At 58.8% G+C, this 115343-nt stretch carries 93 protein-coding genes and 2 riboswitches (2 of these 95 cut by a window edge); of the genes, 41 read left to right on the forward strand and 52 right to left on the reverse strand.

Annotated elements, in window-relative coordinates; genetic code table 11:
* On the forward strand, positions 1 to 1299 hold the 3' portion of the coding sequence (locus KFS80_RS08240) for a DUF1329 domain-containing protein (RefSeq protein ID WP_212544487.1). It extends 75 nt beyond the left edge of the window; 1299 of the gene's 1374 nt are visible here — the last part of the coding sequence; its start codon lies beyond the left edge, outside the window; the stop codon is at positions 1297 to 1299.
* Positions 1300 to 2031: 732 nt separating this feature from the next.
* Here KFS80_RS08240 and KFS80_RS08245 read toward each other — a convergent pair.
* From KFS80_RS08245 to napE, 5 genes are read right to left on the reverse strand one after another with little or no spacing between them, the layout of a single operon-like run.
* Positions 2032 to 2628 carry a cytochrome c3 family protein gene (locus KFS80_RS08245; protein WP_159814502.1) on the reverse strand — a complete coding sequence of 199 codons (597 nt, stop codon included), beginning with the start codon at positions 2626 to 2628 and terminating at the stop codon, positions 2032 to 2034.
* 9 nt (positions 2629 to 2637) lie between these two features.
* Positions 2638 to 3123, reverse strand: coding sequence for a nitrate reductase cytochrome c-type subunit (locus KFS80_RS08250; RefSeq protein ID WP_159814501.1), 486 nt, complete (start codon positions 3121 to 3123; stop codon positions 2638 to 2640).
* Positions 3124 to 3134: 11 nt separating this feature from the next.
* Entirely contained in the window at positions 3135 to 5639 is a 2505-nt protein-coding gene (napA, locus tag KFS80_RS08255) for a nitrate reductase catalytic subunit NapA (protein WP_159814499.1), read from the reverse strand.
* Positions 5636 to 5896, reverse strand: coding sequence for a chaperone NapD (locus KFS80_RS08260; protein WP_159814496.1), 261 nt, complete (start codon positions 5894 to 5896; stop codon positions 5636 to 5638). The genes napA and KFS80_RS08260 overlap by 4 nt, the downstream gene beginning before the upstream one ends.
* A 30-nt stretch (positions 5897 to 5926) precedes the next feature.
* Positions 5927 to 6103, reverse strand: a complete 177-nt coding sequence (napE, locus tag KFS80_RS08265) for a periplasmic nitrate reductase, NapE protein (protein WP_212544488.1) — start codon at positions 6101 to 6103, stop codon at positions 5927 to 5929.
* Positions 6104 to 6909: 806 nt separating this feature from the next.
* On the opposite strand from napE, the gene KFS80_RS08270 reads away from it, so the two are divergent.
* Positions 6910 to 7269, forward strand: a complete 360-nt coding sequence (locus KFS80_RS08270) for a hypothetical protein (protein WP_212544489.1) — start codon at positions 6910 to 6912, stop codon at positions 7267 to 7269.
* Between the two features lie 221 nt (positions 7270 to 7490).
* Here KFS80_RS08270 and KFS80_RS08275 read toward each other — a convergent pair whose 3' ends face one another.
* Positions 7491 to 7859 carry an avidin-fold protein gene (locus KFS80_RS08275; RefSeq protein ID WP_212544730.1) on the reverse strand — a complete coding sequence of 123 codons (369 nt, stop codon included), beginning with the start codon at positions 7857 to 7859 and terminating at the stop codon, positions 7491 to 7493.
* Positions 7860 to 8094: 235 nt separating this feature from the next.
* On the opposite strand from KFS80_RS08275, the gene KFS80_RS27075 reads away from it, so the two are divergent.
* The gene (locus KFS80_RS27075) at positions 8095 to 9756 is read left to right on the forward strand and encodes an ATP-binding cassette domain-containing protein (protein ID WP_212544490.1); all 1662 of its coding nucleotides are present in this window, start codon (positions 8095 to 8097) and stop codon (positions 9754 to 9756) included.
* Between the two features lie 130 nt (positions 9757 to 9886).
* A complete protein-coding gene (locus KFS80_RS08285; RefSeq protein WP_212544491.1) occupies positions 9887 to 10447 on the forward strand; it encodes a hypothetical protein in 561 nt (186 codons plus the stop codon).
* A 159-nt stretch (positions 10448 to 10606) separates the two neighbouring features.
* On the opposite strand, the gene KFS80_RS08290 is transcribed toward KFS80_RS08285, so the two are convergent.
* A complete protein-coding gene (locus KFS80_RS08290) occupies positions 10607 to 10972 on the reverse strand; it encodes a DUF6124 family protein (RefSeq protein ID WP_212544492.1) in 366 nt (121 codons plus the stop codon).
* A gap of 148 nt (positions 10973 to 11120) precedes the next feature.
* Positions 11121 to 11486, reverse strand: a complete 366-nt coding sequence (locus KFS80_RS08295; protein ID WP_212544493.1) for a DUF6124 family protein — start codon at positions 11484 to 11486, stop codon at positions 11121 to 11123.
* A 543-nt stretch (positions 11487 to 12029) separates the two neighbouring features.
* Between KFS80_RS08295 and KFS80_RS08300 the strand changes: the two genes are divergently transcribed.
* From KFS80_RS08300 to KFS80_RS08310, 3 genes are all read left to right on the forward strand, one after another.
* Positions 12030 to 13499 (forward strand): PAAR domain-containing protein, encoded by a 1470-nt coding sequence (locus KFS80_RS08300; RefSeq protein ID WP_212544494.1) that lies wholly within the window; start codon positions 12030 to 12032, stop codon positions 13497 to 13499.
* Positions 13496 to 13885, forward strand: a complete 390-nt coding sequence (locus KFS80_RS08305; protein WP_212544495.1) for a hypothetical protein — start codon at positions 13496 to 13498, stop codon at positions 13883 to 13885. The genes KFS80_RS08300 and KFS80_RS08305 overlap by 4 nt, the downstream gene beginning before the upstream one ends.
* A 156-nt stretch (positions 13886 to 14041) precedes the next feature.
* On the forward strand, positions 14042 to 14755 hold the full coding sequence (locus tag KFS80_RS08310) for a hypothetical protein (protein WP_246541746.1): 714 nt from the start codon (positions 14042 to 14044) through the stop codon (positions 14753 to 14755).
* Between the two features lie 149 nt (positions 14756 to 14904).
* Here the strand turns inward: KFS80_RS08310 and KFS80_RS08315 are convergent, their stop codons facing one another.
* The 5 genes from KFS80_RS08315 to KFS80_RS08335 form a co-directional block, all read right to left on the reverse strand.
* Positions 14905 to 15495: a nucleotidyltransferase family protein gene (locus KFS80_RS08315; protein WP_338109590.1), complete on the reverse strand. Its 591-nt coding sequence runs from the start codon at positions 15493 to 15495 to the stop codon at positions 14905 to 14907.
* 20 nt (positions 15496 to 15515) lie between these two features.
* Positions 15516 to 15833, reverse strand: a complete 318-nt coding sequence (locus KFS80_RS08320; RefSeq protein WP_212544496.1) for a transposase domain-containing protein — start codon at positions 15831 to 15833, stop codon at positions 15516 to 15518.
* 50 nt (positions 15834 to 15883) lie between these two features.
* The gene (tnpB, locus tag KFS80_RS27270) at positions 15884 to 16180 is read right to left on the reverse strand and encodes an IS66 family insertion sequence element accessory protein TnpB (protein ID WP_212544497.1); all 297 of its coding nucleotides are present in this window, start codon (positions 16178 to 16180) and stop codon (positions 15884 to 15886) included.
* A 510-nt stretch (positions 16181 to 16690) separates the two neighbouring features.
* Positions 16691 to 18013, reverse strand: a complete 1323-nt coding sequence (locus KFS80_RS08330; RefSeq protein ID WP_212544498.1) for a hypothetical protein — start codon at positions 18011 to 18013, stop codon at positions 16691 to 16693.
* Between the two features lie 278 nt (positions 18014 to 18291).
* Positions 18292 to 19095, reverse strand: a complete 804-nt coding sequence (locus tag KFS80_RS08335; RefSeq protein WP_212544499.1) for a 2OG-Fe(II) oxygenase — start codon at positions 19093 to 19095, stop codon at positions 18292 to 18294.
* 268 nt (positions 19096 to 19363) lie between these two features.
* Here KFS80_RS08335 and KFS80_RS08340 point away from each other — a divergent pair, with 268 nt between their 5' ends.
* Positions 19364 to 20335: an AraC family transcriptional regulator gene (locus tag KFS80_RS08340; RefSeq protein WP_212544500.1), complete on the forward strand. Its 972-nt coding sequence runs from the start codon at positions 19364 to 19366 to the stop codon at positions 20333 to 20335.
* Between the two features lie 187 nt (positions 20336 to 20522).
* Here the strand turns inward: KFS80_RS08340 and KFS80_RS08345 are convergent, their stop codons facing one another.
* Positions 20523 to 22442: a tyrosine-protein phosphatase gene (locus KFS80_RS08345; protein WP_212544501.1), complete on the reverse strand. Its 1920-nt coding sequence runs from the start codon at positions 22440 to 22442 to the stop codon at positions 20523 to 20525.
* 490 nt (positions 22443 to 22932) lie between these two features.
* On the reverse strand, positions 22933 to 23856 hold the full coding sequence (locus KFS80_RS08350) for a carbon-nitrogen hydrolase family protein (protein WP_212544502.1): 924 nt from the start codon (positions 23854 to 23856) through the stop codon (positions 22933 to 22935).
* A gap of 84 nt (positions 23857 to 23940) precedes the next feature.
* On the opposite strand from KFS80_RS08350, the gene KFS80_RS08355 reads away from it, so the two are divergent.
* Positions 23941 to 24855 (forward strand): LysR family transcriptional regulator, encoded by a 915-nt coding sequence (locus KFS80_RS08355; RefSeq protein ID WP_212544503.1) that lies wholly within the window; start codon positions 23941 to 23943, stop codon positions 24853 to 24855.
* Positions 24856 to 24859: 4 nt separating this feature from the next.
* Here the strand turns inward: KFS80_RS08355 and KFS80_RS08360 are convergent, their stop codons facing one another.
* Entirely contained in the window at positions 24860 to 25114 is a 255-nt protein-coding gene (locus tag KFS80_RS08360) for a hypothetical protein (RefSeq protein WP_053120827.1), read from the reverse strand.
* 153 nt (positions 25115 to 25267) lie between these two features.
* Between KFS80_RS08360 and KFS80_RS08365 the strand changes: the two genes are divergently transcribed.
* Positions 25268 to 25585: an ElaB/YgaM/YqjD family protein gene (locus KFS80_RS08365; protein ID WP_008088645.1), complete on the forward strand. Its 318-nt coding sequence runs from the start codon at positions 25268 to 25270 to the stop codon at positions 25583 to 25585.
* Positions 25586 to 25785: 200 nt separating this feature from the next.
* On the opposite strand, the gene KFS80_RS08370 is transcribed toward KFS80_RS08365, so the two are convergent.
* The 4 genes from KFS80_RS08370 to cobW form a co-directional block, all read right to left on the reverse strand.
* Positions 25786 to 26469 (reverse strand): vWA domain-containing protein, encoded by a 684-nt coding sequence (locus tag KFS80_RS08370; RefSeq protein ID WP_218959244.1) that lies wholly within the window; start codon positions 26467 to 26469, stop codon positions 25786 to 25788.
* Positions 26451 to 27452: a magnesium chelatase ATPase subunit I gene (locus tag KFS80_RS08375; protein ID WP_212544733.1), complete on the reverse strand. Its 1002-nt coding sequence runs from the start codon at positions 27450 to 27452 to the stop codon at positions 26451 to 26453. Before KFS80_RS08375 ends, KFS80_RS08370 begins: the two co-directional genes overlap by 19 nt.
* Before the next feature lie 144 nt (positions 27453 to 27596).
* Complete coding sequence (gene cobN, locus KFS80_RS08380) at positions 27597 to 31445, reverse strand: cobaltochelatase subunit CobN (protein WP_212544505.1); 3849 nt, start codon at positions 31443 to 31445, stop codon at positions 27597 to 27599.
* Between the two features lie 4 nt (positions 31446 to 31449).
* A complete protein-coding gene (cobW, locus tag KFS80_RS08385) occupies positions 31450 to 32523 on the reverse strand; it encodes a cobalamin biosynthesis protein CobW (RefSeq protein ID WP_246541751.1) in 1074 nt (357 codons plus the stop codon).
* Between the two features lie 100 nt (positions 32524 to 32623).
* Positions 32624 to 32835: riboswitch (cobalamin riboswitch) on the reverse strand.
* 877 nt (positions 32836 to 33712) lie between these two features.
* Positions 33713 to 33932, forward strand: a riboswitch (cobalamin riboswitch).
* Positions 33933 to 34056: 124 nt separating this feature from the next.
* On the opposite strand from cobW, the gene KFS80_RS08390 reads away from it, so the two are divergent.
* The 4 genes from KFS80_RS08390 to cobM all read left to right on the forward strand — a co-directional run bounded on the left by KFS80_RS08390 (position 34057) and on the right by cobM (position 36205).
* Positions 34057 to 34254, forward strand: a complete 198-nt coding sequence (locus KFS80_RS08390) for a CbtB domain-containing protein (RefSeq protein ID WP_212544507.1) — start codon at positions 34057 to 34059, stop codon at positions 34252 to 34254.
* 11 nt (positions 34255 to 34265) lie between these two features.
* Positions 34266 to 34967 carry a CbtA family protein gene (locus KFS80_RS08395; protein WP_212544508.1) on the forward strand — a complete coding sequence of 234 codons (702 nt, stop codon included), beginning with the start codon at positions 34266 to 34268 and terminating at the stop codon, positions 34965 to 34967.
* Positions 34964 to 35377, forward strand: coding sequence for a cobalamin biosynthesis protein (locus KFS80_RS08400; protein WP_159814777.1), 414 nt, complete (start codon positions 34964 to 34966; stop codon positions 35375 to 35377). The genes KFS80_RS08395 and KFS80_RS08400 overlap by 4 nt, the downstream gene beginning before the upstream one ends.
* A gap of 81 nt (positions 35378 to 35458) precedes the next feature.
* A complete protein-coding gene (cobM, locus tag KFS80_RS08405) occupies positions 35459 to 36205 on the forward strand; it encodes a precorrin-4 C(11)-methyltransferase (protein ID WP_212544509.1) in 747 nt (248 codons plus the stop codon).
* A gap of 209 nt (positions 36206 to 36414) precedes the next feature.
* Here the strand turns inward: cobM and nfuA are convergent, their stop codons facing one another.
* The 3 genes from nfuA to KFS80_RS08420 form a co-directional block, all read right to left on the reverse strand.
* On the reverse strand, positions 36415 to 36999 hold the full coding sequence (nfuA, locus tag KFS80_RS08410) for a Fe-S biogenesis protein NfuA (protein WP_007912592.1): 585 nt from the start codon (positions 36997 to 36999) through the stop codon (positions 36415 to 36417).
* Between the two features lie 57 nt (positions 37000 to 37056).
* Complete coding sequence (locus KFS80_RS08415; protein ID WP_212544510.1) at positions 37057 to 38079, reverse strand: acyltransferase family protein; 1023 nt, start codon at positions 38077 to 38079, stop codon at positions 37057 to 37059.
* A gap of 209 nt (positions 38080 to 38288) precedes the next feature.
* Complete coding sequence (locus tag KFS80_RS08420) at positions 38289 to 40595, reverse strand: fatty acid cis/trans isomerase (RefSeq protein WP_212544511.1); 2307 nt, start codon at positions 40593 to 40595, stop codon at positions 38289 to 38291.
* A 156-nt stretch (positions 40596 to 40751) separates the two neighbouring features.
* On the opposite strand from KFS80_RS08420, the gene metH reads away from it, so the two are divergent.
* Positions 40752 to 44462, forward strand: coding sequence for a methionine synthase (metH, locus tag KFS80_RS08425; RefSeq protein ID WP_212544512.1), 3711 nt, complete (start codon positions 40752 to 40754; stop codon positions 44460 to 44462).
* Between the two features lie 818 nt (positions 44463 to 45280).
* Here the strand turns inward: metH and KFS80_RS08430 are convergent.
* Together KFS80_RS08430 and KFS80_RS08435 are read right to left on the reverse strand one after the other, a co-directional pair.
* The gene (locus tag KFS80_RS08430; RefSeq protein ID WP_212544513.1) at positions 45281 to 51031 is read right to left on the reverse strand and encodes an NEL-type E3 ubiquitin ligase domain-containing protein; all 5751 of its coding nucleotides are present in this window, start codon (positions 51029 to 51031) and stop codon (positions 45281 to 45283) included.
* Between the two features lie 2 nt (positions 51032 to 51033).
* The gene (locus KFS80_RS08435; protein WP_212544514.1) at positions 51034 to 51870 is read right to left on the reverse strand and encodes a dermonecrotic toxin domain-containing protein; all 837 of its coding nucleotides are present in this window, start codon (positions 51868 to 51870) and stop codon (positions 51034 to 51036) included.
* A gap of 224 nt (positions 51871 to 52094) precedes the next feature.
* Between KFS80_RS08435 and KFS80_RS08440 the strand changes: the two genes are divergently transcribed.
* On the forward strand, positions 52095 to 52313 hold the full coding sequence (locus KFS80_RS08440) for a DUF2970 domain-containing protein (protein ID WP_008080467.1): 219 nt from the start codon (positions 52095 to 52097) through the stop codon (positions 52311 to 52313).
* Between the two features lie 6 nt (positions 52314 to 52319).
* On the opposite strand, the gene KFS80_RS08445 is transcribed toward KFS80_RS08440, so the two are convergent.
* Positions 52320 to 53393: an ABC transporter substrate-binding protein gene (locus KFS80_RS08445; RefSeq protein WP_212544515.1), complete on the reverse strand. Its 1074-nt coding sequence runs from the start codon at positions 53391 to 53393 to the stop codon at positions 52320 to 52322.
* Between the two features lie 524 nt (positions 53394 to 53917).
* On the opposite strand from KFS80_RS08445, the gene KFS80_RS08450 reads away from it, so the two are divergent.
* Positions 53918 to 55576, forward strand: coding sequence for a nitrite/sulfite reductase (locus KFS80_RS08450; protein ID WP_053120848.1), 1659 nt, complete (start codon positions 53918 to 53920; stop codon positions 55574 to 55576).
* Positions 55560 to 56054 carry a DUF934 domain-containing protein gene (locus KFS80_RS08455; protein WP_008080464.1) on the forward strand — a complete coding sequence of 165 codons (495 nt, stop codon included), beginning with the start codon at positions 55560 to 55562 and terminating at the stop codon, positions 56052 to 56054. The genes KFS80_RS08450 and KFS80_RS08455 overlap by 17 nt, the downstream gene beginning before the upstream one ends.
* 79 nt (positions 56055 to 56133) lie before the next feature.
* On the opposite strand, the gene KFS80_RS08460 is transcribed toward KFS80_RS08455, so the two are convergent.
* The 3 genes from KFS80_RS08460 to sohB all read right to left on the reverse strand — a co-directional run bounded on the left by KFS80_RS08460 (position 56134) and on the right by sohB (position 66059).
* Entirely contained in the window at positions 56134 to 60966 is a 4833-nt protein-coding gene (locus tag KFS80_RS08460; RefSeq protein WP_212544516.1) for a dermonecrotic toxin domain-containing protein, read from the reverse strand.
* On the reverse strand, positions 60963 to 64820 hold the full coding sequence (locus tag KFS80_RS08465) for a dermonecrotic toxin domain-containing protein (protein ID WP_212544517.1): 3858 nt from the start codon (positions 64818 to 64820) through the stop codon (positions 60963 to 60965). Before KFS80_RS08465 ends, KFS80_RS08460 begins: the two co-directional genes overlap by 4 nt.
* Positions 64821 to 65027: 207 nt before the next feature.
* On the reverse strand, positions 65028 to 66059 hold the full coding sequence (sohB, locus tag KFS80_RS08470) for a protease SohB (RefSeq protein ID WP_053120855.1): 1032 nt from the start codon (positions 66057 to 66059) through the stop codon (positions 65028 to 65030).
* Positions 66060 to 66263: 204 nt separating this feature from the next.
* Between sohB and KFS80_RS08475 the strand changes: the two genes are divergently transcribed.
* Both KFS80_RS08475 and KFS80_RS08480 read left to right on the forward strand, forming a co-directional pair.
* The gene (locus KFS80_RS08475) at positions 66264 to 66974 is read left to right on the forward strand and encodes a histidine phosphatase family protein (RefSeq protein WP_212544518.1); all 711 of its coding nucleotides are present in this window, start codon (positions 66264 to 66266) and stop codon (positions 66972 to 66974) included.
* Positions 66975 to 67038: 64 nt separating this feature from the next.
* Positions 67039 to 67356 (forward strand): SCP2 sterol-binding domain-containing protein, encoded by a 318-nt coding sequence (locus KFS80_RS08480; protein WP_053120860.1) that lies wholly within the window; start codon positions 67039 to 67041, stop codon positions 67354 to 67356.
* A 72-nt stretch (positions 67357 to 67428) separates the two neighbouring features.
* Here KFS80_RS08480 and KFS80_RS08485 read toward each other — a convergent pair whose 3' ends face one another.
* Together KFS80_RS08485 and KFS80_RS08490 are read right to left on the reverse strand one after the other, a co-directional pair.
* Entirely contained in the window at positions 67429 to 67932 is a 504-nt protein-coding gene (locus KFS80_RS08485) for an RES family NAD+ phosphorylase (RefSeq protein WP_053120862.1), read from the reverse strand.
* Positions 67929 to 68405, reverse strand: coding sequence for an antitoxin Xre/MbcA/ParS toxin-binding domain-containing protein (locus KFS80_RS08490; RefSeq protein ID WP_212544519.1), 477 nt, complete (start codon positions 68403 to 68405; stop codon positions 67929 to 67931). Before KFS80_RS08490 ends, KFS80_RS08485 begins: the two co-directional genes overlap by 4 nt.
* Positions 68406 to 68813: 408 nt before the next feature.
* Between KFS80_RS08490 and KFS80_RS08495 the strand changes: the two genes are divergently transcribed.
* From KFS80_RS08495 to KFS80_RS08510, 4 genes are all read left to right on the forward strand, one after another.
* The gene (locus KFS80_RS08495) at positions 68814 to 70526 is read left to right on the forward strand and encodes a hydrogenase maturation protein (protein ID WP_212544520.1); all 1713 of its coding nucleotides are present in this window, start codon (positions 68814 to 68816) and stop codon (positions 70524 to 70526) included.
* 241 nt (positions 70527 to 70767) lie between these two features.
* On the forward strand, positions 70768 to 71631 hold the full coding sequence (locus KFS80_RS08500; protein ID WP_212544521.1) for a LysR family transcriptional regulator: 864 nt from the start codon (positions 70768 to 70770) through the stop codon (positions 71629 to 71631).
* A 110-nt stretch (positions 71632 to 71741) separates the two neighbouring features.
* Positions 71742 to 72887, forward strand: a complete 1146-nt coding sequence (locus tag KFS80_RS08505) for a sterol desaturase/SRPBCC family protein (protein ID WP_212544522.1) — start codon at positions 71742 to 71744, stop codon at positions 72885 to 72887.
* Entirely contained in the window at positions 72884 to 73966 is a 1083-nt protein-coding gene (locus KFS80_RS08510; RefSeq protein WP_212544523.1) for an SMP-30/gluconolactonase/LRE family protein, read from the forward strand. The genes KFS80_RS08505 and KFS80_RS08510 overlap by 4 nt, the downstream gene beginning before the upstream one ends.
* Before the next feature lie 108 nt (positions 73967 to 74074).
* Here KFS80_RS08510 and KFS80_RS08515 read toward each other — a convergent pair whose 3' ends face one another.
* Positions 74075 to 74239, reverse strand: coding sequence for a hypothetical protein (locus KFS80_RS08515; protein WP_212544524.1), 165 nt, complete (start codon positions 74237 to 74239; stop codon positions 74075 to 74077).
* A gap of 109 nt (positions 74240 to 74348) precedes the next feature.
* On the reverse strand, positions 74349 to 74591 hold the full coding sequence (locus KFS80_RS08520) for an HP1242/YdcH family protein (RefSeq protein ID WP_053120870.1): 243 nt from the start codon (positions 74589 to 74591) through the stop codon (positions 74349 to 74351).
* A gap of 206 nt (positions 74592 to 74797) precedes the next feature.
* On the opposite strand from KFS80_RS08520, the gene KFS80_RS08525 reads away from it, so the two are divergent.
* Positions 74798 to 75319, forward strand: a complete 522-nt coding sequence (locus tag KFS80_RS08525; protein WP_212544525.1) for a DUF4142 domain-containing protein — start codon at positions 74798 to 74800, stop codon at positions 75317 to 75319.
* A 301-nt stretch (positions 75320 to 75620) separates the two neighbouring features.
* Here KFS80_RS08525 and KFS80_RS08530 read toward each other — a convergent pair whose 3' ends face one another.
* Positions 75621 to 75890: a hypothetical protein gene (locus tag KFS80_RS08530; protein ID WP_053120874.1), complete on the reverse strand. Its 270-nt coding sequence runs from the start codon at positions 75888 to 75890 to the stop codon at positions 75621 to 75623.
* A gap of 252 nt (positions 75891 to 76142) precedes the next feature.
* Between KFS80_RS08530 and KFS80_RS08535 the strand changes: the two genes are divergently transcribed.
* Genes KFS80_RS08535 through KFS80_RS08560 form a run of 6 tightly spaced genes read left to right on the forward strand, consistent with a single transcriptional unit; the run spans position 76143 to position 81568 of the window.
* Positions 76143 to 76994: an STAS domain-containing protein gene (locus tag KFS80_RS08535; protein ID WP_053120876.1), complete on the forward strand. Its 852-nt coding sequence runs from the start codon at positions 76143 to 76145 to the stop codon at positions 76992 to 76994.
* A gap of 2 nt (positions 76995 to 76996) precedes the next feature.
* Positions 76997 to 77359 (forward strand): STAS domain-containing protein, encoded by a 363-nt coding sequence (locus KFS80_RS08540; protein ID WP_034155679.1) that lies wholly within the window; start codon positions 76997 to 76999, stop codon positions 77357 to 77359.
* Positions 77356 to 77760 carry an anti-sigma regulatory factor gene (locus KFS80_RS08545; RefSeq protein WP_008084828.1) on the forward strand — a complete coding sequence of 135 codons (405 nt, stop codon included), beginning with the start codon at positions 77356 to 77358 and terminating at the stop codon, positions 77758 to 77760. Before KFS80_RS08540 ends, KFS80_RS08545 begins: the two co-directional genes overlap by 4 nt.
* Positions 77757 to 78767, forward strand: coding sequence for an ATP-binding protein (locus tag KFS80_RS08550; RefSeq protein WP_212544734.1), 1011 nt, complete (start codon positions 77757 to 77759; stop codon positions 78765 to 78767). The genes KFS80_RS08545 and KFS80_RS08550 overlap by 4 nt, the downstream gene beginning before the upstream one ends.
* Positions 78760 to 79635 carry a sensor histidine kinase gene (locus tag KFS80_RS08555; RefSeq protein WP_053120878.1) on the forward strand — a complete coding sequence of 292 codons (876 nt, stop codon included), beginning with the start codon at positions 78760 to 78762 and terminating at the stop codon, positions 79633 to 79635. The genes KFS80_RS08550 and KFS80_RS08555 overlap by 8 nt, the downstream gene beginning before the upstream one ends.
* Entirely contained in the window at positions 79625 to 81568 is a 1944-nt protein-coding gene (locus KFS80_RS08560; RefSeq protein WP_212544526.1) for a response regulator, read from the forward strand. Before KFS80_RS08555 ends, KFS80_RS08560 begins: the two co-directional genes overlap by 11 nt.
* An 824-nt stretch (positions 81569 to 82392) precedes the next feature.
* Here KFS80_RS08560 and KFS80_RS08565 read toward each other — a convergent pair.
* The 3 genes from KFS80_RS08565 to KFS80_RS08575 form a co-directional block, all read right to left on the reverse strand.
* On the reverse strand, positions 82393 to 85026 hold the full coding sequence (locus tag KFS80_RS08565) for an excinuclease ABC subunit UvrA (RefSeq protein WP_212544527.1): 2634 nt from the start codon (positions 85024 to 85026) through the stop codon (positions 82393 to 82395).
* Positions 85027 to 85263: 237 nt separating this feature from the next.
* Positions 85264 to 87375, reverse strand: a complete 2112-nt coding sequence (locus KFS80_RS08570) for a hybrid sensor histidine kinase/response regulator (protein WP_212544528.1) — start codon at positions 87373 to 87375, stop codon at positions 85264 to 85266.
* A gap of 134 nt (positions 87376 to 87509) precedes the next feature.
* Entirely contained in the window at positions 87510 to 88199 is a 690-nt protein-coding gene (locus KFS80_RS08575; RefSeq protein ID WP_053120886.1) for a GntR family transcriptional regulator, read from the reverse strand.
* A 140-nt stretch (positions 88200 to 88339) separates the two neighbouring features.
* Here KFS80_RS08575 and KFS80_RS08580 point away from each other — a divergent pair, with 140 nt between their 5' ends.
* From KFS80_RS08580 to KFS80_RS08610, 7 genes are all read left to right on the forward strand, one after another.
* Entirely contained in the window at positions 88340 to 89425 is a 1086-nt protein-coding gene (locus KFS80_RS08580) for an ABC transporter ATP-binding protein (protein WP_053120888.1), read from the forward strand.
* 1 nt (position 89426) lies between these two features.
* Positions 89427 to 90344 carry an ABC transporter permease gene (locus tag KFS80_RS08585; protein WP_212544529.1) on the forward strand — a complete coding sequence of 306 codons (918 nt, stop codon included), beginning with the start codon at positions 89427 to 89429 and terminating at the stop codon, positions 90342 to 90344.
* The gene (locus KFS80_RS08590) at positions 90341 to 91129 is read left to right on the forward strand and encodes an ABC transporter permease (protein WP_053120891.1); all 789 of its coding nucleotides are present in this window, start codon (positions 90341 to 90343) and stop codon (positions 91127 to 91129) included. Before KFS80_RS08585 ends, KFS80_RS08590 begins: the two co-directional genes overlap by 4 nt.
* Positions 91130 to 91147: 18 nt before the next feature.
* Positions 91148 to 92200, forward strand: a complete 1053-nt coding sequence (locus tag KFS80_RS08595; RefSeq protein ID WP_212544530.1) for an extracellular solute-binding protein — start codon at positions 91148 to 91150, stop codon at positions 92198 to 92200.
* Between the two features lie 152 nt (positions 92201 to 92352).
* Positions 92353 to 93549, forward strand: coding sequence for an amidohydrolase family protein (locus KFS80_RS08600; RefSeq protein WP_212544531.1), 1197 nt, complete (start codon positions 92353 to 92355; stop codon positions 93547 to 93549).
* Positions 93546 to 95033 (forward strand): amidohydrolase family protein, encoded by a 1488-nt coding sequence (locus KFS80_RS08605; protein WP_212544532.1) that lies wholly within the window; start codon positions 93546 to 93548, stop codon positions 95031 to 95033. The genes KFS80_RS08600 and KFS80_RS08605 overlap by 4 nt, the downstream gene beginning before the upstream one ends.
* Positions 95034 to 95044: 11 nt before the next feature.
* Positions 95045 to 95707, forward strand: coding sequence for a flavin reductase family protein (locus KFS80_RS08610; RefSeq protein WP_053120900.1), 663 nt, complete (start codon positions 95045 to 95047; stop codon positions 95705 to 95707).
* Between the two features lie 192 nt (positions 95708 to 95899).
* On the opposite strand, the gene KFS80_RS08615 is transcribed toward KFS80_RS08610, so the two are convergent.
* The 8 genes from KFS80_RS08615 to KFS80_RS08650 all read right to left on the reverse strand — a co-directional run bounded on the left by KFS80_RS08615 (position 95900) and on the right by KFS80_RS08650 (position 104811).
* A complete protein-coding gene (locus KFS80_RS08615; protein WP_212544533.1) occupies positions 95900 to 96559 on the reverse strand; it encodes a DUF799 domain-containing protein in 660 nt (219 codons plus the stop codon).
* The gene (locus tag KFS80_RS08620; protein ID WP_053120904.1) at positions 96556 to 96924 is read right to left on the reverse strand and encodes a DUF4810 domain-containing protein; all 369 of its coding nucleotides are present in this window, start codon (positions 96922 to 96924) and stop codon (positions 96556 to 96558) included. Before KFS80_RS08620 ends, KFS80_RS08615 begins: the two co-directional genes overlap by 4 nt.
* Positions 96925 to 96956: 32 nt before the next feature.
* Positions 96957 to 97643: a CsgG/HfaB family protein gene (locus KFS80_RS08625; protein WP_172680119.1), complete on the reverse strand. Its 687-nt coding sequence runs from the start codon at positions 97641 to 97643 to the stop codon at positions 96957 to 96959.
* Positions 97644 to 98002: 359 nt separating this feature from the next.
* Positions 98003 to 101101, reverse strand: coding sequence for an error-prone DNA polymerase (locus tag KFS80_RS08630; RefSeq protein WP_212544534.1), 3099 nt, complete (start codon positions 101099 to 101101; stop codon positions 98003 to 98005).
* Positions 101077 to 102492 carry a Y-family DNA polymerase gene (locus tag KFS80_RS08635; protein WP_212544535.1) on the reverse strand — a complete coding sequence of 472 codons (1416 nt, stop codon included), beginning with the start codon at positions 102490 to 102492 and terminating at the stop codon, positions 101077 to 101079. The genes KFS80_RS08630 and KFS80_RS08635 overlap by 25 nt, the downstream gene beginning before the upstream one ends.
* Positions 102493 to 102499: 7 nt before the next feature.
* Positions 102500 to 103117 (reverse strand): translesion DNA synthesis-associated protein ImuA, encoded by a 618-nt coding sequence (imuA, locus tag KFS80_RS08640; protein ID WP_159814797.1) that lies wholly within the window; start codon positions 103115 to 103117, stop codon positions 102500 to 102502.
* Positions 103117 to 103734, reverse strand: a complete 618-nt coding sequence (lexA, locus tag KFS80_RS08645) for a transcriptional repressor LexA (RefSeq protein ID WP_212544536.1) — start codon at positions 103732 to 103734, stop codon at positions 103117 to 103119. The genes imuA and lexA overlap by 1 nt, the downstream gene beginning before the upstream one ends.
* A gap of 159 nt (positions 103735 to 103893) precedes the next feature.
* On the reverse strand, positions 103894 to 104811 hold the full coding sequence (locus tag KFS80_RS08650; protein ID WP_053120915.1) for a LysR family transcriptional regulator: 918 nt from the start codon (positions 104809 to 104811) through the stop codon (positions 103894 to 103896).
* 103 nt (positions 104812 to 104914) lie between these two features.
* Between KFS80_RS08650 and KFS80_RS08655 the strand changes: the two genes are divergently transcribed.
* The 3 genes from KFS80_RS08655 to KFS80_RS08665 all read left to right on the forward strand — a co-directional run bounded on the left by KFS80_RS08655 (position 104915) and on the right by KFS80_RS08665 (position 109423).
* Entirely contained in the window at positions 104915 to 106657 is a 1743-nt protein-coding gene (locus KFS80_RS08655) for an amidohydrolase (protein ID WP_212544537.1), read from the forward strand.
* Between the two features lie 147 nt (positions 106658 to 106804).
* Positions 106805 to 107542: a TorF family putative porin gene (locus KFS80_RS08660; RefSeq protein WP_212544538.1), complete on the forward strand. Its 738-nt coding sequence runs from the start codon at positions 106805 to 106807 to the stop codon at positions 107540 to 107542.
* Between the two features lie 222 nt (positions 107543 to 107764).
* A complete protein-coding gene (locus tag KFS80_RS08665; RefSeq protein ID WP_212544539.1) occupies positions 107765 to 109423 on the forward strand; it encodes a phosphoethanolamine transferase in 1659 nt (552 codons plus the stop codon).
* 154 nt (positions 109424 to 109577) lie between these two features.
* Here KFS80_RS08665 and KFS80_RS08670 read toward each other — a convergent pair whose 3' ends face one another.
* From KFS80_RS08670 to KFS80_RS08700, 7 genes are all read right to left on the reverse strand, one after another.
* Entirely contained in the window at positions 109578 to 109850 is a 273-nt protein-coding gene (locus tag KFS80_RS08670) for a DUF971 domain-containing protein (RefSeq protein WP_212544540.1), read from the reverse strand.
* On the reverse strand, positions 109847 to 110809 hold the full coding sequence (locus KFS80_RS08675; protein ID WP_212544541.1) for a HEAT repeat domain-containing protein: 963 nt from the start codon (positions 110807 to 110809) through the stop codon (positions 109847 to 109849). The genes KFS80_RS08670 and KFS80_RS08675 overlap by 4 nt, the downstream gene beginning before the upstream one ends.
* Positions 110806 to 111654: an ABC transporter ATP-binding protein gene (locus KFS80_RS08680; RefSeq protein ID WP_212544542.1), complete on the reverse strand. Its 849-nt coding sequence runs from the start codon at positions 111652 to 111654 to the stop codon at positions 110806 to 110808. The genes KFS80_RS08675 and KFS80_RS08680 overlap by 4 nt, the downstream gene beginning before the upstream one ends.
* Positions 111654 to 112436 carry an ABC transporter permease gene (locus KFS80_RS08685; protein WP_212544543.1) on the reverse strand — a complete coding sequence of 261 codons (783 nt, stop codon included), beginning with the start codon at positions 112434 to 112436 and terminating at the stop codon, positions 111654 to 111656. The genes KFS80_RS08680 and KFS80_RS08685 overlap by 1 nt, the downstream gene beginning before the upstream one ends.
* A gap of 144 nt (positions 112437 to 112580) precedes the next feature.
* Positions 112581 to 113984 carry an ABC transporter substrate-binding protein gene (locus KFS80_RS08690; RefSeq protein ID WP_212544544.1) on the reverse strand — a complete coding sequence of 468 codons (1404 nt, stop codon included), beginning with the start codon at positions 113982 to 113984 and terminating at the stop codon, positions 112581 to 112583.
* Positions 113985 to 114234: 250 nt separating this feature from the next.
* Positions 114235 to 114480: a 4Fe-4S dicluster domain-containing protein gene (locus KFS80_RS08695; protein ID WP_003225615.1), complete on the reverse strand. Its 246-nt coding sequence runs from the start codon at positions 114478 to 114480 to the stop codon at positions 114235 to 114237.
* A gap of 26 nt (positions 114481 to 114506) precedes the next feature.
* On the reverse strand, positions 114507 to 115343 hold the final stretch of the coding sequence (locus tag KFS80_RS08700) for a fumarate reductase/succinate dehydrogenase flavoprotein subunit (RefSeq protein ID WP_122600338.1). Its footprint extends 894 nt past the window's final position; only the last 837 of its 1731 coding nucleotides appear in the window; its start codon lies beyond the right edge, outside the window — the gene reads right to left on this strand; its stop codon occupies positions 114507 to 114509.

The raw sequence follows: 115343 nt of genomic DNA on the forward strand, positions 1-115343 counted from the left end.
GTTTCTCCCGAAGAAGCGGCGCAACTGGGCACGACGCTGACGCCGATGGGCGCGGTGAAAGCCGCCAATGCCGATGGCAGCATTCCGGCCTGGAGCGGTGGCTTGCCGACCAGTGCCGGCAGCGTCGATGCCAAGGGCTTCCTGAGCGACCCGTTCGCCAATGAGAAAGCGCTTTTTGTGATCACCGCGGCCACCGCCGAAAAGTACAAAGACAAGCTCACGGCCGGGCAACTGGCGCTGTTCAAGCGTTACCCCGAGACCTACAAAATCCCGGTCTACCCGACGCATCGCACGGCGTCCGCGCCGGCGGACATTTATTCGGTGATCAAAAACAGCGCGGTCAAAACCGAGGAAGTCGACGGCGGCAATGGCCTGAGCGGTTTTAGCGACACGCGCTACTACGCGTTTCCTATTCCGAAAAACGGCGTTGAAGTGCTGTGGAATCACCTGACCCGCTATCGCGGCGGCAACCTCAACCGCTTGGCCACCCGTGTTCAGCCGCAAGCCAACGGCGACTTCAACATGGTGCAACTGGAGGACGAGATTTCCTATCCGCGCGAACTGCCTGACCTCGACAAGAGCAAAGCCGAAAACATCCTGTTCTATTTCATCCAGCGCATCACCGGGCCTGCGCGCCTGGCGGGCAATGTGCTGCTGATCCACGAGACCATCGATCAAGTCAAAGAACCCCGCGATGCCTGGCTGTACAACGCCGGCCAGCGCCGCGTTCGCCGTGCGCCACAAGTGGCCTACGACGGCCCGGCCACTGCCGCCGATGGACTGGCGACGACTGACAACTACGACATGTTCAACGGCGCGCCCGACCGTTACACCTGGGAACTGGTCGGCAAAAAAGAACTGTATATCCCCTACAACAGCTACAAGCTCGACTCGCCGAACCTCAAGTACGCCGACATTCTCAAGGCCGGCCACATCAACCAGGATCTGACGCGATATGAACTGCACCGCGTTTGGGAAGTGGTGGCCAAACTCAAACCGGGTGAGCGCCACATCTATGCGGTTCGCCACATGTACTTCGATGAAGACACCTGGCAACTGGCGGAAGTCGACCACTACGACGGTCGCGGCCAACTCTGGCGCGTCGGCGAAGGCCACGCCCAGCAGTACTACCACAAGCAAGTCCCGGGCTACACCGCCGAAGCGCTCTACGACCTGCAATCGGGCCGCTACTCAGTGCTGGGCTTGAAGAACGAAGAGAAACGCAGCATCGAGTTCGGCGCAACGGCCTCGGCAGCCAGCTACACCCCGGCGGCACTGCGCCAGGCTGGCGTTCGTTAGCAAGTGTAGGGGCAGAGCTTGTTCGCGCAGATGGCGGCAGATCCAACACCAATGTGGCTGCCCCATCGCTTTCGCGAGCAGGCTCGCTCCCACAGGGGCTTTGTGTTCTGACTCAGATTTTATGTACGACAGAAAATCTGTAGGAGCTGAGCTTGCTCGCGAAGGCAGCGGCACATCCAACATCAATGTAGCTGACCGACCGCTTTCGCGAGCAAGCCCGCTCCTACAGGGGATTTGTGGTGTGTACCGGATTTTGTGTACGCCTGAGAAACCTGTGGGAGCGAGCCTGCTCGCGAAGGCGGCGGCACATTCAACATCACTGTGGCTGACCCACCGCTTTCGCGAGCAGGCTCGCTCCTACAGGGGATTTGTGGTGCGTCTCGGATTTTGTGTACACCAATGAAACCTGTGGGAGCGAGCCTGCTCGCGAAGACGTCGGCACGTTCAATATCAATGTGCCTGACCCACCGCTTTCGCGAGCAAGCTCGCCCCACAGGGGATTGGTGTTCTAACTCAGATTTTGTGTACGACAGAAAATCTGTAGGAGCTGAGCTTGCTCGCGAAGACGGCGGCAGATCCGGCATCACTGTGGCTGACAAACCGCTTTCGCGAGCAAGCTCGGCTCCTACAGGGGATTTGTGGTGCGTCTCGGGTTTTGTGCACGACAGGGAAACCTGTAGGAGTGAGCCTGCTCGCGAAAGCGGCAGCCCGATCAACACTAACCCCCCTGAATCACCACCCCTTCACCCCACTCATGTCCGGCAACTTATGCGCGATGCCCTTATGGCAATCAATGCATGTCGCCTCGCCATTCGCCAGCGCTGTCGAGTGCATCGCCGCCGCGCGTTTGCCCTGGCGGGTAAAGTCCATGAACTCGAAGTTATGGCAGTTCCGGCACTCGCGTGAATCATTGGCCTTAAGCCTCGCCCATTCATGCTCCGCCAGTTCACGGCGCAGTGTGAGGAACTTGTCGCGGGTATCAATCGTGCCAAACAACTTGCCCCACACTTCCTTCGACGCCTGCATCTTGCGCGCGATCTTGTGTGTCCACTCATGCGGCACGTGGCAATCCGGGCAACTGGCGCGTACACCGGAACGGTTGGTGTAGTGGATGGTGTCCTGCAACTCGACATAGACGTTGTCGCGCATCTCGTGGCACGAAATGCAGAACTTCTCGGTGTTGGTCATCTCCAGCGCGGTATTGAATCCGCCCCAGAAAATGATCCCGGCAACAAACCCGCCCAACGTCAAAAAACCCAGGCTGTAATAAACGCTCGGCCGACAGAGGATACCCCAGTAATCCTTAAGCAGGGCGAACAGTGCTTTCATGGCGCCTCCTCAAGGTTTCTGCGCAGCATTGGCGTCGTCTTGCAGGATCTTGTCGATGGTTTCAAAGCTGTTGCCCACCAACGGCTGCACCTCTTTTTGCGGCACGTGGCACTGGTTGCAGAAGTAGCGACGCGGTGACACCGCCGCCAATGCCTGGCCATCGCGATCCATGTAATGCGTGATGCTGATCGCGGTCGCCTGACTGCGCGCACTGTTTGCGCGGCTGTGACACGACAGGCATTTGTTGCCGTTCTTGTCGATCTGATAGCCGCGAATGCTGTGCGGAATCGTCGGTGGTTGATCCGGGTAATTGCGCTCGCGCTTGAGATCCTTGTTCTCGTCGTTGGCAATCGGCGGCGCGGGCGAGTTCTGGGTGATGGTGCCGCCCAGACGCCGGCCGTCGGGGGCCGGTGCATCCAGCGGGTAATCGACTTCAGCGGCAATCGTCACGCCGATCACGGCGAGCAATACCCACGGCAGGATTCGAAAAGGCATCACGGTTCTCCTCAAGCCGCGCTGATCAACTCGATGCGGATGGCGCATTTCTTGTAGTCGGTCTGCTTGGAGATTGGGTCAGTGGCGTCGAGCGTGACTTTGTTGATCAACTTGTTGGCGTCGAAAAACGGCACGAAGACTAATCCGCGCGGCGGTTTATTGCGTCCGCGCGTTTCAATGCGCGCACGGATTTCCCCGCGTCGGCTGATCAGCTTCACCTCGCTGCCACGCCGTGCCTTCAAGGCTTTCGCGTCCTCGGGGTGCATGTAAACCAACGCATCCGGCACCGCTTTATAGAGCTCCTCGACCCGTTGCGTCATGGTGCCCGTGTGCCAATGTTCGAGCACCCGGCCGGTGCTCAACCAGAACGGGAAGTCCGCATCCGGCGCTTCCGCCGGCGGCTCGTAAGGTAAGGCGAAAATGATCGCCTTCTTGTCCGGGTACCCGTAAAACTGCACCTCGCTGCCGGCCTCGACATACGGATCGAGCCCCTCGCGATAGCGCCATCGGGTTTCCTTGCCGTCGACCACCGGCCAGCGCAGACCGCGTTCGTCATGATAGCGATCGAAGGCCGCGAGATCATGGCCGTGGCCGCGACCGAATTGCGCGTACTCCTCGAACAGACCTTTCTGTACGTAAAAACCGAAGGCCTTGGCCTCGTCATTTTTGAAGCCGGCCACAATCTGCTCGACCGGGAACTGGTCGACCTGACCGTTCTTGAACAGCACCTCAAACAGACTTTTGCCCTTGTACTCCGGCGCACTCGCCAGCAACTCGGCAGGCCAGACTTCATCGGTGGTAAAGCGCTTGGAAAACTCCATCAACTGCCACAGATCCGACTTCGCATCGCCCGGCGCGCTGACCAACTGATGCCAGAATTGCGTACGCCGCTCCGCGTTGCCAAACGCGCCCTCCTTCTCCACCCACATCGCGCTGGGCAGAATCAGATCGGCAGCCTGGGCAGACACCGTCGGGTAAACATCCGACACGATCACGAAGTTGTCGGGCTTGCGCCAACCGGGCAACACCTCCTGCATGATGTTCGGCCCGGCGTGCATGTTATTGCTGGCCTGCGTCCAGTAAACATTGAGCACGCCGTCCTTGAGCATGCGGCTCTGCTGCACCGCGTGGAAGCCGACTTTCTCCTGAATCGTGCCGGCCGGCAGCTTCCAGATCTTCTCCGCCGTGGCCCGATGTTTGGGATTGGTCACCACCAGATCAGCCGGCAAACGATGGGAAAACGTACCCACTTCACGCGCAGTGCCGCACGCCGAAGGCTGGCCCGTCAGCGAGAACGGACTGTTGCCCGGCTCGCTGATCTTGCCGGTGAGCAAATGAATGTTGTAGATCAGGTTGTTCGCCCAAACCCCGCGCGTGTGCTGGTTGAAACCCATCGTCCAGAACGACACGACCTTGCGTTTAGGGTCGGCGTACAACTCGGCAAGGCTCTTGAGCCGCTCAGCGGAAACGCCGGTTTCTTTCGCCGTGCGCTCAAGCGTGTAGGGTTTGACGAACGCGGCGTATTGCTCGAACGACATGTCCGTCCACGTGTTGGCCTTGTCGGCATTTTTCGCCTGTTTCTCCCGTGGATCGTCCGGGCGCAAGCCGTAACCGATGTCATCGGCACCTTTGGCGAAGCGCGTGTGTTTGCTGATGAAATCCTGATTCACCGCGCCGGTTTCGATGATGTGATTGGCGATGTAATTGAGGATCAGCAGATCGGTTTGCGGCTTGAACACCATCGGGATATCGGCCAGTTCGAAACTGCGATGCTCGAAAGTCGACAGCACCGCGACCTTCACATTCGGCTGGCTCAAGCGCCGATCGGTCACGCGACTCCAGAGAATCGGATGCATCTCGGCCATGTTCGAACCCCAGAGCACAAAGGCGTCCGTGACTTCGATGTCGTCGTAGCAGCCCATCGGCTCATCCGCGCCAAACGTGCGCATAAAACCCATCACCGCCGAGGCCATGCAGTGGCGCGCATTGGGGTCGATGTTGTTGCTGCGAAAACCGGCCTTCATCAACTTGTTGGCGGCGTAGCCTTCCCAGACCGTCCACTGCCCGGAACCGAACATGCCCACGGACTCGGGGCCTTTGGCTTTCAGGGCCTGCTTGAATTTCTCCTCCATGATGTCGAAAGCCTTGTCCCAACTGATCGCCTGAAACTCGCCCTGCTTGTCGAACTTGCCGTCCTTCATGCGCAACATCGGCTGGGTCAGACGGTCGACGCCGTACATGATTTTCGACAGAAAATAGCCTTTCACGCAGTTCAAGCCACGGTTGACCTCAGCCTTGACGTCGCCATGGGTGGCCACGACTTTGTTGTCGCGCGTCGCCACCATCACGCTGCAGCCCGTGCCGCAGAACCGGCACGGCGCCTTGTTCCAGTCCAGCGTGACCATGTCGGCTTCGGTGATCAGATTGCTCGCCGACGTGACAATCGGCAGCCCGGCGGCCGCTGCCGCAATCGCAGCGGCCTGGGCTTTGACGAATTCGCGGCGCGACATGCTCATTGGGAGTCTCCTGCGGGTTCGAGGAGTTCGTGATAGATCAACGCGGCGTTGAGCACACCGGGCAAGTTATTGATCTGTTCAATACGTTGCAGGATCTGGTTTTCGTGCGTGGCCTCAAGTACCACCACGAGTTTTCCGGCAGCACTTTCATGATGCAACTCCAGACCGTCCAACAAACGCAAGTTGGCTTTAACCGCATCAAACAGTTCTGGCCGGGCAAGTACCACAAGGCTGGCGATATGCAGCGCTTCTTCCATGTGCTGACTCCAACAGAGTGCTGAGGACGATCAGTTAGGCGGCCCGGGCGGGCCATAGAACATTTGGAAAAACCAGATCATGAAACCGTAACCACCGACGATGGCGATGGAAAGCAATGGAAACAGGCACACGACCAGGAAAAGGAATAGACGCGTTTCCTTGCGGCGCTGAGTTTTTGGCTCATTTGGCTCGTTGAATGTTGGCACTGTGATGCCTCCGGCCTGATGGGGAATCAGACTAGAACAGTTGGCAAAAACACAACGGCGAGAGAGGGGTTTTAGCGATCAATGGCAACTTTATTAGTTGGGTTAGTGCGATTGGGTTTAGCCGGTGAAGTTGTTAAAGCTTTTAGAAACTAAACACCGCGCACCGCGTTTCATTCGCAACTAATATAATTTCTTATTAAAAGAAAATGAGCTTCGCCCTACCCCAAATTCCGCGTACAACCCCAACCCCTGTAGGAGCCGAGCTTGCTCGCGAAAGCGCCAGTACATTCACCATCCCCTCGCCTGACACACCGCCTTCGCGAGCAAGCCCGCTCCCACAGTAAATTTGTGGTGTGCCCCGAATTCCATGTACGACAGAAACCCCCCTGTGGGAGCGAGCTTGCTCGCGAAGACGGCGGCACATTCAACATCACCTAACCCGACCCACCGCTTTCGCGAGCAAGCTCGCTCCCACAGTAAATTTGTGGTGTACCCCGAATTCCATGTACGACAGAAACCCCCTGTGGGAGCGAGTTTGCTCGCGAAGGCGGCGGCACATCCAACATCACCTAACCTGACCCACCGCTTTCGCGAGCAAGCCCGCTCCCACAGTAAATTTGTGGTGTGCCCCGAATTCCATGTACGACAGAAAACCCCTGTGGGAGCGAGCTTGCTCGCGAAGAAGCCAGCACATTCAACACCTAAATAACTGCCACACCCTGCCCAGTCGCAACAATGGAAAACCACCCCCACCCTGCTAACCTCACCCCAACCCCGCTCAGCATCCCCCACCACTGGATACCTCGATGAACTTCCGATGTCCTGACTGCAACCATCTCGTCAGCCACATCCCGCCCACCCACAAATGCCCCGATTGCGGCCACTTCTCCCACGACTGGCTCATTGATGACTGGGAAAGCTTTGCCGCCATCAAACGCAGGCACATCCACTACAACCTCATCATCATGGGCCTCGTCCTGATCAACATCCTGGCCGCCATCCTTTACCAATCAACCAACCCCTTCCAGTGGCTGATAAACCTGATCTTCCTCCCCGCCTTCATCAGCTGGATCCTCTGCCGCAAGCAGCTCAGCCAAAAAGCCCACTACAAAGGGCATAAAGGCAACATCGTGTTCCCATGGTTCGCAGGCTTCGGCGGGCTATAACTAATCGCCAACCCCTGTAGGAGTGAGCCTGCTCGCGATAGCGCTCATCCAGCCAACATCAACATTGAATGACCCACCGCCATCGCGAGCAGGCTCACTTCTACAGGGATTTTGCATGCTTACCCAGGCCCCAAACCCGCCGCCGACACTGTGGGAGCGGGCTTGCCCGCGAAGACGTCAGCCCATCCAACCTAAACCCAACAGCCATAAGTCCCGCTCAACTATTCCCCAACAACCTCAACATAATTCGACTCCCCACCCCCACTCGCCCCCGACAGCCAGCCCCATACAAAACTCAACGTCGTCCGCCCCGCCTCATCAACCCCCACCGTCCCCCGCGACCAACCGGAAAGCATCTCGCCCTCCGTCGTCAAACAATGGAAAAGCAGCTCAACCGAATCGACCCCGGTCACCCGGCCAACCTGATGCCCGAAGCGAATCCGACCGCCCTCATAAGTACTCAAAATGCCCGAGCGCTCAACACGGTAATGAAACACCGTGTCAGCCCCCGACAACCCTTGCGCATTGTTCGCTACGGCAAATCGACGCTCGTGCAAACGCTCGGTGATTTGTGAAAAAGCAGATTCCATAAAGGCTGCGTCCTTGTGTTCAGAGTTTCCGTTCCGATTGCCGATCATCCTAACCCAACGTCCGACCATCATTGGGAGGTGCCCGCCACGCAAGCGCAAAAACTACAACATCGAAGGCAATCGCCTACAGCCACCTCGGATCTCACCGACTTGTTTGTCCTCAGGTCAAACCCTATCGTCGAGCGCTTGCCGCAACCCAAGCAACTCGCTTTAACCCCATCAAGAACGGATTCATATGAACTGGGTCAGCCATTACCTGAAAAGTTTCAAAATAATCTCGAACAACTATCGATGGTTTACCGCCAGCTTCATCGCGGTATCCACACTGTTCATACTCTGCAGTGCCCTTAATTCCTTGCTTCCAGTACTACTGAGAAATGCCGCGAACACCTTTGACGGCGCTCCGAACGCAAGCACCCAATTCCTCTTATTCGCAGGTTGCTACGCCTTACTCTGGACAGTCTCACAAGTGCTTTCCAGCGTCCGCGGCGTCTTTTCGGCGTGGATACTCGCCAAGTGCGACGCGACTCTTTACGAAACCATCCTCACCCGAATTTTTCAGTACGCTCACAGCAAACAGCGAACGCTCGACCCTGGCTATGTAGCGGCTGACATCAATCGATCGGCCAGCAGTTTCAGCCTGGTCACCGTGGGCGTTTTCTGGACAATCGTTCCTATCGCGGTTGAAATCATCGTCGCCATCAGCGTGCTTTACGCCATTATGGGTGCGGCTTACGCGATGCTGTTTCTCGTCGCCTGCGTCGCACTGACATCCCTGGCCATTTACGTCGCCAAGTCCAGTTCAAGCATTCATCGCGCCTTGTTTGAAGCCGACAACAACCTTTCAAGCTATACCGTCGAACGGCTTGGCAGGGTTTACGACATCAAGATCAACAACAGCCTGCCCAAGGAACTCGCCCTTGGCCGAACCTTCTTCGACAACTACGTCAAAACCATCAGAGACGCCAACCTTCGCATGGGCATTCGGATTGCCTGCCAAGGCTTGGCCATTGGCGTCGTACTGACATTTTTCATACTGTTATCCGGCCTGTACTACCGCACGAATTTTACGGCTGGCGATTTCATCATGATCGTTGGATACATCACCCTGTTCACCCTGCAACTCCATCTATTGGCGGGCACACTGTTCAACCTTCAAGCCCACCTCATATCGTTGAACGACGGCATCAAATACATCGAAGAAGACATTAAAGAGCAGTACCACCCGAAGCATCACGCAGACGTCGAAGGCTTTACGCTCACAGGCGTAACACTGGCAAAGGACAACAGAACCATCCTGAACAACATCAACGGTCAGTTGATGTCTGGCGTAAATATCATTTCAGGAAAATCCGGCGCGGGAAAAACAACGCTGATAAACATTCTTTTGGGTCTCGAAGAATCCCATACAGGAACGGCCCTCTACAGAGGACACCGGATCAGTGAGGCACTCACCGAACACATACTGTCAGAGGTTTCCGTCGCGCCGCAAAAACCGGTTCTGGTGTCCGGTACGCTCGAAGATAACCTGCTGTATGGCGCTGGTGATGTATGCCAAAACAGGCTGAAGGAAATTGTCGAACTGCTCGGATTCACACGGCAAGGCACTGACGCTGACGCTTTGCTGGCAACAGTAATAGACGTCGCCGGCAGCGGATTGAGTGGTGGTGAGAAACAGCGAATCGCCATCGGCCGGGCGATATTAAGAGACAAGCCCACGCTGATACTGGATGAACCCACTGCCGCGCTTGATGAACGAACCGCGCACAAAATCGTTGAATGGCTCGCCCTGCACACACGCAACTTGATCATCGTCACCCATGACGAAAAGCTGAAAAAGAAGTACGGCATAAAAATAGAATTGAATGAGACCACCGCTGACTCTATTCAGGTGTGACCCCGCGGAGTTCAAAAATCATGATCGCCGGGTGCCAAGGCAACTTGCCCAAACGCTTTTCCACGCTAAGTTTAAGGTCAGTGACAACAACGACCCCGCCCTCGTCCAGTACGAATCCACGGGAGGCTTGATGAACAACTTCCCGATCGTCGCCACCGTTCTCTCGATGATCCTCGGGCTCTCCGTCACTCGCCTACTGCTCGGCGCGTTAACCGTATTCCGCATCCGCCGCGTGGCCGCGCCAGACTGGGTGCCGCTGGTCTGGGCAGTGATGCTATTCACCACACAGCTGGAATTCTGGTGGGCCGTCAACGCACTGTCGACGGTCAAACAGACCTTCTCGTTTCTCGAATTTCTATTGCTGGTGATGCTGACACTGTCGCTGTTTGTCACGGCCGCGTTATTGCTGCCGAGCCGTAGCAAAGATGAGCAGAACGGCCTGCGCGTCTACTTCGAACAGGATGGGCGATACGCATTGCTGTCGCTGTCCACGTACTTGTGCCTGGGGATGGTCGTCAACGTCATGTTGTTCGACGCCTCGCCTTTAGCACTGTGGGGCCTGCTGGACGTGATCATGATTGTGCTGCCAATCTGCGCGTTCTTCGCGCGATCGCGTAAAGGCTATACGACCATCGCCCTGATCTACGTGCCTCTGAGCGTGATCGACTTCATCATTTCGCTGGCGACCTGAAGCCCCAGGACGCATCTAAAATCCACTAACCTCCAGCGGATGAAGCCATAGGTGGCGAGGGAGTTTGCTCCCGCTGGACTGCGCAGCAGGCCCCGCTTTGAAAAGCAAAACCCACCCCATGCCCCGCCGAAAGCAAGCCCCTCCCCACAAATGACTGCCCTAAGCCGAAGCCTTCAGCTCGACATTATCCAGCGCTTTATTCACCGCCAACTCCCCCAACATCACAACCTGCGCAATCCCCAACAACGTATTGCGATTCGGCCCCTCCAGCATCCCGGCAAAATCCCCAAGCATCACCGTCGCCGAGGCCAAAGACTCACACGCATTGACCAGCAACGTCTCAGTATCGGATTGCGGATTAACCATGAACAAAGTGCTGGGGCTATACGGCGTGGCCATGATCTTCTCAGGCGCAAGATAATGATCGAGCGCCCGCTCCGCCGCATCGTGAAGCTTCCTCGAATCGAACGATTCATAAGGCGACGCCGGATCCGTCACCGGCGCCTTCGGTGGTGTAGTGCTCATCAACTAAAACTCCAATCAGCAAACATCAAATAAACCCCTGTAGGAGCTGCCGAAGGCTGCGATCTTTTGATCTTCTTCTTACAACCACACGCAAAATCAAAAGATCGCAGCCTGCGGCAGCTCCTACAGGGCGATCGCGGCGGAATCGCTAGTGCGGCAAGCGCCGGCCATCCAGGACTCGATTGACCATGAGTTCACTCAGCATGATCACCTGATGCAGCATCAACAGCGCCCGGCGCTGTGAGTTGTCGACGCCATTGCCGATATCACGCGCCATGTCACTCGCGGCGGCTAATGATTCACAGGCTTCGACGAGCAGGGTTTCTTCGTCCACGGCGGGATCGACCAGGAAGATCTGGCTGGTTTTGCGGGAAGGGATTGAGAGTTTCAGTGCGTCGGGGTTGAGGTAGAAATTGATGGCGCGTTCGGTCGCCTCTTTTATCTTTTGAGGCTCGAGTGACGGGTCGTACGGGATCGGATCGGCGTCCGGTGGGTTTGGCGTGACTTTGAACATAGATGAAGCTCCTAACACATTTAAAGGAGGCTTCACCCTTTCGCTACCAAACGAAGGGTGGCGGCCATGCAGAGGTTGGTAGACCGGGTGTTAGGATCCGGCGCGCCCTAGGACGCCCTATACATGGCCACCATAATCGAGCGAGAAATCTCGACGACAGCGGGATGTACAACTAACACCGGGCTACCAAACCCGATCACTGATTTTCAGTGACAGGGAGACGATATAGCCCGCTGCATAGTCGCGTATGCCAGCGGATTCTGAGGTGCGCGTAGGCAACGGCGCAAGGCGTCGTAGCCTTTATGGGGTAACGGTTTGTGTAATTTAAACGTGCATGCAGGGTTATGTTTAAGCGAGAAAATACCAACGTTCTCCACCCTGCTTTTTAGATGCTGTCGCGTCTATAAAGAGACAAATAAAGCTCAGCGGCAACTCAAGAAAATGGACTCGGATTTTTAGGACGTTTCCTACATTCAATCTAAGCGCACACCGATAAAGTCGAGTCGCCACCAGCTATCTGCTGGATTTACTCAAGGACGACTCATGATTTCTTCAGCTCGACTGGGCGACAAGCACGTCTGCCCAATGCCCGGTCATGGCACCACCTCAATCGCTTCTGCATCTGATGACACAAATATCAATTTTATGGGCGCCGCCCGTGTGGGTGATACCTGTGGCTGTGGTGCTGTCATCACTACGGGGTTTCCTTCCATCCAAGTAAATGGCCGCCCCATGGCACATTTGGGCAGCCCGAGCAGCCATGGCGGCACCATCATCACTGGCTCAGGTGATGTTGGCGGTGGCTTTGTTATGGGGAACTCTGGCGACGCAACAATCATCGACTTTATGGCGCTCGGCGCGATCCGACCAAACGGCACCATTGACGAAGAAGCAATGTCGACATTGCTTGCCGATCCGAAACTCAAGGAGAAAGCCATCGCTGCAAATGCTTTAGTAATTCCTGCAACGGAGCATGACGGTTCTGCTGACACCACCGACGCCATTAGCCCAAAAGGTGCGGAACCTGGCTTCTATATCGTGCAGGAGCCAATGTCTCGATCCGCACTGGAAGCCGAGCTTTTTGAAAAGCGCGACGAGGACGTTCTAGAGAAATTCCGAAGACTCAACCCTCATCTGACTGCATACGCCAAACCCGGTCAGCTCATAGTGTTGAGTGATCCGAAAAATCAGCAATGCACCCGAGAAGAAGCATTGCTTACCGAAGCTGCCGAAAAAGTGAACGCAGCCCTTAAACCAATGAGCGATGAAGAGGCTGGATTCATGGCTCGTCACCGCGATGTTATTGAATCAGTCCTTTCCCAAGGATCGACTTCAATCGGTATCGGAGAAGCGATCTTCGCCAAAAATCTTGACGATCTAAAAAACTCATTGAAGGACATTGAGATACTGCACCAACGCAGTTTTCAACGTGATGGTCACCTACAATCTCCAGAGTTTTTCGCCGAACGCAAAAGACTGTTCGCACAACTTGATAGCCGACTCACTTTTCTGACTAAGAAAGGCGTTGGCTTCCCTGATCACCCCAAATTGAAGGCGGCACTTGGAATCTCCAACCGAAGCCTCGTCCATCACTGGAATCTGGCGGGCGCCCCAGGGCAAATTCCGGGGTATGCGACGCACTCAGACGGTGTGGCTAAAGCAGCTAAATTCGTTAAATACGGAGGCTGGATCGGAACAGCCATCGGCGGAGGTACTTCGTACTTGAAGGTGCAAGACGTTTGCACCGCAGGAAATACCGAAGCCTGCGCACGCATTAAATACACCGAGAGTGGCAGCTTTATCGGTGGAGTGGCCGGTGGCGCAGCGGCCGGTGCCGCGTTGACCGGTACGGCTGTGAGCGCAATCTGCGTTGGTTTAGGAGTACCGACCGGTGGAGTGGGTACGTTACTCTGTGGCATCGTTGTGGTTGGTGTCGGTTCTTATGCTGGTGGCGCTCTCGCAGGGGCCGGTGGTGAAGCTTTGGGTGAAGTCGTGTACGAGACCGTTAAATGAGTTCAGCAGCATTTGTAATCGGCTACCTGTGTGGAGCTGTACTACTCGGTATGATCGTCTGGATCGGTGTTTGCCTGCACTTGGCGTACACGCGAATGGATGAAGTGCTGGGCTATCTTCAGAACTGTTCAGTCGTTATGAATCGCGCACCGCTTAGACACGGCGGGCCTTGGGGTAAATTGCTTTTAGTGGGCGGTATTTCGGGAATCGTGACGTTTCCGGGGTTCTATCTCAATCGGGGTGGCGTGAGCGCTGATGACCTTAGCAGCCTGCCACCCGCGCTGAAGCGGAAGTTGATGATTTTGCAGTGGAGTGTGTGGGGGCTGTTTGCTGCGATGGCTGTTTTTGTCACGCTCTATAGATTCATCAAGGCGTACCATCTATAACGTCATTCGGCTCGAAGAAGACCGACGAACCCACTCCGTTAACATTGACTAATACCTCATATCCGCCAACAAAATCATGGCCGTCGAATCCGCTAGCGACGCAGAAAGAATAAGCACTAACCTTTCCAGAGTCAGTGCCACAAGGAAGATCAAATGATGAATGAATCCAAGGAAGTTAAATTTATGACAGAGCACATTAGCCGGGAAGAAAACCTTCGCAGGTTCAGAAAACACCTGAGAATTGACGTGGCACTTTTCATTGCCAGTATGTTGGGAGCTTTTACGCTTAGCGGTTTCGCCTACCTAGAGAAATTTCACCTAATCCTTGATGTACCAATTCAACGGGTAAACATCAGTGCACAACAGTTCTTGTCATATGGTGCAACCGGGTTCGGATCGTTTCTTTCGGCTTTACTTTTTGCGATGGCCTTGGTTGGAATTGTTAGTCTCTTTTTGCTACTTATTGAAAAACCTAGAGTCAGTGAGGAACGGTCTGCCACGCTTCCCAATTGGCTTTCTGGCTTACGTGATCGAGTCGCAGAAAATCGAGGGGAGTGCATAGTCGTTGGCGTGATCTCCCTACTCGCTATCCTATTGATATTCGCTTGGTATCTACTGGTACGCGGCCCTTCAAACAATGGTCGAGCCGCAGCATTGGAGTTCGCGTCGACATGCGAGGATCGCAATCTAACCTATGCAAATCTGGATAAATACGACGGTTGTCTGGTCGCCGAATCCGATGACATGTTTTATTTGCTGAAGCGAAACCAAGTTGATTCGAAAGGAGTCGAGTTTCAAACATTTGCGCTACCGAAATCAGGCGTAAAAAGTATCACTGGGCAAGCGCAGAAGATTAATTTCAAGCGATAAAAATATTGTAATCTCCCGGCACGAACTCTCGTGCGAGGTCTGATTTGGCGAATGAGTGGCGACGGAATTATTTTCAGAAAACAAATCCGCCCCACTCTTTCGCACCTTTTAGATCAAGGTGGCCCCGTCTTTTTACCGTAAGCGTCCGTTTAAGTCGCCTTGACGCAAGGGATTGAAGGTAAAGGTGCTGAGGCAAGCGTGAGAAGTGGCCAGTTCTCTATCCAGTTTTTGGACTTGAAGCGTTTTTGATAGATCTTTGTTTTCTCCGTGGCAAACCTCCCTGCTGGCCTGATAACCAACCCAAACAGATCATCGAGGCCCAATGGCGCTGCGATCTCGCATGAACCTGACTCTCCTAGTCTGACGGCTACCGCCGTTGCGGTTTCCGGCCAGTAGCGCATTGCGTCAGTCGTTGAAAGGTATGGTTCATCCCCATTCTGAACATGCATTCTGGCTTGGTTTTTTACAGACCACATTGCGGTGGGGTCTAGCCCTCTGAGGAGAGTCTCCAAGGCTTTATCTTCCTCTGGAGAGCAACGTCTATGATCAAACCAAATGACGTCGACGTCTGTTGATACAGGAGAAGGACTGCGCCCGTGTAAATAGTCCCAAACCGCGTTTCGGACGAAACCTGCTCCTATCCAGCAGTCTGGCAAATTGAGGGAGCGCACCATTTTCAGTAGTCGCCAGCGGATGGGATCTTCTGAAATAAGCGCTTGGATTATCGATATATCGTCCACGAAAAACTCCCCTTTTCAAGCTATGCAGATATCCATTGATGCGGCAGCAGCTGGGCGATTTCGCTAGCTCGCTGCTTCGGCAACCGCATCAACACATCCTTGAGGTAAGCATACGGGTCATGCTCATCGAGCAAGCTGCCTTGCGCCGGGCTGATCTGCTCGCTGCGCTTGGCGAACTTATGGCGTTTACGGATGGCGTTCTCGTGAGTGAGCTGCTCGATAATCGTTTCATCACGATGGATCTTTCGGCTATGTGTGTCGACCTTGGACATCAACTGCCCAGCCAGTGTACGCAGCTGTTCGGGGGGCATTTGGTCGAGATCGGGCCTGGAAGTCATGGTGTGGATTTTACCAAAGCAGCCCGACTGCTCCAGCTAAAAGGCAGCATTTAAAGCAATGTAATTGCGCCGCCCGCACCGACTCGTTGCCAGGTTAATCCAAGTACTAGCGCCTGGAGTTGTTCGGGGTCGAGTTTGATCTCCAACCCACGAGGGATGCCCGTCCAATGAAATTTTCCTTGTTTCAAACGCCGTGCCGCCAGCCAGACACCGACGCCGTCGTACACCAGGACTTTCTTGCGGTTGGCCCGGCGATTGGTAAAGAGGTAAGCGCAGTGCCGGCGCGCATGTCCATGGGCTCGGTGGCGAGCTAGATGACATCGACGCGAATCATTGGGCCAAGCCACGAATGAAACACGCGCAGCCGTCCGGATCCAAGGCTGGCCACTTTATGGTGATGGTTTTATCGCCCAGAGGCAGCGAGATGATTACCATCCCTTCTGATGCTCGCCTTGGTGCCGTTTTTACCGGAACGAAAGCCGGTAAGGTTGCAGGCGATTGATCCCGGAAAGTCGGTAGCCACTAGCGGATCACGTTGGCGTTGATGCCGTGATGGATGGCTACGCTGGAAATCGTCGTCCGAGTTGCAGGCATTCCTGGACGACTTGGGCTTTGAATGGTTTGGGGTAAGAGCTTCATTGGCGCATGGATATCCTGGCGATAAGGGTGATCGCGTCCGCTTAAAAATACGCGGACACCATCGCCCTTAATGCTGGAGTTCGGTAGTTGTATTCGCCACCCGCTTACCCTGGCTCGGCAGCTTCCGGCCATGAGCGGCCGCTACGGTAGACGTGCGTAATGCTTCAGCGAGGGTTCTGCAACAACTAAATCAGCCAGCCCGTTGCTTGGTCGATGTATCAGGTGGCGACGACCTCGATTTTAAGGTCATATCCACCGAGCTTGTGTCCTCCCCAGCTTGCCTTCTTAACGATTATTCGTTTATCACCATGGGACTCGCGGAATTGTGCACCAAAGCGCAGCGCATCCTTGACGGAGTCAGAAATATCAATTCCGAGACTTTCTCGGACTAAAACTCCCGATAATACGAGGAGTCTCTCATTTGCTTGGCGCGCGCGACTATTGTCGTTCACGTTCAGCTTGATTTTTAATACTTTTGCAACACCTTCAACACCCTCTACGTAGTATGCGAAATTATCGCAAAGTAGGTCATCTCCGATGTCGTACATTTTCGAAGACGCACACCATTGATCGGCAAAGATGAGATTATAATATCCTGTCGAAACTCCCTCACTTAAAAGGAAGTCCTTTGCAAGGTAAGGTGACCATCCTTGTGAGCGGGCAACCTCCGGCTTCATCTTTTCCAGTTTTTTTAGCTTGCGCAAATGGAAAAAGGTATTTAATAGTTGCTTGTGCGAAACCACCTCAACTCTGGCGACGTGATCTGCCCAACGTCGAATAGCGTCAAGCCTAAAATTAAATAAAACCCCCGCATACAACTTTGCAAGACGACGTAGCCTTCTGTCTTGCACAGTGAAATGAAGTCTCACGAAAACCGTCTCATAGGTCGAATATATCATCATCACAAACACGAAAGGTAGATACATTACTGTCAGCAGAGCGGGAACAATAAAGTCATAAAATGTCTTATCCTGGCCAAGTTCTTCGAAATCAGTAGCGAGCATGTAAGCCGTGTAGGCCAACGTAAAAAGCCCGAAGAAAATGACAATGCCGTTGAGGAGGCTTTTAACTTGCAGGTACTTAATATCTGCGTCTGCGATAGGGATCATTATGCCCATCACTACCATAAATGGGACTAAAAACAATTCAGCCAGAAGTGGCAAACTGTAGATCCCGATCACGAACTGCAAGATGGCGAGCAGCCTCAGATTGCCGATTACAGAGTTTTTGAAGAAATGCGGGTCGGTTCTTATTTTGTCCAAATTGTAAATCGACAGCATCCCCACGGAAAAAAACCAAAATACGGTATTTTTCATCTGATCAATATTCCATAGCCCCCAATCAAACAAGAGATAGACCATAGCGACGGTGTACACGGCTGCCAACGAGAAAACTATCATCAGGGGGCGTGAATGAAATGCAAATGTTAATTTTCTGAAGGCTGATCGGACCTCTCTCATCCTTTTGGCAGAGTAAATATACGTTGCGGCGAGAATCAGCCACAGTGCGATTGAGATTTCTCTGGTGTTTAAAATGTCCACATAGCTGACCTTGGTGAAATGCTAGGTGAGCGGATGTTAAGTGGCCTCGCTCCTCTATTCCAATGTGGCAGTGCACACCTGAAAAAGGGGAATGGCAGCTATCGGCCGTTAGAAGCCCATCCTGAAGCGCTGCTATGGGTCGTTTTCTGCTGGTCGTGACCGGCTGAAATGGCCGATTGCTACCAGATACAATTCGCAGCTTATGGCCAAAAGTAGACCTAGCGGGGGCTACTCCCCCGCATAAACAAATATGGCCGCGTCCTTGAACTAGCGGCCTCTTACCCCTTCTTCTTAAACACCTTCCCCACGTAATACCCCAAACTCCACCGATCCTTCGGCCGCGGCTTATAGTGCGTTTTATTCCTCTGCCCCGGCTCCCCACCCGCCCCACTCGCCGTGTAGTAATAAAGCGCAATCGACCGCCGAGTAATGTGCTCCGGCGTAGTCAACGGCTCCGGATGCCCGTGATTACTATCTTTATCCGTATTAAAAATCACACACCGGTTGTAAACCGGCAGCACCTTCTTCAAGCATTTCATCATCCCCACATCCCAAAGCTCAAGGTTGCCGCCGTACGCTTCCTGCCAGTCCTCGGTCAGGTAGATGATCACGTTCAGCCGCCGCTCAACGTTGAGCTTTTTATTCAGCCGAAAATCCGAGTGCACGCCCAGGAAGCCGCCGGTTTTGGTTTCGTGTAAACCGCCGCCCGCGAAGTAAGGATCTGGAATCAGCCCTTGTATGCCGGTGAGTTTTTCGAGGAATTCCAGCATCGGTGCGGAGTTGAAGGTGTTGAACACGTTCTTCAGGTAGGGGCTGCAGGCGTTGGGGCTGATCTGGCGTTTGAGTTGGCCTTTGTAGCCGCGCTCGTAGATTTGTTCGTTGTTGGTCGGTTCGACCGGGAAGTGTTCGCGGATGCTGGCGATGACGTCGGCTTGCAGGAAGTTGTCGATGACGATGTGCGGGAATGGCGTGGCTTGGGTGTATTCGCTGGTCAGCGATTCGCCGAAAGCGCTGGCGGCGTTTTGGTCGAAGTCGAGTTCCGGGGTCAGGGTGATGGGGAGTGTTTGCGTGTTGGCTTGCATTGCCGCTCCAATGTTCATCAAGTCTTTCAGGTCACGTCAAACAGGGCCAGGCGCTCGGCGCGGTGCCGCTGTTTGTTCGCTGGGTACAGTGGCGAGCAGGTTGCCATGTCGGCAAAGGCCTGCCGAGTGTACTTTTCCGAAACGTGCTGTGGCGCTGTAACGACATGTTTCCGGCTGTCACAAACTGGTCATATTTCCTCTGCTAATCTCCTCGGCGCCCTACCCCTACACCCCTGTCCTAGAGCCCCCACACGAAGGTGCCGCCACGGTGTTTCCGACTCCCGTTCGCCAGCAAATTATCCTGCGCTCCGACAACCTCCGTTCGGACGATTTCGGTGCACTTTTTTCGAAGTTGTTTGGTAATCGCTATGCCGATAATCCGCCGCTGCCGTCGAACATCATTATTGGTGGGGTTTACGGGCGGCACGATGGCGTGAGTTTTCGGCGGATGCATTATCACGGCGACTTCACGGTGTCTTTTCCGGATCAGCAGGATGAGATTACGTTTGTCATTCCTACGGCGGGCAAGATTGTTTTTAACCATGCGACGGAGTCTGTGGGCGTCACGCAGGTTGGGCTGGCGATTGATAAAGCTGAGATTCGCTCGATGCGGTTTTTTGATGATCATGCGCATCATGGGATTTCGGTGAATCGGCATCAGTTGACGGAGCGGTTGTCGGCGCTGTTGGGTAAACCGATTCTAGAGAGGATTGTGTTTGAGCCGAGTGTGAATCTGGATTCGGCGGCGTTTCGGGGGATCAAAGCGCTGATTGATCTGGCGACGGGCGCGGAGTTTGATGCGTTGATCAACAGCGGGACGTTGATGCCGTCGCGGTTGCGCGAGATGTTGATTGATGCGGTGCTGGAGGCGTGGCCGCACAATTTCACCGAGGCGCTGCGGCGGCCGGCGCCGATGGTGGCGCCACGGCATGTGAAGTTGGCGGTGGAGTTTATTCAGGCGCATCCGGAGCAGTTGGTGAGTGGTGTGGATCTGGCGCGGTTGAGTAATGTGAGTCAGCGGGCGTTGCAGGAAGGGTTTCGGCGGTTTGTCGGGACGTCGATTGTGGCATATCAGCGGCAGGTGCGGCTGGAGCGGGCTTATGAGGTGTTGGCGCGGCGGGAGTCGGGGTCGGTGACGGAGGTGGCGTTGCGGTTTGGGTTTAGTAATGTGGGGCGGTTTTGTCAGTATTTTCAGGGGGCTTATGGGGTGAGTCCGGCGGAGTTTCGGGCTCGGGGGTGATCCTTTATCTGCCTGGGACACCATTGTGGCGAGGGGATTTATCCCCGTTGGACTGCGGAGCAGGCCTGATTCTTTGGGGCCGCTGCGCGGCCCAGCGGGGATAAATCCCCTCGCCACAGGTTTTGTATCAGGCTTATGGATTTGAGTCTGGCTCTCAGATTTTGGGGTCGTCCTTGACCTTGGGTTTTTAGAAGGCGTAGCTGGCTTTCAGGCCGCCGTTGAAGCCGTGGCTGTCGCCGCCGCCATTGGCGCCGATTTCTGCGCCCAGGCTCAGGGCGCCGAGGTTGGCCATGACGTTGACCCCGCCAGTGAACTGATCGCGGTTGTCGAAGGCGGCGCGTTGTTCGATATCCAGCCCTAGCAGGTGGCTTTGGCTGTCGACTTCGTTGTCGCCCAGTGTGCGTTCGTAGCCCACTTGTACGCCCGGCACCAGTTGCCATGCGCCCATCGCCACCGGGGCGAAGCCGACGTTGAGGTTGGCGACGGCGCTGCGGCGGGTGGCGGTGTTGTCGTCGACGTCGAGGGCCAGTTCGCTGCCCTTCTCTTTGAAGCCGTTGAGGTCGAGGTGGCTGACGCGAAAGCCCAGGCTTGGCTCGAAAACCATGCCGTTGACCGGGGCGCGGTAGCCGAGGGCCAGGGTTGCGCCGGTGAGGTTGCCGTGGGTGTCGCCCTTCGCTGAGCCGAGGCCGCCGCCGAGGTCGCGTTTGCTGTCGTAGTCGATGTAGCCGGCGCTGGCGTTGGCGTCGAGGAACAGGCCTTGTTCCAGGCTGGTGAAGCCGTAGCGGGCGCCGACGTTGAGGAAAGTGAAGTCGGTGTCGGCTTCGCCACCCGCACCGCCGACGGTGCCTTTGCTGTAGCTGAAGCCGCCGCGTGCGCTGAGTTGTTCGCTGAAGCGTTGGGTGATGCCGACCATCAGGCCTTGGCTGTGTTCGTTGCTGCTTTCGGCATGGGACGAGCCGTCGGTGCCGAGATAGCCGGCCAGCGCGGTCGTCCACAAGCGGTATTGGCCGACTTTGAGGTCTGTGCCGCTGGCGAACGGTGCGGCGGCTTGTTCGATCATCGCGTTTTGGCGCAGCAAGTAGCTGGCGGCGTCGGCGTGCACCTGGCCGCCGACCTGGGATTCGACACCGCCGAGGGTGCCGGCGTCGATGGCCGATTGCAGGTAATAGTTGTAGGCGCTGTAGGTGCCGGACAGATTGGTGTTCTGCAATTCGCGGAGCAGTTCGGCGCCGGCAGCGGCGTTGCCGATCAGTCCGGCCTGACCCGGCAGGCTGTTGTATTCGACGAGCTTGCCGCGCAGGACGTAGATGGTTTCCTGCGAGAGGCCGAGGCCTTGTTTGAGGTAGTTGTCCATGGTGCCGTATTGCGCGGTGACTTCGTCGAGACCGGCCTGCAAGTAGCTGGCCTGCACGCCGAGCAGCGGCCCGTAGACGGCGGCCATGCTTGGCGGCATGGCTTTCAACGTGGCGGCGACGCGCGCGGCGGTGTAGTCGTTGGTCGCGAGGTAGTTGGCCATGATTGTTGCGTTGTCGACACCGGCGATGCTTTGCAACACGGCGGCGGTCCAGCCGGTGCGGTCTTTACCGGCAGTGCAGTGGAACAGTTGCGCGGCGTCGACGCTGGCCAGCGCGTTGAATAGCGTGCCGAACTGCCTGCGCATGCCGGCATCGTTGACGAAGGCACGGTTGGTCTGTTCCATCATGGCGACGGCGTCGGCGGCGCTGTTGAAACTGATGTTGGTGATGTTCGAGCCGGAGGTGGTGGCGCCGATGATGTCGATGTTTTGGTAAGTGGCGCCGTTGAGCATGGTGTCTGGCGTGCCGGCGATTTCGCTCGGGGTGCGCAGGTCGTAAACGGCTTTGATGCCGAGGCTGTTGAGCGTCGCCAAGTCTGCCGCCGACGGCGTGATCGCGTTGGAGCGATAGAACACGCCCGCGCGCATGGTGCCGTCGTGGGCGGTGGAATAGGCAGTGGTGATGCCGGCGACATCGCGGAAGTTGTCGATGCTTTTCAAGCGCGGCGTGTCGAGGGGCACGGACTCGGCAGCGTGAGCAGCGGCGATGGACAGGCTCAGTACGGACAGCGAACACACAAGACGTTGAAACACGGTGCAGCCTCATTGTTTAAGCGTTGGGCTGCTGACTATGCGGAGCGAAGTGATACTGAATATGACAGTTTCGGTTTGTCGCGAAATGGCTGCGCGATTGGGCCGTCTGGTGCGTGATTGGGCTGTGGGGGTTTAAGTTTTGGGGTGTCAGTTGGGTTGGTTGTTGGCCGGGATACCGCTTTCGCGAGCAAGCTTGGCTCCTACAGGGATGGTTTGTGTCTGTTGAATGTATGGGCACCGCCGAACATTGTAGGAGCTGAGCTTGCTCGCGAAAGCGTTGGGTCAGCGACGGTGATATCGACTGGCATACCGCTTTCGCGAGCAAGCCCGCTCCCACAGGTATTGTGTGTCTGATGGATGTATGAGCACCGCCGAACATTGTAGGAGCTGAGCTTGCTCGCGAAGGCGGTGGGTCAGTGACGGTGATGCTGGCTGTCACGCCGCTTTCGCGAGCAGGCTCGGCTCCTACAAAGTCCGCGGTGGTTTGGGGTTATTGGGTGAACCGCACGCCCGGTTTTGCGCGTTCGTCGACGCTGAGTTCGAAGATGTCCGGGCGGGCGTAGTGGCCGACGACGTCGTAGTCGTAACGCGCGCGGATCAAATCATCCGTGTCGATTTCTGCGCTGATCAGGCCGGCTTCATTGCGCAGCGGCCCGGCCAGGACGTCGCCCATCGGCCCGATGATCACGCTGCCGCCGGCAATCAAAGGGCGCTCGGCGGGCCAGTTGGCAACGTCCACACCCAACTCGCGCGGCGACGCCTGCACCTGGCACGCACTGACCACAAAACAGCGCCCTTCATGAGCAATGTGGCGCATGCTGACCTGCCACATTTCACGCTCATCCACCGTCGGCGCGCACCACACTTCTACGCCCTTGGCGTACATCGCGGTGCGCAGCAGCGGCATCATGTTTTCCCAGCAGACCACCGCGCCGAGCTTGCCCACCTGCGTGTCGAGCACCGGCAGCGTCGAGCCATCGCCCTTGCCCCAGATCAGCCGTTCAGTACCGGTCGGCATCAGTTTGCGGTGCTTGCCGACCAAACCCTCGTGCGGATCGATATACAGCACCGTGCAATACAACGTGCTACCCGCGCGCTCAATCACGCCGATCACCAAATTGGCGCCGGTGCGCGCCGACAAACCGGCCAGCGCTTCAGTCTCGACACCCGGCACATCGATGGCGTTGGCAAAATACCGCGCATACGCTTCGCGCCCTTCCGGCAAGCGATAGCCCAATTGCGTACCAAAACCCTCGCCTTTCGGATAACCACCGAGCAGCGCTTCCGGCATCACCACCAATGCCGCGCCGGACTCAACGATGGCCGCTTCATAACTGAGAATCTGTTCGAGGGTTTCGCCTTTGCCACCCGGCAAGGAGCCGATTTGCAGCGCAGCAACAATTGATTTGGCCATGCCAGTTCACTCCATAAGATCAGGTGTTGCTGATTCTCCGGCCGCACGGGATCATGAATAAAGCCCGATTCACTGCTGAATGATATGAGCCTTATGAATATCGCCACCGTCGACCTCAATCTGCTGAAAGTCTTTGAAGCCCTGCATGAAGAGTCCAGCGCCAGCCGCGCCGCGCTGCGTCTGGGCGTGACGCAATCGGCGGTCAGTGCAGCGTTACGGCGTTTGCGCGATGTGTATGGCGATCAATTGTTCGTGCGCACCGGTCGCGGTCTGGCGCCAACGCTGAAAGCCAATCAGCTGAAACCGGTGGTCAGCGAGGCGCTGAACAAGTGTCGGCAGAGTCTGACGATGGTCGACCCGACCACGCAGCAGTACGAGGGGCGCTCGGTGACGGTGGGGCTGTCGGATGATTTCGAGATCGCTTACGGCCGGCGCCTGATCGAGGAAATTGCCCGCAGCGCGCCGAAGTTGCGCCTGATCTTCCGCCAGACCCACAGCCAGATCGTCGCCCGCGATCTGATGGAGCGCAGCATCGATCTGGCAATCACCGCCGGCGGTTTTGCCGAGCGACTGCTCAGTCGTCAGGTGCTGGGCGAAGGCGGTTACGCGTGCCTGGTCGATCCGGCGAGCCTGGCGACCGGTCAGCAGCAGATCGACCTACAAGAATTTGTAGCGCGCGAGCACTTGCTGGTGTCGTCCGGGGGATTTATCGGGATTACCGATGAGGGGTTGGCGGCGCTGGGTTTGAGTCGTCGGGTCTGCGCCTCGACCACGCATTTTGCCGCGCTGCCTTATCTGCTCAAGGGCAGCCAGGCAGTGGCGACCATTCCGACGCACGCTGCCGAGAGTATCGCTGCGATCAGCGGGCTGACATTGCTGCCCTGCCCGCTGCCGTTGCCGCGCTATCCGATCGAACTCGGCTGGCGCACCAGCACACAGATCGATCCAGTGGTGGTGAAGGTTCGCGAGGCGATTGCCGCCACGTTCACACCGGGCTGAGGCGTTACTTGTTCGCCGCCATCAGGCGATTGACTTCACTGCGCACCATGTTGGCGAATTCCGGCGGCGACATCGTGTCCAGTTCCGAGCGTACCCATTCCGCCCATTTGCCTTTGCGCTTGCCGCGCTCGCCGAACAAACGCGCGGCTTCGCCTTTGGCTTTGCCCAGATTGTTCTGCCAGAGTTCGAACAGACGGGATTTCTCGTCCTCGAGCGCCGCGCGCTCAGCGAGGGATTTGTCGGCCAGATTGAAACTCATGGGGATTTATCCTGCTGCGTAAAATGGCGACATCTTACACGCTCGGCGGAAATCTCCTGCGCAGGTTTTGCCTGTTGATCTACATTCAGTGCAACTTTTCGCGCACCGTCGCACTCCATTGATCACGTCCATTCAACTGCAAGGAGTCACCCAATGGCCCGGAAATCCGCCGTGCAAGCCGCCCAGGATCAAATCAAGGATCAAGCCTTCAGTGAGCTTCAGGCGTTGATCGAAGAATCCGACAAACTGCTGAAGAACAGCGCTTCACTGGTTGGCGAGGAAGCGGAAACCCTGCGCGGGCAAATCGCCCAGAAATTGCAGCAGGCACTGGAATCGGTGTCGAGCGTGCGCGACCGTACCAAGCCAGCGGTAGACGCCACCGAAAGCTACATCGGCGGCCATCCATGGCAGACCGTGGCCATCTCGGCCGGTTTTGGTCTGGTGGTGGGGTTGCTGCTCGGTCGTCGTTGATTTTTCTGCGCGATTAAAGCGAATGCCAGTCAGTTCTGCTGACTGGCATTTTTTTGTGTGGATGCTCACTAGGTGCAAGGCTTTGAACCGAGGTGATGCCTTCGCGAGCAAGCTCGCTCCCACATTGGATCTATGTCGTACGCGAAACCCCTCTGGGAGCGGGCTTGCTCGCGAAGGGGCCCGATCAGACAACGCAAATGTCAGACCGATAGCAGCTCATCAATATGCCGATACTCAGCCTCTAACCCTGCCGCCAATTCCCGCGCCCGCCCCAACCGAATCGGCCCGCGCTCGATATCGATCAACAGCCCCGGACACGCCAGCGCCGGCAATCCCGTCCACGCTTTCAACCGCCCATCCGTGACCACCAGCAAGCGCTGCTGCTCGGCCGGAAAACGCTTGCGTCGAACCGTCAGCCATTGCTGCGCCTGTGCCAACGCCGCCACCAACGGCGTGCCACCGCCGGCGCCCAAAGCATCAAGCCAAACGCGCAAGCCACTGGACGCCTTCAACCCCTGCACCTGCCACTTCGGCGCCGAGCCGCTGGCCGTCAGCAACGCCAACCGCGCGCGTTGGCGATAAGCATCATCGAACAGTTGCGCGAGCAGACCTTTGGCATCGCTCAAGGCCTGATGCCGGCGGGTAGACGCCGAGGCATCGACGATCACCAGCCACAGCTCATGCGGCGTGCGGGTGCGCAGTTGAAACAATAAATCGGCACGGGTTTGCGGGCGGCCGTTGAGCAGCGTCGCCGGCCAGTTCACCGAACCGCTGCGAGCGGCGTGACGCTTGCCTTGCCGACCGTTATCCAGCCGACCAGCACGGGGTCTGGCATTCGCCCCCGCGTCGGATCGGGGGCGAATGCCTAAAGCTTTTTTGGCCAGCTCGGTACTTCGCGGCGAGCACCGGTGGCGAGGGCCGGCGCGGGCATGTCGCCCCACTGCCCCTGCCCTTCGCTTGGTTCGGATTGTGCGTTGCTCGGCGATTGCGGTGGTTGTTGCGGACTCAACGCGGTCTGCTCGCGACGGCGATGGCGCAGTGCGAATTCAGCAACGGCGTCGATATCCGCTTCGCTGATTGCCTCTGCACCGCGCCATGCCGCGTGCGCCCGAGCGGCGCGCAGCCACACCAGATCCGCGCGCAATCCATCGACGCCGGCAGCGAAGCAACGCTCAGTGATCTGCGCCAGTGCGGCGTCGTCCAGCGGGATGTTGGCCAATGCACTTCGTGCATTTTCGCAACGCTCGCGCAGGGCTTGTTGCTGGGTTTCCCACTGCGCGCAAAACCCTTGCGGATCGCTGTCGAAATCCAGCCGACGCCGAATGATTTGCCCGCGCTCGGTCGGCGCGGTGTGGCCGCTGAGGGCGACGTTCAAACCGAAACGGTCGAGCAATTGTGGACGCAACTCGCCCTCTTCCGGGTTCATCGTGCCGATCAACACAAACCGCGCCGAGTGGCGATGGGAAATGCCGTCGCGCTCGATCAGGTTGGTGCCGCTGGCGGCGACGTCGAGCAGCAGATCGACGAGGTGATCGGGCAGCAGATTGACCTCATCGACGTAAAGCACACCGCCGTCGGCCTTGGCCAAAACGCCGGGAGAGAATTGCGCGCGGCCATCACTGAGGGCCGCGTCGAGGTCGAGGGTGCCGACCAAGCGTTCCTCGGTGGCGCCCAGCGGCAAGGTGACGAACTGGCCGCTGGCGAGCAGATCGGCGAGGCCACGGGCCAGGGTCGATTTGGCCATGCCGCGCGGGCCTTCGATGAGCACGCCGCCGATTTTCGGGTCGATGGCGGTGAGGCACAGGGCGAGTTTCAAGTCATCGGCGCCGACCACGGCGGAGAGGGGGAAATGCGGGGTGTCGGTCATCGTCATTACTCGGTCATGGTCGGTGAAATGCTTTCAAACTGTGGGAGCGGGCTTGCTCGCGAAGGCGGTGTGTCATTCAACGCATTGGTGTCTGATACGACGCTTTCGCGAGCAAGCCCGCTCCCACATTTGGAATGGGTTGTGTCAGGTGTCTTCTTCTATGTCCAACAGGAGATTCTCCAGCGCTTCTTTATAAGCCCCCGGCTCCTGCCACATCCCGCGCTGCTGCGCCTCTAGCATCCGTTCGGTCATATCACGCAGCGCATGCGGATTATGCTCACGGACAAAATCCCGCGTCGCCGGATCGAGCAAATATGCATCCGCCAGCAACGCGTACTGGTGATCATCGATCAACTGCGTCGTCGCATCAAACGCGAACAGGTTGTCGACCGTCGCCGCCAATTCAAACGCGCCTTTGTAGCCGTGGCGCTTGACCCCGTCGATCCATTTCGGATTGGCTGCCCGCGAGCGAATCACCCGGTTCAGCTCTTCCTTCAAGGTGCGGATTTTCGGCAGATCCGGCTGGCTGTGATCTCCGTGATAACTGGCCGCCGCTTCGCCGCGCAACGTTTCGACGGCGGCGAGCATGCCGCCCTGGAATTGGTAGTAGTCGTTGGAATCGAGCAAGTCGTGCTCGCGATTGTCCTGATTCTGCAGCACCGCTTGCACCTGGCTCAGGCGCTGGACGAACTGTTCGCGGGCGGCGGTGCCTTCGTCGGAACCGCCGTAAGCGTAAGCGCCCCAGTTCAGATAAACCTCGGCGAGATCGTCGCGGCTCTGCCACAAACGACCGTCAATGGCGCCCTGCACGCCCGCGCCGTAGGCACCGGGTTTGGCGCCGAAAATCCGCCAACCGGCCTGACGTCTTGCGGTGTCTTCGTCGACGCCCGATTGCAGCAGCGCCTCGCGTTCGGCGCGGACTTTCGCGGCCAATGGGTTGAGGTCGTCCGGCTCATCCAGCGCGGCAACGGCTTGCACGGCGGCGTCGAACAGGCGAATCAGGTTGGCGAAGGCATCGCGGAAGAATCCGGAGACGCGCAGGGTGACGTCGACACGCGGGCGGTCGAGCAGGCTCAGCGGCAGAATCTCGAAATCGTCGACACGCTGACTGCCCGTCGCCCACACCGGGCGCACGCCCATCAGCGCCATGGCCTGAGCGATGTCGTCACCGCCGGTGCGCATGGTCGCGGTGCCCCACACGGAGAGGCCGAGTTGGCGCAAGTGATCGCCGTGGTCTTGCAGGTGGCGTTCGAGGATCAACGTGGCCGACTGGAAACCGATGCGCCACGCAGTGGTGGTGGGCAGGTTGCGCACGTCGACCGAGTAGAAATTGCGCCCGGTGGGCAGGACGTCGAGGCGGCCACGGCTCGGTGCGCCGCTGGGGCCGGCGGGGACGAAGCGGCCGCTGAGGGCGTCGAGCAGGCCACGCATTTCGGCGGGGCCGCAGGCGTCGAGGCGTGGGGCGACGACTTCGCGCAAGTTGTCGATGATTGCGCAGACCTCCGCCCAACGCGGTTCCTGTGGGAGTGAGCCTGCTCGCGATAGCGGTGTGTCAGTAAAATCAATGTTGGCTGACACTCCGCTATCGCGAGCAGGCTCACTCCTACAGGGGGTTTGTAGTGTTTCGGAGATTAGGGTTGTGGCGAAGATTTCCAGGCGTTCGCGGGTGTCGCCGGCGGTGCGCCAGGATTCGTCGCTTTGCGATTGCAGCGCTTCGGGACGCGGGCCTGTCCATGGCTCGGCCAACGCACAATCGAGTGGATCGAAACCCAGTTCGAACGCTTTGGCGAGTGCTCGCAATAGACTCGATTGCGCGCCTTTGCCGTCACCTCGTGGAATCCGCAGCAACGCCAACAAGGTATCAATGCGCAAGCGCCCCGTCGGCGATTCGCCAAAAATGTGCAGACCATCGCGAATCTGCGATTCCTTCAGATCACACAAATACGTGTCCAGACGCGGCAACCAGATCGCCGCATCGGCGTCACTGTCCAGCCCGGCATCCAGCTGCAATTCACGATCAATCTGCGTGTCGCGCACCAGTTGCAGAATGTCGCGCTGCAACTCACGGGCGCGGCGCGGGTCAAGCAGTTGCGCTTCGTAATATTCGTCGGCCAACAGTTCCAGATTGCGCAGCGGCCCGTAGGTTTCGGCGCGGGTCAGCGGCGGCATCAAGTGGTCGATGATCACCGCTTGCGTGCGCCGTTTGGCCTGGGCGCCCTCGCCCGGATCGTTGACGATAAACGGATAGATATTCGGCAGCGGCCCGAGCAACGCATCCGGCCAGCAGTTTTCCGAGAGGCCGACGCCTTTGCCCGGCAGCCATTCGAGGTTGCCGTGCTTGCCGACGTGGATCACGCTGTGCGCGCCGTAGGTGTTGCGCAGCCAGAAATAGAACGCCAGATAGCCGTGCGGCGGCACCAGATCTGGATCGTGATAAACCGCGCTCGGATCAACCTGATAACCGCGCGCAGGTTGAATGCCGACGAAGGTCAGGCCGAAGCGCAGACCGGCAATCATCATGCGGCCGTCGCGGCACATCGGATCGTTTTGTGGCGATCCCCAGCGCTCAATTACCGCCGCGCGATTCGCATCCGGCAGCGCATTGAACATCGCTAAATAAGCGTCCATCGCCAGACTTTGCTGGCACGGGCGCAGGTCAATCGTGTCGAGATCGTTGCTGACGCCACCGAGCAATTGCTGGATCAACTCGGTGCCGCTGCCCGGCAATTCTGACGAGATCGGATAACCCTCGGCCTGCAACGCGCGAAGAATATTCAGCGCCGCCGCCGGGGTGTCGAGGCCGACGCCATTGCCGATGCGGCCATCGCGCGTCGGGTAGTTGGCGAGAATCAACGCGATGCGTTTTTCAGCGTTCGGCACCCGCGCCAGATCGATCCAGCGCCGCGCCAGTTCAGCGACAAAATCCATGCGCTCAGGTTGCGCGCGGTAGCAGACCACATCGGACTGACTGCGCTCGCTGCGCCACGCCAGATCCTTGAAGCTGATCGGCCGGCTGATGATGCGCCCGTCGAGTTCCGGCAAGGCAATGTGCATCGCCAGATCACGCGGGCCGAGGCCTTGCTCGCTGTCGCGCCAACCGGGCTCGTTGTCCTGCGCGCAGATCGCCTGAATCACCGGAATGTTGCGGCGAAACGGCCGCAGGTGCGGCGCTTCGGGGCTGGACTGGGCGAAACCGGTGGTGTTCAAAATCACCCCCGCCTCGACTTCATCCAGCCAATCCTCGACCACCGCCAAGCAGCCGGGTTCTTTCAAACTGGCCACCGCAATCGGCAGCGGATTAAGCCCCGCTGCCTGCAAGCGTTGGCAGAAAACATCGATGAACGCGGTGTTCGCCGCTTGCAAATGCGAGCGGTAAAACAACACCGCTGCGACCGGTTGCTCAGGCCGCCATTCGGCTTGCCAGTCACTCAGTGCAGCGGTGTTTTTAGTCGGGTGGTAAATCGCCGTGCGCGGCAGGGTTTGCGGCTCATCCCATGCGTAATCGCGGGCGAGCCAACGGTTGGCCATGCAACGAAAGAAATCCAGTGCATTGCTTAGGCCGCCCTGACGCAGGAACTGCCAGAGGCGGTCGCGATCCTCGGCATTAACGGTGCTCAAGTCGCTGAGCTCCGGATCGGGACGATCATCGCCCGGCACCAGAATCACCTGCACGCCGCGTTCGGCCAACTCGACCAGACGCTCGACGCCATACCGCCAATAGGCGATGCCGCCGTGCAGCGAAATCAAAATCACCTTGGCGTGGCGCAGCACCTCATCGACGTACAAATCGACCGAGGCGTGATTCTGCACCTGCATCGGATTGGCCAGACGCAGGCTCGGATAATCCTCGGGCAACTGCTGCGCAGCCTCGGCGAGCAGCGCCAGACTGGAGTCGCCGCTGCACAGGATCACCAGCTCGGCGGGGGTTTGGCCAAGGTCGGCAATGTTGTCATCCGAGACGAAACCGCCGGGCTGAGTCCTGAGCAGGTGCATGGTTTTAAACGCTGAGCGCGGCGCGAAGTTGCGCTTCGAGTTGCGCCGCGTCGAGTTCCTGACCGATCAACACCAGACGCGTGACGCGCGCTTCATCGGCGCCCCACTGACGGTCGAAATGCTTGTCGAAACGCGTGCCCACGCCCTGAATTAACAGACGCATTGGCTTGTTCGGAATCGCCGCGAAACCTTTGACACGGAGGATGCCGTGCTTCACCACCAGTTGCGTCAGGGCGTCGAGCAGCAGACTTTCGTCGGCTTGCGGCAGTTCGATGGAGATCGAATCGAAAGCGTCGTGATCGTGGTCATCGTGGTCGTCATCGCCTTCACCGTGGTGGTGATCGTGATGGCTGTGGCGGCTGTCGATGTGCTCTTCGGAACTGGCGCCGAGACCGATCAACACGTCGAGCGGCACACGACCGTTGCTGGCTTCGATGATTTTCACCGCCGGTGGCAGCTCTTCGGAGACTTCAGCGCGAACGCGAGCCAGATCTTCCGGGCTGGTCTGGTCGGCCTTGTTGAGGATGACGAGGTCGGCGCTGGCCAGTTGGTCGGCGAACAGTTCGTGCAGCGGCGATTCGTGATCGAGGTTCGGGTCGAGTTTACGCTGGGCGTCGACCTGATCCGGGAACGCAGCAAAGGTGCCAGCGGCTACGGCCGGGCTGTCGACCACGGTGATCACCGCATCAACGGTGCAGGCGCTGCGGATTTCCGGCCACTGGAAGGCTTGCACCAGTGGTTTTGGCAGGGCCAGACCCGACGTTTCGATGAGGATATGGTCGAGGTCGCCGCGACGGGCAACCAGTTCGCGCATCACCGGAAAGAATTCTTCCTGAACGGTGCAGCACAGGCAGCCGTTGGCCAGTTCGTACACGCGGCCAACCGCTTCTTCTTCGCTGCAGCCGATTGTGCATTGCTTGAGGATTTCACCGTCGATGCCCAACTCGCCAAACTCGTTGACGATCACCGCGATGCGCCGGCCCTGCGCGTTGTCGAGCATGTGCCGCAGCAGCGTGGTCTTGCCCGAGCCGAGGAAGCCGGTGACGATGGTGACGGGGAGTTTGGCCAGTGTTTTCATCGGTATGCCCTTTGGCAAGCGGCGGGCATACGGGACGAGAACCGGCAACGCGCGTGCGTGCCCGGAGAGTTCGCCACCGGATCACCCCGCCCGGTTGAAATTGAGAATCTGTGACGAGGCAGGTCTCCTGGCTGACGGCGTTCAGGCGCGGGGCCTGGCGTTGGCTGCGCCTTCCCGCTGGCTCATGGGTTGAGCTGGCAGTGGCGTGGCAGCGGACAGCGCCGTTCACAGTTGCGGGGGCAGCCGCGGCATTGACCGCGTTCCCTTCTTAGCTTCGGCGTGGGCCGAAGAACCTCGAATGCGCAAGGCTACGCATCGGGTGGTGACCGGTCAATGTTTGGATTGGGGGTATATCCGTTGCTGCGGGTGTTGCTGATTAGGGTTCCGCCCTTACGGCGGGTCACTTTTTCCAAACGCCGAAAAAGTAACCAAAAAGGCTTCCCCCGGCGTACGGCACTTCGCTGAGGCTCAGTGTTCCCTCGCTACGGTGTCCATCCGGGGACATCGCCTACGGTTTGCTGCGCTGCACCTCCTCTCGATGTGTGCGGCTACGCCGCACGGCGCTACGCGCCTGATCCCCGGATGGACACCTACACTTGGCCTGCCGAAGGGGCTTGAGATCAAAAGCCAGATCAAGATCAAAGGCCCCTCACCCTAGCCCTCTCCCGGAGGGAGAGGGGACTGATTGCGTGGATTGGAAGAGTTACGCCGACGTGGAATACCAAGTCGAACACACATTTTGAAAAGCCCACCAATCGGCTCCCTCTCCCTCGGGAGAGGGCTGGGGTGAGGGGCAGCAACAACACAAATCAAAAGCCGTGCGCCCCCCGCTCCTCACCACTCAATAGGCCGAGTGTCAGCTCGCCTGCTCTTGATCTTGACTCACCGGCCCGTCGGCAGGCTGAGCGGAGGGATTGATCCGGGGATGGGAGCGCAGCGACCGTTTGGCGCAGCCAAACACAGCGAGAGGAGGTGCAGCGAAGCAAACCGTAGGCGCTGAACCCCGGATCAATCCCGGAGCGAAGGAACCCGAGCCACAGCGAGGGCCGAACGTCAGGGCACAGACCTTTTGGTTACTTTTGGGGCGTTTGCCAAAAGTGACCCGCCGTAAGGGCGGAACCCTAACCAGCCACACCCGCAGCAACGGATCCACCCCAAAAAATTGACTAAAAACCCAACCCCATGCTCTCCTACACAACTTGTTACGGGTGCCCTTCACAGGGTGAAACGGGAAACCGGTGAATCATGTGCTTTACTCAAGCCATGTCAGTCCGGTGCTGCCCCCGCAACGGTAAGCGAGCGAAGCGTCAAAACCACTGTGCCCAAAAGCATGGGAAGGAGACGCTTGCAGGTCGGCCTGACGCCAACCCCTCGTGAGCCCGGAGACCGGCCCTTAACACACAGCGCGCACCTCGTGCGCAGCTGAACATAACAAACCCGCGGTGGGCGGGCGCTGTTCGAACCTCTGCGAGCCCGACCCGCAGGGGTTTTCATGCGCTCAAATCACCCACTGACACTCCAGAGGGAAGCGCCATGTCGATCATCAGCAGCACCGGCAGCAACACGGACAAAATCGCCAGCACCGTCACACTGAGCCAACGCCTGACCGCCGCGATCTTCGCGTCGATCCTCGGCGCCGGCCTGGTCTACTTCGCCGGCTTCTCGCACATCGAAGCGGTACACAACGCCGCCCACGATACCCGCCACAGCGCCGCGTTCCCGTGCCACTGAGACCTGCCGACATGATCAAGCGTATTGCGCAAACCGCAGGTTTTACCGGGCTTCTGGCCGCCCTGCTCCTCACCCTGCTGCAAAGCTTCTGGGTCTCGCCGCTGATTCTTCAAGCGGAAACTTTCGAAAAATCCGAACCCGTCGCCGTGCATGAACACGCCGAAAGCGCCATGGCCGGCCACACCCACGACGCCGAAGCCTGGGAGCCGGAGCCCGGCTGGCAGCGCGTGGTTTCGACCACCGGTGGCAATCTGGTCGTCGCCGTCGGTTTCGCCCTGATGCTCGCCGGTCTCTACACCCTCCGTGCGCCCACCAAAACTTCGCAAGGCCTGCTCTGGGGTCTGGCCGGTTACGCCACGTTTGTCCTCGCGCCGACCTTGGGTCTGCCACCAGAACTGCCGGGCACCGCCGCTGCTGATCTGGCTTCGCGACAGATGTGGTGGATCGGCACGGCCGCGTCGACCGCTGTCGGCCTGTCGTTGATCGCGTTCAGCCGTCACTGGCTGATGAAAGTTCTCGGTGTGGCGATCCTCGCCGTGCCGCACGTGATCGGCGCGCCGCAGCCGGAAGTGCATTCGATGCTCGCTCCTGAAGCATTGGAAGCGCAGTTCAAAATCGCTTCGCAGCTGACCAACGTCGCGTTCTGGCTGGCCTTGGGCCTGATCAGCGCCTGGTTGTTCCGCCGCAAAAGCGATGGCCAATACCACGCATGACGAATGACAGCGCAGCGCCGACCTTCGTGGTCGGCCTGGGTTGCCAGCGCGGCTGCCCCGTCAGTACGCTGCGCGCGTTACTTGATCAGGCGTTACAGGCGCATCGCATCGAGTTGCAAGCGATCAAGGCCTTGGCCAGCATCGACCTGAAGCGCGACGAGCCCGGTTTACAGGAACTCGCCGCGCAACTGGCGCTGCCGCTGCTGTACTTCAGCAGCGAAGAACTGGCCAGTTATCAGGAACGCCTCAGCCACCGTTCCGACATCGCTTACGAACGCACCGGTTGCTACGGCGTCGCCGAAAGTGCCGCGCTGGCCCTCGCCGAACAGTTGATTCAGGCACCGGCAAAACTGCTGATTTCCCGACAAAAATACGCTCAGGCCACCTTCGCATTGGCCGGCGCTGCGTAAATTCCCGATAATCCCCGCCATTGATCATGAGCAATCTTCATCTGAAGTGTTGGCCATGCCTTTTTTTCACAGGATTTAGCGATGACCGTCTACTTCATCGGCGCCGGCCCCGGCGACCCGGAACTGATCACCGTCAAAGGCCAGCGGCTGATTCGCAGCTGCCCGGTGATCATTTATGCAGGCTCGCTGGTACCGGCGGCAGTGCTGGACGGTCATCAGGCTGAAACAGTGGTCAACAGCGCCGAATTGCATCTGGAACAGATCATCGAACTGATCAAAACCGCGCACGCGAACGGTCAGGATGTGGCGCGGGTGCATTCCGGCGATCCGAGTCTGTATGGCGCGATTGGTGAGCAGATTCGTTATCTGCGCGAGCTGAATATTCCGTTTGAGATCGTTCCCGGCGTGACGGCGACGGCGGCGTGTGCGGCGTTGCTGGGGGCGGAACTGACCCTGCCGGATGTCTCGCAAAGCGTGATTCTGACCCGTTATGCCGATAAAACCGCGATGCCGGTGGGTGAGGAGCTGGGCAGTCTGGCGCAGCATGGGGCGACCATGGCGATTCATCTGGGCGTTAATCATTTGCCGAAGATTCTGCTGGAGTTGCTGCCGCATTACGGCGCGGATTGCCCGATTGCGGTGATTCACCGGGCGACGTGGCCGGATCAGGATTGGGTAGTGGGGACGCTGGCGGACATTGCCGAGAAGGTTGAAGCGAAAGGGTTTCGGCGTACGGCGCTGATTCTGGTCGGGCGGGTGTTGGGGAGTGAGGTGTTTAGCGAGTCATCGTTATATCGCGCGGGGCATGCACACCTTTACAGGCCCTGAAAGCAAAAGATCGCAGCCTTCGCCAGCTCCGACAGGGAAATACATTCCAATGTAGGAGCTGGCGAAGGCTGCGATCTTTTGATTCTGTGGCTTCAGACAATGCATTCATCACGGGAAAATGCATTGCCTGAATTGGAACTGCTGCGCAGTTCATCGGGGATAAATCCCCTCGCCACAGCGCCGTTTTTCTTGTCCGCAGCGAACACCACTCAGTAGTAGGCGTTTTCTTTCTGCGTGTGGTCGGTCACGTCGCGTACGCCTTTCAGCTCCGGAATACGCTCAAGCAAGGTGCGCTCGATGCCTTCCTTCAGGGTCACGTCCGCCTGGCCGCAGCCCTGGCAGCCGCCGCCGAATTGCAGAACGGCGATGCCGTCTTCAACCACATCGATCAGGCTGACCTGACCGCCGTGGCTAGCGAGCCCCGGGTTGATTTCGGTTTGCAGGTAGTAGTTGATGCGCTCGTTGACCGGGCTGTCGGCGTTGACCATCGGCACTTTGGCGTTCGGCGCCTTGATAGTCAGCTGGCCGCCCATACGGTCGGTCGCGTAGTCGACAACGGCGTCATCGAGAAACGCTTCGCTGAAGTGATCGATATACGCGGTGAAGCTTTTCAGCCCCAGCGCGGTGTCTTCAGGTTTTTCTTCGCCCGGCTTGCAGTAGGCAATGCAGGTTTCGGCGTACTGGGTGCCAGGCTGGGTGATGAAGACGCGGATGCCGATGCCCGGGGTGTTCTGCTTGGAGAGCAGATCAGCCAGGTAATCGTGGGCGGCGTCGGTAATGGTAATAGCGGTCATGGAAACTCCTCGCAGGCTTGGGCGCAGTTTACGCCAATCGTTGCGCCGGACAAAGTCCTAGTATTTTTGTCGGGAAAGATTCTCGTCGGGCTCGCCATCGACCCGCGCCTTGAGCCAGCGGTAACTGCGTTTTTCCACCCATTCGTAGCTCAACCACGAACCCACACCGATCGCCAGCGCACAGACGACGAACATCAAATACGGGTTGACCCCATAGCGACGCGCAATGAAACCGCCCGCCGAGAGCACCAGCACGTGCATCAAGTACACCGAATACGAGCAGTCACCGAGCAGTTTCAGCAACCGGCTGCGCTCGACATAACGCTCCAGCGCCATGCACGACATCACCAGCACCGCACTCGGCACGCCCCAATTGAGCAGCCGTGGCGCCGGCACCAAGTGATAAATCGCCAGCAACGCCGCGACAATCCCGGCCAGCGGCAGCCATAAACCGGCGCCGATCCAGCCGCGACGATGGAGCATGCCAATGCCAATCCCCAGCAGAAACTCGTAAACGATGTCCGAGCGATAAAACTCGCTGATCCAGCCAAACCCCGTCCACGCCTGACTCACCGCAAACAGCAGCGCGGCGACCACCAGCAGACGCACCTGCAAGCGAAACAGCAGCGCCCAGGCAAACAGCACGTAGAAGAGCATTTCGTAATTCAGCGTCCAGCCGACATTGAGCGTCGGGTAGATTCCGTAGCCGCCGGGATTTTCAGTCGGGATGAACAGCAAGGACAGCAGGAAATGCCCCCAATCCACGGTTTGATCGGGCAGCAACGGCTGGGCGAACACCACCAATAGCGCCATTAGCGCCGTGTACAGCCAATACGCGGGGACGATGCGAAACAGGCGATAGAGCAGAAACCGCGCGGGGGGCAGCGGCTTATTTTCGGTGGAAAGGAAAATCACCAGACCACTGATGACAAAGAACACATCGACGCCCACCGCGCCTTTGTCGATGAACCACTGCCCAATCGGCCCGCGCGCTTCGAAGTCGAAAAAAATCTGCATGAAATGGTGGCAGACCACCGTCCACGCAGCCAGCGCACGCAGGGCTTGCACTGAAATCAACATCACCGGCTCCCGTCCACACCCTCAAATCCACCACCACCCCAACGTCATCCGAACACTTCGATATGGCGCTGAACTCATGTAGGAGCTGCGGCACGCTGCGATCATTTGATTTTGATTTTCAAGATCAAAAGATCGCAGCGTTCCGCAGCTCCTACAGAGGAATTTTGTGGTGTTGCTTATGCGTGGGACAGCGGGCGGGCCTCAAAAGATCAAAGATTCTCGTACCGATTCATATCGAGCACGCCCTCTTCCACCGGGTCGGTTTCGTGGATGTAGCGGCTCAGATCATGGAAATAGAACCAGAACTGCGGATGACTTCGGCGAATCCCCCAGCGCTCAACGATATTCTCGAATTGCGCCTGATCCCTGGCACTGTCCATGGCATCGACAAACGCCGGCACCTGATCAGCCGGGATATTGAAGATGAAATTCGGATAGCTGCTCAGTACGCCGGGATAGATCGTCAACGTGTCCAGCCCTGGCTGATAACGCAGCGATTCTCCGGTGAGGAACGCCACGTTGCTGTGCGCGCGGTTGCGCAGCAGGCTGTAAACCTCGCGTTTGCCGCTGGCCGTTTCAATGCGCAGCATGGTCGCTTCCGGCAACTGGTCGATCACCTTCAAACCAGCCGCTGGCCGCGAGGTCAGGCGACTCAGCGCCTGTTCGGCATTTTGCAGCGCCGGGTCGATATTCGGTCGTGAGCAATAAGCGTTGTCGCAACGGTTGATCGGGTCAGGCCGCGCATTCAGGTCGCCGTACCGCGCCAGCAATTGCATGGCGAAGTCGTATTTCGGATCTTTTTCGTTGAGTTTCAGCGCGGTCGGAGTGTCGTCGTCAATCGACTCGTAATCCAGCCACATCTTGAACTGACCACTGCTCTGGTACCAATCGTCGAGGTAATCCTCGCGAGAATCAGCAGGCATCAAGCGCAGGAAGTTCTGCTCGGCGCCGTTGCGGATCAGGTCGAAATACAGGCGGGTTTGCGCCTGATGGGAGACGTTGCCGAACACATCGAAGTTGACCGCCAACTGGTAATAGGTGCGTTCCAGCAACGGATAGTCGAACAACCACATGGTTTGCGGCACTTCGCCGATCAGGCCTTTGGTCACCGAAGCACTGTCGAAGTGGCGGAAGATACTCAGCAGCGCGTTGTCGTTGCCGGCCCACAGCGTCGACCAGCTCGGCGCAGGGACTTCGGCATAGCTGTCGCGGCGCAGGGCCTCGTATTCATTCCGTTTGTCGCGGTAGTTGTGCCACAGGGTCAGCACGCTGCCGACGTCGTCGTTCTGCCCCGGCATCGCCAGCAACGGCGTGGCCTGGCCGCGATAGTTCGGGTCGGTGATGTACAGGTCGTGCTCCGGGGCCTGGAACAGCGCCCAGAAGTTGTCGCGGATCACGTCCGTCGCGATCTGCCCACGGCACACCGGGCCGCGAATAAAGGTGCGGACAAAGTACTCGGCGTTATCGAGCATGAACTGATAACGCGCCTGCGCCGGAATCGCTTCGAACGTAGCGAATGGATTGGCACGGCTGTTCGGCCCATAACCGGGCAAGGCGTTGACCTGCCAGTTGCCGCTGTAAAACAGGCTTTTCACCCGCGCCATTTTCGCCGCGCTCAGCGGGTAGGTGATATGGGTTTTGTGCACGATCACCCCTTGCACCGGCCACAAGCGGTAATAAACCTGTGTGCCCGGATCGTCGTTCGGGCGGCGGGTGGCGATCAGGTCGATCGGCTGGCCGGTCGGCGTACGCGAACGCACCCACTGGAAGAAATGCCCCGGCTCGCCGTCCTTGAAATAAAGGTGCGCGAGGAACAGATGCTCGTACAACCAACGGCCGACCAGGCTTTCGCGGGCGCCGGGAGCGTTGAGGAGGTTTTCCCACTGGACGATTTGCAGGGATTCCTTGGCGCTCGGCGCCAGGCCTTGTTCGTCGATCGGCGCACCGGAGGCGAGCCAACGTTGCAACGTCTGGTATTGCTGATCGGTCAGGCCAGTGACCGCCAGCGGCATGCCCTCTTTCGAGTGAGCACCGGCGTAGCCTTCAAATTCGGCAGGCATTGCGCATTGATTTGCGCGGTTTAACCCCAGAACAATGTCTTCGGGCAACTTGGCGTTAGGCGTCAGCGGCGTCTTGTGCCCCAGCTCCAGCATCCGCGCCATCAGCGCCGCTTGGCTGCCCTGCGCATCGAGTACCGAATAGAAGTCTTTCTGCTGCCAGGCGCGCTTGCCGAAGGCGTCGTAAAACAATCGGGTGGTCGGCGCCGCTTTGGTGCGCTCGCCGTCATACACCGGCATTTTGCTCGCGCCACGGGCCGCGCCTTCGCCACTGCCAAGATTGAGCTGGCAGGCGGAGTCGTAGCACGCATGGCAGGCCACGCACTTCTCGGTGAAGATTGGCTGGATGTCGCGGGTGTAGGAAATAGATGGAGAAATGGCAGGTGCAGCCGCTGGCTCTTGCGCCACGGCGCCCCAGCTGAGAAACAGCAACACAAAACCCATGACGCGGTAAGACATGCTGCTGATCCCGATTTTATAAAAAAACGCCGCGATTCTACATTATGACGTCCGTACCAACATGAGCGATATTCATGCAAAAGCGCCACATGCTCTAAAACCGCACAGGTTTGTTATGATCCCGCTCCTTCGTAATGGTCTTTCCGAGTAGTCCAAATGTCCGATCGCAGCGTCCGCCTTCAAGCTCTCAAGCAAGCTCTCAAAGAGCGCATCCTGATACTCGATGGCGGCATGGGCACGATGATCCAGAGCTATAAGCTCGAAGAGCAGGACTATCGCGGCAAACGCTTCGCCGACTGGCCGAGCGACGTCAAAGGCAACAACGACCTGTTGGTGCTGACCCGCCCTGACGTGATCGGTGGCATCGAAAAAGCCTATCTGGATGCCGGCGCCGACATTCTCGAAACCAACACCTTCAACGCCACACGCATTTCCATGGCCGACTACGGCATGGAAGAACTGGCCTACGAGTTAAACGTAGAAGGCGCACGGCTGGCGCGCAAGATCGCTGACGCCAAGACTGCCGAAAACCCGGAAAAGCCGCGTTTTGTTGCCGGCGTACTCGGCCCGACCAGCCGCACCTGCTCGCTGTCGCCAGACGTCAACAACCCGGGCTATCGCAACGTCACCTTTGATGAACTGGTGGAAAACTACACTGAAGCCACCAAAGGCCTGATCGAGGGCGGCGCCGACCTGATCCTGATCGAAACCATTTTCGACACCCTCAACGCCAAAGCGGCGATCTTCGCTGTGCAAGGCGTGTTCGAAGAGCTGCACATCGAACTGCCGATCATGATTTCCGGCACCATCACCGACGCCTCCGGCCGTACCCTGTCGGGCCAGACCACCGAAGCGTTCTGGAACTCGGTGGCGCACGCCAAGCCAATTTCCGTTGGCCTCAACTGTGCGCTCGGCGCCAGTGAATTGCGTCCGTATCTGGAAGAGCTGTCGAACAAGGCCAGCACCCACGTTTCCGCGCACCCGAACGCCGGCCTGCCGAACGAATTCGGCGAGTACGACGAACTGCCGTCGGAAACCGCCAAGGTCATCGAAGAATTCGCCCAGAGCGGCTTCCTCAACATCGTCGGCGGCTGCTGCGGCACCACCCCGGGGCACATCGAAGCGATCGCCAAAGCCGTCGCCGGTTACGCACCGCGTCAGATTCCGGACATTCCGAAGGCCTGCCGCCTCTCGGGTCTGGAGCCGTTCACCATCGATCGCAGCTCGCTGTTCGTTAACGTCGGCGAGCGCACCAACATCACTGGCTCGGCGAAATTCGCCCGACTGATCCGTGAAGACAACTACACCGAAGCGCTGGAAGTCGCCCTGCAACAGGTCGAGGCCGGCGCGCAGGTGATCGACATCAACATGGACGAAGGGATGCTCGATTCGAAGAAGGCCATGGTGACCTTCCTCAATCTGATCGCCGGTGAACCGGACATCTCGCGCGTACCGATCATGATCGACTCCTCGAAGTGGGAAGTGATCGAAGCCGGCCTGAAGTGCATTCAGGGCAAGGGCATCGTCAACTCGATCAGCATGAAAGAAGGCGTCGAGCAGTTCATCCATCACGCCAAACTGTGCAAGCGCTACGGCGCCGCCGTGGTGGTGATGGCGTTCGACGAAGCCGGCCAGGCCGACACCGAAGCGCGCAAGAAAGAGATCTGCAAACGCTCTTACGACATTCTGGTCAACGAAGTCGGCTTCCCGCCGGAAGACATCATCTTCGACCCGAACATCTTCGCCGTCGCCACCGGTATCGAAGAACACAACAACTACGCTGTGGACTTCATCAATGCTTGTGCCTACATCCGCGACGAGCTGCCGTACGCGCTGACCTCGGGCGGCGTGTCCAACGTTTCGTTCTCGTTCCGGGGCAACAACCCGGTGCGCGAGGCGATTCACTCGGTGTTCCTGCTGTACGCGATCCGCGCGGGCCTGACCATGGGCATCGTCAACGCCGGTCAACTTGAGATCTACGACCAGATCCCGCAAGAACTGCGCGACGCCGTTGAAGACGTGGTGCTCAACCGCACGCCAAACGGCACCGACGCCCTCCTCGCCATTGCCGACAAGTACAAGGGCGACGGCAGCGTCAAGGAAGCCGAGACCGAAGAGTGGCGCAGCTGGGAGGTCAACAAACGTCTGGAGCATGCGCTGGTCAAAGGCATCACCACGCACATCGTTGAAGACACCGAAGAATCGCGTCAGTCATTCGCCCGTCCGATCGAAGTGATCGAAGGCCCGCTGATGTCCGGCATGAACATCGTCGGCGACCTGTTCGGCGCCGGCAAAATGTTCCTCCCGCAAGTGGTGAAATCCGCCCGCGTGATGAAGCAGGCCGTGGCGCACTTGATCCCGTTCATCGAACTGGAAAAAGGTGACAAGCCAGAAGCCAAAGGCAAGATCCTCATGGCCACCGTCAAGGGCGACGTGCATGACATCGGCAAGAACATTGTTGGCGTGGTGCTCGGTTGCAACGGCTACGACATCGTCGACCTCGGCGTGATGGTGCCGGCCGAGAAGATTCTGCAAGTGGCCAAAGAACAGAAGTGCGACATCATCGGTCTGTCCGGTCTGATCACGCCGTCGCTGGATGAAATGGTGCACGTTGCGCGGGAAATGCAGCGTCAGGATTTCCATCTGCCGCTGATGATCGGTGGCGCGACTACCTCCAAAGCGCACACCGCGGTGAAAATCGAGCCGAAGTACAGCAACGATGCCGTGGTCTACGTGACCGACGCTTCCCGCGCGGTCGGCGTGGCGACGCAGTTGCTGTCGAAAGAATTGAAGGCCGGTTTCGTCGAGAAGACCCGTCTGGAATACGTCGATGTACGTGAGCGTACGGCCAACCGCAGCGCCCGCACCGAGCGTTTGAGCTACGCCGCAGCGATCGCCAAGAAGCCGCAGTTTGACTGGGCGACTTATCAGCCTGTCAAACCAACCTTCACTGGCAGCAAGGTTCTGGACAACATCGACCTGAAAGTCCTCGCCGAATACATCGACTGGACGCCGTTCTTTATCTCCTGGGATCTGGCTGGCAAATTCCCGCGCATCCTCGAAGACGAAGTGGTCGGTGAAGCCGCAACTTCGCTGTACAAGGATGCGCAGGAAATGCTCGCCAAACTGATCGACGAGAAGTTGATCAGCGCCCGTGCGGTGTTCGGTTTCTGGCCGGCCAATCAGGTGCATGACGACGACATCGAACTGTACGGCGATGACGGCCAGCCATTGGCCAAACTGCATCACTTGCGCCAGCAGATCATCAAGACCGACGGCAAACCAAACTTCTCATTGGCCGACTTCGTTGCACCGAAAGACAGCGAAGTGACCGACTACGTCGGTGGTTTCATCACCACCGCCGGCATCGGCGCCGAAGAAGTGGCCAAGGCCTATCAGGACGCTGGCGACGACTACAACTCGATCATGGTCAAAGCCCTTGCCGACCGTTTGGCCGAAGCCTGCGCCGAATGGCTGCACCAGCAAGTGCGTAAAGAGCACTGGGGTTATGCCAAGGACGAAACCCTCGACAACGAAGCGCTGATCAAAGAGCAATACAGCGGTATCCGCCCGGCCCCGGGCTACCCGGCCTGCCCGGATCACACCGAGAAAGCCGCGCTGTTTGCCCTGCTTGACCCGGAAGCCGAAGAAATGCGTGCCGGCCGCAGCGGTGTGTTCCTCACCGAACACTACGCGATGTTCCCGGCGGCAGCGGTCAGCGGCTGGTACTTCGCCCATCCGCAGGCGCAGTACTTCGCGGTGGGCAAGGTCGATAAGGATCAGATCGCCAGCTACACCTCGCGCAAAGGTCAGGAACTGAGCGTGACCGAACGCTGGCTGGCGCCAAATCTCGGCTACGACAACTGATCCAGCCCTGACGCAACATCCCCTGTGGGAGCGAGCCTGCTCGCGAATGCGGTCTGTCAGACAACACTTATGTTGAAGCTGATGGCCTCTTCGCGAGCAAGCCCGCTCCCACAGTTCGTTTTGCAGTGTTCTTCAAAGGGTTGGTTATGCTTTTCTGACACACACGACAGACGAGGGATTTATGGACGATCCAGTCGGGAACTGAGCGTGACCGAGCGCTGGCTGGCGCCGAACCTCGGCTACGACAACTGATCCAGCCCTGACGCAACATCCCCTGTGGGAGCGAGCCTGCTCGCGAAAGCGGTCGATCATTCAACATTGATGTTGACCGACATGCCGCCTTCGCGAGCAAGCTCGCTCCCACAGTTCGTTTTGCAGTGTTCTCCAAAGGGTTGGTTATGCTTTTCTGACACACACGACAGACGAGGGATTTATGGACGATCCAGCCAGGAGCTGAGCGTGACCGAGCGTTGGCTGGCGCCGAACCTCGGCTACGACAACTGATCCAGCCCTGACGCAACATCCCCTGTGGGAGCGGGCTTGCTCGCGAAAGCGGTCGATCAGCCAACATTGATGTTTACTGACATGACGCCTTCGCGAGCAAGCCCGCTCCCACAGTTCGTTTTGCAGTGTTCTCCAAAGGGTTGGCTATGCTTGTCTGACACACACGACAGACGAGGGATTTATGGACGATCCAGTCGGGAACTGAGCGTGACCGAACGCTGGCTGGCGCAGAATCCGGGCTATGACATCTGATCACAGCGCCTTGAACAAACCCTCGGTAGAGCGTCTGCCTACCGAGGGTTCAAGCCCCTCTCTTACACGCTGAACTGTTGCCGTTCAGTGTTGGTCAGCTCAAGCAGCAACCCGGTTTCCTGGGTTTTGAATTCCACCTCCAGCGCCCCGACTTCTGCCAGGTACGCCTCGGTTATCTCTGTATAACGATCTTCAAGCTCGCCCTGAATGTGCGCCTGTTTATCCTTCAAAACGGCGAATCGCCCTGGGTATTTGCGCTTCAATTGGGCGATCCAGTAATCGCGCGTGACCAGATCCTCCACGAAGTCAGCCGACTGCTCGGCCGCAATCACTTCGGCGTAAGCGGTGTCCAGTGTGCCGGCGCTGACGTTGCCACTGTAGAGCATGTCTTTCGGCTGCCCCGGCAGATCCAACCTGTCACCCAGACCAATCCGATACGCCAGCCGCACTTCCGCCGGATCCGGCCTGCCCCCTCGTGCCTGGCGTTGCAGCACATCGCGATCGGCAATTTTTTCAATTCGGCCGAGACGAAACAGTTTTCTACCCAGTTTGAACAGCACACTGTCCTGTTGATTGAGAGGCGTGGATTTGACGGTGTCGAACTCGAAAACCTTGACCTCAATATCGCTAAACAACAGGATGCGCCCGTCACCGCAGGTCTGCGCCGATTGCGCCATCGCAAAGACCGTGCGCCTCAAGCTTTCATCGCTGTCGGCGGCTTTCAACACGCGATGTACGCGGCGTGTGAGGTCAGTGCGCCGCAGTGCAAAGTCCTTGGTGCCTTCCATGCGGTCGAGCAGATTGAAGAATGCCGCACTGTCAGGCTGCTGCTCAAAATCGCGCCAGATTCGTGTCAGTTCCTGAGCGTCATTTGACGCTGGTTCGATCCAGCGCTGACGCGCCTCGTCACCGGTGACATGGCCGACATCCACCTCTTCATCACTGTGCGGCGACGTATCACTGCCGAAAATGCTGTCAGCCTCCTCACTGTCCAGCACCTCGTCGAGCTCTTCGGCAGACCAGCCCATGATGGTTTCACCGGGGTTAATCTCGTTGCGCAGCATGATCAGGCTTTGGCCGCTCAGACTGTCATTGCTCGATAAATCCACGCCGGCCCTCAATCGGCTGTAGCGCTCACTCATCAATGCATGGGGGACGGCTTCGAGCATGTTGTCTCGCAGATTCAGCGTTGTGAGCGAAGGCAGTTCGAGCACTCCTTCAGGCCACGCTACCAGACGATTGGTTTGCAGATTGAGTGCCCCAAGCTGGGCGAGTGGACTGACGTCCAGCGATTCCAGCCAGTTGTGCGACAGATCCAGCGACTGCAACTGAGTCAACGTCGCAAGTTGCGTTGTCAGTTGTGGCGTCGATCTCAACTGGTTTCCCGAGGCCGACAGGTGCTTGAGGTCGTTGATCGCAAAAACAGGTGCGGGCAGGTTCGCCAGAAGATTGCTGTTTAGCTCCAATGTATGGATGCCTTGGAATGCCCCGAGAAAACCGTCCAGGCCCTGCTCGCTAATAAAAACCTTGTTCAGTTTCAATGTACCGACATGAGAGAAATCCCCTGCCAGCGTCGGCAAATCGCCTAAGGGGTTCTCGGACAGATCAAGGGTGAAACCGGCGCTACCCCGCTCGGCCGCAGGTAATCCCCGCAGATTCTGCCGCCAACACGCCAGTATCTGATCGGCGGCTTTGCGCCGTTCCACAGCGCTGACCCAGAGCGGCAGACTCATTTCCCGCAACTGAAACGGCGGCTGAGTGATCCATTGGTTCAGGGATTCGGTCAACGTCTGAAACTGCATGTCCCAATGATCCATCCGGGCGAACAACGCTCCAGCCCCGTGACTCAGTGACAGATCATCAACCGCCTGCAACGCCTCGGAGTCGCGCAGATCCGGGTCAAGCCTTTGCAGGCGTGCCTTGGCCGTCATTCTCGCCAACTGCTCTGCAGACTCCACTCTCAGCGGCAACAACAGCTCCGGAAACTGGCTGACCAAGGGCGGAAAATACGCGGGGCCGCCCAAGGTGAAACCCTCACGCAAGTCAGTTCTGGAAATGCCCATTGGCGCAAATTCATGACTCTTGGCCAGCAGATCGTGTCGGGCCTTGGTCGTCAGTCGACATCCTCCCAAATCGACCTGGAGCTGGTCATGCCCGCTGAACACGGCCTCGGGTACATTCACGACTGCGCTGTTGTTCAGCTCCAGCCGGGTCAGCGCAGGCAACTCCAATACGCCCTCGGGCCAAGCAGCAAGCGCGGTGTGGCCCAGACGCAAACGCTTCAGCCCTCGTAAAGTCGTAACGTTCAGCGACTCGACGCGGTTGTAGCGCAAATCGAGGGTTTCCAGACCTGACAATCCGTTCAAACGTCCCTGTAGCGAGGGTGTAATGGTCAAATAATTGTGCTGCAGCCCCAGGTCTTTCAGCTTTGGCAATTGTTTGAGTGTCGAGGGCAAATCGAACAGCTGATTGCGACTCAGATCCAGCGTCCGAAGCTCGCTGAAGTGCGGCAGAAATTGATTCAAGGCATCAACCGGGGCCACGACTTCCGACAACTTGAGCGCCAATACGTGGGAAAAATCCGTGGTGGCCAACGCGGATAAATCAGGCAGGTCACCCAGTGCTGCCCCTGACAAGTCCAGTATCAACACGTTGTCAGGCGCAACAACCGGCAAGGGGAGCGAGGTGGATGATCCCGGTCGCGGCTCGGCATTTACAGAGGCGTCCCCAGCCAGGCCGAAGCGTTGGCGCAAGCCTTCACGCCAGGATTCGCGAATCAGTCGAGCAGCGTTCCGTCGGGCATTCAGATCGACAGTCCGGCCGTTGACGATGGGCAACCGTTCCTGCCAGTCGGTCAGTTGCCCGGACAGCATTTGCAGATCCTGGCGCAAAGCATTGATGTGATCGAGTAGCGCCCGGCCCGACAGCCCTCGCGCCTTGATTTGTCTAAGCGCGGCGGCGGAAAGATCGCTGCCGCAATCCATCGCAATCTGCAGTGAGTCGCGACTGTAACGCTCGAGTATTTGTTCGCTGTCCAGCACGTGCGCAGGGTTGTCTCGTACGTATTCATAGGCTTTGACGAACTGTTCAGCGTCGAGCCTGGCCCAGTTGAGATCCAGCCCGCGCCACAGCTTTTCGTGACCAGCGTACAGCTCCGCAGGCAACGCCTTGATGTTGGCGTGTCGCAGGTTCACTTGTTCAAGCCCGGGCAACTCCAGAATGCCTTTGGGCCAACGCTCGAGAGTACCCGCCACATTCAATGCGCGCAGTCGGGGCAATTGGCTGACATCCAGCGCACTGGATATTCCGCGCAACGTCAGACTTTCCAACTGCGGCATGACATTCACCAGCGACTGCGCCGCCTCACTGAACTCGCTACCGAGATTCCCCCCCAGCAACAACTCACGAATACCGGGGAGCATTTTGAGCTTCTCGGCCAGCCGTGCCGACTGCAGGGGATCCCACACATACAGCTCAAGTGAACGGATGTTGGGAAACTGCCGCATAAACGATTCGCTGCTTTGACTGAGCAAACTGTCGACACTCAATTGCACACTGCTCACGTGAGGGAAATGCGCCGTCAGCTCTGGCAACACGCCGGCGTTCCCCCAATCCAGATGGATCCCGGCCGGGACATCGACCAGCCCCCGCAGCCGCCAGGCGTCCTTGACCATTTGCGCCGTTTGTTGACGGGCCAACGATGCGCCCCCCTCGGCGCTCCACTGCTCTAGTTGAATGGCAAGCGTCTCGTACTCCATGGCGCGCAGGTTGAGCAAATGCACAATTTGCGTCTCGGTACTTCCACCGAGCAGCAGATGATGGATCATCATCTCCGCCGACTCATCTGAAAAGTCGGGATACAGGTCGCGCACCCTTGAGGTCAACGATAGGTTGACCATTGTACTCGCCCCACGACCGCTCAACGGGTAGCCAATGCGACCATCAACCAGGCGTGTCGGCGACTTGAAGCGTCGACCGGGTGCGTTCGGAAATAATGTTTCGAACATTTGATTGCGATGCCTCTGCGCATATTGGCTCAGCAGGCTTTGCAACTCGGCGCTCTGCCCCACGTTCGGCAGCCCGAGCCTTATACGTGCATCGTCCGGCAAAGCGTGCATCAACGACTGATGAAAGTTGTCGCCCTGCTGCGGCACACTGTTTAACGCATTGCCCTGGCTGTCGAAGGCTTGAAATTGCCCGGTCTGGTGGTGTTGACCACCCTCAGTGACCAGGTATTTGACGTCTTCGGCCGAATCGTTGCCGATACTCGCAAGGGTCTTGCCGGTGCAGTCGTGTTGACGTACCTCCAGACGCAATGATTGCGGCCAGCCTGGTTGTTTCTCTAAAGCACGCAGGGCCAGACGCTGACTGTCGAAAGACGCCAGGCCTGGCTGCTGCATGCCCGCCAGCGCCCGGTTCATTCGCCCGACTCTGGCGCGAGTGCGCGCCTTGAGCAAGAGACTCACCGGTAGCCGTCCGCTACGTTCGATCAGCCGGCGTTCCTGAACCGTCGCGGCGCTCAACACCTCTTGTGCGGCGTCATTCGACAGACTCGGAAAGGTGCCTTGCAGTTGTTTGATTTCAGGCGTCAGCGCCGTTTCGACGGGAACACCATTCCGAAACTGGCGCAAAGTATCGGACAAGACCGAGGGCATGGATTGGTGGTCGATGTGCATTTTTCGCAGCACGCTGTCGTCGACCCCACTGATTCGCGCGATGTTCTCCAACGCTGCCGTATCCAGCCCATCGGTTGCGTGGCCCAGCCGTCTCAGCAGCGTCGCCCGATCCCATTGCAGCGGGCGCTCGAAATCGTGTCGCCAGGCGCCCTGGCCATTGGAACGCAGCGCTGGCTGATAAGCATTCGGGTCGCTCGGATGTTTGAGGCGCCAGCGGCCGAGGGTCGAGTCAAAAGTTTGTTCATACACCTCGCCCTCAAGGCGGATAAACGTTCTGCTACCCACTGCATATTGCCCAAATGAATTGGGTTCGAGCGTGGACGGCAACACAACCGGGCTTCTGTACTGCGCAATACCCGGCCGCCAGAGTTGCTGGTCACCGAACGGCAGTTTGACTTTGACCATCCCGTCGACAAACGGCGTCGAGAGGATTTTCGGCGCTCTGCTTGCGGCCGCGCCGAGCACGGCCATAAACGCCAGATTGGCTGCGACAGCGCTGAGATAACTCCATGCCTGATCACTGTCGCCAATGCTCCAGGCCTGCGCTCCGTGGTAGACGTCCAGCGTTAATTGTACGGCCATCACGGCCATCATCACTTCGCCCAGCCCTGGAATAAAGAACGCTGCGACGTTCAGTATGTTCAAGCCCCATTCGGCATAGTGCGCCAACCGCGCATACCAGGCGTCATGGTCGACGATGGCAGTCGGTACCGCCAATTGCGCGGAGGATTCTTTCAGGCGCGTCTGGTGGCGGGTGTACAACTCGTCGAACACATTCTCGGCAAAAAAACTTTCCGCCAGATCCAGCACCGGGTCGTCTCGATAAACCCGTTGATAGATCCCGTCGAAATGCCCGAACAACGTTTGTTCGCGGTGTGGTGCATCTGGATCCCACTTCAGCGTTTGCAACGCTGACTGAACGCTGCCGAGAAACCTGCCAGCGTCGCCATGCGGGATGAGACGTAGAAACGAACGCTGATAAGCGGCGTCTCGCAGGCGCAGCGCGAGATCCCTCTCGAATGCCCTGAGCGAGGCGTACTCCTTGATTGGCGCCACCGGGTCGCCCGGTATGCAGACGATGATTCGAGAGTCGGTATAACCGAGCACGCTGAACAGGTTGGTGCCGGGATTGCTCAAGCTCAGATCATTTTTTTCTGTTTACGCCGATTCGCGCCAAGTACGAACATTTCGCTGGCAGTCAGGCCCAGAACATGCAATTGGCTAAACACAACGGGTTCGCCGTCCAGCGTCGTCGCCGGCTCTTCGTTGAGTACGCCGAGCACTGCCAGGTAGGCGGTCGGGCTCAGCAGCGACGTCAGGCGAGCAATGTGCGCATGGGCTCTCAGGCTTTCTTTCCACGCTTCGATGGTCTGTGCTTTGACCGTCGCAGCGGTGTCGGACGCATCAAATATCGCCGCCAAATGCTGCTGATATTGCTTGCCGATATCCAGCTCGCGGCATAACAGTGCAAATTCGCCGGGTTTGATCGCCAGCTTCTTGATTCTGTAGCACTGGGAGTGGCCGAATTTGGGGTAATACCAGCCATAAGGCCCGTCATTTTCATCAACGATGGGCGCCCTCTCCCCCTGTTCCGCGATGATGTCTGTTTCAGCGAAGGGCTGCTCGTCGGCAAAATTTCGTAATGCCAATTGCAGCAGGTTTTGATCGGTGATGAGCCTGTCGCGGTAAAGCTCGGTGTAAAGCCAGGTGTTGGCCGTATCGACCTTGATGCCAAACTTTTCAAGCAGCGCGTCTTCGAGCAAGGGTTGCGCAAATTCGACGACACCCTTGAGCCCTTTTAGGGTTTTCGCCAGATTTTGACTGGACGTGCGGCTGCGTTGCTGAGTGTCGCGCACGATTTGCCGTTGCACCTCGGTCAGCGCTTCAAACCACTCAGGCATCGCCCCTTCGGGCAAACCTCCGGGTGTTCTTGCCTGATCCAGCTGCTGGATATTTGCACGACTGAAGTGACGCAACCTTTGTTGCAGTTTGTGTTTAACGAATGGCGTGTGCAGGCCCTCTTGCCGGCCCGATAGGAGTGCTCGCATCTGAAATCCTGACGGCTTGTAAATGAGACGTCAGTTCATCACCGGCGGCGCTGGCGATGGCGGTACATATATATATGCCGTCACTTTTGTCAGCGAGCCACAGGGAATTAATTAGCTATGCTTGCTGTTCACACTGTGATGACGAGGGATTTATGGACGATCCAGTCGACAACAAACCGCCGACCTTCTGGCAGATGCTGCACAGCGTCATGGCCGCCGCGTTCGGGGTGCAGAGCGGCAAGAATCGGGCAAGGGATTTCACCCATGGCAAGCCCAGCCATTTCGTGGTGCTGGGGATTTTGTTCACGGCCGTATTCGCGCTGACGTTGTTTGCCATCGTCAAACTGGTGCTGCATTTCGCCGGGGTTTGACGGGGTTCAACGCATCAGGGTTTGCAGGTTGAACGGGTAACGATACGAATCCGGTTGGCCCTTGGCGGACAGCTTGCGGAAATTCACGCCGTAGTCCGGCGAGTCGCCCATGGCCAGCATTTGCCGAGCCTGGGGCTTGTCGATCAGTTGCAGCAAGGGGATTTGCCGATCGCTGCCGCCGTAGCGGTTCAGATCCACGCCCTTCTCGTAGTCGTGCAACTCGACCATCGCCCAGCCGCCTAGCGTGAAATGGCCGCCGACCAACGCGCTCAATCGACCGTCGACGAACGCCTGCAATGCCGCCGGTGAAGTATTGACCGCACTGAACAAAGCATCCTTGCCCGGGACTTTGCCGGTTTCGGCGTAGGCACGCATCGCCCCGAAGGCCATTTCATCGTTGGCCGACCACACCAGCGAAACCTTTGGATAGCGGCCGAATAGTTGTTTCGCCTGTTCGTAGGCGCGCTCTTGAGTCCAGCCGCTGTAAACCAGTTGGCGCAAACGCACGTGAGGATGCTCGGCCAACGCACGCTGCATGCCGTGCTCACGCAATTGCGCTGACGGGGTGATTTTCAGTCCGGAGAACGCCAGCATTTCAATCTGCTCACCCGCTGCCACCGGCGGATGCACGCGGATCAGCTCCTTCATCATCAAGTAGCCGCCCTCCTCGTCGTTCGGCACCAGACTGCCGATCTGATCGCCGCGCTCGCCGACCAACGCTTGTTGATCCGCCGTCAGGGCGTTATTGACCATGAACAGCTTCACGCCACTGTTGTGAGCCAGGCGCAGAATTTGCGGCGCGATGTACTGTTCGTTGACGAAAATCAGGTAGTCGGGACGATTGGGCCCTTGCAGCGCGATGCGCGCCTGAGCGAGGGTCAGCTCTGGCTGACGTTGCGAATAGAGGATGTGCAGATCAATGCCGAGGTCGCGAGCGGCTGCCTGCATGAACTGCGAATAGCTGACCCAGAAGGCTTCCTGCGTCGAGCCCGGATTGAGGAACAGCACAGACTCCGCTCGCGCAGCGGTTGACAATAGCGCGCTGAACAGCAGCAAGCCGAGGTGTAAAAACTTCAACATGAGTCATCCGGGCCCAAGAAAAAATGGCCGCGCATTATAGCCCTCGAATCATCGGCTATTGGTGCATGATCCCGTTTTTGTCCGACAATCGTCGCATGCGGGGCCCGGATGAGTCGTTTACTGATGGCTGACCCAGAATACCGCTGTCCCTACTACGAGAATGATCAGGAACAAAATGGCCCACGCATCGACGCTACTGTCGCTTTTTCTTGCCTTGGTCGGATTGCTCATTGCATCGCCTCTTGTCGGTTTTATCGGTGATTGCAGAAAGACTCGACCACAGTTAAGACGATGATTGTCCGCACTACAAATGTGGAATAGTTGACAGTGATTCTCGTTAGGCGTTTTGGTTCTTTACATATACTCAAACATCACTTTTGCGCATAACACCAAACAGGTATATTGCCCCGGCTCCGTTAGGGAGAGCGCGGCCGTGCGCGCAGAATTGCAGAGGCACAATCGGACTCCAGCAAGCGAAAACGCAGTGCTACTCCGAATGGCCCAAGCCTGAGAACAGGACTTATATGTACGTATACGACGAGTACGATCAGCGGATCATCGAGGACCGCGTCAAGCAGTTCCGTGATCAGACCCGACGCTATCTGGCAGGTGAGCTGAGCGAAGAAGAATTCCGCCCCCTGCGCCTGCAAAATGGCCTCTACATCCAGCGTTTTGCGCCGATGTTGCGTGTGGCGGTGCCTTACGGCCAGCTGACTTCGCGTCAGATGCGCATGATGGCCAAGATTGCCCGCGACTACGACAAGGGCTACGCCCACATCAGTACGCGGCAGAACGTGCAGTTCAACTGGCCGGCGGTGGAAGACATTCCGGACATTCTGGCTGAACTGGCCACCGTGCAGATGCACGCGATCCAGACCAGCGGTAACTGCCTGCGCAACGTGACCACCGACCAGTTCGCCGGTGTCGCCGCCGACGAAGTGATCGATCCGCGCCCATGGTGCGAGATCGTCCGTCAGTGGACGACGTTCCACCCGGAATTCGCCTACCTGCCGCGCAAATTCAAAATCGCCGTCAACGGTTCGACCGCTGACCGCGCCGCCATTGAAGTCCACGACATCGGCCTTGAGCCGGTGCACAACGCCGCTGGCGAACTGGGCTTCCGTGTGCTGGTCGGCGGAGGCCTCGGTCGTACGCCGGTGGTTGGCGCGTTCATCAACGAGTTCCTGCCATGGCAGGACCTGTTGAGCTACCTCGACGCCATTCTGCGTGTGTACAACCGCTACGGCCGTCGCGACAACAAATACAAGGCGCGGATCAAGATCCTCGTCAAGGCACTCACGCCTGAAGTGTTCGCCCAGAAAGTCGACGCGGAAATGGAACACCTACGCGGTGGCCAGACCACGCTGACCGAAGCCGAGCTGCAGCGTGTGGCCAAGCACTTCGTCGATCCGGACTACAAGGCCCTGGAAAACCAGACCGCTCAGTTGGCCGACCTCGACAAAGAGCATCCGGGTTTCGCTCGCTGGCGCACCCGCAACACCCTGGCGCACAAGAAGCCGGGTTATGTCGCCGTGACCCTGTCGCTGAAACCGACCGGCGTTGCCCCGGGCGACATCACCGACAAGCAGCTGGACGCCGTCGCCGATCTGGCCGACCGCTACAGCTTCGGTCAACTGCGCACCTCGCACGAACAGAACATCATTCTCGCCGACGTTGAGCAGAGCCAGTTGTTCACCCTGTGGGGCGAGTTGCGCGAAGGCGGTTTCGCCACACCGAACATTGGTTTGCTGACCGACATCATCTGCTGCCCTGGCGGTGATTTCTGCTCGCTGGCCAACGCCAAGTCGATCCCGATTGCCGAATCGATCCAGCGCCGTTTCGACGACCTGGATTATCTGTTCGACATCGGTGAGCTGGATCTGAACATCTCCGGTTGCATGAACGCCTGTGGTCACCACCACGTCGGCCACATCGGCATCCTCGGCGTGGACAAGAAAGGCGAAGAGTTCTATCAGGTCTCCCTCGGCGGCAGCGCCAGCCGTGATGCGAGCCTGGGCAAGATCCTCGGCCCGTCCTTCGCTCAGGAAGTTATGCCTGACGTGATCTCGAAGCTGATCGACGTGTACGTTGAACAACGTACCGAAGACGAACGCTTCATTGACACCTATCAGCGTATTGGCATCGACCTCTTCAAGGAACGCGTCTATGCAGCGAATCATTAAGAACAACGAAGTCGTCGACGAAACCTGGCACTTGCTGCCAAAAGATTTCAACATCGACGAGATCAGCAATTGCGACGACTTGATCGTGCCGTTGCAACTGTGGCGCGAACATAGCCGCATGCTCAAGGCCCGCGACGGCGGTCTGGGTGTCTGGCTGGATGCTGACGAAGAAGCCGAAGAAATCGGTGAAGACGTTGCCGAGTTTCAGGTGATTGCCCTGAACTTCCCGGCGTTCACTGACGGCCGCAACTACTCCAACGCCCGTTTGCTGCGCGACCGTTACGGTTTCAAAGGCGAACTGCGCGCGATTGGCGATGTGCTGCGCGATCAGCTGTTTTACATGCACCGCTGCGGTTTCGACGCCTTTGCTGTGCGCCCGGACAAAGACCCGTACGAAGCCCTTGAAGGTCTCAAGGATTTCTCGGTGACCTATCAGGCCGCCACCGACGAGCCGCTGCCGCTGTTCCGGCGCCGCTGATCCTTTAAGTCGTAACACCCAAATCTGAAACCGGAGCTGATCCGGTTTCAGATTTTTTTTGCGTTGAATAGGCTGAGACTTACTCGATTACGTCAAAGGTCGGTACATCAATCGGTGCCGGGAGAACAGCGAAGCGATCCAGCGCCGCCTGTGTCAGACGGGTAAACAGTGCTCTGCGCAAATTGGCGCTGTTTTCGGTAATCGCCGTCATTCGCACCGAGAGCTGCTCGCGGTTTAACTGCGTCAACCGATCGAGATTGAGCAGGGCAAGTTTTGCGTTGATGTCGATTGCATCGAATGGCTCGTGGTAAGCCCTCTCCAGGTACTCCACCCAGATCGGATGGGTTTTGAGCGATTCGAGCAACGCCCCGCTCTGCTCCTCGCGAATGATCTGCTCATAAACCAGGTCGAGCGTTTGCTGGGTGACCTCAACGTCCAGTCGCTCGTTGATCGCCGTCGGCTGACCAAGAAGATCGAGACGCTGCGCCAAGCCCAAACGGAACGCAAAACTGACCTGTCTCGCATCCTCTGCGGTCAAAGTTTCTGTTAGCTGACGGGCGACGATATTTTTGTGCGCCTCCTTTTCAACGGCTCGCAATCGAAACAGCCCCCGTAGCAAACGCAAAAATTGGCGCTCCAGCTGGACGTCACCCCGTCGCGCAACGTTCAAGGCCCTGTAGCATAAAACCGTCACGGCAAGATCACTGAATTGCAGCGAGCAATCGTCGATGCTTCTTGCATCCGCATCGGCCATGCGAAATAAAGCACGGCGCAATGCCGCATCCTCCGCCGCCGAGGTTATGACACCCCAGACCCTTTCTCGTAACGTGGTGAATGCCAATCGATAGTCAACGGTATAACGCAAGCGGATCAGCAAACTGAAGAAACGCCGGGAATAAGGCTGCAGGAACACCGAACGCCATAAGCGCTGGCGGGTTAGCATCAACGGGCCTGTAACACCGGTCAACCAGATCGAACTCATCGACTCGTCCACCAATACCCGGGCTACCAGGTCGGTTTGTCCCAGTGAAAGAAGTCCGAAGTTGATCTGATTGCGGCGCTCATAGGCAGACAGCCGCGTTAAGGAATCAGCGGAAAGCGGATTTCCCCGAATATCGGTGCCCTGATTCAATACATCGGTGCTGACCAATACGTTCTGCGGAACCTCCACAATCCGGTTGTCACGCAGATCCAGTGTTCTTAACTTCGGCAGTCCCTCGGTGCCCGTTGGCCAGGTGCTGATCCCGGTATCGCGCAATCCCAGATGTTCAAGCAACGGCAGGCGCGAGACATCGGGACAGCGTCCCAGGTCAGGGTTGAAGCTCAACTCCAGACGTTTGAGTGAGCTCATCCGGGCCAGTTGCGAAGCCGACTCCTCTGTCAGGTGAATCCGGTTTTCGTTCAGCTCCAATGTTTCAAGCCTGGTCATCCCGCTGATGGCGGCTGGCAAACGTGTCAATTCATTACCTGCCAGAGACAGTTCCCGTACGTTGGTAAAACCAGCAAGAAACTGGCTGATTCCCGCTCCGGCGCCAATATGGGCGATGTTCAATGCACCCACGTGACTGAAGTCTGCCGGCAGAACCGGAAGCTGGCCGAGCACCAGTTCGGGCAACGACAGTTCATAAAGGATTTCTTGCGACATCGGAATCCGCGGCGTTTCTCGGCGCCAGCATCGAATGATCTGAATCGCCGCACGAAACCTGGCCAGTTTCGTGACCTTGATCCGGGGCCCGTTCAGCCCCTGGTGCCAGCTTTCACGCATGATCCATCGCTGAAGGATGTCTCGCAGGTTGAAAAACTCGACACGCAAGTGTTCCAGCTTTCTGAGGCCCAGCATCTCGTCCGCCCCAAGGCTTTGCAAAAAGGCGTTGATCTGTTCATTGGAATGGGTCGGATAAAGTTCCTGCGCGCGTTGTTTCAACGCAACCGCATCGGAATGTGGCGTATCGTTGACGTGCGCGCGGCTCAAAGACTCTGGTTGCACGCGATCCGCCAGGCGCATCGGCGATGTGTAACCGCTGCGCACTGGCGAGTTGCTCAGGGTTAAATGCGCAACTTCGCGCCGCCGCAACGCCGTGGCAGTAATCTTGTGTCGCAACGATGTGACACCATCGACTGTTGCTACCCCCAGCGCTTCACGGCGCTGCGCTGACAATCCTTGCCACAGAGCCTCGAAGTAATGCTCACGCGTTCGCCCGGGCAGAAGCGCGACTTGTTCGAACTGTTTGTTCAACACTTCATAAGCGTAGCCATGGGCAAGCAGTTGCATATGCTCTGGCGCCTCTTCGCTGCCGAGCACGGCCACCACATCATCGGAACGGGTACCGTCGAGTATTTCTACGTAGAGGCCATCCTTCCAGCCAGGCGAATGCTCAAGGGCATCCAGCACTAAACGGTTGGTGTCCGTTGTTGCTGCCGCATCCAGATACAGCCCTTCAAAGGCGCGGATCTCACGAATCACCTGCAAATACCGACGCGCTTCTTCGGCCTGACGAAGCGGGACATGACCCGCCTCCAGTTCGAGCAGTTCATGAGCGTCTGCATACCACACCAATTCATTGGCAAAAGACGCAGGCAGCTCGGAGAACATATCCACCAGCAGCGCAGACTCCCGACTCAATGTCGGCGCGTTACGTTGGTAAAGTTGCTCGAACAGTTTGTAGTTGGTGCTGATAGCGTGTTCCTGCATGACCTGCTGCAGCGCCTGCTGCTGTCCGTATTCAGCGCTGACGGTCGATAACAGCTCGCTGCGCTCGGATTCGCTTAAAGCCGCAAGGACGTCACGGTAAAGGTGCCCCTTGGCGAACGCGTCGTGGCGCAGGGCGATATAGCGGGTAATCGACTGTGCGCCAGCGAAGCTTTTCAACGTCTGTCCGGTCGCGTCAGTGATGCTCAGTGCCGTGTGCAGCGGCCATCGTTGCAAACTTGTCAGCAGATACAGTTGCAATTCGAAGTCAGCCTGCACCGCCGTTGGCAGCGCCCCCAATTGCTCGATAAATCTACGCACCTGCACGTCCGTATCGAATCGTTGCACACTATCGATCAGCGCAGCCGGCGGGCGGCGGCGATCAAGGATCGCCTGGCGCAACTCGTCGTCCTGTACCCCGCTCGCGGTCATGGCATCCATGATCAATGCGTCATCCAGCAGGCTCTCGCTGTAGCCAAGACGACGCAGCAGTGTCAGGCGATCCCATGCTTGGGGTAACTCGCAATCATGTCGCCAGGCACCAAAGTCATTGGTTTCAAGTAAAGGGGCGTAATCCTCCCGAAGGGAAGATGGCGGCTGCACCTCCCACATCTCGGTGTCGATCTGCGGACGCACGGCGTACACATGAGCACCTAGTTGCAAATAGGCCTGCCCGGCAAGCCAGCGCAGTCCTCTTTGATCGGTACGCAACCCGTCAGGCAATGTCATACGCTGGCGGTAAGGGGCGAGATCCGGGTTCCATAATCGCCTGAGGCCAGCGGATAGTTTGACTTCGCGTAGCCGTGCGACAACCCCGGTTCCTTTGATTGTTCTATAGGCCGATGAAATGACCAATTGACCGGCCGCCAGCGCCGCTGCAAGGATCAGGTTTTCCGTGGTGTCGAAGAAATACTCTGTCGCCTGTTCCTGATCACCTCGTGCCCAGCTGTCGATGCCCAGATAGACGCCACGCAACAGCTGAAAAGCGGTCACTGCCATCAGAATTTCGCCCACCCCCGGGATAAACGAAGCGGCAAACAACGCCAGATCGATGCCGACCGTTTCGTAGGTTTCGAGCCTGGCCAGGCGTTCTTTCTCGTCCTCATCGTCGGTCGGTACCACCAGCAAGCGAGCGGTACTCTTGACGAGTGCGAGGCGCTGAAGAAAGAGCCCCTGTAAACCGTCTCCCTCCATGTCCACGGCAGTTACCGGAAGATAAATGCTCTCTTTGGGCAATGGTGAGCCGCCGGAAGGTTCAAGCAACCGTTGTTTTAACTGACTGCGAAACTCGACCTGCTCTCCCAACGCGACGAAACGTGCAAAGTAATGATGGAACGTCGATTGGCGTAAGCGGGCGCTGAGCCGCACTTCCATTTTTTGAAACGATGAGAACTCCTGGATGGACTGTTCAGGGTCGCCGGGAAGGTAGAGCACACAGCGCTTGTCAGCAGTTTTCAGTTGCAAAACCATCACACCATAGATCGTGCAGTCCAGCAGCTTGATGGTGTGCAGGCTGAATGCCGCTTGAGATAAGCCCGCCGCCTCACCGTGCTGTAATGCTTCACGCAGGCGCTGATGGGTGTCTGGTGAAATGTGCTGTTTCATGAGCGCGAGCTGCAAATCGACCTCAAAACTGCGTCGCGAATGGGCCACGCAGGCTTTGCGTGTTTGCGGATCTTTCTCGAGGATCTGCTCCAGGTGCTGTTGATATTGCTTGCCCAGGTCAAGCTCGCGGCATAGCACCGCCAATTCATGAGGCTGCAGTGGCAGGACTCGATTGCCGCGCCCGGTAACGCTCTCGGGGAGGTAGATCAGCGACCGCGCATGGTAATTTTCAGCACGGGTTTCCTCCGATGTGAAGTTCTCGCACGCGGCCACCACCAGGTCTCTGGCGATCGGGAGCACAAGCTTCTTCCTCAGCCCCAACAGGCTAGAGGTGGATCTGACGTGCTGAAAAACGGCGCCGGTGATGTCCAGCGGCTCCTTGATTTTTTCCGACAACGCCTTGGTCAGTTTTTCAGTGGCAAACCGGTTGGGATCCCGCAGTTTCTCCAGGGCGGTGCGTGCCTCGTCCCTGGTGGCAAAGCTGGCGATCAATCCGTCATAGAGCGCCTTGCGCTGTGCCGGACTACTCTGGATGAACCAGGCAGGCCACTGCATTTTTTTGAAAAACTCGAAGAAAACCCCCTGTTGTTCAAGCGTCATTGCCATTGGCGTACTCATGATGAAGCCGCTCCATCAAGCCTTGGTCGTTTCACCGATGACGCAATAAACGTGGCTATTCGTTCTTCGAGCCGGGTAAAACTGGCAAACGGATCATGGCCGTCCAGCGGCGACCATCGCACTTCCTGGAACAGATACCGGCACAACGCAGGAGAGGTATCCATCTCCTCAATCATCTTCCAGACACGAATTTGCAAAGGTGCGTAGTCGACGAGAAAGTCCGCTGTACGGGTCATCCACTCAAGCGTGCCAAAGAATCGATCCCCTCCCGGCATGACCGCTATCCGCTCCCAGCGTGCGCTGAACAGTTCTGCGCGCTCGACCGATAACCCCTTCGTCCATGCACCCGGCAGAAAAACCGTGTGCGTCGGCTTGGCCATCCACACATTGATACCGCTTTGCTGACGATGCTCCACCACCCAGCGCAAACTGTCGGGATCACTTAGCGGGTTGCCGGACAGCAGCACGTTACCCTCCGCCACCGACTGTCGGCGCACGGCTTCGGGTATACGGGTAAGCCGGTTATCGCGCAGATCCAGACGCCGTAAGTAGGGGTAGTCGAAAATGCCGATGGGGCTCGTAGTGAGGCCGGTGCCGCGCAGCTTGAGCTGATTCAATTGCGGCATGCCCATCAGCAGCGGCGTGACACCCAGTGGGTTATCGCTGAGGTCGATGATGCGCAGTCGCTTCAATTCAGCGATTTTTCCAGCGGTCTCGTCCGTTAGAACCAACCCGGTTGAACTCAGATTGAGAATCTCCAGTTGGCTCATCTGGCTGATCGCTGGGGGCAATCGGCCAACCTCCTGGCCCAGTTCATTGAAAAGGCGTAAATCGACGCCCCTCATGCCCAGCCAGCGCAGGTTTGGGAAAGATTCGAGGAAGCCGTTGATACTGCCCCGCTGAGTCACTCGAAAATAAGGCATCGACAGCGAGATGACGTCGCGAAACTTGATGTTGAGTTGCGGCAAACTATGCATGGGATCGAAATCCATGCCCAGATGAAAACCGACAAATCGGCCATCCTCGTAGACTCGACTATCAGGGTCACCGCGTCCTTGCCAAAGGGCAATCAACTCTTCGGCCAGCTCGTGGCGGATCTCACGCTCCCTGTCCATTCGGGCCTCGATGCGGGCATCATTTTCGTCTTCGATTTCGACAGCACTCATGCCCTGCGCAAGGCCTTCGCTTTCCGGTAGTAATTCGACCTCCATGTCATGGATGTCCGTGTGGATGTCTTCGATCCATTCGGTGATGTCGTTGCCCAACTGCCCCATTTGCAGCCTTAATCGATCCAGCTCAACCTGTGCACCCGAGCCAAGCGCGCGCAGGAAGTCGTCGGCTTGAGCATCGGAAACCGTCGGGTAAATTTCTTTGACCTGGAGCCTCATCACCTGTATGGACAAGTCTGCGTCCTGGGCCGTAGCGGGAAAGCCGCCGCCGCGTAACCCGGCGAAATGAAAGGGAGCCCCCGTGTCCATTCGACGCAGCCCAAGCCTCAACGCGGGTTGTGATAATGCGTGCAGACGGATTTTCGCCTGGAAGTCAGCCAGTTCATGATCGATGCGCAAACCCAGCGCCGATCGCTGCTCAATTGAGAGGGCATCGAGCAAGCGTTGCTCAAACGCCATTCCGGGTGATTTGATCAATTGCGTTTTCACGCTCGCGGAGACCGTACCGATGCTATCGATCACCCTGGAGCCTGCAGCGCTCTCAAGCACTTCGATTCGCGTTGCCGACGACCAGCCAGGCAAGCGCTCGAGTGTATGCAGAACCAGAACATCGCAATCAGCACTGACTGAGGACTTCAAATAGAGCCCCTCATAGGCTCGACAGAGCCGAAATTGTTGCTCGTACTGTTGAGCCTTATCTGCCAGCTGGCTGAAAACACGCTTGCTGTCGGCGAGGGTATGCGGCGCAGCGATGTCCAAGCCTGCACGATCAAGCATTTGCTCCACCGCACTCGTCGAAAGCTGCGGATACTGCTGACGGAACAACCTCACCCAAGAATTATCCGATTGTTGCAGGGCTTCATGACGCTGATGGAAGCTTTCTGTCCGGGCGCGTTGCAGCTGTTGAGCTTGTGCCGAATTTTCAGGAAATGCATCGATGGCCTCTTGCAGCGCTTGATCAATGGCAAAGCGGTTGATGGTGTCCTGCAGAATGGGCGTCGGTGCTCGGCCGTCAGTCTGCATCAGACGTAAAGCGTCATCGCTCACGCCACTGACATGGCGAATCTGCAGCAAGACATGGTTGCTGAACTGCTCGACGCTTGGCCCGATACCTCGCATCAAGGCAATTGGCTTTTCTACCGACGGTGTTACGCCGGGCTCGGCTACCCCGGCAGATTGCTCCGCAGCCTGACGCGCGACGACTGACTCGTCTTGCAGGCTTTTAACGACGGAGGGTTCTGCGTGGGCGATCAATTGCCCTGCCAGCACCGGCAGCGCGTTCAATACGCCAAATACGGTTCGAGTAATGCCCTGCGAGCGTTCGGTTGAGTTTGTTGCGTTTGCCGTCTCGGCAAGACCGTAACCGGCATCGATCAGGCCGGCCAATGTCAGCAAGCCTTCCCCACCGGGAATCAAAAGCGCCAACGGCGCGTATCGGTTGAGCCACTGCACCAGCGGCTCGACCACTGCGCTCAATTGCTGACGATTGACCTCGGCGTCGTCACGGATCGTGGCAATGCTGTCGAGCGCCGCTTGTTTCATCGCCTTCACCATCTGCGCAAATGGGTCAGTGCCCGCCGGGGCACTCTCTAGATCGGCGTAGTCGCAAGGATCCCAGTAGCCATCGTTGTTGAAGAAGCCGGCGGTGGTGGTCAGATGATGTTGTCGCGGGTACATCGCCATGCCTTGCAGCGCCGTGAGCACGCCGGCGTGCAGGACGCCGTCAGCGCGATCGTCCTCCCTGAAATGCGCGGCCAAAGCCTTGGTCATGTCGATATTGCGTCCTGCCTCGGTCAACCAGTGGCGCATCGCTTGAACATCGGCGAATTCCTGAAAAGGTGACGAGTTGCCTGGGACATACAGCAGCCTTCGAGCGTGGCCCGGTTGCGAGAAGCACCAGATATCGGTCGCGACATAACGATAGATGCGCAACCGGCTGAACTGGATGTCTTTTGGCTCGATAAAGCGCCCTTGTAAATGCTCAAGGGTGAGCGAGTCCCAGGATTGCTGCGGATTCAGACCGGCTCCGTGCAATGCCAGTTTCAGGCCTTCACCGGAAAGCGTTTGTTCCTGATGCTGCAGGTAAGCGGCCATGACATAGGCAGATTTGACCGCCGCCTTCAGTGGATAGCTTTTGTTTGTCTCAATAACGGCGTCGGACGGCCAGGCCTGTTCGACGTAAGCGCTGTATTGATGCTTGAGTTCCAGTGTCCACACCCATCGTTTGAACGCGTGGGGTTGCACTGCAAGCTGCGTGTGCGGTTCGTAACGCTGGGGAATGGTTTGTTGGTAGATGCCTTCGTAGTCCGCATGCCCACCCTCGGGGAACGCCGATTCATCAATATCGACGACCTTGATAGGCGGCCCCACCGGGGGCGGGGTGTACAGGCCAAATACCGTTTCACCGAAACGTCCGGCGCCGACCGTTTGCTGATTGCTCATGGCCGCGTGAAGCAGACTTTCGGTTCTCGTGAGACGCCCCTGATGAATCCCTTCAAGTGCGGGATAACCACGAAAATCGTACTGCAGATAGGCCAGTTGCGACGTCATCGGGGCAATGTCTTTGCCCCATCGATCCTCGATCAAGTCACGGGTGAACCGCGTGGCGCTGTGTGGCAACACGGCTTCCAGTTTGAGGGCCCACTGTTGGTGTCTGTTGCGGCGGGTTTCTGCGTTCTCCGTCATTCTCTGCAATCCTTTGCATCGCTATAGGAGTGACTAACCTAAAGGATGTGAGGCGAGGAAAATGCAGGACGTTTCCGCGATGGGCGAGGAAATTTCGCTAGGGGGGATGGGTGTTCAAGATCAAAAGATCGCAGCCTTCGGCAGCTCCTACATGGGAATATCTGTAGGAGCTGCCGCAGGCTGCGATCTTTTCAGACGAACCGCTAATTACCAGAAGCGTTGTTGGGTCAAACGACTCCACCAGCTCAGCAACACGCGATCCACCGAACCGCTGGCCGCCATGCCGATGCGCTCTTGCAGGCTCTTACGCTCGGCGTAATGCAGGTGATAAACCTCGGACTTCTTCGCACGTTCTGCCAAGTACTCATCGCTGGTCTTGAGTTCATCGACCAGTTGCTTATCCAGCGCCGCAACACCCAGCCAGACTTCACCAGTAGCCACTTCGTCGATCGCCAGTTGCGGGCGATAGCGTGACACGAAGTTCTTGAACAGTTGGTGAGTGATGTCGAGGTCTTCCTGGAATTTCTCGCGGCCCTTTTCGGTGTTTTCGCCAAACACGGTCAGGGTGCGTTTGTATTCGCCGGCGGTCAGCACTTCGAAATCGATGTCGTGCTTCTTCAGCAGCCGGTTGACGTTGGGCAACTGCGCGACCACACCAATCGAGCCGAGGATCGCAAACGGTGCGCTGATGATCTTCTCGCCAATGCAAGCCATCATGTAACCGCCACTCGCGGCCACCTTATCGATGCACACGGTCAGCGGCACGCCGGCTTCGCGGATACGCGCCAGTTGCGAGGACGCCAGGCCATAGCTGTGCACCATGCCACCGCCACTTTCGAGACGCAGGACGACTTCGTCTTTCGGTGTCGCGAGAGTCAATAGTGCAGTGATTTCATGACGCAGGCTTTCGGTAGCCGAGGCTTTGATATCGCCGTCGAAATCCAGCACAAACACCCGCGCTTTGGCGTCAGGTTTGTTCTTCTGCTTCTTCTCGGTTTTCTCGGCTTTGGCCTGGCCCTTGCGCAGCGCCTTGAGCTGATCCTTGTCGAGCAATGTCTGCTCCAGGCGTTCACGCAGGCCCTTATAGAAATCATTGAGCTTGCTGACCTGCAACTGACCGGCCGATTTGCGCCGGCCCTTGCTGCGCAACGCGGCAAAACTGGCGAGCACCACCAGAATGGCGATCACCAAAGTAACGGTCTTGGCCAGGAAACTGGCGTATTCGGTGAAAAACTCCACAGAGACTCCTTAAAACAATGCGCGGATGCGAAACACACGCGGGATGACGCCAGCATACCCATGCACCGGCCCGTCGGCCAGCCGTGAAACCTCTGGCAACACGCCTGTAACGGGCATTTCAAACAAGCGTATGTTTTTTCATTGACAGCTCTCCATCATCCTCATAACCTCGCCAAACCTTCAACGTACCGGGATGACGCGGACGTGGGCAGCATCTATCTGATTCGACATGGCCAGGCCTCCTTTGGTGCAGACGACTACGACGTCCTGTCGCCGACCGGTATACGCCAGGCAGAAATCCTCGGTCAGCACCTCGCTGAACTGGGGATCAGCTTTGATCGTTGCATTGCCGGAGACCTGCGTCGTCAGCAACACACGGCCACCAGCGCACTGGAGCAGTTCAGCGCTAAAGGCCTCAATGTGCCAACGCTGGAAACCGATGCCGCGTTTAACGAGTTCGATGCCGACGCGGTGATCCGCGCCCTGCTCCCGGCGATGCTGGAAGACGAGCCGGAGGCGATCGACATCCTGCGTAATGCCGCGCAAAACCGTGGCGAGTTCCAGCGTATTTTTGCCCTGATCATCGAGCGCTGGCTGGCTGGCACGTACGACACGCCGGGGCTGGAAAGCTGGCTGGGGTTTGTCGAGCGGGTTCAGGGCGGGCTGCATCGCATTCTCGATCTGGCGGACAAAAACCAGAAAATCGCCGTGTTCACTTCCGGCGGCACCATCACTGCCCTGCTCCACCTCATTACACAAATGCCTGCCAGACAGGCCTTCGAACTGAATTGGCAAATCGTCAACACCTCGCTCAGCCAGCTGAAATTCCGCGGCCGCGAGGTGGCTCTGGCTTCCTTCAACAGTCATGCACACCTGCAACTGTTGAAGGCCCCGGAACTCATCACTTTTCGCTGAGTCCGGATGACTGTGACCCTTGCTGTAACCACCCAGCTCCTATGACCAAAAAAAGGATCGAATCATGACCTCCGTAGCTGATGCCGTAAAAGCAATGCAAGCCAAGTTCAACCCAGCCGCTGCTGCCGGTCTGGATCTGGTCTTCGGTTTCAACATCACTGACGAAGACAAGCAATACTCGCTGATCGTCAAAGACGGCACCTGCGACATCCAGGAAGGCGAAAACCCGGACGCCAACTGCACGCTGGTGCTGGACAGCGAAACCCTGAAAGGTATCGTCAGCGGCGAAACCGACGGCATGCAGGCTTTCATGGGCGGCAAGCTGCGCGTTGAAGGCGACATGATGCTGTCGATGAAACTGTCCGAACTGTTCCCTGCTTAATAGCAGCGTTCAGCGACACAAAAATCCCGCCCTTTGTGGCGGGATTTTTGCGTTCATGAGTTGGAGAAATGGTCAGTTCAGCGCCAACTCTTCCAACAATCGGGTATCCAGGCCGAAACGCTCCTGCGAGATCATGCGGAACTGCCCTTCGGCCAACTCGCAGCTCACCAGCAAATTCCATGAATGCCGGGTCGCTGCCGAGGGCACCAGCAAGAAAGGGTGTTCGGCGAGTAACGCATCGGCAAAATCTTGCTGATTCGGTGACGTCCGTGCTGGACTCATCCAGTAGGGATTCGGCAATTCTTCCGGCTGGACGACCCGAACCAGAGCCTGATCGGATATCTCAAAGCACGTAAGGACATGGGGTTTTGTATCCAGACGATTAAAACTGCCGTGTGCCGCCACTTCGAGAATGGCCGTGGACGGATCGACTGACGCGTATACAACACGCCGTCCCGGACGGTTCCAGCGTCCCCCCTTACGCTCGGAGCCAATGCCACTGCTCCACGTGCATTTGTAGGCTTCCGGGTCGACACGCCAGGCAAACCAGCGATCATCCCAAGGCAGCGGGTTCATTGATAAACCCCGTATTTTGTCCGGTGCAGGTAGGCGTCGACCACTTGATAACCGAAAGGATTCTCGACCAGTTCAATACGCTTGTAGCCGTTGAGCCATTTGGTCGGCTTGCGCAACCATTCTTCGGCCTCCGCCTGACCGTCGAAGACCTCGGTGGCAACTTCCAGCACATGGGCATATTGAAAGGCAACCATGCTTTGTTGCTGGCTGAGCAGGAAGGGTTTGCTGTCTTTGAGCAAGCGCCGCACGGTTCGGATGGATTTGCCGGTGATCATCTGAACAAGCTCACCCTCCTGGTAAAGCTCAGAGGTGGCGATCAGATTGACGACGTCCTGCAGTTCAAAACCTTGCTGCGTGTACCGGATGATAAACATAGGGTCTTCACCCCACTCCCTGCCGCGCAAGAGTACGTCGACAGGTTTGCCTTCGACCCGCTTCAGCCCCGTAAACCGAAGCGGTTTAGCAGTGGACATCGCATTGGCCTCCGAGGGGCACCTGGCTCGAACATCGCGCCAAAAATAGCGAGGGTGATAACGCGCTGCGTCGTTTTCAACGTGTATGTTTTGCATAATCCATCCGTTGTCAGGGGCCCGAACGTCCGAGCCGTAAGCGACTTCAATGTCACGTTCGATGTTATAGAACAGGCGTCCGACGACCAACCTGAAACAGTTGTCGGAAATATCCCGATATTTGCGAAAAACACTCCGGCATCCGTAGGACGTTACTGGCGGTCAATATGCACGCACGCCAGTAATCATCGGGAAACGTTGACCCTGATCACAGCTGATACCACTCGCAACACTTAATCTTCCCGCTCCATCGAAGGCCAAGGACGGCTCACCGAGAGCCTGCGGCCGCCCCCTATTCAAGGAAGAACACGCATGCGCCCCCTCAAAATTATTTTGCTGACATCGGCATTCAACGGCCTGACTCAACGGGCATGGCTGGAACTGCGTCAGGCCGGGCATTCGCCCAGCGTCGTGCTGTTCACCAACGAAAACTCGGTGTGCGAACAGATCGAAAACAGCGGCGCCGACCTGGTGATCTGTCCCTTCCTCAAGGATCGTGTGCCGCAGGCGTTGTGGAGCAACCCCGAGCGCCCAGTGGTGATCATTCATCCCGGCATCGTCGGCGATCGAGGCGCCAGTGCGCTCGACTGGGCGATCACCCAGGAAATGACGCGCTGGGGCGTAACGGCCCTGCAAGCCGTGGAAGAAATGGACGCCGGCCCGGTCTGGGCCAGCTGTGAATTCAACCTGCCGCCGGGCCTGCGCAAGTCCGAGCTGTACAACGGCCGGGTCAGCGATGCGGCAATTATTTGCATTCGTGAGGTGCTGGAAAAATTCGTCGACGGTTTCACGCCGGTTGCGCTGGATTATCGCGACGCGAAAGTCCGCGGGCGCTTGCAGCCGAACATGAAACAGGCTGACCGTAGCTTCGCCTGGCATGACTGCGCGCGGTTCATCAAACGCTGCATCGATGCGGCGGATGGTCAGCCGGGCGTGCTGGCGAGCCTGGCGGGTGGTCAGTTCTACGTGTATGACGCGCACCTTGATTCACGCAGCGGCAGGCCCGGCGAAATTATTGCCGTCCATGACGATGCAGTGCTGGTGGCGACGGGTGATCACAGCGTGTGGATCGGCACACTGCGACGCAAACCGCAGCCCGGCGAGGAAACCTTCAAGCAGCCGGCGCGGCATTTGCTTATCGATCAATTGGCCGATGTGCCAACACTGGATTGGTCGATTGCCCGCCAACCCTTCAGCGCCGAGGCTTATCAGCCGATTCGCTATCGCGAATCCGGCAAGGTCGGTGAGCTGACCTTCGAGTTTTACAACGGCGCGATGAGCACCGAACAATGTCAGCGTTTGCTGGAAGCGTTGCGTCTGGCCAAATCGCGGGATACGCAGGTGCTGTTGATCAAGGGCGGGCGCAGCAGCTTTTCCAATGGCGTGCATTTGAACGTGATTCAAGCCGCGCAGGATCCGGGCGCTGAGGCGTGGGCAAATATTCAGGCGATTGACGATGTCTGCGCGGAGTTGCTGAGCGCGCGGCAATGGGTGGTCAGTGGTGTCACGGGCAATGCCGGGGCCGGTGGCGTGATGCTCGCATTGGCGGCGGATATTGTTTTCGCCCGGGCGGACATCGTGCTCAATCCGCATTACAAAAGCATGGGTCTGTATGGATCGGAATACTGGACATACAGCCTGCCCCGCGCGGTCGGCCCGGCGATGGCTGAGCAATTGACCCAGGCGTGTTTGCCGGTGAGTGCGCTGCAGGCCCTGCAACTCGGCATGGTTCAGGAAATCGGCCCGCGTTGCCCGGATGAGTTTGCGCTGTGGTTGCTGCAACGGGCCAACGCGGTTGTGCATGATCCGGTTTATGCAGCGGTGCGCGAGCGCAAGGCGCGGGTTGATCATGTGTTGGTTGGGCAATGTCGCGAGCGTGAGCTGGCAGAGATGCGGGACGACCTGCTGCATGATCGCAATCAGTTTGCTGAGAAGTGTCGGAGTTTTGTTTATAAACGCAAGGTTTGCGGGACGCCGGTGCGGTTGGTTGCGGATTGGGCTCGCAGCGTTGAGGTGGTCAGTTGATTTTGGCGGTGTCTGCTTTTCCCCTCACCCTAGCCCTCTCCCCGAGGGAGAGGGAACTGACCGAGGTGTCTGGCGCCATACGTCGACCTGAAAGATTTGGGCGATTATGGATTCAAAGCCGAACTGCCAAGTCGGTGAATGTCTTCAATATCCCCCGGTCAGTCCCCTCTCCCCCCGGGAGAGGGTTAGGGTGAGGGGCTTTTGCCCTTACAATACGCCGACCTCCCAAACCGGCCCGCCCATGGACATCGACCTCGCTCGCACCTTTCTCGAAATCGTCCGCCACGGCAGTCTCGCCGCCGCTGCGCAGAAGCTGTTCGTCACGCAAACAGCGATCACCGCCCGCGTGCAAAAACTCGAAAGCCAGCTGGGCAGTACGTTGTTCGTGCGCAACCGCGCCGGGGCAAAACTGACGCCCAACGGCGAAGCGTTCGTGGTCTATGCCAATCAACTGGTGCAAACCTGGGAAGCCGCGCTTCGTGATCTACCGCTCCCCGAAGGCCTGCACAACGTGTTGCACATCGGTGGCGAAGTCAGCCTGTGCAATCCGCTGATGCTCAGTTGGGCCGCTGAACTGCGCGAGAAAATCCCCGGGCATGCCCTGCGCATGGAAATTCGCGACGGTGAAAACCTGCTGCGGCAGCTCGAACTCGGCGTTCTTGACGCCGCGCTGGTCTATCAGCCGGAATACTGGCCGGGACTGCAGGTCGAGCAAGTGCTGGAAGAGAAACTGATTCTGGTACGCGCACCCAAGCGTCCCGATCCCTACGTTTACATCGACTGGGGGCCGGATTTCCGTCGTCAGCACGACGCTGCCCTGCCGGAAAAAGCCAAAGCTGCGCTGAGCTTTAACCTCGGCCCCCTGGCCCTGCAATACATCCTCGAACACGGCGGCAGCGGCTATTTCCGTACCCGCGTGGTTCGCACGTATCTGGAAAGCGGCGCGCTGGAAGCGGTGATCAAAGCCCCGGAATTCAGCTACCCGACGTATCTGGTGTATTCGCGCGATCGCGACTCGGCAACGCTGCAACAGGCCTTTGATCTGCTGCGCGAGGTGATCCACACCGATGACGACTGGTCGCAACGCTGGAATCCACTGAGCTGATAGCCGCATTACACCGGAGCATGGCGCATGTGACCTCAAGGTTCGGCCTGCACAAATGGCCGGATCGGCTACGCTGCCGGGTATAACAACGATACCCGCAGGTGAACGCAGTGAGGCAGACCACCGAGGCATTTCGCAGCCGCTATCGTGCGGCCATTCATCCGCGCTACAACCCTTGGCTGCACGGGGTTTTCGTGCTGCTGTTCGGCGTGCTGGCCATCGCCGGGTTCTGGGGCACCGTGCAGCAAGTGCGGCCGCTGGAATGGCTCACCGTGCCGTTGAGCCTGTTGCTGTTCAACTTCGGCGTGTACATGGTTCATCGTCATCTCGGCCACCATAAAAAAGCCTTCGCGAAAATGTTCTACGCCCGGCATGCCGGCGATCATCACAGTTTCTTCACCCCCGGCCACATGACCTACGACAGTGCTCGCGACTGGCGGGTGATTCTGTTTCCTGCGTGGCTGATCGTCATTCACACGCTGGTGATCACCCTGCCGCTGTGGTGGCTGATCGCGCAGGTGAACGCCAACGTTGCCGGGCTCTTCGCCGGGTGCATGGTGCTCGGTTACCTGACTTACGAAGTGTTCCACGCCTGCGAACACCTGCCGCCAAACAACCCGCTGACACGCTTGCCGTGGATCCGGCAGATGCGCCGTTTGCACGAACTGCATCATCGTCGCGAACGCATGCAGGAACGTAATTTCAATATCGTTTTCCCGCTGATGGACTACCTGTTCGGCACCCTTTACTGGGAGTCGGAACCCGCCCCTTTGAGCTATTCAAAAATGCCCATGACCCGCCTGCAGCATCAGATCGATATCGCCGGTGAGCCGATTGCCGTGCTCGCCTACGCCGCCAGCGTCAACCGCTGGCCGGAGTGGCATCCGTCATCGTTGAAGATCGATGGCGCACAAGGCCCGCTGCATGCCGGTTCACGTTTCGAAGAGGATATTCATGCCGGCGGCCGCTCAGGACATCTGAGCTGGGAAGTCACCGAATACCTGCCGGGCCGCCGCTGGTGCGCGCGGGCTCAAGGTGATCATGGCTTGTCGTTGCTGCTGACGTATGAGTGCGCGGCCGAAGGTAACGGCACGCGGTTTGTGCGCACGCTGGATTATCGCTTTGAAGGTTTGGGCATGCGCATCGCCAATCACCTGCTGCTCAAACGCCGGATTGATCGCGAATCGGCGGCGTCGATGTTGGCCTTGCGCGACATGGCTGCTCAGCACTTGGCTTCGGCGAGGGCCAGCGCGTGAAGGTGCGGCACGTTGTGTTGTTACTGCTCGTCATCGTCATCGTCATCGGATATTTACTGCTGATGCCGACCAAAATCGAACCGGTCGCCTGGTCGCCGCAGCCTGCGCCATCGCTGAAAGAAGGCCCCTACGCCGAGAACCAGAAACTCAAGGGCGCAGCGCAAGTCGGGCCGAGCGACATCGAAGGCCCGGAGGCGCTGCTGCTGGAAGAGGATTTCCTGATCACCGGCCTGCATGACGGCCGACTGATCCGCACCAGCCTCGATGGCACGCAGCGCCAAGTGCTGGCCGATACCGGCGGGCGTCCGCTGGGATTGGCTCGGCATCCGAACGGCATGCTGGTCATTGCCGACGGGGTGAAAGGCTTGCTGTCGCTGGATGCGCAAGGGCAATTGATCCCGCTGACCACCGCCGCCAATGGCCTGGCCTTCGGTTTCACCGATGACGTGGCGATCGATGCGCCCGGGCATTTCGCCTACTTCAGCGATGCCTCCAGCCGCTGGGGTTACGGCCATGACGGCGAGGCGATCATCGAGCACGGCGGCGATGGGCGTTTGCTGCGTTATGACTTTCAAACCGGCAAGACCAGCGTGCTGCTCGACAAACTGGAGTTCGCCAACGGCGTGACCCTCGGCCCGGATGACGCCTATGTGCTGGTCAATGAAACCGGGGCTTATCGCATCAGCCGCTATTGGCTGACCGGGCCGAAAGCCGGCACTCACGACCTGTTTATCGAAAATCTGCCGGGGTTGCCGGACAACCTCGCGTTCAATGGCCGTGACCGGTTTTGGGTAGCGCTGTATGCGCCGCGCAATACGCTGCTGGACGCCACGGCGGGGCATCCATTTCTGCGCAAGATGATTGTACGGGCGTTGAAGCTGGTGCCGGCGCCGGTGGACAAGCGCGGATTTGTGCTGGGGCTGGATCTGGACGGCAAGGTGATTGCCAATTTGCAGGATGCCAGCGATGGCAATTATTCGCCGATTACCACGGTTAGGGAGTATGGGCGGTGGTTGTATTTTGGGTCGTTGAAGGCGACGCATATGGCGCGGATGTCGTTGGATGGGGCCCTTAAGTGAATCTGGTGGATTGATGTTGAATTGAACGACGCCTTCGCGGGCAAGCCTTGCTCCTACAGTTGAAATGCAATCATCTGTAGGAGCAAGGCTTGCCCGCGAAGGCGTCAGTCAGTTACTGGATTTATCGAATTTGTCGGGATCTTCGTCTTCCGGCAAATCCTCATCCAGCTCTTCCGGATTGACCGTCGTATGCGCCGGGCTATTCGGCTCAGGATGCGTCGGAACCGGGTCAAAAGCGCCCTGCTCTTCACTGGGGAATTTGGGATCGTTCATAAGGCACCTCGCAAAGAGTCGATGATTGAAGACTCTGAACATTCGAGGTGCCGGTCGGGGCTGTCGTTCCAGTCAATCCGCAACCGATGGTCGACGGACCAACCCGCCTTCAGGATCGCGCCTGCAATTGCTCGACAATCTTGTCTTTGACCTGCAAGCGTTTCTCTTTGAGTTTTTTCAGCGTGTCATCGCTGGGCGCATCCGAGGTCGCCGTCTCGGCCTTGACTACATCGGCGTCTGCCTGGGAATACTTGTTGATCAGTGCGTCCAGATGTGGATCCGCGGTGCGTTTTTGCTGGATCTCTTCCTTCGTAAGCTTCAAATCCTGTAACAAGTCATGAGTCACCGGCATGGAACACCTCCGTCAATTGATCGGCTGGCCCGCGCGACCGATTGCGCTGGCCAGTTACCAGAATGGCCTCGGTTGGGGCGTTCTGTCGACCACCTGTCAGACCAGCGGTGCCCGTTCGTCGCCCTGTCGCAAATGCGATAAAACCTTTAAACGCCGCGCTGCCTCCATTGAGTATCACCAACAAAAACCTGCGTGGAGATACACCAATGGACGGATTCAACTTGCGTCATCTGTTTTTGGCTGTCGCTTTGAGCACCGGTATGGGCAGCGCTTTCGCCGCGACCGACAATGACTTCGTCGATAACGCCGCCGCCGGTGGTATCGCTGAAATCGAAGCGAGTCGCCTGGCCTTGGAAAAGAGCTCATCGGCCGACATCAAAGCGTTTGCCAACATGATGATCACTGACCATGGCAAGGCTAACGATGAGCTGGCGAGCATTGCCAAGGCCCACGATATCGAAGTGCCGGACACCACGACGCTGGTCAAACAGGCCAAGGAAAAAATCCTCGACATGCGTGATGAGTCGTTTGATGCGGCCTACGCCAACAATCAGGTGAAGGCGCACGAAGAGACCATTGAGCTGTTCAAGAAACAGGCGAATACCGTGACGGATGACAAGGTCAAGGGCGCGACTGAATTGAAGGCGTTTGCGCAGAAAATGTTGCCGGGGTTGGAGAAACATCTGGCGGCGGCGAAAGAGCTGCAGGCCAAGCATCCTAGCAAGTAGAAGCTTTACCCTCACCCCAGCCCTCTCCCGCAGGTAGAGGGGGCCTACCGAGTTGAATGTTCGAGGTACGTCGACCTGGAAGGTCTGCATCGAACTCATGATCCAGACGCTAACTCAGGTTCAAGTATCGAAATCCAGAGTCGAACTCAGATTTTGAACAACACAAAGATCGGCTCCCTTCCCCCTCTACCCCTTGGGGGAGAGGGCTGGGGTGAGGGGGATCGATTTAAGCCCCACCACCAAATCCAAGCGAAAAAAAACCGCATCCAAAAGATGCGGTCTTCATCAAATTCAGCCAACCTCAACCCCCATCCGTATCAATATCCGCATCCGTCTCCTCCCCCGGTTCTGCCCGATCCGGCTTAGGCTCAAACCCCGGGCTGAACTCGTTGTCATTGTCCGTATGCTTGTTCTTCTGATCCACCGCCGGATCGGCGCTTTGCGCCTGGCCGTCCTCACCCTGCTGCTGCGTCGGCGCAGGCTGCCCCGGCACTTGCGGATCGATTGCCGGATCGTTACGGTTGATCGGTTCGGAGGATTGATTCTGTTGCGGATTGGTTTGCTCGTTCATAATCACCTCGTTCGTCAAAGCAAGCGCGACTGAAACCAGCCGGGCCTTGAAGATTCGAAGCCTGCACCACGTCAACGTTCAAAACATCTCCACTCCCCGTCACGCCGACTAGAGTTACCGGGGCGTTCGTTGCGCCAGATCAAAAATATCCTGGCGGGATCGAACAACTATTTAGAACGGCAAATGTCGATGTCTTCGCGCCGATCAATTTTTATCGAATCGGCCCCAAATTCGTTACGGAGCAACAGGCACATGGCAGCACTGCAGAACAGCACACTCGATGCGATGAAAAACAAGCAAACGCAACTGCTGAGCGAATGGATCAACGGCCTGCAAGCCAGCGGTTCCACGCGCAATCTGAAAGAACACGACCTGCAGCAACAAACCTCCGAATTTCTGCAACTGGTGGTCAGCGGTCTCGAGAACGACAACGGCACCAACATCGCCACGCCGGGCTGGGAAGCCACGCGCCAGTTCCTCGAAAAGCTCTCGCACAGTCGCGCCCTGCTCGGCCAGGATTCGCAGCAAACCGCCAGCTTCATTTTCGCCCTCAAAGGCCCGCTGTTTAACCTGCTGCAAGCTCACTACAAAGAACAACCGGCGCTGCTCGCCGAACAACTCTGGGAAATCTCCGAGCTGCTCGACGCGTTCGGCATGCACACCATCCGCACCTTCCAGAAATCCCGTGAAGCGGTGATCAAGCGTCAGCAGGAAGAATTGCTGGAACTGTCGACTCCGGTGGTCAAGCTGTGGGACGGCGTTTTGGCGCTGCCGATGATCGGCACGCTCGATTCGCAACGCACGCAAGTGGTGATGGAATCGCTGCTGCAACGCATTGTCGACACCGGTTCGGAAATCGCCATCATCGACATCACCGGCGTGCCGACGGTCGACACCCTGGTTGCGCAACACCTGCTGAAAACCGTCACCGCGATTCGTCTGATGGGCGCTGACTGCATCATCAGCGGCGTGCGTCCGCAAATCGCGCAAACCATCGTCCACCTTGGCCTCGACCTGCAAGGCGTGGTCACCAAAGCCAACCTGGCAGACGCGTTGAAACTGGCCCTGACCCGTCTGGGTATCAGCCTCGTCAAGACGGCTTAAGCATGGAACGTATCCCGATTCTTCAGATGGGCGACTTTCTGCTGGTGACCATTCAGGTCGACATGCATGACCAACTCGCCCTCACCCTGCAGGACGATTTGTCCGAACGCATCAGCAAAACCTCGGCGCGCGGGGTGTTGATCGACATCTCGGCGCTGGACATGGTCGACTCGTTCATCGGCCGGATGATCGGCACGATTTCCGGCCTGTCGAAAATCATGGACGCCGAAACCGTGTTGGTCGGCATGCAGCCCGCCGTCGCGATTACCCTGGTTGAACTCGGCATGACTTTGCCCGGCGTAAGCACCGCGCTGAACGTCGAGCGAGGGATGAAACTGCTGCGAGAACGAGTATTGCAACAATGACCGTGCGCAGTAGCGGTACTCAACCGATCCATATCGAGCAAGACGTGGTACTCGCGCGTCAGACCGCGCGCAAGCTCGCCACCGAGTGCGGCATGCGCCTGATCGACCTGACCAAAATGGTCACGGCGGTCAGCGAGCTGGCGCGTAACACCATGGTCTACGGTGGTGGCGGCGACATGGACTGGCAGATTCTCGACGAGGATCACAAGGTCGGCCTGCGTCTGACGTTTCGCGATGAAGGCCCCGGCATTCCCGACTTGAAACTGGCGATGACCGATGGCTGGACCTCCGGCAGCGGCATGGGGCTGGGCCTGACCGGCGCTAAACGACTGGTAGAAGAGTTCGAACTCGACACCGAACCCGGCAAAGGCACTCGAATAACGATTACCCGATGGACATGAATATCCGCTCCAGCCTGACCCAGGTGCTGCCAATTGAAGACAGCAGCCAGATCGGCTACGCACGGCGTACCGCGCAGCAATTGGCCGAACGGCATGGCTTCGATGAACGCGATGCGGGGCGTGTTGCACTGGTGGCGACAGAGTTGGCCAGCAACATACTCAAGCACGCCAGCCACGGTGAAATGCACCTGCGGGTGTTGCCGCGCCCTGATGGTTTCGGCATCGAAATGCTCGCCGTGGATCGCGCCCAGGGTTTTGATCTGGAGGCTTGTCTGGCCGACGGCTTCTCCACCGGCGGCACCCAAGGCATCGGTCTCGGCTCGATTTCCCGCCAGGCCGAAGTGTTTGATGTCTACGCCGATAACCGTGGCGCCGTGCTGTTGGCGCGACTGTATCCGCGCGCTGACCGGGCGCCCGACATTCGCTTCGGTGTCAGCCAGCACTCGCTGCACAACGATCCCGCGTGTGGTGACGTCTGGCACCTGGCCTATGAGGACGGCAACATCAGTGCGTTGATCATCGACGGTCTGGGCCATGGCGAAGAAGCCGAACGCGCCGGCTTTGCAGGCGCCGAAACCTTTGCCCTGACGCCGTTCGCCGAACCGGTCATGCTGATGGAGGACATGCATCGCGACATGATCGGCAGCCGTGGCGGCGCTGTTGCGTTTACCCAGTTCAACGCGCTGCGCGACACTCTGACTTTTGCCGGCGTCGGCAACATTGGCGCCAGCCTGATCTCCGCCGACAAATCCCGCGGGCTGGCCTCGCACCCAGGCATTGTTGGCGTGCAATACCGGAAAGCCCGACCCTTTGACTATGCTCACGTGAACGGACATCTATTGATCATGTACAGCGACGGCTTGCAGTCCCGTTGGAACCTTCAAGACTACCCCGGCCTGGTGCACCGCCATCCCGCCGTGATAGCCAGCGTCCTGCACCGCGACTTCTGTCGCGGGCGCGACGATGTAACGGTGCTGGTCGTTGCCCTGGAGGCCGCCCATGGCTGAGTCGCCGATTCTCAACAGCGCCGAACAGGCCGCGCTGATTGCGCAATTGCAGAGCGAAACCGCGGCCCTGCGCGAAGAGCTTGATGAAACCAACCAGGGCGTGCTGGCCCTGTACGCCGAACTCGATATTCAGGCTGAGGAGCTACGCCAGGCCTCGGACTTGAAGAGCCGTTTTCTGTCGTACATGAGCCACGAGTTCCGCACGCCGCTGGGCTCTATCCTGAGCATCAACAGCCTGCTCGCCGATGAACTCGACGGCCCGCTCAGCCCTGAGCAGCACAAACAGGTGGCGTTCGTCAGCACTGCCGCCCGCGAGCTCAGCGACATGGTCGATGACTTGCTCGATCTGGCGAAAATCGAGGCCGGGCGCATCACTATTTCGCCGGCGTGGTTCGACATGTTCGACCTGTTCTCGGCACTGCGCGGGATGTTCCGGCCGATTGTCGATGCTTCGGCGGTCGATCTGATTTTCGAAGAACCGGTCGGCCTGCCACGGCTGTATACCGATGACAAGAAACTCGCGCAGATCCTGCGCAACTTCATTTCCAACTCGCTGAAGTTCACCACCCGTGGCGAAGTGCGGGTGTCGGCGCGGCTGGAAGGCATCGACAAAGTACGTTTTGCCGTCAGCGACACCGGTATTGGTATCGCTGCCGAGCTGCATGGCGCATTGTTCGAGGACTTTTCCCAGGTCGACTCGCCGTTGCAGAAACGTCTGCGCGGCACCGGGCTGGGCCTGTCGCTGTGCAAACGCTTCGCGGCCCTGCTGGGCGGTGAAGTCGGACTGGAAAGCACGCCGGGGGTCGGTTCGACCTTCTTCGTGATCATTCCACTGGCGATCGCTCTGGAGAACGTCGATGAAACGTGACATCCGCCTGTTGATCGTCGACGACAACGTCGCCACCCGCTACGCCCTGCGCCGGCGTCTGGAACGCCACGACTACCAAGTGCTGGAGGCCGGCACCGGGACTGACGGGCTGGCGCTGATCGAGAGCGAACCGCTGGATGCGCTGATCCTCGACGTCAACCTGCCGGACATGAGCGGTTTCGACATTGTGCGCATCTTGCGTGCCGATGCGCGCACCGCGTTGCTGCCAGTGATCCACGTGTCCGCCGCCTCGATTCAGACCGGCGACATCATCACCGGTCTCGACGCCGGCGCCGATGCTTACTTGATTCACCCGGTCGACCCGGACGTGTTGCTCGCGACCCTGCGCACACTGCTGCGAGTACGCGACACCGAAAACGCCCTGCGTGAGAGCGAGGCGCGGTTCCGCGAGATTTTCGCCAACGTCTCGGCGCCGATTGCGGTGCTTGATGCGCATTTGAAAGTGCATGAATGTAATCACGCCTTCGCCCAACTGATTCTCGACAATCAGGATCCGCAAACCCTGCGCGAATGCTTCGCCGACGATCAAAGCGCAATCCTCAACGAACTGCGCCTGCGCCTGGTCGATGGCGAGCGCTGGAAAGGCACGCTGAACATGCGCGTGCTCGGTGAGCTTCGCGAGACTGAATGGCAGATTTCGCCGTACCGCACGCCGGAGCTGAGCCTGGTGTTCGTCGAAGACGTCACCGAACACCGTCATCGCGAACGCTCGCACCTGGCGCGACTGGATGACACCACCACGCAACTGGCCAAGGAAGTTGCCGAACGCGCGCGCGCCGAATCGCAACTGCTGCAAGTGCAGAAAATGGATGCGCTGGGCAAACTCACCGGCGGCATCGCCCACGACTTCAACAACCTGCTGACCGGTATTATCACCAGCCTGGAACTGATTCAGAAACGCGTGGCTGACGATCGACCGGAAAAAGTGCAGTTCTACGCCAAAGCGGCACTCAGCTCGGCAATGAGCGCCGCCGCCCTCACCCATCGCTTGCTGGCCTTCGCCCGTCAGCAACCGCTGGACACGCGGCCGGTGGACATCAACGAGCATGTGCGTTCGCTGGAAGAACTGCTGACCCGCACCATCGGCGAACGCATCAACCTCAAGCTTGAGCTGACCAGCAAACCGGCGATCGCGCTGGTCGACCCGGTGCAACTGGAAAGTGCGGTGCTCAATCTGGTGATCAACGCCCGCGATGCGCTGCCTTCGGGCGGCAATGTCTGGGTCAACACTTACGCCGCTTATTCCCATGGCGATCCGAATCTGGCCGATGGCGCTTACGTCGCCCTATCGGTGCGCGATGACGGCACGGGCATCGAGCACAACGTGATCGACAAGGTCTTCGATCCGTTCTTCACCACCAAACCGCTGGGCCAGGGCACGGGGTTGGGGCTGTCGACGATTTACGGTTTCGCCCGCCAGTCCGGCGGCGATGCGCACATTCGCAGCGTGGCGCGACGTGGTACCGAAGTGACAATCATGTTGCCGGCGACCAGCGATCCGACCGGTGCTGACATTCCGGCGCCGGTGGTCGATCCGCAGGGCACCGGTGAGCATGTGCTGATCGTCGAGGACATGCCGTCGGTGCGGATGTTTGTCACTGAGGTGCTGGAGGATGCTGGTTATCGCTGTACGCAGGCGGCGGATATCGAAACGGCGCTGGAGCGATTGCAGAACGATGGGTCGATCAATCTGCTGCTGACTGATGTCGGCTTACCGCGCATGAGCGGGCGGGAACTGGCGGACGTGGCGCGGGGCTGGCGTGAGGGTTTGCCGATTCTGTTCATGACCGGGTATGCGGAAACGGCGATCAATCGGCAGGTGTTTCTCGGGACTGGCATGGACATGCTGGTCAAACCATTCCAGATCAGCGAACTGCTCGACAAAGTCCGCCGCACCCTCGACGGCGCCTGAGTAGCTGAGTTTACGGGCTTAACACCAACCAATGTGGGAGCGGGCTTGCGCGCGAAAGCGGCTTTTCAGTCGATATCTGAATTGACTGATCCACCGCATTCGCGAGCAAGCCCGCTCCCACAGTTGTTTTGTGTGGACAGATATTCCGCATACAACGCCAAAACCTGTGGAAGATCAACGAACTGCTCGACAAAGTAAGCCGCACCCTCGACGGCGCCTGAGTAGCTGAGTGCTCACAGACTTTCACACATCAAATGTGGGAGCGGGCTTGCTCGCGAAAGCGGTTTTTCAGTCGATAGCTGTATTGACTGATCCACCGCATTCGCGAGCAAGCTCGCTCCCACAGTTGTTTTGTGTGGACAGATATTCCGCATACAACGCCATAACCTGTGGGAGATCAGCGAACTGCTCGACAAGGTACACCGCCCCCGACGGTGCCTGACAGATCGCCATCGCTGGCAAGCCAGCTACCACAGGGACTGGTGTCATTTACATAACCAATGTGGGAGCGAGCCTGCTCGCGAAGGCGTCAGATCAGTTACATCCTCGGCGTCTGACACTCCGCTTTCGCGAGCAGGCTCGCTCCCACAGTTGTTTTGTGTGGACAGATATTCCGCATACAACGCCAAAACCTGTGGGAGATCAACGAACTGCCCGACAAAGTCCGCCGCACCCTCGACGGCGCCTGAGTAGCTGAGTTTGCGGGCTTAACACTAACCAATGTGGGAGCGGGCTTGCTCGCGAAAGCGGTGGATCAGTCAATTCATTTATCGACTGATCCACCGCATTCGCGAGCAAGCCCGCTCCCACAGGGTTATGTGTGTTTACCGGCTCAATGCGCGGGCCAAAAACGGCGCAGTCTTGCTCTTCTTGCTCGCCGCAACCTTCTGCGGCGTGCCCGCCACCACAATCCTGCCGCCCTGATCGCCCGCACCCGGGCCGATGTCGATCACCCAGTCACTCTGCGCGACCACGCGCATTTCGTGCTCGACCACAATCACCGTATGACCCGCCGTCACCAGCGTATCGAGCTGCTCCAGCAACCGGTCAACATCGCGCGGGTGCAACCCTGTGGTGGGTTCATCCAGCACATACAACGTCGCGCCGCGTTGATTGCGTTGCAACTCGGTGGCCAGTTTGATCCGCTGCGCTTCACCGCCGGACAACTCTGTGGCCGGTTGCCCAAGGCGCAAATATCCGAGGCCGATATCGCGCAGCACCTCCAAAGAACGACGAATCCCTGGCTGCCCGGTGAACACCGTCACCGCCTCATCGACCGTCAATTGCAGCACCTGCGCGATGCTCAAGCCCTCCCACAGCACCGCCAGCGTCTGCGGGTTGTAACGCGCGCCATGACAGGTCGGGCACGGCGCATACACGCTGGGCATAAACAACAATTCCACACTGACAAAGCCTTCACCCTCGCACGTGGCGCAACGGCCCTTGGCGACGTTGAAGGAAAACTGCCCGGCGTCGTACCCCGCCGCGCGCGCCTCGGGGGTGGCGGCGAACAGCTTGCGCACGTTGTCGAACAGGCCGGTGTAGGTCGCCAGATTGGAGCGCGGTGTGCGGCCGATGGGTTTCTGATCAACTTGTACCAGCCGTTTGATCGACTCCAGTCCAGCCGTGACCTGGCCGCTGCTGACCTGCGGCGCATCGTCTTCGAGGCTAATTTCTTCCGCTTCGCTTTCAACCGTCGGCCGCCCCAGTTGCGCGCCGACCAGTTCGAGCAATGCCTGACTGACCAGACTCGACTTGCCCGAGCCGGAGACACCGGTGACCGAGGTAAAACAGCCCAAGGGAAATTCAGCACTGAGGTTGTTGAGGTTATTGCGGGTGATGCCATCAAGTTTCAGCCACGCCGTCGGCTTGCGCGCGGCGCGGGTTTGCCGCTGGGTTTCAGCAAACAGATAAGCGCGGGTTTGCGACTCTTTAATATCGGCCAATCCCGCTGGAGGGCCGCTGAACAACACCTGCCCGCCCTTCTCGCCCGCCGCCGGGCCTACGTCGATCAACCAGTCAGCGCGGCGCATGGTTTCCAGATCATGCTCGACCACGAACAGCGTGTTGCCGTCCGCCTTCAGCCGCTGCAAAGCCTCGAACAACGCCTCGCCATCCGCTGGATGCAAACCGGCAGAAGGTTCATCGAGCACATAGATCACGCCGAACAACTGCGAGCCCAGTTGCGTCGCCAGGCGCAAGCGTTGCAGCTCACCGGACGACAACGTCGGCGTGCTGCGCTCCAGCGCCAGATAACCGAGACCTAGATCGGTCAGGGTGCTGACCCGCTCCAGTAGATCCTCGGCAATGCGCTGCGCCGCCAGACGCTTCTCCAGCGACAGGTTCGGCGTGTGTCGCACGTCCGGCGCACTCGCGTGACCACTGCCGCCGTGGGCCACCCTTTGCTGACGAGCCTCGCGGGTTTGCGCATGGCTCAGGGTTTCGCCGGTTTCTTCGGCATGCTGCAGATAACTCTGCGCCGCCACAGGCTTCAACACTTGCGCCACTTGCAGCAACGGCATCTGCGACAACTCACCAATGTCGTACCCGGCAAAAGTCACCGACAACGCTTCACGCTTGAGGCGTTTGCCGTCACATAACGGGCAAGGACTGCCGAGCATGAATTGCGAAACACGCTTCTTCATCAGCGCACTTTGCGAGTGGGTGAAGGTGTGCAGGATGTAGCGGCGCGCGCCGGTGAAGGTGCCTTGATAGCTCGGCTCCATTTTGCGCTTGAGGGCGACGCGGGTTTCTTCCGGGGTCAGCCCGGCGTACACCGGCACGGTCGGGGTTTCCTCGGTGAAGAGAATCCAGTCGCGCTGCTTTTTCGGCAGTTTCTTCCACGGAATGTCGACGTCGATGCCCATGGTCACGAGGATGTCGCGCAGGTTCTGCCCTTGCCACGCCAGCGGCCAGGAGGCCACGGCGCGCTGGCGGATGGTCAGATTCGGATCGGGCACCATCAACGCTTCGGTGACTTCATAGACCCGGCCGAGGCCATGGCAGTCCGGGCACGCACCCTGCGGGGTGTTCGGCGAAAAGTCTTCGGCGTACAGCATCGCCTGCCCCGGCGGGTAACTGCCGGCGCGCGAATAGAGCATGCGGATCAGGCTCGACAATGTGGTCACGCTGCCCACTGAAGACCGCGTGCTCGGCGTGCCGCGCTGTTGTTGCAGGGCCACGGCGGGCGGCAGGCCCTCGATGGAATCGACATCGGGCACGCCGACCTGATCGATCAGCCTTCTCGCGTAGGGTGCAACGGATTCGAAGTAGCGGCGCTGGGCTTCGGCGTACAAGGTCGAGAATGCCAGCGAGGATTTGCCCGAGCCGGACACGCCGGTGAACACCACTAGCGCATCGCGGGGGATGTCGATGTCGACGTTCTTCAGGTTGTGTTCACGCGCGCCTCGCACACGAACCATGCCGGCGGGCGCTTTCGAATTACGCTTGGAAGTCATTGGCGGGCCTTGATCGGAAAACAGAACAAACGTCTATGACTAATGAGGCCTCATTGATTGCGGAGTTCATTGTGGCGAGGGGATTTATCCCCGTTGGAGTGCGAAGCGCTCCCCTGCATTTTTCCAGTTGAACCGCATTCTCAGGATTTACGACTGCTGCGCAGCCGAACGGGGATAAATCCCCTCGCCACAGGTAACTCCCTACAGAGCTCGAGTAGGCTCAAGGTTCTGTCCCAGTCAGGCATTAAGCACCGCACGAATCATCTGCAACATCGCTTCCGGGCTGTACGGTTTGCTCAGCAAATGCGTGTCCGGGCTCAACTGGTGATTGCGCGAGATGATGTCGCGGGTGTGCCCCGAGGTGAACAGCACCGCCACCGCCGGTATCTGCACTTTGGCCCACGCCGCCAGATCCGAACTCTTGATCAACCCCGGCATGACCACGTCGGTAAAGATCAGATCCACCTCGATCCCTTCCAGCAACATCTGCATCGCCACATCACCGTTACCGGCCGTCAATACGCGATAGCCTTCCTCGCGCAGCAACTCGACCGCCGAGGCACGTACGGCGTCGTTGTCCTCGACCACCAGAATCGTCTCGTGCCCGCCGCCCTGCAGATTCTCCACACTCGGAGCCTCGTCGCGAACCGGGCGCAAGCTGCGCGGGAAGTACAACTGCACCCGCGTGCCCTCGCCGACCTGGCTGGCAATCTCGACATGCCCGCCACTCTGTTTGACGAAACCAAAGACCATGCTCAAACCCAGCCCCGTGCCTTGGCCGTCAGCCTTGGTGGTGAAGAACGGTTCAAACACTTGCTCAAGTATCTGCGCAGGAATACCGGCGCCGGTATCGCTCACCGCCACGCGCACAAACTCGCCGGGGACGATGCCTTTACCCGCGCAAAACTCGCTGTCGAGCCGAACGTTGGCGGCACTCAAACCAATGGTGCCCTCGCCCTTCATCGCATCGCGGGCGTTGATCGCCAGATTGAGAATGGCGTTTTCCAGTTGATTGCGGTCGACGTTGATGTGCCACGGCTCTGCCGGTAATTGCACATCAATCTGAATGGTTTCGCCCAGCGCGCGCTGGAGCAATTCGCCGACGCCGTCGAAGATCTGCTGCGGATTGCACACCGCCGGCGACAACGGTTGCCGGCGGGCGAACGCAAGCAATTGCGAAGACAGTTTGGCGCCGCGCTCCACCGCTGCCAGCGAGGCACTGACGCGGCGCTGCACGTTGGCGTTATCCGGTTCATGCCGAGCGAGCAAATGCAGATTGCCGGCGATGACTTGCAGCAGGTTATTGAAGTCGTGGGCAACGCCGCCAGTGAGGCCGCCAATCGATTCAAGCTTCTGCGACTGGCGCAATTGCTCTTCTGCCGCGAGCCGCGCCTCGACTTCTGCGCCGACGCGCTGTTCGAGGTTGCGGGTGAATTTAAGCAGGGATTCTTCGGCGATTTTGCGTTCATGAATGTCGATCAGTACGCCGGGGAAGCGCAGCGGTTCGCCGTTCTCGTTGAACTGGCAAGCGCCGCTGGCCAGCACCCAGAAATAGCTACCGTCGCCGCGACGAACCCGATATTCGGCGTTGTATGGTTCGCCGGTCTGCACGCACCGGGTGACTCGTTCCTGCACCCAGTCGAAGTCATCCGGGTGGATGCGCGACTCGGCAACGTCCTGAGACAAATTGCTCAGATCCTGATCCGGCGGGTAGGAGAACGTGCGGGCAAAACGCTCATCCGCGGACAGTCGGTTGTTTTTCACGTCCCACACGAATGAACCGACCAACGCCCCCGCATTCAATGCCAGACGCACGCGTTCGTTATCGGCGCGATAGGCGTTTTCGGCCTCTTGACGCAGTCTTTCGGAAATCACGAACTCGGTGGTTTCCACCACCATTGCCATCACCCCGGCAGGCGCTCCGGCATCATTGGAAACGGGACTGTAATAGAGATCGAGCCAAACCTCCTCGGGGACACCATCGCGCAGCAGTACCAGCGCCTTGTTGCGAAACGACAAGGTACCGCCGGCCAGGCACGTGTCGACTACATGGCGGTTGAAATCGGCAACTTCTGGCCAGCCCAACTCCACGGGGGAGCCGAGCAGATACGGATGGCGACCACCGGCAAATTCCGAATAGGCGTCGTTGTAGATCATGTAGCCGGCACGGCCCCAGAGCATGACCATCGGCAGCGGCGAGGCCAGCATCAATTGCACCGCGCTGCACAGGCTCGCCGGCCAGGTATTCAGTGGGCCCAGTTCAGTGTGGCTCCAGTCGAACGCGCGGATACGTTCGGCCATTTCGCCTTGCCAGCCATCACAGCCGTGGCTATCGGATAAAAACTGCATCGACTGACTCGGTGTCCTGTGGTGGTTGCCCGATAAATCGCGACGCCAGAACGACGCGACGCCCGTCTGTTTCGAGCGTCTTCAGTCGTATTGGTTTCATAAGAGGTATAGCCGATTTCGTCCCCGCTCGGAGACTAGACTCCGATCAGGTGCTTGAGCGGATGGTAGCCAGTTTTCATCTTCGCGGCGACGTCGAGAATGGCTTTTTCGATGCCGTTCAAATGCATGCAGGTCAGCTCGATGGCAGCGCTCTGATTGCCAGCCTCGATGTATTCGATCAGGCGCAGGTGTTCGTCATCGCGGCACACTTCATGGCTGTCGTCGTCCAGTGCGGCGGCATACAGCGAGGCGCGCGAGATCAGCTTCTGGAACCAGTCGAGCAACACCGGGTTGTTGAGGCTGCGCGCCAGTTTGATGTGGAACTCGCCGAGCAGATGAATCAACCGTTCGTGGTCACCGGCAGCGTGTGCTTCGTCTTCCAGCAATAAATGTTCACGCAAGTCCTGCATCGCCGCGCTGTCCTTGCGTCGGCACAGTTCAGTGACGATGCCGATCTCGATCAGACGGCGGGTTTCGAACAGCGAACGGATCTCTTCATTGCTCGGCAATGAAACCGACGCCCCTTTGTTGGGCTCGGTGGTAACCAGGCCGTCGGCCTCCAATTGCTTCAATGCCGCGCGAACCGACGTGCGGCTGACATTGAATAAATCGGCCAATGAGGCCTCGCCCAGCTTCATCCCCGGGCGCAACGAGCGCTTGCTGATCGCCTCGTAAACCCCTTGGTAGACGCGGTCGACCGTGGTTTCCAGTTTCTTCTCGGTCATTCAAACACTCCTTTAGCGTCGGGCAACCAACCCCTGGCGATCGCTGGCCAAAGAAAAAGGGGGTTGCACACGCAGATTAATCCGGGTATTTCTAAATTGCATTCAGATATTGCATACAATAAATAGAGGATTGCACCAATATGGGTCAACCAATAGCAATTGAAGTGCGCAACGTCTCAAAACGGTATTCCGATGATCCAGGCCTCGCGCCGGCCCTCGACAATGTTTCGGTGAACATCGCCGACAACGAATTCTTTACCCTGCTTGGCCCTTCGGGCTGCGGCAAAACCACCCTGCTGCGCACCATCGCCGGCTTCGAGCACGTCAGTGAAGGCGAGATTCGTTTGGCCGGTGAACCGGTCAACGATCTGCCGCCATTCAAGCGCCGGGTCAACACGGTGTTCCAGAGTTACGCGCTGTTTCCGCACATGAGTGTGGCGCAGAATATCGCCTTCGGCCTCGAGATGCAGGGTCTTGATCGCAAGTTGATTCCGGATCGCGTCAACGAAATGCTCGCGCTGGTGCAAATGGAGCATCTGGCCGGGCGCAAACCCGCGGAATTGTCCGGTGGCCAACAGCAGCGCGTGGCTCTGGCACGGGCCTTGGCGCCGAAACCGAAAGTGCTGTTGCTCGACGAGCCGTTGTCAGCGCTTGACCTCAAGCTGCGCAAAGAAATGCAGGTCGAACTCAAGCGCGTACAGAAAGAAGCCGGGATCACCTTCATTTTCGTCACCCACGATCAGGAAGAAGCGCTGACCTTGTCCGATCGCATTGCGGTGATGTCGGCCGGCAAGATCCTGCAGATCGGCACCCCGACCGATATCTACGAGCACCCCAAACACCGTTTCGTCGCGCAGTTTATCGGCGATATCAACTTCTTGCCCGGCCAGCTCAAGCACGGCGAACACAACGAAAAACTCTTCGTGCCCAACGGCATGCCAATCGAAATCCCCTGTCAGCAACAGAGCTTCGCCGGCAGCAGCGTGCAACTGGCGTTTCGCCCGGAGCGCTCGCAACTGGTCGACGCCAGCCAGCCTCATCACCTGCGCGGGGTCATTGAAGCTGTGCTGTATGTCGGCACGGCGACGCTGTACCAGTGCCGGCTGAACAACGACATCAAAGTCATGCTGCGCGAAAACAACGAGGGCTTGAATCCTGGCCGCGCAGTTGGCGAACGCGTTGCCGTGCACCTGCCGCCGCACGCCTGCCTGTTGATGGAGGCCTGAGATGAGTGTCAGCAGCACTTCCCCTGCCCTCAACCGCGCGCTGTTGCTCAGCCCGGTGGTGTTGACCCTGCTCGCCCTGATCGCCATTCCACTGGGGATCATGGGCTACATCAGCCTGCTACCGCGCAATACTTACGGCGGTGTCGACTGGCAAGCGCCATGGCAACTGCAAAGCTACGTGCAGCTGTTTTTTCAGGAAGGTTTTGACGGTGAACTGGAACTGAACTGGGTCTATGCCCAAGCGTTGCTGCGCTCGGTGCTGCAGGCCGGTGGCACCACCGTGCTGTGTTTCCTGTTCGGGTTTCCGGTGGCGTTGTGGATGTCGAGCCTGACCCCGCGCCGGCGCAATTTGATGGTGTTGCTCATCACCATTCCGTTCTGGACTAACCTGCTGATCCGCAACTACGCGTGGCTGATCATCCTGCGCGAACACGGTTGGGTTGCGCAAAGCCTTAACGCGCTGTTCCCCAGCGCCGGCGGCATCACCCTGCTCTACAACGATTTCGCGGTGAGTGTCGGTCTGGTCTACAGCTTCCTGCCGTTCATGATTCTGCCGATCTATTCGACGCTGGAAAAACTCGACTGGCGTCTGGTCGAAGCCGCTTACGACCTCGGGGCGAATCGTTGGCACGCGTTGCGCCGGATCATTCTGCCGCTGTCGATGCCCGGTGTGATCGCCGGTGCGTTGCTGGTGTTTGTGCCGAGCCTCGGCGCGTTCATCACTCCGGCGATTCTCGGCGGCGGCAAGACGCTGATGATCGGCAACCTGATCCAGCAGCAGTTCGGCACCGCGCGCAACTGGCCACTGGGCAGTTCGCTGTCGTTCCTGTTGCTGGCGATTCTGCTGGTGTCGCTGGTGCTCTATGCGCTGTACAGCCGCCGCGCGACGAAGACTATCAATCGGGGGGCGAAAGCATGATTTCCCTGCACCTGAAAAAACTCCCGGGCACCCGCGAAATCAGCCTGCTGATCCTCGCCTATCTGTACCTGCCGATCTTCGTGTTGATCGCTTACAGCTTCAACGCCAACCGTTCGGCGACGGTGTGGACCGAGTTTTCCTTTGCCTGGTACGGGCGAATTCTGGCCAACCCGTCGATTCAGACGGCGGCGCTGAATTCGATCATCGTCGCCACCATCGCCACGGTCTGCGCCACGGCGATTGCACTGCTCGCGGCGCTGGCCACGTACCGACCGTTCTACGGGCAGAAAATGGTCGAGGGCGGCATCAACCTGCCGCTGATCCTGCCGGAAATCGTCACAGCGGTGGCGACGTTGCTGCTGTTTATGGCACTCGGCATCAAGCTCGGTTTGCTCACGGTGATCGTCGCGCACATCGGCTTCTGCATCCCCTTCGCGTACCTGCCGATCCGTGCGCGGCTCAACGATCTGGACAAGAGCCTGCTGGAAGCGGCGAACGATCTGTACGCCAATCCGTGGCAGGTGTTTCGCCGCGTGACCTTGCCGCTGCTGTGGCCGGCGGTGTTGTCCGGTGCGGTGCTGGCGTTCGTGGTCAGCCTCGACGATTTCATCATGACCTTCTTCGTCGCCGGCCCGGGTTCGACGACGTTGCCGGTGTACATCTTCTCGGCGATCAAGGCTGGCGTGACCCCGGAAATCAACGCGATTTCGACGCTGATGCTGCTGATTTCCATCGTCCTGGTGGTGCTGGCCTTTTGGCTGGGCCAACGCGGTAAACAACAATAAATCTGGAGCGCTCTGTTCATGAAAATCAAAAGCATGCGGTTGGCAATGTCCGGTCTTGCCCTGAGTTGTTTCACCGCGTTCAGCGCCCACGCCGCCGAACCGAAAGAGCTGTTTTTCTACAACTGGACCGATTACTACCCGGTCGAATTGTTGGCCAAGTTCGAGAAGGAAACCGGGATCAAGGTGACCATGGACGGTTACGACAGCAACGAAACTTTGCTCGCGAAATTGCAGGCCGGTGGCGCCGCGTATGACGTGATCGTGCCGTCGCAGTCGATCATGCAGACGTTGATCAAGCAGGATCTGTTGATGGAAATCGACACGCCGACCCTGAGCAATTTTCAGTACGTCAAAGGACCGTTCCGCGATCCGAGTTTCGATCCGGGGCGCAAGTTCTCGGCGCCGTATTTGTGGGGCACCACCGGCTTCTCCTACGACAGCGCGCGGGTGCCGGGCGGCAAACTGGATGACTCGTGGAAAGAGTTCTTCGAACCGCGCAAAGAGCTGCAAGGCCAACTCGCCGCGCTGGACACATCGAGCAGCGTGATCAACGCCGCCAGCCATTACCTGAACGTCGACGAATGCAGCGAAAACCCGCAGGACGCCAAACGCATTCTGGAATTGCTGCAAAAGCAGAAGCCGTTTTTGAAGATGTACAGCTCCGACAACACCGTCGACCGCATGGCCTCGGGCGAGGTGATCATGATGCAGAACTGGAACGGCTCGACCGCGCGGGCGACCTTGCAGAAGAGCACGATCAAGTACGTCTATCCGCGTGAAGGCGTGGCGATGTTCCAGGACAACTTCGCCGTGCCGAAAAGCGCCCCGCATCCGGGCAACGCGAAGATTTTTATCGACTGGATGATGAAGCCGGAGAACGCCGCTGCCGTGTCGAACGCCATTGCTTACGCCAACGGGATACAGAGCGATTCGTTGCTTGATCCGAAGTGGAAGGTGATGGATGCGATCAACATGCCGGAGGAGTACGCCTCGCGTCTGCGGCCGGAGAAGGAATGCAGCAACAAAGCGCGGGAGCTGCAGGATCGGATTTGGTCGAAGCTTAAAGGCTGATTGCTCGATCTGAAACCGAGGCGCGGCCTTCGCGAGCAAGCTTTGCTCCTACAAGGAATGGGGGATCACACATAGCCCTTGTAGGAGCCGAGCTTGCTCGCGAAGAGGCCCGCCCGGCCAACACAATATTCAAAGACCTGAACGAGGTTTGTATGACCCAGCCACACTGGCTACGCAACGTGCGCCCCTACGGCGCCGCCGCCGAAGACCTGCTCATCGAAAACGGCCGCTTCACTCAGCGCCGTCCGGCCAGCAATTCGCCGCTGTCCGCCAGCGACATCGACGGCCACAATCAACTGCTCACCAGCGCATTGGTCGAAAGCCACGTCCACCTCGACAAAACCCTCTACGGCCAACCCTGGCGCCCAAACAGCGCCGGGCCGACGCTCAAGGACTACATCAGCAACGAGCGCCGCATCCTCCGTGAAGTCACCGCGCCGATCGCCGAACGCGCCGGTGCCCTGCTGGAAAACTGCATCGCCCGTGGTTCGCTGACCATGCGCTGCCACGTCGACATCGACCCGGAATTCGGTCTGCGTCACGTCGAAGCCATGCAGCAATTGCGCGAACGCTACAAAGACCTGATCGACCTGCAACTGGTGGTGTTCCCGCAAACCGGTTTGATCAGCCGCCCCGGTACCGCCGAATTGATGCGTGAAGCAATGGCGCTGGGCGTGGAAAACGTCGGTGGGCTCGACCCGTGCGGCATCGACAACGATCCGATCGCGCAGCTCGATTTCGTTTTCAAACTCGCGGCTGAATTTGGTCGTGGCGTCGATATTCACCTGCACGACAAAGGTGAGCTGGGCCAGTGGCAAATCGCGCTGATCGCTGATTACACCGAGCGTTTCAACCTGCAAAACCGGGTGATGATCAGCCACGCCTACTGCCTCGGCATGCTGCCGTGGAGCCAGGTGAAACCGGTCGCCGAGCGCTTGGCGGCGCTGGGGATTTCGCTGATGAGTTCGGCGCCGGCCGACACCGCTGTGCCGCCGTTTCTCGCGTTGCGCGAGGCCGGCGTCAATGTCTGCCTGGGTTCCGACGGCATTCGCGATGCATGGTCGCCGATGGGCAATGGCGACATGCTCGAACGGGCGATGTTGTTGGCGTTTCGCTTTGATTTGGGCAAGGACGATGAGCTGGCGGCGGCGTTCGAGGCGGCCACGGTAAATGGTGCGCGGGCGCTGGGTATCGAGGATTACGGTTTTGCAATTGGTCAGCGTGCGGACTTCTTGCTGATGCCGGTTGAGACGCTGGGCGAGGCGGTCGTGGCGCGGCCGTTGCGTCAGGTCTATCGCGGTGGCACGTTGATCGCCGAAGGTGGCCGTTTGCTGAGCAGCCGTCTGTGAAACGCATCGGTCTCAAGGCCAGTTGCGTGGTCGGTTTCGACGGCGCGCAGCATGTGCTGTGGCGCGACGGTGAAGTGGTGTTTTCGGGGTCCCGTATCGAATTCGTCGGGCGCGGTTATGCCGGGGCGGTGGATCAGTGGATCGATTACGGCAATGCGCTGATCGGCCCTGGCTTCATTGATCTCGACGCGCTGGGCGATCTCGACTCCACGGTGTTGACGCTGGACAACGGCGACGAACGCGCCATGGGCCGCATGTGGTCATCCGAGTATCTGGCCGCCGGGCCGCGTGAGACATACAGCGCCGACGAAGAAGTTTTCAAATACCGCTACGCCTTCACCCAGTTGATCCGCAACGGCATCACCACGGCCATGCCGATCACCTCGATGTACTACCGCGAATGGGCGGAAACCTACGACGAATTCGCCGCTGTCGCAGACGTTGCCGGTGAACTGGGTTTACGCACTTACCTCGGCCCCTGCTACATGAGCGGCATGAGTTACTGGCAGGCCGACGGTACCCTCGCCCATCACTGGGATGAAGCTCGCGGGCTGGCCGGACTGGATGCGGCCGAACGCTTTTTCAAGGATTTCGACGGCGCCCATGACGGTTTGATTCGTGGCGCGCTGCTGCCGGATCGTATCCAGACCTGCACACCCGCATTGCTGCAACGCACCGCCGCGCTGAGCCGCGAACTGAATGCGCCGATGCGTCTGCATTGCTGTCAGGCGCTCAGCGAAGTGGCGATGGTTGAGCAATTGCGCGGCGCGTCACCGCTGGAGTGGTTGCAGCAACTGGACTTGCTCACGCCGCGCAGTCTGCTGCCGCACGGCATCTACACCGCTGGCGACGATGATTTGCAACGGCTGATCGACGGCGGCGCGAGTCTGGTGCATTGCCCGTTGGTGTTTGCCCGCGATGGCGAGGCGTTGAATTCATTCGGTCGCTACCGCGCCAAGGGCATCAACTTCGCACTCGGCACTGACACCTGGCCGGCGGATCTGCTGGAAAACATGCGCCACGGCTTGAACATCGCGCGGCTGATGGAGCGCGGCTCGGCGTTGACCAGCAGCCTCGATCTGTACAACGCCGCGACCCTCGGTGGCGCACGGGCGCTGGGCCGCGATGACCTCGGTCGACTGGCCCCCGGCGCCAAAGCCGACATCACCGTATTCAGCTTGCGCGGCCTTCATCTGGGGCCATTGTTCGACCCTTTGAAAAACCTGCTGCTGGCCGGGCGTGGCGACGATTGCATCGCCAGTTACATCGACGGTCGTTGTGTGATGCACGACGGTCAGGTCACCGGCGTCGACTACCCCGCCCTGCAACGTCAGGCCCAACTTCAATACGAAAAACTCATGCGCAGCCACAGCGACCGCGCGTTTACCCGGCCGGACTGGAAAACCCTGTTCCAGCCGTCCATTCCTTTCGCCGATGACTACAGCGCCGACGCGCCATTGAGCGCCATCGATCCACTTTCCTAGAGGTTTTGTCCATGCACAGTTTCGATTTCAGCCAGCTCAGCCCACGGGAAAAATACAAGATTCTCATTGGCAGCGTCGTGCCTCGGCCGATTGCGCTGGTGACCACCATCGATGGCGAGGGCCGGATCAATGCCGCGCCGTTCAGCTTCTTCAATGCACTGTCGGCGGATCCGCCGATTCTGGCGCTGGGCGTGGAGAACTATGGCGATCAGAGCCCGAAAGACACCACGCGCAATATTCAGCTGAATCAGGAATTCACCGTGAACATCGTCAGCGACGCGTTGGTGGAGGCCATGAACGTGTGTGCCGTGCCGTTTGCTCCGGGTTTCGATGAGTTGACGGCGGCGGGTCTGACGGCGATTCCTGGCACCACGGTAAAATGCCCACGCATTGGTGAGGCGCCGGTGGCGCTGGAGTGCCGACGGATGATGGCGCTGAACATCGGTCAGTCGCGGGAGATCATTTTCGGTGAAGTGTTGATGGCGCATGTGCGCGATGAGCTGATCGATCCGAAAACCTTGTACATCGATCAATTGGGGCTGGATGCGATTGGGCGTATGGGCGGCCATGGTTATGCGCGCACCCGTGATTATTTCGACCTGCCGACTCGCTCGTTGCAAGCGTGGACGGAAGCACCGGGCGGTGGCGAACGGTTTTGGCCAGCCGCCAAATAAACCAACAGCAAAAGATCGCAGCCTTCGGCAGCTCCTACTGATCGTTCCTACGCTCCGCGTGGGAATGCCGCCATGGACGCTCTGCGTCCACTGTGACGCGGAGCGTCACGGGATGCGTTCCCACGCAGAGCGTGGGAACGATCAATGCATTCCCCCTGTAGGAGCTGCCGCAGGCTGCGATCTTTTGATCTTTCAGTCAGTGCCGTATTTCGGCGAACGCGGGCCGTATAGCAGGCCTGCGTGCTGACCGGCCGAGAGCAGGCGATTGCTCGCCACACCGGCAATCGGGTAACCGGCATCGGTCGAACTGTTGATGATCTGCTTCACCGCTGCGGTGATCAGCATGCCGATCAAACCGCCGCCACCGTTGTTGCCACCCTCTTCGCTCGACGCCCGCGCCGAACCGGTCCACAGCGTGGTGCCGCTTTTCAGATCCACCAGTTTCGCCGTCGCGGTCACGGCGGTTTCACTGCTGATCACCAGATAACGCGTGCCGTACTCGGTCACGGTGATATACAGCGCCGCGTCCGCACCGAAGATTGCCTTCAGTTTGTTCGGCGGGGCCTGATGGATATCGTCCGGGGTGGTCAGGCCGTTCTGGCGGAAAGTTTCATCCACCAGCGCGATCGGCAACACGTAATAACCGGCCTCGGCCAGCGGGAACGTCACTTGCGACAGTAGACTGTAAGAGGCCTTCACATCCGGCGAAGTGTTCAGCGGCGGCAGCACCAGAATGGTCTTCGGGCGTGCCTGTTTGTACGCCGAATAGTCGACGGTTTTTGGCGCTACGCAGCCGCCGAGTACGGTCAGGGCCAAACCAGCGGCGAGTAACTTCAGGGTACGCGAGATCATTTGGCGTCTCCGGTCTTGGCGTTTTTAAGCAGAAAATCCATGTACGGGCCGGACTCGGGGAACAGCGCTTTCTCGGTGTTGAACTGCTGCACCATCTGATCGTCCTTGCCCATGCTCAAATAGAGCAAGCCAAGGTGGGCGTGGTAACCCGGCGGCACGGCTTTGCCGGTAGAGCGGATCTTTTGCAGGTCACGTTCCAGCACTTCGGCCTGCGCTTCTTTCGGCTCTTCGCCTTTGAAGTATTCGTAGACCTGCGGTTGGTAATCTTCCCACTGGTACAGGGTTTTCGGGCCGGCACAACCGGCCAGCAAGGCACTGGCGGCCAGCGTCAGCGCCATCAGCGAGCGCGACAACGTCGAATTCATGGGTGTTGCTCCTTGCAATGAATGGGCGTCGATCAGTTGCCCGGCTTCCAGGCACCGGCGTTCATGCCATCGACCAGACGATTGATCGCCTCGCGCATAGCCAGATCCAGTACTTTGCCGTTGAGGGTGGAGTCGTAAGCCGCGGTGCCACCGAAGCCGACGATTTCGCGGTTGGACAAGGCATACTCGCCAGCGCCTTGCGTCGAATACACCACTTCGGAAGTGCTGATGTTGACGATGTTCAGGTTGACCTTGGCGTACGCGATCTGGGTTTTGCCACGGCCAAGAATGCCGAACAACTGGTGATCGCCGATCTCTTTGCGGCCGAACTCGGTAACGTCACCGGTGACCACGTAATCAGCACCCTTCAAGCGCTGGGCCTGGCCCTTGATCGCCGCTTCCTGCTGGATCTCGCCCATGTTGTCGCGATCCAGCACGCTGAAGCGGTTGGTCTGCTGCAAGTGGGTGATCAGGATGGTTTTGGCCTGGCCGCCGAGACGATCGACGCCATCAGAGAAGATCCCGCGCATGTAGCTGGAGCGGTTGTCGAACTTGCCCACGGCCATCGGCACACGTACGCCAGTCCAGACTTGAGAGGCGCTTTCAACCTTGGCCACTGGCAACGCGCGCGAGCTTTCGGTAGCGCAACCGGCAAGGGTACCGGCCAACGTGCCGAGCACGGCAATGGCAACGCCTGAGACCAACATCCGGGAGATCATTCTCACTGAGTATTCCTTCTTGAAAAACGGTGTGTCCCGGCACGGCGACGTGGGGTGGGAGCTGAAAAGGGGCGGCATTATGACAAAGTGCCATCATTGCGAACAGATATTTTTGACGCCATCAATTTGACTGGCACGATGCCTGTAGGAGCAAGGCTTGCCCGCGAAGGCGGTGCGTCAGGCGATTCATTGATCGTTCCCACGCTCCGCGTGGGAATGCCGCTACGGACGCTCCGCGTCCCCTGTGACGCGGAGCGTCACGGGAGGCGTTACCACGCAGAGCGTGGGAACGATCAGATAAATCGCCTTCGCGAGCAAGCTCAGCTCCTACAGGATTGTGGTGCAGCTGAAAGGAGACGTCAGTGGAAATCGCGGCTTTGCACGCGGATGCCATTGAGCAATGGGCTGAGGTCGCTCAGGCGTCCGGCAATCAAATGGCGGACTTCGCCTTGGCGCTCCCAGCGGCCATCCACCTTGAGCAGTTGCGAACCGACCAGCACCTGCCGTTGACGCTCAGCCAAGTCGCGCCAGACCACCACGTTGACGTTGCCGAACTCATCTTCCAGGGTCACGAAGGTCACGCCACTGGCGGTACCCGGTCGTTGCCGCCCGGTGACCAGTCCGGCAACGCTCACCGGCCGGCCATGCTCGACATCGAGCAACTCCTGCGAACTGCGGCAGCGAAGTGCCTTCAATTCACCGCGCAACAGCGCCAGAGGATGCGGGCCCAACGTGGTGCCAATCGTCGTGTAGTCCGCGTGCAAATCCTCACCGACACTCGGCTTGGGCAGCACTACATCAGGCTCTTCCTGGTTCGGCAAGCCGGCAAATAATCCCAGTTGTTTCTGCACCCCGGCGACTTCCCAACGCGCCCGATGCCGGTGCCCAGCCAGGCCGCGCAACGCGCCGGAATCCGCCAACAACGCCTGCGCCCGACTGTCGAGCGCGGCCCGTTCGCCGAGGTCGGCGATGTCGGCAAATATCCCGCGCGAGCGTGCAGCTTCAATGCGCCGGGCATCGTCTTCGCGAAAGCCCTTGATCATGCGCAGGCCCATGCGGATCGCCGGTTGTGCCCCGGAAATCGGTTCCAGGCTGCAATCCCAATCGCTGGCGCGCACATCGACCGGGCGAATCTGCAAATGATGCCGGCGTGCGTCTTGCAGAATCTGATCGGGGCTGTAAAAACCCATCGGCCAGCTGTTGATCAGCGCGCAGGCGAACGCCGCCGGTTCGTGGCACTTGAGCCAGCAACTGGCGTAGGTCAGCAAGGCAAAACTGGCGGCGTGGGACTCAGGGAAACCGTAACTGCCGAAGCCTTTGATCTGCTCGAAAATCTGTGCAGCGAACTCCGGCGTGTAGCCGTTTTTCTTCATGCCGGCGGCCAGTCGTTCCTTGTGCGGTTCGAGTCCGCCGTGACGTTTCCACGCGGCCATCGAACGGCGCAACTGATCCGCCTCACCGGGGCTGTAATCGGCGGCAACGATGGCGATCTGCATCACCTGTTCCTGAAATAGCGGCACGCCGAGGGTGCGTTTGAGCACCACCTCCAGCTCCGGCGACGGGTAGGTTTCCTCTTCTTCCTTGTTTCGTCGGCGCAGGTACGGGTGCACCATGCCACCCTGAATCGGCCCCGGTCGGACGATGGCGACCTCGATCACCAGATCGTAGAACGTCGCCGGTTTCAGGCGCGGCAGCATCGACATCTGCGCCCGCGACTCGATCTGGAACACGCCAACGGTGTCGGCGCGGCTGATCATTTCGTAGGTCGGTTTGTCTTCGGAAGGAATCGTCGCCAGGCTCAAATCCTGATTGCGATGCCGACGCAGCAGGTCGAAGCAGCGACGAATCGCACTGAGCATGCCGAGGGCAAGAATATCCACTTTGAGCAGGCCGACCGCGTCGAGGTCGTCCTTGTCCCACTGAATGATCGTGCGGTCGGCCATCGCCGCATTTTCGACCGGCACCAGCATGCTCAGCGGTTGCTCGGAAATCACGAACCCGCCGGGGTGCTGCGACAGGTGCCGGGGGAAACCGATCAATTGGCCGGTCAGGCTCAACACTCGCCGCAGTACCGGGCTGTCAGGGTCGAAGCCGCCCTCAAGCAAACGCTCCAGCGGTGGCGTTTCGTCGCTCCAGTGGCCGCAACAATCGGCCAGCGCGTTGATCTGATCCGGTGGCAGGCCCAAGGCCTTGGCCACGTCGCGTACGGCACCGGCCGCGTGATAGGTGCTGACCACCGCCGTCAGCGCCGCACGATGACGGCCATAACGGCGAAACACGTATTGCAGGACTTCTTCGCGGCGTTCGTGCTCGAAGTCGACGTCGATGTCCGGCGGCTCGTTGCGCTCTTTTGACATGAACCGCTCGAACAGCAACGTGGTGTGATCCGGATTAATCTCGGTGATGCCCAAGGCAAAACACACCGCCGAGTTGGCCGCCGAGCCACGCCCCTGGCAGAGAATCTGTTGCTCACGGGCAAAGCGCACCACGTCGTGCACGGTGAGGAAGTAGCTTTCATAGCCAAGTTCGGCGATCAGCTGCAATTCCTTGTTGATCTGCCGCAACACCTTGAAGGGCGCGCCCTTCTTCCAACGCCAGGCGATGCCCTCTTTCGTCAGTTGTCGCAGCCAGGAACTGGCGCTGTGCCCCTCCGGCACCAACTCTTTCGGGTACTGATAACGCAACTCGCCGAGATCGAAAGTGCAGCGCCGGGCCAGAGTCACCGACGCCTCCAGCAGTGCTGGCGGATACAGTTCGCGCAACACCTCAACACTGCGCAAATGCCGCTCGCCATTGGGATGCAGGCGCAACCCGGCCTCGGCCACCGGCACGTGATGACGGATCGCGGTCATGGTGTCCTGCAAGGCGCGCCGACCACGGGCGTGCATGTGCACATCACCGCTGGCCACGGCGGGAATCTGCAGTTCGCCGGCCAGACTCAACAACCTCGCCAGACGCTGTTGATCGTCCTGGCCACGATGCAACTGCACCGCCAGCCACAGGCGCTCGCCGAACGTCTGCTTCAGCCAGCGGCCCTCTTCCACGTCATCCAGCGAGTCCGGCACCCACAACACCAGCAACCCCGGCGGCGGCTCGCTGAAATCTTCGCGCAGTACCTGATACTGACCTTTCTGGGTACGCCGCCGGGCACGGGTGATCAAGCCGCACAGCGCCTGATAACCGGCGAGACTCTCCACCAGCAACACCAGTTTCGGGCCGTTTTCGATGCGCACTTCACTGCCGATAATCAGCGGCAGCTCAACCGATTTCGCCGCTTGCCAGGCCCGAACAATCCCGGCCAGCGTGCATTCATCGGTGATCGCCAGCGCCTGATAGCCGTGTTTTTTTGCCCGTTGAAACAGCTCAAGGGCACTGGAGGCACCGCGCTGGAAACTGAAGTTCGACAGGCAGTGCAATTCGGCATAGCCGTCATTCATGCGAACCAGCCTTGCAGCCACAACGGCCCGCCCTCACCCACCGCGCGATACGCCCAGCCTTGCTGACCGGCGCGGTTCTGGATCAGGTAATAATCGCGGCGTACATCGTCACCGTCCCACCAGCCGGATTCGATGCGCTCCGGGCCCATGAGGATCCGCGCCGAACCTTGCGGCACACTCAGCGGCTCACCGAGCAACCAGCCCGGACGGTGCACGCCGGGCAACACGGCGCAGCGCTGTTTATCGACGCCGTGCTGCCAAGCGCACTCCGGTCGATGATCAGCCTGAAAGCGCAAACCCTGCACCGCGTCATCACCCAGACGCGCGCGCAGGCGTTCGCGCAACTGCTCCCACGGCAGCGTCTGCTGCGGGCGGTCATCGAACAGCTCCTGAAACTGCGGGACGAAACTCGGCAGATCTTCGGCGCGCAGACGAAAGCCGCGCACCGGCGCCTCGACCTGCACTTGCTCCAGTCGCCCACGGGCCAGTTCGAAAAGCATCGCCGGATCACGTTCGGCGCTGAGCAGGCCGACTTTGATCACGGTGTCCGGCAGCCCGGCATGTTCCAGATGCAGATCAAAACGCTGCACGCCGCTGTCACGCCCACAAAGGAACGCCGACAGGTCACCGGTCAAACGCCGTAACGGGAACAACAAGGCCTGATGCGATTGCACGTCGAAGTTGAGTTCGATGCGCACGTCAAAACGATCCGGCGGCAGGTAAAACTCCAGCGCCAGTGGTCGTGCACCGAACAAGGTGTCGAGGTGTTTAAGCATCTGCGCTTCGAAACGCCGGGCCAGCGCCTGACGCGGCAGGCTCTGCACCTGACTGAGGTTGCGCAGGCCCATGCGCGACAACGCCGTGGCCACGCCCGGTTCCAGACCGACGCGGTCAACGGGCAACTGGCCGAGGTGATGCTGCAAAGCTTCGCCGTCGGGCACCACTAAACCGTCGTAAGCATTTGCCAGCACTCGCGCGGCCACCGGGTTGGGGGCGGCGACGATGCGATGGCGGAAACCCAACTCGGTCAGTTCCTTGCGCAAACGCGCTTCTAACTGCGCCCAGGAACCAAACAAACCAAGGCTGGACTCGATCTCGAACACCACGGTGCGCGGGTAATGCACGCTGACCTGCGCGCTGAAACCGTAAGCCCACGCCGCGAGAAACTGCTGCCAGTGTTCGACTTCGGCGGCCTCGTAATCAGCGGTGGCAAAACCTTTGCTCATCGCCTGAGCGGCGGTCATCGACTGACCGGAGCGTAAACCAAGTTTGCGCGCGGCCGGGTTGACTGCTTGCAGCACCCGCCGCTGAGCCGGGCCGCTGAGCAGCACCAATGGCTCATCGGGATCAGGACGCTGACGCAGCACCGCGTCCAAGGCCAATTGCGGAAAAAGAATACAGACCCAGCGCATGCTGACCTCAATGACCCACGGCAAAGGCAATCGGCGTCGTACGCGCCAAGCCGCCACGGCACTTGAGCACGCGCAATTGTGCGGGTTTCGCGTCGATGGCGATGCGCAACGCCGCCGGTGACGGGTTGACCGCTTCGCTCAATGGACGCCAAGCGAATGCGAGGGTCTGACCGGTTTCCGCCGCCACCTGCAAACGCCGCAACGCACGATCATCGGCCTTGTGCGGCCAACATAGCACCGCGCCACAACTGCCCGAACGCAAACACTGTTCCGCCGCCCACAAGGCATCGCGCTCACTGGCCTGAATCACTGACAACTGGCGCAGATCGACCCCGGCGTTTTCCCACGCCTGCGGATACGGCACGAACGGCGGCGCCACCAGCACAATGCGCTCACCCGCCGCCGACAATCGCGCCAGCGTCGGCCAGACCAGTTGCAGTTCGCCGACACCGGGGCCGGCCAGGAGGATTTCGCTCAGCGCCGCTTCCGGCCAGCCACCGCTGGGCAGTGCCGCGTCCAGCGCGGCGTGTCCGGTCGGTTGCGGGCTGGCCGCCGGTGGCGCAGGCCGGCCCTTCCAGACCTGGCCGCCATTGAACAGCGTATCCAACGCAACGACAGCGCCCATCAGCCTTGCCTCACCAGACCGCAGAACACCCCTTCGATGGCCAGATCCTGATCGTCGCGCACGACAATCGGCCGATACGCCGGGTTGCGCGGCAACAAGCGCACTTCATCGCCAACCCGTTCGAAGCGTTTGATGGTGACTTCACCGTCGAGCCGCGCCACGACGATCTGGCCGTTGAGCGCTTCGGAATTACGCCGCACGCCAACCAGATCACCGTCGAGAATGCCATCCTCGATCATCGAATCGCCCTGCACCCGCAGCATGTAATCGGGTGTGCGCGAGAACAGCGCCGGGTCGAGCATCAAACGGCTATGGATCTCGGCATCGGCGCCGATTGGCGCACCGGCAGCGACGCGGCCGAGCACGGGAATGTCTAGCAGTTCGGGGCGCGGCGGCTGACCGAGCAAACGAATGCCCCGGGCCTGATTGGGATTGACCTCGATAAAACCGGCTTCGGTCAGCGCGAGCACGTGCTTGCGCGCCACGCTGCGCGAGGCAAAACCAAAAGCCTCGCTGATTTCAGCGAGGCTTGGGGGCTGACCGTGTTCGGCAATTCGATCGCGGATAAAGGTCAGGATGGCGGTACGGCGGGGAGTGAGGTTCGTCATGGAGTACATTTGTACTCTTTTGGCTTTTTCCTGACAAGCGCCGCAGGTCGGCCCACCCCACGTTGATCGTTCCCACGCTCCGCGTGGGAATGCAGCCTGTGACGCTCCGCGTCACTGGACGCAGAGCGTCCCCAGAGGCATTCCCACGCAGAGCGTGGGAACGATCAGTCAGCTTAAGCCACGTTCGGCTAGGAATTCGGCGATGTAATCAATGAAGGCGACAACCTTCGCCGTTGCCCGCCGATGGCTCGGGTACACCGCCAGAATGTGCGGGCCAAAGGTGTCCGGATCGATTTCGTAATCAGCCATGACCCGCACCAGTCGCCCGTCGGCGATATACGGCGCGGCGCTCCACAGCGGCGTGTGCAGCAATCCTCGTCCGGCCAACGCACTGGCCAGCAACAAATCGTAATTGTCACTGCGCAACAACGGCGCGGTGGGTTGCGCCAGACTCAAACGCTGGCCGTCACGCTCGGCCCACCAGAATTCGCGACTGAGCAACGGATGCTGATAAAGCAGCCATTCATGTTGTTCAAGGGTTTGCGGATTCACCGGCAAGCCCTTGCGCGCCAGATACTCGGGGCTGCCGCACAGGGCTAGGCGATTGCTGCCCACCACCCGCGCAATCAGCCCCGGCAAATCATCGTGCCCCTCGCGCAACGCCAGGTCATAACCACTTTCCAGCAGATTGACGAACGCGTCACACAAATCCACTTGCAGGCTGATTTGCGGGTATTGCTGCAAAAAGCCGTCACACACTTGATCGAGAAACGCCCGCCCATAGGCCAGCGGCGCGGTGATTTTCAGGCTGCCGCGCAAGCCGTGCTGCAACTGCTCGATTTCTTCACTGGCCTCGTCGAGGCGCTGCAACACCAGTCGCGCGGTTTCCAGGTACACCCGGCCGATTTCCGTGAGCAGAATCCGCCGCGTGCTGCGCTCGAACAGCCGCGCGCCCAGCTCCGACTCCAGATGATTGACCGCTTTGGTCAGCGCCGACGGGGTCTTGCCCAACTGCTCGGCGGCGCGGCTGAAACTCCCGAGCTGCGCGGTGACTACGAACATCTTTAATGCGCCCAACTTGTCCATGCTTTTTCCATTCAGGCAAAAACGTTTTTCGTGAGGGAGGCGTTCTGTCAGCCGCTGACAGCCACTAATCTCGCCATCAGACGCAATAACAAGGAAATCTTCAATGAAAAGATTCATCCCGAGTCTGTTGGTAGTCGCTGTAAGTTTTGCCTCGATGGAAGCCATGGCCGCCCCTGATCTGATCCTGCTCAACGGCAAGATTTTCACCGCCGACCGCGCGCAACCCAAGGTGCAGGCCCTCGCCGTAGAGAACGGTAAAGTGCTGAAGGTCGGTACCGACGCGCAAATCAAAGCCCTGATCGAACCCGGCACCCAAGTCATCGACCTCAAGGGCAAAGCGTTGATGCCCGGCCTGATCGACAGCCATTCCCACGCAATTTTCGGTGGGTTGGAAATGACTTCGGCGAACATGGAAGACGAAGTCGTCGACCTCGACGAACTGCAAAAGCGTCTGCGTGACTGGCGTGAAGACGGCAAGGCCAAACATGGCGATGTGCTGAGCATTGCCGGGATGAGTTCGGTTTATTGGGCGAAAGCCGAGGCCTTGGGCAAAACCTTCAACAGCGGCGAATGGGCCGATGTGCCGGTGGTGTTTATCGGCAGCGATCACCACACGGCGTGGGCCAACAACGTCATGCTCAAGCGCGCCGGGATTGATGCGGCCCTGCTGAAGACCCTGCCCGACGCGGAAAAAGACACCATCGGCAAATTGGCCAGCGGCGAACCGAACGGCTTTGTGGTCGATGCCGGTTGGGATCGGGTCGCCTCGAAAATGCCGGTGCCAAGCCCCGCCGACATGTTGAAGGCCGCAAAATCAGCGGTGCGCTACAACAACAGCCTCGGCATCACCGCGTGGATGGATCCGGCCGCCAACGCCGCACCGGGCGAAGCGGTGTTCGCGCTCAAACCCACCGAAAAAACCGTCGGCGTGCTGCCGGCTTATAAAGCGCTATCGGAAAGTGGCGACATGAGCGTGCACGTCGCGGCGCTGCTGGTGGCCAATCCGAAAAGCGTGCCCGCCGATCTCGATACGCTGGACAAGGTGCGCCAGCAATTTCAGGGCATTCCCAACCTGACCCTGCCTGGCATCAAGATCTTCGCCGATGGCGTGATCGAGTTCCCGGCGCAAAGCGCGGCGATGATCGACCCGTACAGCAACTCGCACAAACAGGGCGAACTGCTGATCGATCCGCAGCACTTCGGCGAACTGGTCAGCGCCATCGACCAACGTGGCTGGCTGGTGCACATCCACGCCATCGGCGACCGCGCGGTACGTGAATCGCTGAACGGCATCGCCCAGGCACGCAAGGATCGCCAGAGCGGCGTAACTCACTCGATCACTCACCTGCAAATGGTCAACCCGAAAGAGTTCGCCCGTTTCAAACCGCTCAACGTCATCGCTTCGATGCAGTTGCTGTGGGCCAGCGCCGACGACTACACCACCGACATGATCAAGCCCTACGTCAGCGCCCTCGCCTTCCGCTATCAGTACCCGGCGCATTCGCTGCTGAAACAAGGCGCGACAATTGCCGGCGCCAGTGACTGGCCGGTGTCGACGCCGAACCCGTTCAACGCCATGGCGCAGGCGATCACCCGCGTCGGCCCGTTGGGCGTGCTCAATGCTGATGAGCGTCTGGATCGAGACACCATGTTCTACGCCTACACCGTCAATGCGGCGCGCACGATTGGCCTGGAGAAACAGATCGGCTCGCTGACGCCGGGCAAGCAAGCGGACTTTATCGTCCTCGACCGCGACGTGTTCAGCGTCGACAACAAAGCCCTGCATGACACCCAGGTGTTGCAGACCTGGTTCGGCGGCCGTCAGGTCTACACCGCCACCCAATAACAACAAAATCTCCCCCATGTAGGAGCTGCCGAAGGCTGCGATCTTTTGACTTTGATTTAAAAAACCAAGATCAAAAGATCGCAGCCATCGGCAGCTCCTACAGGTTTCTCTTTCTGCCCAACAATAATCACAACATCGGGACTTCACATGAAAGCCTTGCCCCTGTTCGCCCTGAGTTTCTTGAGCGTGCTGCCCTTGAGCAGCCAAGCGATCCCTTTGAACGATGACTTTGCTGTGTTGGTGGATCTCACTTTAGCCAGCGACTACCGCACCCGTGGCATCTCGCAAACCCAGAATGACCCTGCCGTGCAGGCCGGTCTGACCCTCGCTCACAGCAGCGGTCTGTACCTCGGTGCCTGGAGTTCAAACGTCGATTTCGGCGGCGGTCTGAAAACCCGTCAGGAAGTCGATTACTACGCCGGTTGGCTTTGGCAAGCGACCGAGGATGTCAGCCTCGATCTGGGCTACATCAAGTACGCTTACCCCAAGGAAAGCCAGTTCAACCAAGGGGAGGTCTACGGGATTCTCGGCGTGTACGGAGTGAAACTGGCGGCGTATTACTCCAACGATGCGCCGGGGATCGATAGCAAGCAGAACTCGCTGTACACCTACATCGGTTACGAAACCGAGTTGCCGTACGACTCGGGGCTGAAGCTGCGTTACGGCAACATGGACTTCAAGGATCCGCATTTGTATTCGGCGTCTGGCAGCGCTGAAGACTCGTACCGCGAGTGGGAGGTGAAACTCACTCACAACCTCGCCGGCGTGGTGTTGGGCCTGAGTTACATCGACACGGACCTCTCACAGAGCCAATGCCTGAGTAACTGGGGCTTCAAGGACGTCTGCACCGCGACCGTCGTCGCCAGCGTCAGCAAATCCTTCTGACAAATCGATCCGCTGTAGGAGCAAAGCTTGCTCGCGAAGGCGTTATGTCAGCCGACATTTTTGCTGACTGATACGACGCCTTCGCGAGCAAGCTCTGCTCCTACAGGGGCGGCGGTGTTTTCTGTAGTTGTTACAGGATGTTTACGCAATTTTTACTATTGTTCTTCTACAGTTACACGCGCAACCGTGTGTGTTTTCTATTTGAGTAGAGGAAAAATGCGAATGGCTTTGGGCAACGGACTGCGTTTACCGTCCATCACTTCTACCCGACTGGTGCTGTTGTTTTCCTTGGCACTGGTCGCGCTGTATAACCTGGCGACCTGGAAGGCGCTAGGCACGCTGATCACCCTGCAAGGCGCGCACAAACTGGCGTTTCTCGCCTCCTTCGGGCTGTTTTTGTGGGCCGCCATCACCCTACTGCTGACGTTGGTGTCGTTCCGCTGGACGCTGAAACCGGCGCTCACCGTGGTCGCCCTGCTCTCGGCCTGCGCCGCGTATTTCATGAATGAATACGGGATCACCATCGACACGGTGATGATCCAGAACGTCTTCGAAACCAACCCGTTCGAAGCCACCGCGCTGTTCAACGGCAAATTGTTGACCTATGTGCTGCTGCTCGGCGTGCTGCCGGCGGTGTTGATCTGGCGTTGGCCGGTGAGTTATCGACCGTTCTTTCGCGGGTTGCTCAACAAGGTTCTGGTGATCGTCGGTTGCGTGCTGGTAATCGCCGCATCGGTAGGCACGTTCTATTCGACTTACGCGCCGATCTTTCGCGAAGAAGACAAGCTCACTCACTTCATCAACCCGACCAACTACATCTACGCGATCAGCAAATACACCAAGCAACGCCTGGGCATCAAAAAGCACTTCGTGGTGCAAGCCATCGGTGAGGACGCGGTGATGAACACCAAAGCGGCCAGCCGCGAGAAAAAATCGCTGATGGTGTTTGTCGTCGGCGAAACCGCCCGGGCCGATCATTTCTCGTTGAACGGTTATGAGCGCGAGACCAATCCCGAGCTGAGCAAACTCGACATTCTCAACTTCACGCAAGTGCATTCCTGCGGCACGTCGACGGCGGTGTCGGTGCCATGCATGTTTTCGATGTTTCCGCGTGAGGATTACAGCGACAAGAAAGGCAAAACCTACGAAGGCCTGCTCGACATTCTTCAACGGGTTGGCGTGCAGGTGTTGTGGCTGGACAACAACAGCGACTGCAAAGGCACCTGCCTGCGCGTGCCGCACCGTGACATCGCGAAGAATCAACCGGGGCCGTTCTGCGACGGCAATAACTGCCTCGACGAAGCATTGCTGCAAGACCTGCAAAGCTATATCGATAGCCTCAAGGGCCACGCGATCATCGTCCTGCACGCCGACGGCAGCCACGGCCCGGAATACTACGAGCGCTATCCGCAAGCGCTGGAGCGCTTTAAACCGATCTGCCACACCAATCAGTTGGGCAGTTGCAGTCGCGATGAACTGGTGAATGTCTACGACAACACGATTCTGTACACCGACCATTTCCTCGCCAAGGTGATCGAGTTGCTCAAACGCAATCAGGCGACGCTGGATACGTCGATGATTTATGTGTCCGATCATGGCGAATCACTGGGTGAGAACGGCCTGTATCTGCATGCGGCGCCGTATGCATTGGCGCCGGAAGCGCAGACGCATGTGCCGATGGTGATGTGGTTTGGTGATCACACACTGGCCAATGAAGGGATTGATCGCGGTTGCTTGCAGGGCAAGACCGGGGAAGCCGGTTTGAGCCACGACAACCTGTTTCATTCGGTGCTCGGGTTGTTTGAAGTGAAGACGTCGCTGTATCAACCGGGGCTGGATATTTTCCACGGCTGCCGGCCCTCAATGACAGCCGCGCAATAACCCGACTGGCTGATTGCTGATTGCTGATTGCTGATTGCTGATTGCTGATTGGCAATGATCAATGTAGGAGCTGCCGAAGGCTGCGATCTTTTGATGTTGATTGTTAAAAACAGGATCAAAAGATCGCAGCCTTCGGCAGCTCCTACAGGGATTGTCATAGGTTTGCCAGATAGGCCCACGGGTAGATGCCGCGTTGGTGGCCGTCGCTGAAGATCAGTTGCACGCCGTAGCCTTGGGGATTGAGTTCGATCAGGCGAATGCGCTCATCGACCATCGGCACCATGCCTTTCAGGCGAAAGGCGCGGCATTGCGAGCAGGGGCACTGGCGGCGCAGTTCGGCGTGGTTGAGTTGCTGTTCACGGCCATCCGGCCAGCTCAGGCGCAGCGTTCGTTCACTTTGTGAATTACCGACGGACAACGGATTCATTGCAGCTGACTCAGGGCAATGCGCACGGCTTTGCGCACTTCCGGGTCGCCGTCATCCTGCGCGACCTGCAACGCCGCTACGGCGCCGCGATCATTCAGTTCACCCAAGGCGAGCGCGGCTTCTTTGCGCAGGTTGCTGATGCGATGGCCGAGGGTGTCGATTAATGCGTCCAGCGCCGGAGCGAAACGCAGGCGACCGAGGCTGCGCGTGGCACGCAAACGTACCTGCCAATAGTCATCGCTCAAGGCGTCAACCAGTGCTGAGCCCGCGTCAATGTGGCCGATCTTGCCCAAAGTCGTCGCGGCTTCTTCGCGCACTTGCCAGGCGTTGTCCTGCAAGGCCTGGCGCAGGGCTGGCAGAACGTCGGCGCTGGAGGCGAGGCCCAATGCACCCGTGGCGGCGCGGCGAACTTCGGTGTCGGGATCGTCGCTGGCCAATCTTGCTAATGCCGGTAACGCGTCGAGTTGCTTGAGCCAGCCGAGTACGCCCACCGCTTCGCGGCGAACGCTGGCATCGGCATCGTTCAGCGCAGTGACCGCAGCGGGTGCGGCATCGGCGAATCGCAGTTCACGCAATGCACGGAACGCCGCAATACGAACGCTGACATCAGCGTGATCAGTCCACGGCAGAATCACCCGCCCCGCCGCTTCGGTTTTGAGCAAGCTCAGGCTCTGCGCGGCAGCGGATTGCACCGAGGGCGCGGGATCAGTCAACGCCTCGCACAAGGCTTGCACGACGTCTTCATCTTCCCAGGCCTCCAGCAATCGCGCGGCTTCAGCGCGGACTTCTTCAGCGGGGTCCTGCCCCAAGCGATCCACCAGCCAGAGCAGGCCATCCGGCTCTTCAAGATCGGCCAGATCAATCAGGGCAATACGCCGCACCCCGGCGTCTTCAGCGGTCAGGCGCGGTTGCAGGGCGAGGATGTCATCGTTATCGGTCACAGCAAAAATAGAGGTCATAGGGCAAATCGCGGCAAAGGGTTTTCGGGAGGCAGACCGAGCGGGTTGAGGCGCGGCAGCGGTCGGTCGTCGTCGTGGCGCAGCAGGTCGAGGCAGTGGCGTTTGAGGCGCGAGAACTCAGGGCTGGTGACCAGTTCGCTGGTGCGTGGTCGGGCGAAGTCGAGGCGCAGATCTTCGATGATGCGCCCCGGCCGTGCGCTCATCACCAGCAAGCGATCGGCAAGAAATAGCGCCTCGTCGATGTCGTGGGTGACGAACACCACGGTGGTGCGGATGCGTGTCCAGATGTCCAGCAGCAGCTCTTGCATGTTCAGGCGGGTCAGCGCATCCAGCGCGCCGAACGGCTCGTCCATCAGCAACAGGCGTGGGCGATTGACCAGCACACGGGCGATTTCCACGCGTTGCTGCATGCCGCCAGAGAGTTGATCGGGCCAGCGTTCGGCAAAGCCTTCGAGGCCGACCAGTTTGAGAATATCGTCAGCAGCGCGATGCCGTTCAGCCTTGCCGATGCCGCGCATCTTCAGGCCGAAAGCGACGTTGTCGCGCACCGTGCGCCACGGAAACAGCGTGTGATGCTGGAACACCATGCCGCGCTGCGGTGATGGGCCAGACACTTCGCCGCCATCAACTTTCAGGCTGCCGGCGTGAGCGCTCAAATGCCCGGCCAATGCACCGAGCAACGTCGATTTGCCGCAACCGGACGGGCCGAGAATGCACACGAACTGGCCGGGCTCAATCTGGCAATCGAGGCCTTGCACCGCTTCAAAGGCTTCGCGACCTTCGCCGAGGACGATGGACAATTGGCGAATATCGATCCGCCCTTCCGGGGTTTGCATCGCGCTCATCAGGCTTTTCCTCGCGGTCGATGCCAAGGCGTAAACAACCCGCCCAGACGTTTGATCAGCAGACTGCTGCCCATGCCCAACACCCCGATCAAGAGCATGCCGACGACGATGTCGGCATAGTTCTGAATGGTGTAGGACTCCCAGGTGTAATAGCCGATGCCGAACTGGCCGGAGATCATTTCCGCCGTGACCAGGCAGAACCATGAAGTGCCCATGCCGATCGCCAAACCGGTGATGATGCTTGGCGCAGCGCCGGGCAGGATCACTTCCAGCAGGATCGCCCGGCGCCCTGCCCCGAGGCTTTTTGCTGAGGCGATCAGGCGTGGGTCGACGCCTTCGACGCCGTGCACGGTGTTCAGCAGAATCGGGAACAGCGCGCCGGTGAAGGTGATGAAGACCATCGACAATTCGGAGGACGGGAACATCAGAATCGCCAGCGGAATCCAGGCGACGGCGGGGATTGGGCGCAGGACTTCCAGCGGTGGCAGCAGCAGGTCTTCGGCCCATTTTGAACGGCCGATGGCGAGGCCCAGGGCGATGCCGATCACCAGTGCCGCGAGGTAGCCGGCGAAGACGCGGCTGAGGCTGGCGGTCAGGTGTTGCAGGAGCTTGCCGGAGTCGCCGAGGCCCAGCGCGGCTTCGATCACCGCGATGGGTGTCGGCACGTTAGCGAAGGTGACGAGGCCGAGGTTCCAGTGGTGGCTGGCGGCGAGTTGCCAGAACAGCAGGCAGAGCAGCAATGAAGCGGCCCTCGGAACCCAGCGAAAGTAAGGTAGATACACAATAATTCCTCACAACCGAGATCTGATCGTTCCCACGCTCTGCGTGGGAATGCATCCCGTGACGCTCCGCGTCACATCCAAAGCGGACGCAGAGCGTCCATTGAGGCGTTCCCACGCAGAGCGTGGGAACGATCTACGTTTGAGTTAACGACTGGCAACGGCTTGGGTGGTGGCATCGGTGAAGTCAAAGACTTTGCCGCCCTGCGCCGAGGCAAATTGCTGAGCCTGGCCTTTGAGCAGGAAGGCGCTCAAGCGCCCCTTGGCATCACTGGCAAACCATGCCTGCTCAGCCAACAACTTGATCCCGCTATCACTGGCCTGTGCATACACCGCCCGAACGCTCTTGCCTTCCTGCTTCAACGCCGCCAGCGCAGTAAACGCCTCTTCCGCCGAGGCGTACTGGCGCACCTTGTCCTCACCGCGCACCCAGATTTCGGCGACATGACTGAAGTCGGTAATTGCCTTACCCGTTGCGGCATCCGTGGCTTTCAACGGCGTCTGTGCGTAATCCGCCAACTGCGCCGTGTAATCCAGACCCGACGCCTTGAACGCCGCACGAACGTATTGATCGTCAATGAAGTTGTTCAGATCGAGCCCACGATCAGCTTTCTTCAGCAGCTTCAGCGTATCGATCGCCGTACCCACCGCCTGACGATATTCCGGCTTCCAGCTCAGGTCGCGGGTCTGTACACCGAGCGGGCCGTGGAACAGATAATTCACCTCAGCATCGACACCGGTGACTTTGGCGATCAGCTCGCTGTACTTCTCAGGCTCAGCGGCGAGCAACTGATTGGCCTCGATGCTCGCACGCAGATAAGCGACGACGACTTCCGGGTACTTCTTCGCATACGCCTGATCCACCAGCGCACCATGGAACGTCGGCGCATTGGCCTGGGCGCCGTCATAAATCTTGCGCGCGAAACCCCGGCTCGGGAACAGTTCGGCGAACGGCACAAAATCGGCGTGAGCGTCGATTTTGCCGGCCTGCAACGCGGAGCCGGCGACTTCCGGCGGCTGGGCGATGATGTTCACATCTTTCAGTGGATCCCAGCCCTGCGCCGCGACGGCACGCAGCAACATGCCGTGCGCGGTGGAGGCGAACGGCACGGAAATGGTCTTGCCCTTGAGTTCGCTCAGCGACTGCACACCCGATGCGCTCGGCACGACAATGCCGTTGCCGCTGCCCTTGATGCTGCCCGACAACACACTGATAAACAGGCTGTGCTTGCCGGCGGTTTCAAACGCCACGCCGTTGAACGCACCAGGGAAATCGGCCATGGCGCCGAAGTCGAGCTTGCCGGCGACCATCTCGTTGGTCAGCGGTGCGCCGCTGGTGAAGTTTTTCCACTGCACATCGTACTTGGCGTCTTTGTAGGCGCCGTCGTGGGGCAGGTATTTGTCGAGCAGTCCGAGTTCACGAATCAACAACCCGCCAGCGGCGCAGTTGATGGTGGTGTCCTGGGTGCCGATGGCGATGCGGATGGTTTCAGCCGAGGCCGACACGGTGAACGAAGCCAGTACCAGACCGGCGATTGCTGCACGCAACATGGTTGTTTCCCCTCGAATCATTTATTTGAGTTCGTCTCCGCCGCGATCAGGGCGCGGTGGGAAACGAGGGGTTTTCGGTGAATCCAGCGTCCGGGGTTTGCCGGATGGCTAATGGTTTGCCACAAATCCCAAATGTGGGAGACCCCTTGTGGGAGGGGGCTTGCTCCCGAAAACGGTGTTCCAGTCAACAGAGATGCCAGCCATGCCGGCCTCTTCGGGAGCAAGCTCCCTCCCACATTTCGATTGCGTTTCAACGCAATAAATAGGGGATGTCGACTTTCACGGCACCCGTCGGGCAATCCTTCTCGCACGGCATGCAGTACCAGCATTCATCGAACGCCATGTAGGCCTTCTGCGTCGCCGGATTAATCGCCAGCAAGTCCATCGGGCAAACGTCGACACACACGGTGCAGCCCTTTTCGGCGATGCATTTGTCCTCGTCCACGGTGACGGGGGCGTTGGAGCGGAAGAAGATTTCTTGAGCTTGATAGGCCATGGTTCGGACTCTCTTTCAGGTGTGCATCAAGCGGCAAAGGCGCCGACCCGCAAACGGTCGTAGGCCTGCATTTCCTCGGCATCGAGCGGGATGATGTAAGGCTCGACGGCTTTCTTGAAACTGGTCATCTGGCCGTCATCGCCCTTCTTCAGATGGCAATGGCAGAACCACTCGCTGTCGTTGCGCTGCGGGTGATCGACGCGATAGTGATAAAGACCCCAACGACTTTCCGCACGGAACAACGAGGCGCGCGCAGCCATTTCGGCGCAGTCGCGAATCACGCTGGTTTCCATCGCGCGCATCAGTTCGTGGGCGTTGTTGGCTTTCATTTGCTCGAGGTCGCGCTCGATGTCACTGAAGCGTTGCAGGCCGATCTGCATCTTCTTGGTGACTTTCGGCGGTTGCAGGTAATCGTTGACGAAGCGCCGCAGCTTGTATTCGACCTGCGCCGGCGGCAGACCGTGTTCGCGATCCAGCGGCGCGTAGACCCGGGCTTTTTCCTTTTCAATCTGCTCGGCATCCAGCGCAGAAAACTCGCGCCCGGCGACAAAATCGGCGGCGTTGTGCCCGGCGAACCAGCCGTAAGTGAACGCGCCGAGCATGTAGTTGTGCGGTACGGCAGCCATGTCACCCGCCGAGTACAGACCTTTCACCGAGGTCTCGGCACGCTCGTTGACCCATACACCGGACGCCGAGTGACCACTGCAAAAACCGATTTCGGAGATGTGCATTTCAACCATTTGCGTGCGGTAATCGGTGCCGCGATTGGCGTGAAACTGGCCGCGACTCGGGCGCTCGTTGCTGTGCAGAATTTCCTCGATGTTCTGGATGGTTTCTTCGGCCAGGTGATCGAGTTTGAGGAA

Source organism: Pseudomonas rustica, assembly GCF_018336155.1.
Classification (GTDB): domain Bacteria; phylum Pseudomonadota; class Gammaproteobacteria; order Pseudomonadales; family Pseudomonadaceae; genus Aquipseudomonas; species Aquipseudomonas rustica.

Excerpts from the sequence above, each read along its gene's own strand:
- KFS80_RS08530 (WP_053120874.1), bottom strand. The coding sequence starts at position 75,890 with ATGAACGAGCAAACCAATCCGCAACAGAATCAATCCTCCGAACCGATC.
- KFS80_RS08375 (WP_212544733.1), bottom strand. The coding sequence starts at position 27,452 with ATGACCGACACCCCGCATTTCCCCCTCTCCGCCGTGGTCGGCGCCGAT.
- KFS80_RS08690 (WP_212544544.1), bottom strand. The coding sequence starts at position 113,984 with ATGTTGCGTGCAGCAATCGCCGGTCTGGTACTGGCTTCGTTCACCGTG.
- napA (WP_159814499.1), bottom strand. The coding sequence starts at position 5,639 with ATGAGCATGTCGCGCCGCGAATTCGTCAAAGCCCAGGCCGCTGCGATT.
- KFS80_RS08500 (WP_212544521.1), top strand. The coding sequence starts at position 70,768 with ATGGACATCGACCTCGCTCGCACCTTTCTCGAAATCGTCCGCCACGGC.
- KFS80_RS08485 (WP_053120862.1), bottom strand. The coding sequence starts at position 67,932 with ATGAACCCGCTGCCTTGGGATGATCGCTGGTTTGCCTGGCGTGTCGAC.
- metH (WP_212544512.1), top strand. The coding sequence starts at position 40,752 with ATGTCCGATCGCAGCGTCCGCCTTCAAGCTCTCAAGCAAGCTCTCAAA.
- KFS80_RS08540 (WP_034155679.1), top strand. The coding sequence starts at position 76,997 with ATGGAACGTATCCCGATTCTTCAGATGGGCGACTTTCTGCTGGTGACC.
- KFS80_RS08285 (WP_212544491.1), top strand. The coding sequence starts at position 9,887 with ATGAACAACTTCCCGATCGTCGCCACCGTTCTCTCGATGATCCTCGGG.
- KFS80_RS08290 (WP_212544492.1), bottom strand. The coding sequence starts at position 10,972 with ATGAGCACTACACCACCGAAGGCGCCGGTGACGGATCCGGCGTCGCCT.
- KFS80_RS08575 (WP_053120886.1), bottom strand. The coding sequence starts at position 88,199 with ATGACCGAGAAGAAACTGGAAACCACGGTCGACCGCGTCTACCAAGGG.
- KFS80_RS08350 (WP_212544502.1), bottom strand. The coding sequence starts at position 23,856 with ATGGCCAAATCAATTGTTGCTGCGCTGCAAATCGGCTCCTTGCCGGGT.
- lexA (WP_212544536.1), bottom strand. The coding sequence starts at position 103,734 with ATGTACTCCATGACGAACCTCACTCCCCGCCGTACCGCCATCCTGACC.
- KFS80_RS08515 (WP_212544524.1), bottom strand. The coding sequence starts at position 74,239 with ATGAACGATCCCAAATTCCCCAGTGAAGAGCAGGGCGCTTTTGACCCG.
- KFS80_RS08450 (WP_053120848.1), top strand. The coding sequence starts at position 53,918 with ATGTACGTATACGACGAGTACGATCAGCGGATCATCGAGGACCGCGTC.
- KFS80_RS08260 (WP_159814496.1), bottom strand. The coding sequence starts at position 5,896 with ATGGAAGAAGCGCTGCATATCGCCAGCCTTGTGGTACTTGCCCGGCCA.
- cobW (WP_246541751.1), bottom strand. The coding sequence starts at position 32,523 with ATGAAAACACTGGCCAAACTCCCCGTCACCATCGTCACCGGCTTCCTC.
- KFS80_RS08360 (WP_053120827.1), bottom strand. The coding sequence starts at position 25,114 with ATGAGTTTCAATCTGGCCGACAAATCCCTCGCTGAGCGCGCGGCGCTC.
- KFS80_RS08305 (WP_212544495.1), top strand. The coding sequence starts at position 13,496 with ATGAGTTCAGCAGCATTTGTAATCGGCTACCTGTGTGGAGCTGTACTA.
- KFS80_RS08565 (WP_212544527.1), bottom strand. The coding sequence starts at position 85,026 with ATGACTTCCAAGCGTAATTCGAAAGCGCCCGCCGGCATGGTTCGTGTG.
- nfuA (WP_007912592.1), bottom strand. The coding sequence starts at position 36,999 with ATGACCGCTATTACCATTACCGACGCCGCCCACGATTACCTGGCTGAT.
- KFS80_RS08570 (WP_212544528.1), bottom strand. The coding sequence starts at position 87,375 with ATGCAGTTTTTATCCGATAGCCACGGCTGTGATGGCTGGCAAGGCGAA.
- KFS80_RS08390 (WP_212544507.1), top strand. The coding sequence starts at position 34,057 with ATGTCGATCATCAGCAGCACCGGCAGCAACACGGACAAAATCGCCAGC.
- KFS80_RS08675 (WP_212544541.1), bottom strand. The coding sequence starts at position 110,809 with ATGACCTCTATTTTTGCTGTGACCGATAACGATGACATCCTCGCCCTG.
- KFS80_RS08465 (WP_212544517.1), bottom strand. The coding sequence starts at position 64,820 with ATGACGGAGAACGCAGAAACCCGCCGCAACAGACACCAACAGTGGGCC.
- KFS80_RS08415 (WP_212544510.1), bottom strand. The coding sequence starts at position 38,079 with ATGTTGATTTCAGTGCAAGCCCTGCGTGCGCTGGCTGCGTGGACGGTG.
- KFS80_RS08695 (WP_003225615.1), bottom strand. The coding sequence starts at position 114,480 with ATGGCCTATCAAGCTCAAGAAATCTTCTTCCGCTCCAACGCCCCCGTC.
- KFS80_RS08680 (WP_212544542.1), bottom strand. The coding sequence starts at position 111,654 with ATGAGCGCGATGCAAACCCCGGAAGGGCGGATCGATATTCGCCAATTG.
- KFS80_RS08495 (WP_212544520.1), top strand. The coding sequence starts at position 68,814 with ATGCGCCCCCTCAAAATTATTTTGCTGACATCGGCATTCAACGGCCTG.
- KFS80_RS08275 (WP_212544730.1), bottom strand. The coding sequence starts at position 7,859 with ATGGAATCTGCTTTTTCACAAATCACCGAGCGTTTGCACGAGCGTCGA.
- KFS80_RS08560 (WP_212544526.1), top strand. The coding sequence starts at position 79,625 with ATGAAACGTGACATCCGCCTGTTGATCGTCGACGACAACGTCGCCACC.
- KFS80_RS08395 (WP_212544508.1), top strand. The coding sequence starts at position 34,266 with ATGATCAAGCGTATTGCGCAAACCGCAGGTTTTACCGGGCTTCTGGCC.
- KFS80_RS08420 (WP_212544511.1), bottom strand. The coding sequence starts at position 40,595 with ATGTCTTACCGCGTCATGGGTTTTGTGTTGCTGTTTCTCAGCTGGGGC.
- KFS80_RS27075 (WP_212544490.1), top strand. The coding sequence starts at position 8,095 with ATGAACTGGGTCAGCCATTACCTGAAAAGTTTCAAAATAATCTCGAAC.
- KFS80_RS08615 (WP_212544533.1), bottom strand. The coding sequence starts at position 96,559 with ATGATCTCGCGTACCCTGAAGTTACTCGCCGCTGGTTTGGCCCTGACC.
- KFS80_RS08550 (WP_212544734.1), top strand. The coding sequence starts at position 77,757 with ATGAATATCCGCTCCAGCCTGACCCAGGTGCTGCCAATTGAAGACAGC.
- cobM (WP_212544509.1), top strand. The coding sequence starts at position 35,459 with ATGACCGTCTACTTCATCGGCGCCGGCCCCGGCGACCCGGAACTGATC.
- KFS80_RS08250 (WP_159814501.1), bottom strand. The coding sequence starts at position 3,123 with ATGCCTTTTCGAATCCTGCCGTGGGTATTGCTCGCCGTGATCGGCGTG.
- KFS80_RS08335 (WP_212544499.1), bottom strand. The coding sequence starts at position 19,095 with ATGCAAGCCAACACGCAAACACTCCCCATCACCCTGACCCCGGAACTC.
- KFS80_RS08460 (WP_212544516.1), bottom strand. The coding sequence starts at position 60,966 with ATGAGTACGCCAATGGCAATGACGCTTGAACAACAGGGGGTTTTCTTC.
- KFS80_RS08445 (WP_212544515.1), bottom strand. The coding sequence starts at position 53,393 with ATGTTGAAGTTTTTACACCTCGGCTTGCTGCTGTTCAGCGCGCTATTG.
- KFS80_RS08585 (WP_212544529.1), top strand. The coding sequence starts at position 89,427 with ATGAGTGTCAGCAGCACTTCCCCTGCCCTCAACCGCGCGCTGTTGCTC.
- KFS80_RS08320 (WP_212544496.1), bottom strand. The coding sequence starts at position 15,833 with ATGACTTCCAGGCCCGATCTCGACCAAATGCCCCCCGAACAGCTGCGT.
- KFS80_RS08355 (WP_212544503.1), top strand. The coding sequence starts at position 23,941 with ATGAGCCTTATGAATATCGCCACCGTCGACCTCAATCTGCTGAAAGTC.
- KFS80_RS08600 (WP_212544531.1), top strand. The coding sequence starts at position 92,353 with ATGACCCAGCCACACTGGCTACGCAACGTGCGCCCCTACGGCGCCGCC.
- KFS80_RS08580 (WP_053120888.1), top strand. The coding sequence starts at position 88,340 with ATGGGTCAACCAATAGCAATTGAAGTGCGCAACGTCTCAAAACGGTAT.
- KFS80_RS08480 (WP_053120860.1), top strand. The coding sequence starts at position 67,039 with ATGACCTCCGTAGCTGATGCCGTAAAAGCAATGCAAGCCAAGTTCAAC.
- KFS80_RS08555 (WP_053120878.1), top strand. The coding sequence starts at position 78,760 with ATGGCTGAGTCGCCGATTCTCAACAGCGCCGAACAGGCCGCGCTGATT.
- KFS80_RS08365 (WP_008088645.1), top strand. The coding sequence starts at position 25,268 with ATGGCCCGGAAATCCGCCGTGCAAGCCGCCCAGGATCAAATCAAGGAT.
- KFS80_RS08545 (WP_008084828.1), top strand. The coding sequence starts at position 77,356 with ATGACCGTGCGCAGTAGCGGTACTCAACCGATCCATATCGAGCAAGAC.
- KFS80_RS08610 (WP_053120900.1), top strand. The coding sequence starts at position 95,045 with ATGCACAGTTTCGATTTCAGCCAGCTCAGCCCACGGGAAAAATACAAG.
- KFS80_RS08670 (WP_212544540.1), bottom strand. The coding sequence starts at position 109,850 with ATGAATCCGTTGTCCGTCGGTAATTCACAAAGTGAACGAACGCTGCGC.
- KFS80_RS08625 (WP_172680119.1), bottom strand. The coding sequence starts at position 97,643 with ATGATCTCCCGGATGTTGGTCTCAGGCGTTGCCATTGCCGTGCTCGGC.
- KFS80_RS08655 (WP_212544537.1), top strand. The coding sequence starts at position 104,915 with ATGAAAAGATTCATCCCGAGTCTGTTGGTAGTCGCTGTAAGTTTTGCC.
- KFS80_RS08635 (WP_212544535.1), bottom strand. The coding sequence starts at position 102,492 with ATGCGCTGGGTCTGTATTCTTTTTCCGCAATTGGCCTTGGACGCGGTG.
- KFS80_RS08620 (WP_053120904.1), bottom strand. The coding sequence starts at position 96,924 with ATGAATTCGACGTTGTCGCGCTCGCTGATGGCGCTGACGCTGGCCGCC.
- KFS80_RS08535 (WP_053120876.1), top strand. The coding sequence starts at position 76,143 with ATGGCAGCACTGCAGAACAGCACACTCGATGCGATGAAAAACAAGCAA.
- KFS80_RS08490 (WP_212544519.1), bottom strand. The coding sequence starts at position 68,405 with ATGTCCACTGCTAAACCGCTTCGGTTTACGGGGCTGAAGCGGGTCGAA.
- KFS80_RS08310 (WP_246541746.1), top strand. The coding sequence starts at position 14,042 with ATGAATGAATCCAAGGAAGTTAAATTTATGACAGAGCACATTAGCCGG.
- KFS80_RS08525 (WP_212544525.1), top strand. The coding sequence starts at position 74,798 with ATGGACGGATTCAACTTGCGTCATCTGTTTTTGGCTGTCGCTTTGAGC.
- KFS80_RS08440 (WP_008080467.1), top strand. The coding sequence starts at position 52,095 with ATGGACGATCCAGTCGACAACAAACCGCCGACCTTCTGGCAGATGCTG.
- KFS80_RS08660 (WP_212544538.1), top strand. The coding sequence starts at position 106,805 with ATGAAAGCCTTGCCCCTGTTCGCCCTGAGTTTCTTGAGCGTGCTGCCC.
- KFS80_RS08270 (WP_212544489.1), top strand. The coding sequence starts at position 6,910 with ATGAACTTCCGATGTCCTGACTGCAACCATCTCGTCAGCCACATCCCG.
- KFS80_RS08400 (WP_159814777.1), top strand. The coding sequence starts at position 34,964 with ATGACGAATGACAGCGCAGCGCCGACCTTCGTGGTCGGCCTGGGTTGC.
- KFS80_RS08595 (WP_212544530.1), top strand. The coding sequence starts at position 91,148 with ATGAAAATCAAAAGCATGCGGTTGGCAATGTCCGGTCTTGCCCTGAGT.
- KFS80_RS08300 (WP_212544494.1), top strand. The coding sequence starts at position 12,030 with ATGATTTCTTCAGCTCGACTGGGCGACAAGCACGTCTGCCCAATGCCC.
- KFS80_RS08665 (WP_212544539.1), top strand. The coding sequence starts at position 107,765 with ATGGCTTTGGGCAACGGACTGCGTTTACCGTCCATCACTTCTACCCGA.
- KFS80_RS08455 (WP_008080464.1), top strand. The coding sequence starts at position 55,560 with ATGCAGCGAATCATTAAGAACAACGAAGTCGTCGACGAAACCTGGCAC.
- KFS80_RS08590 (WP_053120891.1), top strand. The coding sequence starts at position 90,341 with ATGATTTCCCTGCACCTGAAAAAACTCCCGGGCACCCGCGAAATCAGC.
- imuA (WP_159814797.1), bottom strand. The coding sequence starts at position 103,117 with ATGGGCGCTGTCGTTGCGTTGGATACGCTGTTCAATGGCGGCCAGGTC.
- cobN (WP_212544505.1), bottom strand. The coding sequence starts at position 31,445 with ATGCACCTGCTCAGGACTCAGCCCGGCGGTTTCGTCTCGGATGACAAC.
- KFS80_RS08295 (WP_212544493.1), bottom strand. The coding sequence starts at position 11,486 with ATGTTCAAAGTCACGCCAAACCCACCGGACGCCGATCCGATCCCGTAC.
- KFS80_RS08520 (WP_053120870.1), bottom strand. The coding sequence starts at position 74,591 with ATGCCGGTGACTCATGACTTGTTACAGGATTTGAAGCTTACGAAGGAA.
- KFS80_RS08245 (WP_159814502.1), bottom strand. The coding sequence starts at position 2,628 with ATGAAAGCACTGTTCGCCCTGCTTAAGGATTACTGGGGTATCCTCTGT.
- KFS80_RS08650 (WP_053120915.1), bottom strand. The coding sequence starts at position 104,811 with ATGGACAAGTTGGGCGCATTAAAGATGTTCGTAGTCACCGCGCAGCTC.